Raw genomic sequence first — 115,343 nt, 5'->3', positions numbered from 1 at the left:
CGCGCAACGCCAATGCATCGGCGACAAATGCCGCGAGCCAGATGACGGCACCGCCTACCAGCAAGAATCCCGCGGCAGCCGGCGTGGGCGCCTCCACGATGCCGAAGGCGTCCCACGCCGCGGCGATGTCGGCCGCCGCCTGCCTGAGCGTCTCAGCACTGGGCAGCAAACGCAGCCAGAGCGTGTCGGGGTACAGGGCGAGTCCTTCGACGATGATCAGCATCAGGGCTGATGCTGTTGCAGCGGCTGCCAAGGGCCAGCGCTGCCGTCGTGCGACGGCGGCCGAGGCATGGCCTCCCAGTGCCATGATCAGCCAGAACGGCGCGTAATCCCAGGCGTCGAAGAGACGGCGGGCAGTGAGAACCGCGAGCAGCGTCAGCAGCCAGAGCGTGATCTCGACCTGCCACAGGCTTCGTCCCTTCACGTGTACACCGCGCTTGCCGGGGAAGACGCCTGCGCAGCGGCCCACTTGGACCCCAGCTCTACGGGATTGCTGATGTCCACGACATCCGGGCCGATTGCTGGCAGCGCGTCGCCAGATCTGCTCACGCGGACGACGGTCATCGAGGAGGTACGCGTCCTTGCCGCCGAAATGGCATCGGCATCTCGAGCCGCATCGAGCATCGTTCCCCCGAGCACCACGACCACGGCGCCCACGGCGGTTGTTGTGGCTGCTGCGAGTGTGTGGCGCAGCGAGCCCTCGGCTGAAGTGGAGACGTCTGCGAGGTGATCGAACAGCTGCGCCAAGCCTTCCCCCGAGGTGACGAAGCCGGTGTCGGCCCCGGCCACGGTCAGCAGTCGCAGCGGATCGTGCCGAGCGGCGCTGGCGAGGACGACGCTGGCGGCGACGGACACGGCAAGCTCGAAGCGCTCAGGGTCGAACGCAGTGCTGCGGGTGTCCAGCACCACCGTGACCCGGCTCCGGCGGGGCACCTCGTCCTCGCGCACCATGGGGCGGCCGAGCCGGGCCGTCGACGGCCAGTGAATGCGGCGGACATCGTCGCCCGCCGTGTAGTCGCGCAATGCGTAGAAGTCCTCGCCGATGCGCTGCAGCGTGTGGACGTCTGCCGCCAGACCCAGCGGCTCGGGTCCGCGGGCCAGACGGGGAGGCACCAGTGTCTGGGTCGCGGGATAGACGACGAGCGTCGTGCGCGGGCCGGCGCCGATGGATGTTCGCGACAGACCCAGCGGATCAACGACATCGACCTCGGCCGGACCGATCTCCAAGCGGCCACGGCGCTGGGTGGGCAGCAGGTATGACGTGTTCAGACGCTCAGCGGCGAGCAGGGGGCCAACTTGCAGGCGCGCGCCGAGCGTGCCGGTCACTGGGTCGGTCAGCTGCAGCACCGGCGCAGGTCCGCCCAGATTGGTGAGGGCGAGCTGTACTCGAGCTTTCCCGCCCGCATGGACCCGTGCGGGCTGAACCCAGCGCTGGATCCGCAGGCGCACCCGGCGAGTCCGGGTCCACACGACAGCTCCGGCGATCAACGCAATCCCCGCACACGCCAGCACGAGCAGTTCGCCCATGCCGAAGAGCCGCCCGGCGCCGGCGGCAGCCGCTGAGCCGATGCCGACGGTCCAGCCCCGCCGTGTCAGCATGCCCCTCCAGCCTTCTAGCCAGCGGCGGTAGGCACAGCGACGGCGTCGAAGACGTCGCGCAGTGCCGTCTGGGGCGTCAGACCCTGCAGTTGCGCATCGGGGCTCAGGCGAATCCTGTGACCGAGCACTGGCTCAGCGACGGCCTTGACATCGTCAGGCACCACGTAGTTCCGTCCGGCGGCAAGTGCGCGCGCCTGTGCCACCCGCTGAAGGTCCAGCGTGGCTCGCGGGCTGATGCCGAGCGTGATCGTGCCGCGCCGTCGTGACGCGTCGGCCACGGCGACGATGTAGCGGCGCAGCACCGGCGCAACGTGCACCTCGGTGACGGTGCGCGTCATCGCCAGGATCTCGCCGGCCGCCGCAACCGGTTCGAGCGTGAGTTCTGTCGTGCCGTCATGGAGATCGAGCACCTCGACGGCCGAGTCGGCATCGGGGTAACCGACGCTGATGCGCATAAGGAAGCGATCGAGCTGGGACTCGGGCAACGGATAGGTGCCCTCGTGCTCGATGGGATTCTGGGTGGCGATCACCATGAACGGCCGACCGAGCGGGCGCGTGGTGCGGTCGGTGGTGACCTGGCGTTCCTGCATCGCCTCGAGCAACGCCGCCTGTGTCTTGGGAGACGCCCGGTTGATCTCGTCAACCAGCACGATGCTCGAGAACAGCGCGCCGGGACGGAACTCGAATGTGCGCTCGCGCTCGTCCCACACGTTGACGCCGATGACATCGGAGGGCAGCACGTCGGGCGTGAATTGGATCCGGCCAAAAGGTGCGTCGATCGAAGCCGCGAGCGACTTGGCGAGACTGGTCTTGCCGACACCTGGCACGTCTTCGATCAGCAGGTGTCCGTCGCACAGCAGGCACAGCAGCGAGAGCCCGACGGCGTCGGGTTTGCCGCGGATGACCCGTTCGACGTTCGCCGTGATGCGCTCGAACGTCTGCCGGAAGGTCTCGGCATCGGCCGCATGCGTTTGCGGGGCAGTGTGATTGCGCACGGCGTCTGGCTTTCAGGGCTGGAGAATCCGGGGATGCGGCTCTAGGACTGGGTTCGGAGAACGCTGTGAGGCTACTCAGCATCCCTTCGCTGCCACCGCCGCCTCAGCCTCTAGGGTGGCCCGGTGCGCCGACTGCGGACTCCACGCGGCCCACGCCTGGGGGCAACGCTGGTTGCGGTGGCCACGCGCCCCCGGCTGTGGCTCTCTGCCGTGCGAGCCGTGAGGCGGCTGATCCCGCCGCGCTGGTGGGCCCGCCGGCCATTCCTGCCGGTGCCGCATCGTGACTATGTGCGATTCCGCCTGTTGACCGCCGTCGGCAGCGACGGCCGTGCGGCCGCCACACCCGCTGATCTGATCCAATGGCTGGAATGGTGTCGACATTGGCCGGCCGCTGCGGCGCGCCGCTGACATGACGTCGCTCGAAACGGTCGCCCGCGCGCCGCAGCCTGTCGCCGACGCAGTCAACGGGAGTTGCGCGACCAACGGCCACGCGATCCTTCGCGACCCGAATATCTCGCGGCCGCGCACGGTGCTGTCAGAGCGAACGCTGGTGCTCAATGTCACTTATCAGCCGCTGTCCATCACCACTGTGCGACGTGCCCTCTTGCTCGTGCTGGCGGGTAAGGCCGACGTCGTTCACACCAGGCCCGGCGCCATTCGCTCGCCGCGCATGACGTTGCCGGTGCCCTCGATCGTGCGGCTGACGTATCACGCGCGGGCGCCGTATCGCCGGCGTGCTCCGCTGCACCGGCGGGCAGTGTTCGCGCGGGACGCCTACCGCTGCCAATACTGCGGAAGCCGGGCCGAGTGCATCGACCACGTTCACCCGCGCAGCCGCGGCGGCGAGCACACGTGGGAGAACGTGGTGGCCTGCTGCCGAGCCTGCAATGTGGGCAAGGGAAACTCGCTGCTGTCAGAGAGCCGTTACCGGCTGCACCGGCCTCCATATGCGCCCGAGCCGCTCGCCGTGGTGGCGGCAATGCGAGGCGATGCCCCCAGGGAGTGGACCGACTATCTCGGTGACCTGCAGCCTCAACTCGTTTGAGCTGCCCGTGGGCGCGTGGACACGCGAGGAATGGCACGCCGGCGCTGAGCTGCTGCACGCGCGTCCGATGCCGCGGGATGGTCGGCGCCGTGTCTCGTGGTTGCGCCCGACCGCGCCGGCGCTGATCCTGGGCTCTGCAAGCCCTGATCCGTTCCGCGGCACCCGGCCCGGTCTCGTCCGGCGCCGCAGCGGCGGGGGGTTGGTGTGGCTGGATCCTGCCATCAGCACGTGGGTCGACGTGTTCGTGCCGGCCGGAGATGCTCTCTGGCGCTCAGACGTCGGTCAGGCCTTCCATTGGCTGGGTCGCACGCTGGCCGCAGCCATCTCCGACCTCGGCGTGCCGGCCACCATGCACAGCGGCCCGTACGAGGCCGGGCCTTCTGACGGCTTGGTGTGCTTCGGGTCACTCGGCCCGGGAGAGATCGTGGCCGCCGGTCGGAAGCTGATCGGGATCTCCCAGCGACGCACCCGTGAGGGCTGTCGCTTTCAGTGCGTTGGCTATGAGCAGTTCGAACTTGGGCCCATGGCGTCGGCCCTGGACTCGGCCGCTGCAGCCCAGGTCTGTGACCGGGCAGTGGGCTGGGCTGATCTCGACATCAAGCACACGCCCTCGGACATCGCCGAGCATCTGGTCAGGTTCATCGCCGCCCACGACGCCTAGCCACCCTGCCGCAAGGGCACGCATGGCGAACGCACACGGCAATGGGGTGGACAGAGTGGGTGCGTTACCCATAAAGTGGTGCAAAGTGGTTCGTAGGGGTACATATGCCCACACGAACCAGGTTCTCATTCGGACGCTGCGGAGGCCCTGCGGTGGAGAGTCTGTTCGTTGGCCAGCATGAGCACTCGCTCGATGCCAAGGGCCGCATCGTGCTCCCAGCGGGCTTCCGCAATGCCTTCGAGCCGTCCGGCTTCCTGATCAAGCACAGCGAGGGCTGCCTTGCGCTCATGACCCCGGACCGGTTCGGCGAGATCGCAGGCCAGATGTCCGAGCGTTCGCAGTCCGGCGGGCCGCATGGTCGCGCCGCGAAGCGCTCATTCGGCGCGGGGGCAGCTCGGGTCCTGCCGGACAAGCAGGGCCGGATAGCAGTTCCTGAGGAGCTGCGCCGCTTCGCCGGCCTGCAGCGCGAGTGCGTCGTGATCGGCGCCATTGATGAAGTCGAGATCTGGGATGCCGGCCGCTGGCACGAAATGAACGCCCAGGGCGAATCGCTTCTGGCGGCACCCGAGAGCGGCATCGATGCATCGGAGCAGGCGTGAGCGCGCCAGCGGCTCGGGAGCGGTTTCACGAGCCGGTCATGGTCGCCGAGATCGCCGAAGTGTTCGCGCCCGTCGGGGGCGGGCTGTTCGTCGATGCCACATTGGGGGGCGGCGGCCACGCAGAGTCGCTGTTGCGACAGCACCCAGAGCGGCAACTGCTCGGCATCGATCGCGATCCCGAGGCCATCGCAGCAGCTGCGGAACGACTCGCCTGCTTTGGGGACCGTGTGTCGTTGCGCTGCGAGCGGTTTGATCGTCTCGGCGAGCTGGTCGACGCGGCTCCTGGGGGCCCCCTCGCCGGTGTGCTCTTCGACTTCGGCGTCAGCAGTCACCAGCTGGATTCGGCCGAGCGCGGTTTCTCACACCGCCATGACGCCCCGCTGGACATGCGCATGGACTGCCGCTCGGGCCCCGATGCCGGATTCGTCGTGAACACCTACGAGTTCGCCGAACTACGGGACGTGTTGAAGCGTCACGCCGACGAGCGCTACGCCCATCGGATCGCCGCAGCGATCATCGCAGCCAGACCGCTGCGGACGACCCGCGAGCTGGCCGACACCGTCAAGGCCGCGATGCCCGCTGCTGCCCGGCGCGGTCGGCGTCATCCGGCGATGCGCACGTTCGCAGCCATACGCATCGAAGTGAACGACGAACTGAACCTCATCGAACCCGCAATGCGAGCCGCGCTCGCGCGCCTGCAACCACGCGGGCGCCTCGCAACGCTCGCCTATCACTCAGGAGAAGACAGCATCGTGAAGATCATTCTGCGAGAAGCAGCCGACGGCGTCTGTGAATGCCCATCGACCCTGCCGTGCATCTGCGGGGCGGCACCCACCGTTCGCCTCTTGCGTCGCAAGGTCACGCGCCCCAGCGCCGCAGAGGTCGAGCGGAATCCGCGCGCCGCCAGCGCCCTGATGCGCGCTGCGGAGCGCCTCGAGCCAGCCCATCGCTGATTCCAGCACTGTCACCCCGCCGAATCGCGCCCTATGGCTCTCGCCACCGCCCATTTCCCCGTCGCGGACGCGTCCCCACGCCTCACGCCGGCGTCGGCGCCGCCGCGCCGCGCCGTGGGGCTGCGTCTGGTGGGTGTCACTGCGCTGGTGGCCGCCGCCGCCATCACCGTGCTCGCCGGGCTTGCGGTGTTCCACTCGATGCTGGCAGCGGGCCAGTACCGCCTGTCGGAACTGGAATCGGAGATTGCTGTCGAGCGAGAGCGCTTGATCGACCTGCGCTACGAGCTCCAGACACTCCACGGTCCCGCTGAGATCGAATTGATGGGGGTTGGGGCGCTCGGTCTGGTGAGCGCGACCGATCCGATAGATGTGCGGATCGAGCCGCGGCACATCGCCGCCGTCGATGCACCGCAGCGGAGCATTCACCCGGGCGGAGATTGGCTCTCGATCAAGACGCTGCTGACCGATGCGTCCACAGCGCATGACCGACGTTCTTGAGCGGGCAGAGCGCCGCGCGGCGCCGGCGTCATGGCACCCGTCCATGGGTGCCCCGCCGGGGCTGCGACCGGCGGCCCCAAACACCGGATCTAGATCAGCCCGACGGTCTGAACCGCCCATCGCGCGCCGATGGCACCCTGCTTCAGGAGCGAAAGAGCCCGGCGACACGACCAGGCAGCAGTCCTCAGCTCAGCAGGCGGCGCCCCCGCCGCGGCGCCGCACAGCCCGCGCTGGGCCGCCTCGCCGACGGGCGCTGCTGCTCATCGTCGCCACGGTCATTGCGCTGGCCGTGCTCGGAGCCCGCCTGGTTCAAGTGCAACTGCTCGACCGCGAGACCTATGCCGCGCTGGGCGAACGTCAGGGGACTGCGCAGTGGGAGCTCGAATCGGTTCGCGGGGCGATCCTGGATCGGAATCTGAATCTGCTCGCAGTATCAGACAGCCTGCCCACGATCTGGGCCGATCCCCGCCTGGTCATCGACCCTCACCAGACGGCCATTGCCTTGGCGTCGGTTCTCGATGTGGACGTCGGCGCGATCGCCGAGCGACTCGCTAGCGACCGGCATTTTGTCTACGTGGCACGCCAGGTGAGTCCGGCAGAAGGGCTGGCGGTGCAGGAACTGCAGCTCGCCGGCATCGGTGTGCGCGGCGAGTCCTCGCGGCTTCGGCCCAACGGAGACGATTTCGCCCGGGGGTTGCTCGGCGCAACCGATATCGACCAGAATCCGCTGGGCGGCGCCGAGAAGCAGTTTGCCGACGTGTTGGACGGCACGGACGGCCGAGAGGTTGCCCGCATCGCCGAGAGCGGCATGCCACTGCCGACGGGAACCGAGCTCTTCGAGCCAGTGAGCCACGGCGACGATGTGGTGCTCGCGCTGCACACCCAGATGCAGTGGGTTGCGGAGCGATCGGTGAGCGATGCGGTTCGAGCGACCGGTGCCAAGGGCGGCATGGTGGTAATGATGCAGACCGACACCGGTGACGTTCTGGCGTTGGCGGCAGTTGCGCGCGATCAGGACACGGATGAGATCAGGCCGGTGGCCTACAACCCCGCCTATACGGACGCATTCGAGCCGGGATCCGTCGCGAAGAGCTTCACGATTGCCACGGCACTGGAAGCAGGGCTCACCACGCCAGTCGAGATGCACTCGACGCCGGCGGCATACACCTTCGCCGACAAGGAATTCATCGAGCCGTATTCCAAGCCCAGCGAGAGCATGACAACCTCGGACATCCTGGTTCATTCGTCGAACATCGGGACGATCAAGCTCGCCGAACGAATCGGCGCCACCGAACTGCAGCGTTCCCTGCGATCGTTCGGCTTCGGCCGCCTGACTGGCAGCGACGATGGTCCGGCGCTGCCTGGCGAGAGCCGTGGCATCCTGCGTGCTGCGAACCAGTGGCGAGGCACCGATCTTGCCACGATTGCGTTCGGCCAAGGCATCGCGATGACGGCGATACAGCTCACGGCTGCGTACAACGCCATCGCCAACGATGGCGTCTATGTCACACCGCGCCTGGTGCTGGGCAGCGTGGGCAGCAATGGCGCGCTACGACCCGCCGACCCGATCCCGACACGTCGCGTTCTGTCCCCGGAGACTGCACGACATATGCAGGACATCCTCGCCGAAGTCGTTCGTTCCGGAACCGGCAAGCGGGCGGCCATCGCGGGCTACCAGGTTGCGGGCAAGACCGGCACGGCCCAGAAGCCCAGCCCGAACGGCGGGTACTCCGACGACGCATACACCAGTTCCTTTGCTGGGTTCTTGCCGGCTGATCGTCCCGAGCTCACCGTCGTGGTAGTGCTCGATGAACCTCACGAATACCGGGCCGGCATCGTGGCCGCACCTGTCTTCGCCGAAGTAGCGGAATATGCCCTGCGCATGCTGCAGGTGTCACCCGATGCCTAGGCAGCACGGATCAGCTCCGGTCCCGGCGCATCCCCTGCCCGTGGAGGGGTTGGCCTCGGCCATCGGGGGCACGTACGTGGCACCTCCGGGCGAACGGGACCGTCGAGCCACAAGCTCCCCGACCCTTGTGCACGGCATCGCCCACGACAGCCGCTCAGTCACTCCCGGGGCGCTGTTCGGCTGCGTCGTGGGACAGCATCACGACGGCCATCGCTTCGCCGCCGAAGCGCTCGCCGCAGGCGCTGGCGCATTGCTGGTCTCCGAAGTCCTCGATGTCGACGCAGCTCAGATAGTGGTGCCTGATGTGCGGGCGGCACTGGGGCCAGCGTCAGCGGTCGTGTGGGGTCAGCCATGGCGTCGCTGCACCGTCGTCGGCGTCACCGGGACTTCGGGCAAGACCACGGTGACCCACGCAATCGCCGCCATTGCGACCGCGTGCGGTACGACTTGTGAGGTCATGGGAACGCTGGACGGGACGCACACCACGCCCGAGGCGCCGGACCTGTGCCGGCGCCTCAGCCAGGCTGCCGACAGCGGAACCGAGATGGTTGTGCTGGAAGTCTCGTCTCACGCGCTCGCTCTGGGCAGGGTCAACGGCGCCAGCTTCGCTGCCGGCGTGTTCACGAACCTGAGCCATGAGCATCTCGATTTCCATGCCACGATGGAGGAGTACTTCAACGCCAAGGCGCGCCTGTTCGACGGCCGCAGCGAGATCGCAGTGCTGAACGTCGCCGATACGTGGGGTCGCCGCCTGGCCTCGCTGGCCGCTGGCACAACGGCCGAGGTGGTCCGGTGGCAGCCATCGGACATCGACCGGGTCGTCGCCAGCACGGAAGGGCTCAGCGGCCGGTGGCGCGGCCGGGACGTGCGGTGCGGGCTGCTGGGACGGTTCAATGTCGCGAACGTCGCGGCCGCAGCCGCAACGTCCAGCGCACTCGGCTTCGAAGATGACGCAGTGGCTTCGGCGATTGCTGCCATCACTCCAGTGCGAGGGCGTTTGTGGCCTGTGAGCGGCCCAGAAGATGACATCACGGTGCTGGTGGACTATGCCCACAAGCCTGACGCCCTCGCCGCCGCCCTGGCCAGCGCTCGCGAGCTCGGCTCCGCGGACAGTCGCCTCTGGGCGGTGTTCGGTGCCGGCGGCGATCGGGACCGATCGAAGCGGGCACCCATGGGCGCGGCTGCGGATCGGCACGCCGATGTGCTGATCCTGACCACCGACAATCCTCGCAGCGAAGACCCAGCGCATATCGCGGCCGACATCGCTGCCGGTGCGGGGATCCGGCATGACTCCGGCGATGGCCTGCACATCGAACTGGACCGATCGGCAGCCATTTCGTATGCCATCAGCAATGCCATGGCCGGCGATGTGGTCATCATCGCCGGCAAGGGTCACGAGACCATGCAGGTGGCAGCAAGCCGCTCCGTGCCGTTTGACGACGCAGTCGCTGCTGCCGGGCACCTGCAGCGGCGCCGGAGCGCACGGCGATGATCGCCCTGCTCATCGCCGCCAGTTCCGCGATGTTCGTGTCGCTGGTGGGAACTCGCTACCTCATCCCGTGGCTGCAGGCGCGCGGCGTCGGCCAACCCATCCGCCTCGATGGCCCTCGAGGCCACATCACCAAGGCGGGCACGCCGACGATGGGGGGCGTCGCGGTGGTCGCGGCAGCCGTCGTGGGCTACGTCGTCAGCCACTTGCGAGCCGAGACGGTCATGACGCGCTCGGGAATCGTGCTGCTGGCAGCCGTGTGCGCAGCGGGTCTTGTCGGGCTGGCTGACGACTGGATCAAGGTGAGCCGCGAGCGCAACCTGGGCTTGAACAAGCGGGCCAAGCTGATCGGGCTTGTCGCGGTGGGCAGCGGCTTTGCCGTCGCATCGGTGTGGTGGGTGAACCTCGACTCCGCCATCGGATTCACCCGGCTGGACGGGAACTCCCTGCGTGTTCCCGCCGCGGTGTGGATTCTGTGGGCGGTCATCATCGTCCTGGGCACGTCGAACGCTGTGAACCTCACCGACGGCCTCGACGGCCTGGCCGCCGGAGCCGCCGCGGTGGCGTTCGCTGCCTTCGTGGTCGTGGGTTACTGGGCATTCCGTCACCCGATCTCCTACGACGTCAAGCATCCGCTGGACTTGGCCATCGTTGCTGCTGCAATGGCCGGCGCGTGCGCGGGTTTCCTGTGGTGGAACGCGCCGCCGGCACGGATCTTCATGGGTGACACGGGCTCACTGGCCATCGGTACCGCGATGGCGGGTCTCGCGATGCTGCTGCACGTCGATCTCCTGCTGCCCGTCATCGGCGGCCTGTACGTCATCGAGACCGCGTCGGTGATCATCCAGGTCGGCTCATTCCGGCTCTTCGGCCGCCGCCTGTTCCGGATGGCCCCCATGCACCATCACCTCGAACTGGGCGGCTGGCCGGAAACCACCGTGCTCATCCGCCTCTGGGTCGTGAACAGCCTGCTCGTCGCCCTCGCGCTGGGGCTGTACTACGCGGACTTTCTCAGCCTGGATCTCGTCGAACTCCCAGCAGGCTCGCTGTGAGCACCCCGATCGACTGCCACGAAGCAGGCGACGATGTGAAGCCTGCGGGTGGACCCGTCGTTGTCGTCGGCATGGGCGTGACCGGCTGGGCCGTCGCCTCTGCACTGACGGCGCGTGGCTACGAGGTCGTCATGGCCGACGACAGACCTGCCGAAGCGGCCAAGCGAGTCACCCGGACAGAGACAGCCGTCGGCACGATTCACGATTCCACCGACGATCGGCTGCTCAGGTCGTTGGTGTCGGGTGCCGGTGCCGTGGTGCCAGCTCCGGGGGTGCCACCTCGACACGGGTGCTATGCGCTCGCGGCTGCGGCTGGGGTGCCAGTGGTGAGCGAGTTGGACCTGGCCGCGCAATGGGACAGCCGGCCGCTGGCTGCCATTACCGGCACCAACGGCAAGACGACGGTCACGGTGCTCACGGAGCGAATGCTGAACCGGAGCGGGATCGGCGCTGTCGGTGCTGGCAACACGGACATTGCTCTCGTCGAAGCGATCGACAGCGACGTCTCCGCGTTCGTCGTGGAGGCGTCGTCGTTCAGGCTTCACCGGGCACGCAGATTCGCTCCCGCCGTTGCTGCGTGGCTGAATCTGGCTCCTGATCATCTCGACTGGCATGCCGACCTGCGCGACTACGCCGCTTCCAAGGCCCGCATCTGGGCCGCACAAGGTCCCGGTGACATCGCTGTGGTGCCGTTCGGCGACACCGACATCGAGCCATGGACGTCAGGGATCCGTTCACGGCAGGTGACATTCGCAGCTCCCCGACAGCTCGAGGCGCCCTGCGATGTGCGCTACGAGCGCGGGATCCTGATTGCGCACGACGAAGGCATCGTCGAAGCAGCGGAGCTGCCACGACGGCGCCCCCATGACTTGTCCAACGCTGCCGCCGCAACCGCCATCGCGCTGGCGATGGGCGCGTCCGCTGAGGCGGTGGCAACCGAATTGCGGTCATTCGATGGCCTGCCTCACCGGTTGGCATCGGCGGGCCGCATCGGTGACATTCGCTTTCATGACGACAGCAAGGCCACCGCACCGCATGCGACAGTCGCAGCGTTGCGGGGCTTCTCCGATGCGATCCTCATCGCGGGCGGCCGGAACAAGGGCCTCGATCTTGGCGAGCTTGCCGCGATTGCCCCGCATGTTCACGGTGTCGTCGCCATCGGTGAGGCAGCGCCGGACATCATCGAGTGCTTCAGCCAGCCCGCATGCGGTCCGATTGAACTCGTCCGCGCCGATTCGATGCCTGAAGCTGTGGAAGCCGCCTACCGCATGGCTGAACCCAGCCGAGACGTGGTGCTGTCACCCGGGTGTGCCTCGTTCGACTGGTACTCGAGCTACCGCCAACGGGGGGAGCACTTCATCACGGCCGTAGCCGACCTTGACGTGCGCCTGCGCTCACAGCCTCCAGCGGCGGAAGAACGATGAGCAGGCCGGAGCCATCGCGCACGCAGCCGGGACGTGCCCAATCGGGCCCGTCGGTGAGATACGCAGCACTGCTGTCCGCGGTGTTCCTGCTGCTGCTTACCGGGGTGGTGCTGGTGCTGTCGGCAACCTCGGCGACCGGAATCGATTCATCCGATCGACCGTTGCAGTACTTCACGCGTCATCTGTGGTCCGTGGGGATCGCTGTCGCCGTGTTGCTCGTCACGCTCGGCGTCGACTACCGGCATTGGCGGCGCATGGCGCTGCCCCTCGCAGCCGCGAGCGTGAGCTTGCTGCTCATCGTGCTCGCGGTGGGCAAGCGCACGGCCGGGGCGCGCCGCTGGATCGAAGTCGGCCAGTTCAGCATTCAGCCGTCGGAGATAGCGAAGCTGGCTCTCATTGTTGCGCTGGCCGCCTTCCTGGATGCCCGCAAGGACCAGATCGATCGGCCGGACCGGATCCTGCGACCGGCCATGCTGTTGCTCACTGCCGGCTGCTCGTTGGTGCTGCTGCAGCCGGATCTGGGCACCACGCTCATACTGGCGGGCATCGGGGTCGGGATGCTCTTCGTCGCCGGCCTGCCGGGCCGCGACCTGGCCAAGATCGCCGCGATGGTGGCCGTAGCGGCACCGTTGCTGGCCTATGCGGCGCCCTACCGCCGTGCACGCCTGGCGGGCTTTCTCGACCCGATCTCTGAACGCGCCTCGAGCGGCTATCAGACATTTCAGAGCTTGGTGGGTCTCGCGCAAGGAGGAGTACGCGGCACCGGCCTCGGGGCAGGCCAGGCCAAGTGGGGATGGGTGCCCAATGCTCCCACAGACTTCATCTTCGTCATCGTCGGCGAGGAGATGGGCCTCTTCGGCGCGCTCGGGCTCCTGACGCTGCTGGGGGTCGTCGGCATCGGGGGACTCCGGACGAGTCAGAAGGCGCCCGACATGTTCGGCTCGCTGCTCGCAGCGGGCATCTCCATCTGGTTCGTGCTCCAGACGCTGGTAAACGTGGGCGGTGTGGTTGGATTGCTGCCGGTGACCGGCGTGACTCTGCCATTCCTTTCCTTCGGCGGTTCCTCCTTGGTGGTGGCATCAGCGGCCGCGGGTCTGCTGCTGAATGTGACCCGGCGATCCGACTCGGCCTCGCGGCCGTGACGGCAGCACGCAGAGCCGGCAACGCCCCAGGCGTCTTGATCGCCGGCGGCGGCACGGCGGGGCACCTGATGCCCGGCTTGGCGGTGGCCTCGGCACTGGCCGAGCGCGGTTGGCCATCGGACGGCATCCATTTCGTCGGCAGCGCCAAGGGAATCGATTCGGAGATCGTGCCCGCTGCGGGCTTCGGCGTGACGTTGCTCGGCGGCCGAGGCCTGACGGCGCGCCGGGTGAACCTGACGAACGCGCGTGCTGCAGCAAGCCTGGTGTGGGCCACCGTGCGCGGCATAGTGCTCGTCGGGCGGCGGCGTCCCGCTGCAGTGCTGTCCCTGGGCGGGTACGCGGCGTTGCCTGCGACGGTGGGAGCAGTGATCTGGCGCGTGCCGTTGGTGATCGCTGAGCAGAACGCCGTCGCGTCGGCGACCAACCGGCTTCTGGGCAGATTCGCGCGCGCCGCGGCCGTTCCGGTCAGCGGGACGGGACTGCACCGGGAAGTGGTGACCGGGAATCCAGTGCGGCCCGAGGTGATCGAGGCCGCACTCAACGCGGGCCATGCCCGGACGCGGCGCGGCTGGCCCGCCGATGCGACCGTCGTGGTGGTGTTCGGCGGTTCGCTGGGTTCGCTGCGGATCAACACCGCAGTCTGGTCGGCATTGCCGAGGCTGCGCGAACGCGACGGCCTGTTCGTCTATCACGTTGTCGGCAGACGCGACTTTGATCATCGACCGCCGGAGCCCTCGCTGCGACCGGCAGGCTCGCAGGTCCGAAATTGGTACCGCGCAGTGCCTTTCGACGAGCACCTGCCCACGGCCCTGGCTGCGGCTGACTATGCGATATGCCGGGCCGGGGCGTCAACCGTTGCCGAGCTGTCGGTCATCGGCACACCGGCTGTGCTGGTGCCGCTGCCTATCGCGACCAACGACCACCAGCGCCGCAACGCTGAGCAGTTGGCGGCTGGCGGCGGAGCGCGCGTAGTGGTCGACGCCGAGTTCGACGGGGAACGGCTGCTCGCAGAGCTCGACCAGATGCCGGGCCTGCAGCGCCGAGCTGCGCTGGACGGCGCCCCCGAAGCGGCATTCAGCCGTCGGGACTCCGCTCAACGCGTTGCGCAGCTCGTGATAGAGCACAGCTCAGCGCTTCCTGGTTCAGTCGCGCCCGAGAACCATTCGCCCCGAGAGCGCGCGTCATGACTGCGCCGCCGGTCGACTTGGAGGAGCTGCGCAGTATCCACCTGGTGGGAGCTGGGGGCGCGGGCATGAATGCCATCGGGCTGGTGCTCGCAGAGATGGGTCATACCGTCAGCGGCAGTGACCTGAGAGCAGGCCCCGGCATGACACGACTCGCGGCTCACGGTGGCAGAGTGAGCATCGGCCATGACGCTGCCAACATCGGCTCGGCGGACATTGTGGCGCATTCGAGTGCGGTGCCCCACGACAACGCGGAGCTTGTCGAAGCCCGTCGCCGCGGCATTCCGGTGCTGAGCAGGGCCGAGTTGCTCGCAGGGATCTGCAGGCGCAAGCAGACGCTCGCGGTCGGCGGCACCCATGGCAAAACCACTACCTCGTCGATGCTGGCGCTCTGCTTGGTCGCAGCCGGTGAGCGACCTTCTTTTCTTGTGGGCGGCGACGTCAACGAGATCGGCTCCGGCGCGGTGTGGGATACGGCGGGGGAGTGGTTCGTCGTCGAAGCCGACGAGTCCGACGGGACTCACCTGCAGCTCGTCGCTGATGCGGTGCTCGTGACCAACATCGAGCCCGACCATCTCGACCACTACGGCAACTTCGAGGAGCTTGCGGCAGCATTCGAGCGCTTCGCCGGCAGCGCGTCGGGACCGCGCATCGTGTGTGCCGACGACCGGCGTGCGGCCGCCATGGCCGCGCGCATCGGCGGCTGCGCGACCTACGGCAGGTCTGCGGGAGCCGACTACCGGATCGTGGATGCGTACAGCTCCCGGACGGGTGCCGGGTTCGAGCTGGTTGCCGGCACTACCTCGATCGGACGGTGCGACATGCCGCTGCCCGGGCTGCACAACGTCACGAATGCGGCGGGTGCCCTCGCTGCGGCGCTCGAACTGGGCGCGGCTGCATCGCCCATGGTCGAAGCCCTCGGTCGATTTGCAGGCGTGGCCAGGCGATTCGAACGGCGCGGTGAGCGCGATGGGGTCTCGTTCATCGACGACTATGCGCACTTGCCGACAGAGGTAGCGGCCGCAATCGCCGCCGCTCGCAGTGGAGGCTGGGAACGGATCGTCGCCGTCTTTCAGCCCCATCGTTACTCCCGGACAGCGGCGCTGTGGCAGGACTTCGCGGATTCGTTCGCCGAAGCAGATCAGGTGGTGTTGACCGACATCTACGCTGCCGGCGAAGTACCGAGGCCCGGAGTGTCCACCGAACTTGTGCTCGGTGCGCTGCTTGACACCCACCCGTACGCGTCGGTGGCCTATCTGCCGGGGCGGACCGAGCTGCGCACGTACCTGCGCTCTCACTTGCGGTCCGGCGACCTGTGCCTCACGCTGGGTGCTGGCGATCTGACGACGCTCCCAGACGAGCTGCTGCATGTCCCGTGAACACCGGTTCCCTGAATACCTCGCTGCCGGTCGATGGTCAGATCCCGATGCAGTTCGACATGCAGCAACGGTGCTCGGTGATGACGCCCGTCTCAACGCGCCGCTGGGCGCCCTGACCACCTCGCGAGTCGGCGGTCCGGCTGCGGTGGCGTTCGTGGCCAACACCCCTGCTGATCTGCGGCGCGTGGGCGAGGCCGCCGCAGCTTCCGGACTGGAGGTCCTCGTTGTCGGCCGGGGATCGAATCTGCTGGTCGCAGACCGGGGCTTCGAGGGCATAGCGCTCTTCCTCGGCGACGCCTACGGCAACATCGAATTCGATCATGCGAACGCGACGGTCGACGCCGGTGCATCAGTGGCCCTGCCTGTGCTCGCGCGCAAGTGTGCTGCAGCGGGCATCGGCGGTCTCGAATGGGCGGTCGGCGTGCCGGGCTCAGTGGGCGGCGCCGTGCGCATGAATGCCGGAGGGCATGGCAGCGACATGGCATCGTGCATGATCGACGCTGACATAGTCGATCTCGAGGCACAGTTGGAACCGCGGCACGTCGAGGTCGACGCTCTGGACTTGGGCTACCGCAGCAGCGGCCTTCATGACCGTCACGTGGTTATTCGCGCGCGGCTGAGCGGGCATCCGGCCCGCCCGTCACTGGCGGCGGAACGGATCGCGGACATTGTCAGCTGGCGCAGAGAGCACCAGCCCGGCGGGCAGAACTCGGGCTCGGTGTTCATGAACCCCCTGCCTGAGTTGACCGAGGCAGTGTCTGCCGGGGCGCGCATCGATCAGGCGGGCCTGCGCGGTTTGCGTATCGGCACGGCCGAGGTCTCGCACCTGCATGCCAATTTCATCGTTTCCGATCCCGGCGGCACTGCGGCAGACGTGGTCGCCCTCATGGCTGAAATCCGGCGTCGTGTCACCGAGTCGACCGGGATCGTGCTGCAGCCCGAGGTCCGCATGGTGGGCTTCGACGCAGCGCCGATACTGCCTTGAATGGCGCCATCACCCGGTGCGGAGCCGAAACGACATCGCCGTCGGCGGTGGCTGACAGCGGCTGCGGTGGTCGCGGTATCGGCATCGCTTGCAGCGATCCTGTACGCGGCGGGCACCTTCGAAGTCGACAGCGTCCACTTCAGCGGTCTGCATCGCGTCAGCTACGACGAGGCATACCGAGCTGCCGGCATCGAGCCTGGGCAGTTCATGGGCACACTCGGCACCGGCGAGGCTGAACGATCGCTGGAAGCTGTGCCGTGGATTGCCGATGCTCGAGTCCGGCGTCGATGGCCTGCGACCGTGGAAGTGGATGTCATCGAGCGTTCCGAAGCGGCGCTTGCACTGGCCGCTCCCGGGAGCTGGGTACTCGCCGACATAGAGGGTCGGGTGCTCACGTCGCCGCTCACGATCCTGCCTGAGCTGCCGCGCTTGTCCGGCATCTCTGCGGCGCCCGAGCCCGGGGCGTTCCTCGCAGGTGATGCGGAAGGGTTGCTGGCGGTGCTGAGTGCGGCGCGGGGACAGCCGGAGTTCGTCGTGGTCGCTCTCTGGCGGGACGGGCGTGGCGACATCCGAGCGCGTGTGCGACAGCAGCCGGACGGCTGGGTGCTGGAGGCGGCACTGGGCGACGATTCGGCGCTCGGGGCCAAGACGGCGGCGATTGCAGCTGTCATCGGGGAGATGACGACCGCCGATGCCGTCTTGGATGTGTCGGTGCCGCACCTGCCAGTGCTTCGCCCGCCGCCCTAGGTTCGGCGACTGCAGGGCTTTGCCCTGCAGCAGAGGCGTCAGTAGGGCCTTGCCCTGCCGCAGAGGCATCGGTACTGTCGTCAATTGCGCTATTTTCCCTAGGAGGTGCCCGCCGGCGGCACGATTGGTGTCGCGGCCGGCCAGCGAATGCAAGGAGCCCTGTGGCCTCACCACAGAATTACGTGGCAGTCATCAAGGTGGTGGGCGTCGGGGGCGGCGGCTCAAATGCCGTGAACCGGATGATCGACGTCGGTTTGGGCGGGGTCGAGTTCATCGCTGTCAACACCGACGCCCAGGCGCTGCTGCTGAGCGACGCCGATGTCAAGCTGGACATCGGCCGCCAGCTGACCCGCGGGCTCGGCGCCGGCAGCGATCCTGAGATCGGTACCCGAGCTGCTGAAGAGCACCGCGACGAGATCGCCGAAGCGCTGCAGGGCGCAGACATGGTGTTCATCACAGCCGGGGAAGGCGGCGGCACCGGAACCGGCGGCGCACCGGTGGTCGCCGAAGTCTCCAAAGAGGTCGGAGCGTTGACCATCGGCGTGGTCACGCGCCCGTTTGCCTTCGAGGGCAAGCGCAGGCAGATCCAGGCCGAACAGGGCATCGAGCGGCTCAAGGAACGAGTGGACACGCTCATCGTGATCCCCAATGACCGCTTGCTCACCGTCGCCAGCGAGCACACCTCGATCATCGATGCCTTCCGTATGGCGGACGATGTTCTGCGCGAGGGGGTGTCCGGAATCTCGGGTCTGATCACCACGCCCGGTCTCATCAACACCGACTTCGCAGACGTAAAGGCGATCATGTCAAGCGCCGGCACGGCTCTGATGGGGATCGGCCGTGCTCACGGCGAGAATCGCTCCAAGAACGCGGCTCGACAGGCAGTCTCGTCGTCCTTGCTCGAGGAATCCATCGACGGTGCCCGGGGCATCCTGCTCAACATCGCCGCGGGGCCCGAACTCGGGTTGTTCGAGGTCAACGAGGCGGCGGAAGTCATCCGTGAAGTGGCCCATGCCGAGGCCAACATCATCTTCGGCACCGTCATCGACGACTCGCTTGGGGAAGAGATCCGGGTGACGGTCATCGCCGCGGGCTTCGATCGTTACGGGCCCGGTAGTTCTGAGGCCGGCGTGCTCGGGGACTATGCGGCCTCTCCGGAGAGCGGCGAAGCAGCCGACCCGTTCGGCGACCTCGATGACGACGACGGATCGTTCGACGTGCCCAGCTTCCTGCGGTGACGCCGAGGCCGCGTCGCAACCACTTCCACGCCCCGCACATCGACGCCGGTTGTCGGCATCGCACCGGTGGCATGCAGCGAATCACCGGTCCCTCGGGATGCTGACGCTGCATCGATGCTGCGGGAACAGCACGGTGCACATCTCGATCACTGAGCGCTCCGACGGCGATTGCGCCCCTGTCCATGTGTCCGCTGCCGGCTCGGTGACCGCCTTGCGTCAGGTTCATGGAACGCGGGTCGTCGAAGTCCGACGACCCGGACAGCATCGGGGTGCCAGCGCCGACGCTGCATGGACGGCCGCGCCAGGTGCCACGCTTGCGGTCAGAACTGCTGATTGCGTGCCGATCGTGCTGTACGGGTCCAATGTGAACGGCAGCAGCGCCGTAGCCGCAATTCATGCCGGATGGCGGGGCCTGCTCGAAGGCATCGTGCCTGCTGTGCTCGCCGAGCTCGAACGTCAGGGGATCCGCCACATCCGCGCTGTCGTCGGGCCGCACATCTGCCCCCTGCACTACGAATTCGGCCCCGATCAGCTGATGGCGGCCACACAGGCGCTCGGTCCCGCTGTGGCAAGCACAACGCAGTGGGGCACGCCAGCATTCGATCTCGGCGAAGCCACGCGGCTGGCGCTCCGGCGAAACGGGGCCGTCATCGACGGCGAGATCGGCCGCTGCACCGCTACTGATGAGCGCTACTTCTCGCACCGCGTCCGTGCCGAGCAGGGCCGGACGGCCGTGCTGGTCTGCCTGGAGGCTGAGCCGGAAGGGGAGTCGGGCGATGATTGATGCCGAGGAAGTCCGCCGACGCACCGAGCACGTCAAGCAGCGGATAACCGAAGCCGGCGGCGACATCAGCCGAGTCGGCATAGTGGCGGTGACCAAGGGATTCGACAGCTCGGCGGTCGACGCTGCTGCTCGCGCAGGTTTGGCCATGGTCGGCGAGAACTATGCCCAAGAGCTGCACAGGAAGTGGCACGAGATCAGTGCCGCGACCAAAGAGACGGTCGCTGTCCACTTCATCGGACGGCTGCAATCCAACAAGGTCCGTCAACTGGCCGGCGTGGTGGACGTCTGGCAGAGCGTGGACCGGCTGCGGCTTGTCTCTGAGATCGCACGCCATGATCCGGGGGCTGCGATCTTCGTGCAACTCAACGTGGGCGGCAGCGCCGGGCAAGGCGGTTCCCCGCCGGACGAGGCAGCTTCTGTGGTGGTTGCCGCTCGCCGGGAAGGGCTCAATGTGGCCGGCTGCATGGCGATCGGTCCGCAGGGATCGCCACGGGAGATCGAAACGGCCTTCAGCGAGGTCGCCCGCTTCGCCGATGACCACGACCTCGAGCACCGCTGCATGGGGATGAGCGCTGACCTCGAAGCGGCCGTCAGGGCGGGCTCAACCATGGTCCGCATCGGGACTGCCCTCTTTGGCAGCCGGCCTCTCTGAGGGTGCCTGACCCCAACTTGACAAGTCGGTACCCTGTGCCATCGAGGCAGCCCTTGATGGAGGCTGCCGTTACTGAGGTTCTGCATGGCATCGTTCATGAAGCAGGCAATGAGCTACTTGGGCCTCGGCCCGGACGACAGCTATGCGCCGCCAGCAGAGCGCGCCATGCCGGGCGATATGCCGGCGGCAGAAGCAGTCATCGACCAGACCAGCCAGAGCGGTGTCACGGTGGTGGAAAGGCCGCCGACGGCGACACCGCACACTGCGGCCCCGGCGCCGACCTCCGCTGTACGCCGTGTGGCGACATCAACTGCTCAGCCGTTTGTGCTGATGCCGCGGATGTTCGACGATGCGCAGCAGATCGGCGACCGCTTCAAGCGTGAGCAGCCGATCATCTTGAACTTGCAAGGGCTCGATCGCGACACTGCCCGCCGACTGCTCGATTTCGCCAGCGGGCTGTGCTATGCCCGCGACGGGGAGATGCGCAAAGTCGCCAATGCCGTGTACATGCTTGTGCCCGCAAACGTTGTGGTGAGCGACGACGAGCATCATCCGGTAGCCGCACAGGACGCCGGTCACTGAGGCGTTCCAGCGCGAAACACCAGGTGACGCCATGAGAACCGTGCTGTGCAACCTGCTGTTGCTCTATATCGTCGCGATCTTCGCACGCGTGATATTCAGCTGGATCCCGCTGTCGCCCGAGAGCCCGGTGACTGTGGTGCGCACGTGGCTGGTGCGGATCACCGAGCCCGTCATGGGACCTCTTCGACGAGCCCTGCCGGCAATCCGACTCGGCAGCATGGCACTGGACCTCTCGCCGATCGTGCTGCTCATCGGGCTGCAGATATTCCGGGCGTTCATTTGCGCGACCCCGGGCGGCTAGGGACCGTCCTGCGCAGGCTGGTACATTCCGCGCCATGGCGAGTCCTACTGCCCCTGACGATCCACCTGACACCGAAGGCGAGGGCTTGCTCGAGACCATCGGTGCGCAGCTGGCGGCGCTTGCGGCGCAGGTCTCCGAGATCGACCAGCGCATGGCGAGCGTGGAATCGGGGTCCCCATCCCAGCCCCTGGAAGTGCAGCTCTCGCCCGAGACGGTGGCGCAGATCGCCGATGCGCTCGCGGCGCTGCAGGCAGCCGGCAGTCAGGCGCTGGACGAAGCGTTCAAAACGGCGAGCGACGACCTCACCGAGGCGCTGTCAGGTCTCGTGCGAGCGGAGATATCGAGGACGCTCTCTGATGCCGGCTACACCGTCGAGGTCAGCGAGGCTGCCGAGCCTGCACTCGGCGAGGCTGTCGAGCCTTCAGCAGCCGATGAGCTCTTGGAGCACGACGCCGACTCTGGGTCGGATGCGCTGGCGATGCCGACCATCGTCGCTCCGCTCGCCTCGAGTTCGGTCGGCCCTGCCGAGTCCGAATCAGATTCCGAAGTCGAGTCCGAAGGCGACGCCGTCGATGCCGACCGGCCGCCGCTGGGACTCGACGAGCTCGATGATCCTTTCCTGGATGCGCTGATTCGCAAGGAACCCTTGTCTGCCTAGAAGGCCACGGCCTCAGGAATCGGCATCGGTGACAACGCGAGCGAGCTGAATCTCGGGTTCGTCGGGACCGGGCAGCCACTCGATCTGTCGGGCCAGCACCGCAGCACTCACCAGCGGCTCGTGACGCCGCACGCTGTCCGCATTCGGCGGGCTCCAGCGAATCGTCAGGCTGATCCGGTCGGTGACATCGAGTCCCGCTTCCTTGCGCGTCTGCTGGATGTTGCGGATCAGATCCCGCGCCGCGCCTTCGGCCTCCAGCTCGGGGGTGACCGTGGTATCCAGCACCACCACCAGCTGATGATCGGCCAAGACTGAGGTGGTGGCGGGATCGGCGGGTTGCAGGCTCAGCTGGAATTCGTCCTCGGTCAACCGGTGCCCGCCTGCGATCGCCGTTCCGTCGGCTTCGACGCTCCAGTCACCCGAACGGGCGGCGGCGAAGACTTCTTGGACTGCGCTGCCGAGCCGAGGGCCGAGTGCCGATCCGTCAGGGCGCAGCACCGGCGTGGCCGTCTCGCCCAACTCGTCGCGCAGTATCACTTCTGCGACGTTGATTTCTTCCGCTAGCAGGAAGGCGAACGGCTCGAGCAGTGCCGCTCCTGCACCGGCCACCGTGACGCTCCGCAACGGCAGGCGAACTCGCAAGCCGGCGTCTTCTCGTACCCGCAGAGCAGCCGAAGCAGCGTCACGCACTGCATCCATGCGTGCGACCAAGTCTGGATCCGACGGCAATGCCGCAGCGTCGGGCCAGTCGCTCAAGTGCACGCTCTCGCCACCGGTCAGACCGCCGTAGATCTCCTCGGTGATCATCGGCAGCAAGGGGGCCGCCATGGCGGTGAATACCCTCAGCACCGTGTAGAGCGTGTCGAAGGCCTCTCGATCATCAGCCACCCGGGACACGGCTCCGCCGTTCGGCTCAGCGCCCGCTGCCGGTGAGTCGACAGACGTCTCACCCCAGAATCGTCCACGGCTGCGGCGGATGTACCAGTTGTTCAATGCATCGATGAACGCCTGCAGTTCAGCCGCGGCCCCCGGCAGGTCATACGCATCCAAGCTCTGCGTGACCGATTCCAGCGTGGCCCTGGTCTTGGCCAGCACATAACGGTCGAGCACATCGGGAGAGTCGACCCGAACCTTGGCCTCGTAGCCCTCCGCGTTCGCATACAGCGTGAAGAACGAGTACGCGTTCCAGATGGGGATCAGGATCTGCCTGGCGACATCGTCGATCCCGGCATCGGAGATACGCGTGTTGCCGCCGCGCACGATGTTGTTCGCCATCAGGTACCAACGCAAGGCGTCGGATCCTTGATTGGCGAAGATGTCAGTCGGTTCGGTGTAATTGCGCAACCGCTTGGACAGCTTGCTGCCGTCTGCGGCCAGCAGCACGCCGTGGCAGATCACGTTCTGGAATGCCGGCTGGCCGAACAGCGCCCCAGCCAGCACATGGAGCGTGTAGAACCAGCCGCGGGTCTGATTGATGTACTCGACGATGAAGTCGGCCGGGAAGTTCTGCTCGAACCAGTCCTTGTTCTCGAAGGGGTAATGCACCTGCGCGAACGGCATCGATCCCGACTCGAACCAGCAGTCGAGCACCTCGGGCACACGCCGCATAGTCGAGCGGCCGGTGGGGTCGTCAGGGTTCGGACGGGTCAGCGCATCGATGTACGGCCGATGCAGATCGGTCGGCCGCACTCCGAAGTCGGCCTCGATCTCGTCGAGGCTCCCGTACACATCAGTGCGCGGGTAGGCGGGGTCATCGCTCGTCCAGATGGGTATGGGAGAACCCCAGAACCGATTACGGCTGATGGACCAGTCACGAGCACCTGCCAGCCACTGGCCGAACCGGCCGTCGCGCACGTGCCCGGGCACCCAGTTGATCTGCCGGTTGGTCGCCAGCAACCGCTCGGTGATCTCGGTGACCTTGACGTACCACGAACTGATGGCCTTGTAGATGATCGGTGTATCGGTACGCCAGCAATGCGGGTAGTTGTGCTCGTAGGTGTCGTGGCGCAGCACGCGGTCACGGCGCTTCAGCTCGGCGATGATCTGGGGATTCGCATCGAATACGTTCAAGCCTGACCACAGCGTCACCGGTCCGGCGAAGCAGCCGCGGTCGTCCACGGGCACGGCGTCGCCGATCTCGATGCCGTTGGCTTCGCAGAGGAACTGGTCCTCCTCGCCGAATCCAGGCGCCAGGTGAACCACACCGGTGCCTTCGGAAGTGTCCACGAAATCACCGGCGAGCACCCGGAAGGCTTCGGTGCGATGGCCGAAGAACTCGAACATCGGCGTGTAGCGGCATCCCGCCAACTCGCTGCCGGTCATCGTGCCGACCACGCTGTATGGCTCGAGATCTGGTGCGTAGACCTCGAGGCAGTCGGCTGCCAGCACGAAGCGCCCGCCGCCCAGTGCCTCGGACTCGACGACGGCGTAGGAGATGTCCGTGCCGACGGCGATCGCCAGATTCGACGGCAGCGTCCAGGGTGTCGTCGTCCAGGCCAAGAGTCGCAGCGGCTCCGACGTGCTGTCATCGGCATCGTGCAGCTCGAACCAGACGGTGATGGCAGGATCTTGACGGGGCCTGGTCGCGTCGTCGAGCCGGATCTCGAAGTTCGACAGGGGAGTCTCGGCACCCCAGGAATACGGCATCACTCGGAATGCCTGATACACGAGACCTTGGTCCCAGAGCTGCTTGAACGCCCACATGACCGATTCCATGTAGGGCAGGTCCATCGTCTTGTAGTCGTTGTCGAAGTCCACCCAGCGGGCCTGGCGGGTGACGGTCTCACGCCACTCGGCTGTGTACCGCAGCACCGAGTCGCGGCATTGAGCGTTGAAACGCTCGATGCCGAAGTCGGTGATGGCAGCGCGCCCGCTCACGCCGAGCTCGCGCTCGGTCTCCATCTCGGCAGGCAAGCCGTGACAGTCCCAGCCGAAACGGCGATTGACACGATGGCCGCGCATCGTCTGATACCGAGGAACCACATCCTTGACGTATCCGGTCAGCAGGTGGCCGTGGTGAGGCAGTCCGTTTGCGAATGGCGGGCCGTCGTAGAAGACGAACTCGTCATCCGCCGGCCGGTTGACGATCGAGGCCTCAAACGTTCCCTCGTCCTGCCAGCGCGCCAGGACCCGCTCCTCGATGCGGGGGAAGTTCGCTTGTGCAGGCACGCGCGGATACACGGTGTCAGCCGACTCTCGCTTCACCGACGCCTCCTGCGGGTTCACGAGACAGCGAGGGTACCCCTGAGGTCGGGAAATCGACGGCGCCGCCGTCCGACCGTCGCGCCCGGAATCGGCGACCTAGACTGCCGCTTCGTTTCAGGGGGGAGGGGCCATGGCCGCTGCGAAGAAGGCTTCCACCCGCAAGACCGCCGCGAAGAAGAAGGCGCCCGCTCGCAAGCGCGCCGCCAGTTCGGGAAAGGCCAAGGCAGCCGCCAAGAAGGCAGGTACGCCGAAGAAGGCTCCTGCGAAGAAAGCCGCATCCCGTCGCAAGACCGCAAAACCCCGCTTCGGCGAAGTGTTTCTCGAAAAGCAGCGACAGGCGCTGCTGGCTGAACGACGCCGTTACACCGAGCACGCAGAACGCTACGAAGCCGAGGCCGAACAGCTCGTCAGCGAGCGTGAGCCGGGTGATGTTCAGTTCGATGAGGAGTCGGGCGAAGGGGACTCCATCGCCGTGGAGCGCGATCGAGCGCTGCAGATCTCAGCGCGGGAACGTGAGGAGATCGGCGAGATAGACGCAGCCCTGGCGCGCATCGAAGACGGCACCTATGGCATCTGCGTCGTGTCGGGCAAGCCGATCCCCAAAGAGCGACTGGAGGCGATCCCGCACGCTTCGATGCGCGTGGAGGTCAAGAGCAGCGGCCCGGCGTGGCGCCGGCCCTGACCGGGACGAGGTGCCTGCCAACCGGCAGCCAGCTCCGAGACGCCGTGTGACGCGCAACCTCAACATCGCCATCGCTTCGGGGGTCGTTCTCTGTCTGGACCAGATCACCAAGGCCTGGGCCCTGGCGGCTCTCGAGGATCGCATCATCGACTTGGTGTGGACGCTGCGCCTGCGACTGGTCTACAACACTGGCTTCGCCTTCTCGACGGGAAGCGGGCTCGGTCCGGTGCTCGCACTCGTGGCCCTCGTGATCGTCGGCGTGCTGTGGTCGTCACGACGGCGCGTCCAGGGCATCTGGGGAGCGATGGGCCTCGGCGGGATCATCGGAGGGGCGTTGGGCAATCTGGCTGATCGCGTCTTTCGCGGGGCGGCCTGGGGACGTGGCGCAGTGGTGGACTTCATCGATCTCCAGTGGTGGCCGATATTCAACGTGGCTGATGCCTCCATCACGATCGGGCTCGTCATGGTGTTGTTCCACCTGTACCGCAGCGAACGACGCGGGAGCCGAGCCTCCGAGGAGACGCCTGGGTGACTGAGCGGTTGGCGCGATTCGAGATCCCGGAATCGCTGTCCGGCGAGCGCATCGATCGGGCACTGTCACTGCTGACGGGGAAATCCCGATCGCACACGGCCAAGCTTGTTGCCGAGGGGTGCGTGCTGATCGACGGGCAGGCGGCTCGGGCCAGCTCGGTACGGGTCGCAGCGGGCTCGACGGTCGACATTGCCGAGCTGCAGGCCCGGGCGCAGACTGAACCCCGGAACGATGAGACGGTCCCGTTCGAGATTCTGCATGCCGACGCAGACATCGTGGTCGTGGACAAGCCGCCCGGCGTCATCACGCATCCGGGCAGCGGGCACCCCGCAGGCACGCTCGCGGACGCTCTGGTCGAGCGGTACCCGGAGATGGCTGACGTCGGCCAGCCCGGAAGGCCGGGCATCGTTCACCGGCTCGATCGCGGGACCAGCGGAATCCTGGTGTGCGCACGCAGTTCGCATGCCTACGTCGCCCTCGTCGAGCAGCTCTCGATGCGGCGGGTTCGCCGGCTCTACGCGGCGTTGGCGAAGGGTCACCCGGCTTCTCCGACAGGCACGATCGACGCGCCGGTCGGTCGGGATCGGGAGAATCGCACCCTCATGGCGGTGACATCCGAAGGCCGCGAGGCCCGGACGCACTACAGCGTCGTGGAGACCTACACGCATCCCGTGGAAGCCGCGTTGCTTCGCTGCAGCCTCGAGACAGGACGGACACACCAGATCCGCGTACACCTCGCCAGCATCGGGCTGCCGCTGCTCGGCGACACGATCTACGGCGCGCCGGATCCCTTCGGCATCGACCGCCCGCTCCTGCATGCGATCCGGCTGACGTTCCAGCACCCCGCCTCCGGTGCCGAGGTGAGCTTCGAAGCCCCGATGCCGGAGGACTTCACCGAAGCGCTGGCAGGCTTCGGCTCGCACTCGTCGGTGTTCTGGGCCGAATGAACCGTTACGGCGTCTCCGCGGCGGATCCCGGCCATGGCGCACGTCCCCGGGCGACTTCCGCCACCGCAGCGAGGCTGTAGGAATCCAGCTCGGCGCGCATGCGATGGCCGACTGAATCCCAGATCGCAAGCAAGACGCATTGCCCTTCGTGGTCACAGGCGCCGTCTTGATGAGGCTGGCCGAAGTCGCCGAGCGCGATCGGGCCGTCGACAGCCCGGACGATCATGCCGATCGTGACCTCGGCCGGGTCACGAGCCATCACGTACCCGCCCCCGACGCCACGTTTGGAGCGGACCAATCCGGCCCCTTTGAGTGCGAGCAGGATCTGCTCGAGGTAGGGCTGGGGCAAACCTGTTCGCTCTGCAATGTCGCGCACTGACGTCGGCCGGCCGTTGTCGTTGAGGACCAGGGACAGCAACGCGCGGCTCGCGTAGTCTCCCCGCGTCGAGACCGCCACGATGGGCAGCGTAGCCCCGGCTCTGGAGCGCCCCTAGGGTCCCCAGCATGGAGGGGGGACCGCTGGCGCTTGACCGCACGCTGCCGTCATATGACGATCGCTGTGTCACCGCAGTGGTGCCGGCCCTCCTCGCCGGCGTGGAGGCCAGTCTCGTCAGTGACGCCGTTGCCGCCGCACGCACGGTCGTGCTGCTGGTGATCGACGGCCTCGGATGGCACCAGCTGCGCCGCCATCGTTCTCTCGCTCCGTCGCTTGCTGCAGCCAGCGACGAGACGCCGCCGATCACCACGGTTGCCCCGACCACCACGGCAACGGCACTGACCTCACTGGCTACCGGAGCAGCGCCAGGTGAGCACGGACTCATCGGGTACCGCATTGCCACCCCGGTCGGGCTGCTCAATGCGCTTCGCTGGCGAGCCGGCGGGCGGGACGCACGGGTTGAGCTGCCGCCCGAGGAACTTCAGCCCGTGGAGCCGTTCTGCGGCCAACCCGTTGCCGTTGTGACCCGCTCGGAGTTCCGTCACAGCGGATTCACCGCAGCTCATCTGCGCGGGAGCTCGTTCTGGGGCTGGCACGACGTGCCGGGCATCGTCGCCGCGGTGCGACAAGCGGTGGACGAGGGCTGCCGGCTCGTGTTCGCGTACTACGACACGCTGGACAAGGTCGCTCACGAGTTCGGCCTCGGTGATCGATATCGATCGGCCCTCACTGAGGCGGAAGGCCTGGCTGTTGCTCTGCGGGCCGAGATGCCGGCCGACATCCCGCTCATCGTCACTGCAGATCACGGCGTCGTCGAGGTCCTCGAGCCGCCAGTCATGATCGATCCTGAAGTGGCGGCGCTCACCGACGGCTGGTCCGGCGAAGCCCGGCTGCTGTGGCTGCACGCGCGCACGGGCGCCGAGTCCGAACTGGTGAGCGCTTGCGAGCGCTACGGCGGTTTCGCCGAAATTGCTCCGGTCGCCCGGGTGCTGGACGAACAGTGGCTGGGTCGTCATGTCAGCGTGGCGGCCCGAGGCCGGCTCGGCGATGTCGCGCTGGTGCCCCGAGGTCTGCGAGCGTTCACGATGCCCGACGAGGACCGGCCGCACCATGCGCTCATTGGCCGTCACGGCGGCTTGACCGCCGAAGAAATGCTGGTGCCGTTCGCGCAGATGTGAGCGAGGTGCACAACCGCCTCAGGCCAGGCTGCGCCCAGTGTTTATGCGGTCGGGAGGACTTTGGCCCGGCGGGGATGGATTACTCGCCAGATAGCATTTTGACGGTGGTCGGCGATTCGGTTCAAGGCCCAGAACAGGGTGAGTTGCTGGAGAGCGGACCGCTCACGGAAGACGACATCGACGGCGAAGCCTTCGTTCCCGAACCGGCGAAGCTCATGCGCATCGGGGGCATGATTCGCAAACTGCTCGAAGAAGTCCGCCATGCGGAGCTCGACGAGGCAGGCCGCGACCGCATGCGCGACGTGTATCACCTCTCGGTTGACGAGCTGGCAACGGCGCTGTCCGAGCCACTCGCAGACGAGCTGAATCGGCTTGCGTTGCCCTTCGATGAAGACATCCCGTCAGGCCCTGAGCTGCGAATCGCTCAAGCTCAGCTGGTGGGATGGCTCGAGGGGCTCTTCCACGGCATCCAAGCAGCGGTCTCGGCACAGCAGATGATGGCCGAACGGCAGTTGCGCACGATGCGCGGCAATGCGCTCGAAGCCGGCGGGCAGCCCCAGCAACCTGCGGCACCAGAGCGCGGCGGTGTCTATCTGTGACCGACAACTAACCGAACCGGTTGGCCGGCACCGGGGGATCGGCCAGCAACCATCGCAGGGAGCGAAACGCACATGGCGCTCGAGGTTGAGACAAAGGACTGCACGGCACTCAGCGACGCTGAGATCTCCGAGATGGCCGAATTGGTCACCGGCGAGAACGTCCACTTCGACGTCGGCCATCTCTCCAAGCAGCGCGATGCGTGGGTGCTCGTCACCCATGTGCGGGACGGCACCAAGCTCGCTGCCTACGGCTTCTGCACACTCGAGCGAGTCGGCGGCGATCCGACCGTGCTGATGGGCGCAGGTGCCACACGACGTTCCGCCCGCCGCGACAGCGCCCTGCGAGCGATGATGACCGACCAGCTGCGGCGCGCAGTGCTGGCGTTCCCCGACGAGGACGTGCTGGTGGCGTGCCAGATGGCCGACGCAGCCGCCTTCACCGCATTCAAGCCGCTTGACCGGGTGGTGCCTCGCCCCGGCTACGAGCCGAACGGCGAAGACCGTGCCTGGGGTCGGCGGTTGGCGAAGCGCTTCGATGTGCAGGGCGAGTACAAGGCCCGCGAGTTCAAGGTGTACGGCGATGGCGGGCCGTCATTTGTCCTGAACCACACTGCACCGCGGCCCGAGAAGCTTGACTCGGCGATGATCGGGCTGTTCGACGGGTTCGACACAGCCAACGGCGATGCACTGATCGCGTTCGGCTGGGCCAGCCGGGAAGATCTCGCGAAACTGCTGTAGCGCTCGAGGCCTCATGAGCCTTCGGGCGAGCCGAGCGCATGCGCCTGTGAACCCCGGATTCAGCGAACTCGCCCGCCGGCGACGGATGACCCGGCACTTCTTGCCGGACCCCATCGACGAGCCGTTGCTGGCACGTGTGCTCGACTCGGCGCGCCGGGTGCCGTCGGCTGGCAATGCACAGGGGTTCGACTTCGTTGTGCTGTGCGGTCCGGAGGAGACGGCTCGCTACTGGGATGCAGCCATGCCTGCGGATCGACGGGCCGGTTTTCGCTGGGCCAGTCTGCTCGCCTGCCCGGTCTTGATCACGGTGTGGGCAGATCCACGGGCGTACCTCGAGCGCTATGCAGAGCCCGACAAGGCACAAACCGGCCTCGGCCACCACGCAGGGGACTGGGCGACGCCGTACTGGACGGTGGATGCTGCGTTTGCCGCGATGGCGCTGCAGTTCGCCGCAATCGACGAGGGCCTCGGAGTTCTCTTCTTCGGGATGTTCGAACATGGCGATGCGATCGCCGCCGCACTCGGGGTTCCGGCATCGCACGACGCTGTGGGCGTGATTGCCGTCGGATGGCCGGATCGAGCTGCGGAGACAGCCGGCGGGCCTGCCGCCAGCGAGAACCGCCCGCGGCGCCCGCTATTCGATACAGAACAAGTCCCGGCCCGTGACGGCCACAGCATCGCCAGCCGGCCCGTGGCGCATCGGGGCCGCTGGCTGGGTCACTGGTAAGTTGCTGAGGTGACCGACGAGAGCGCGCCGAACGGAAACCCGCCTGACCGGATCTCCCCAGAACAGATTGCGATGGTCGAGTACCTGCATCTGAACGACGAACCTCACTTGGTCGCGAACGTATGCGACAACTGCGGGGCCACCTATTTCGATCGGCGCAATGCGTGCGCAGCGTGCGGGGCGCGCGAGTTCACAGCATCACGGCTGGCCAACACCGGCTCGGTGCGGACCTTCACCATCGTGCACCGAGCAGCGAGGGGCGTGCCGGCACCGTACGTCTCTGCTGTCGTCGATCTCGACGGCGGCGGGCGCGTCAAGAGCAACATCATCAATGTCGAACCCAAGCCCGAGAACGTGACTCTGGGGATGCGTGTGCGCCTCGCCACGTATGTGACGGCGACCGACGACGACGGCGTCGAAGCTGTCGCCTTCGGCTACGAGCCGGTCGCAGCATGATCCGGAGCGATTCGCGACTGTCACAGCACCTGACCTGACCATCGACCATCATCAAGAACCAGCACCACCGACCATCACACCGACAGGGAGCACCCATGAGCAGCGAAGAACCCGTGTGGATTCTCGGCACCTCGATGACCAAGTTCGGCCGCTACACGGACAAAGACCTGATCGACCTGGCTGCCGAGGCATCCTTGGGAGCACTCGATGACGGCGGCGTGACCATGGCCGAGATGGACGTCCTGGCGGCAGGCTGCCTGTACGAAGCAAACGGCGGCGTCGGTCAGCGCCTGCAGAAGCAGCTGGGCCAGACCGGCATTCCCGTCTACAACGTGGCCAACGCCTGCGCTACCGGGGCAACTGCCGTCCGCACCGTGATGATGGCGATCAAAGCCGGTGAGGCTCACATGGGGCTGGCAGTCGGCGTCGAGCAGATGGGCAAGATGGGCATGCTCGGTGCCGATCGCGCGGCTCGCTCCGACAAGCAGGTGTTCGAGCGCAAGGGCCGCTTCGGCTCCGTCGTCGGAGTCGAGGGTCGCCTCGGCACCAACATGATGCCGGGTGTGTTCGCGCAGGCCGGCATGGAGTACGCCTACGAGAACGACGGAGTCGGTTTCGAGCAGTTCGCCAAGGTGGCCCAGAAGAACCACGAGCACTCCACGCTGAACCCCCTGGCGCAATACCGCAAGGCATTCACGCTGGAAGAGGTGATGGGTTCCGAGGTGATCGCCTACCCGAACACCTTGCTGATGTGCTGCCCCACCGGTGACGGCTCGGCAGCGGTTGTGCTCGTGTCCGACGAGAAGCTGAAGTCGCTGCCGCGAGACCAGCAGCGTCGGGCCGTCAAGGTCTCGGCATCGGTGCTGACTTCAGACCCCTGGACCGAGGGCTGCCAGGTGCAGCCCGATGTCAACACGCTCACCCGCAACGCCGCCGATGCTGCCTACGAGGCCTCCGGAGTCGACCCTGCCGACCTCGACCTCGTCGAACTGCACGACTGCTTCGCCACCGCCGAGCTGCGCCACTACGACAACCTGCGGCTGTGCGAACCCGGAGGTGCCGGCGAGTGGATCGACAAAGGCGGCCCCTGGCGTGACGGCGAGATCCCGGTGAACGTCTCAGGCGGCTTGCTGTCGAAGGGGCACCCGATCGGCGCCACCGGTGTTGCCAACCTGTTCGAAGTGGCCACCCATGTTCGCGGCGAAGCGGGCGACCGCCAGGTCCCCGACGCCAAGGTGGGCCTAGCTCACGTGATCGGTCTGGGCTCCAGCTGCGGCGTGCACATCCTGGAGCGCTCCGGCCTCTAGGCCAGGCTGCAACGGTGCGCGAAATCTACTGAAATTCACTGAGAGCAACCACAAACCATCACTACGCTCGCGAGAGGGCCAGCCTCTCCGGGTGAAGCGCCTTCTCGGACTCGGCCACACCCGGCTGAGGCTGGCCTCTTCGGTCAGCGTACTTCGTCAAGCACCGTCGCGAGGCCTATTTTTCGAACGCCTCGAGCGTGGGTGTCAGCTCGTCGAGGTAGCGCAGCGTCTCGTCTGCCGACGGCAGGTCGAAGTTCACCGGTGTGAACACGAACTGGCTCACTCCCGCGTCGGCGTAGGACTCCAACCGGTCCAGCCGCGGCCTGCCCCAGATATAGAGCGTGATCGGGATGTCATTGGCATCGTCACGACCTGCTTCGGCCGCCAAGCGGCGGAATCGCTCGATGCCGCCGACGACATCGGGTTTGCCGCTGACGTTCATCACGCCGACGTCGATGGGGCACCATTCGTCCGCATACTCCGCCGCATGCTGGATCCCGAGCGGGCCGGCATTGCCGAGAGAGATCGGTACGGATCCCTCCACCGGCTTGGGATAGATCCACGACTCGCTGTGGCGGTCCCAGCGGCCGTCCAGGGCAGGTACGGGGTCGTGCGCCCAGATGGAGCGCATGGCCGCCACCCGTTCCCGCATCGCGCTGTAGCGCTGACGGAAGCGCATGTCGGGCCGGTGATCGGCCAACTCCTCTTGATTCCAGCCGACGCCGATGCCGAGGACCACACGGCCGTCTGACAGCACATCGGCCGAAGCCACGGTCTGGGCAAGATCGATGAGGTCGTGCTGCAGGATGAGGCAGATGCCTGTGCCCAGCTTGATCTTTGACGTGCGTGCCGCCGCGACACCCATCGACACGAACGGGTCCATCATGTGGAAGTAGGTCCCGGGCAGCTGCCCGCCGTTGGGGTAGGGGCTCTGGCGCGACGTGGGAATGTGGGTGTGCTCGGGATACCAGACCGAGTAGTAGCCCCGCGCTTCGAGTTCATGGGCCAGATCGCCTGGATCGATGCCGCCGTAGTGATTGCCGGTCAGGTACCCGAATCTCATGGCGCGCAGCCTAAGTCGCGTGCCCTTGTGTGCGCCCGCTGCGGAGGCGGCAGGGGCCCTCTAGCCGCGGCCGACGAGGGGCATGCCGTTGGCCATCACCGTCATGGTGAGCACGTTGGTGTCGGCGGGGAGTTCCGCCATGTACAGAACAGCGCGCGCCACGTCGTCGACATCCATCAGCGGTTCGGCACGGATGCTGCCGTCCGCTTGAGGGACACCTATGGCCATCGGGGCGGTCAGGGGCGATTCGGCGTTGCCGATGTCGATCTGCCCGACGGTGATGCCGTGATCCCGCCCTTCCAGCGACAGGGCCTTGGTCAGGCCAGTGATCGCGTGCTTCGTAGCCGTGTAGGGCGAGGAATGCGGCCGGGGTGTCTGCGCCGACACCGATCCATTGTTGATGATGCGGCCGCCGGAGGGATCCTGGCGCTTCATCTGGGCGAACGCCGCTCGAGCGCAGAGCCACGAGCCCGTGAGGTTCACCCCGACGGCGGCTATCCAGTCGGCGATGGGCAGCTCATCGATCGGCACTGGGCGGGTGCCCATGCCAGCGTTGTTGAACAGGAGGTCAACTCGGCCGAACCGGTCCATGGCTGCAGCAAAGAGCGCATCGACCTGCTCGGGTACGGAGACATCTGCCGCGACGGCCAGCGAGTCAGCAGCGCACTGATCCACCACCTCGTCGAGCAGCTCCCGGCGACGGCCGCACACGACCGTCTTCCAGCCAGCTTCCGAGAGCGCCAGTGCGCACGCTCGACCGATGCCGGTACCGCCGCCGGTGATGATCGCCACCCGGTCGCTCATCGTTGTGCTCCTTGTCGTTGTCGGCGCTTCTGGATGTTCGCCCACTCGTCACGCAGGCCGACCGTGCGGTGAAACAACCCGGCATGTCGATCATCAGCACAGAAGTAGCCGATGCGTTCGAACTGGGCGACGTCACCAGGGCTGATGTCGGCGATCGCGGGTTCCGCCACGGCATCGAGCAGCTCGCGCGAATCCGGGTGCAAGTCATCGAGGGGGTCGCCGGTGCGCTCGCCGGGCAGCTCAGCGTCGAAGAGTCGCTCATAGGTGGCAGCAGTGATGGGCACAGCGTGCTGTTCGCTCACCCAGTGGATGGTGGCCTTGACTTTGCGGCCGTCGGGTGCCTGGCCGTCTGAGGTCTGCGGATCGTAGGTGCAGTGCACCTCGACGACGTTGCCGTCGCTGTCGGTCATCACGTCAGTGCAGCGAACGAAGTATCCGGCCCGAAGGCGGACTTCTCGTCCCGGAGCCAACCGGAAGAACTTGGGAGGGGCCTCCAGCCGAAAGTCGTCCTCGTCGATCCACAGCGTGCCGCTGAACGGCACCTGCCGCGTACCGGCGGAAGGATCCTCAGGATTGTTGATGGCTTCCCGATACTCGATGGCCGGATTGCCGTCGTCATCGGTGGGCCAGTTGGTGATCACCAGCTTCAGCGGACGCAACACCACCATCCGTCGCGGGGCCGTTGCGTTCAATTCAGCCCGCACAAACGATTCGAGCAGCTCCGGCGCGTGCCGGCTGTTGGTGCGTGCGACACCGATGAAGGAGCAGAAGTCGCGGATCGCCGCCGGGGGATAGCCACGCCTGCGCAGGGCCCGCAGCGTGGGCAGCCGGGGGTCATCCCAGCCTTCGACGTGGCTGTCTTCGACGAGGCGGCGCAGTACGCGCTTGGAGGTGACCGTATGAGTCAGCTCCAGACGGGCGAACTCGGTCTGGTAGGGCCGGTCGCCGTCATGGCCCAGCTGAGCGGTGGGCAAGTGCTCCAAGTACCAGTCGTACAGCGCCCGATTGTCACGGAACTCCAGCGTGCACAGCGAATGCGTGACGCCCTCGACCGCGTCTCCCTGCCCGTGAGCCCAGTCGTAGGTGGGGTAGATGCACCACCGGTCGCCTTGCCGGTAGTGATGCCGGTGGCGGATGCGGTACATCACCGGGTCCCGCATCTGCATGTTCTCGTGCTGCATGTCGATGCGGGCCCGCAGCACCCGGCTGCCTTCTGGGTGCTGGCCGGCAGCCATCTCCCGGAACAGGCGCAGGTTCTCCGACACCGAACGGTCCCGGAACGGGCTGTCCGTTCCCGGCTGGCCGAAGCCTCCTCGTCCAGCAGAGATTGCCTCGGCATCCTGATCGTCGACGTACGCCAGCCCCCGGCTGATCAGCAGCTCCGCCCATTCGTAGAACTGATCGAAGTAGTCGGAGGCGTACCGGATCTCCTGTGGCTCGAATCCGAGCCACGCGACGTCGGAGATGATGCCGTCGACGTACTCGGGGCTCTCGGTGGCGGGATTCGTATCGTCGAATCGCAGGAAGCAGTGCCCGCCGAATTCCGCCGCAACAGTGAAGTCGAGGCAGATCGCCTTGGCATGACCGATGTGGAGGTATCCGTTCGGTTCCGGGGGAAAGCGTGTCTGGACGCGTCCTTCGAACCGGTTCGATGCGGTGTCCGCGACGACGAGGTTGCGGATGAAGTCACGCCCGCCGCTGTCGTCCGGGCTCGGACTCCTCGCTGCGGTTCGATCAGGCACAGGATTTCAGGCGGAAACCGTGACGTGCGGCGGCGGCCACGTCCCCGAGACGGTGCCGGTCGCGACCAGGTAGTCCATGACGCGTTCCAGCTGGCCCAGCAGCGCTTCGAGGTCGTTGGCACCCAGGGCCTCGGCTGCTGCAAGCGAGAGACGGTCGGTGTCGGCCTCGACCGAGCGGCGAGCGGAGTTGCCGTCGTCGGTTTGGGTGCCCTCGTCGGTGATCCATCCACGCTCGACGAGCCGGGCACAGGCGGCATCCCATTCTTCCAGCGTCCAGCCGCGGATCTTCTGGATCGTTGCGCCATTGCCGTGTCCGCCGCTGGTCATCATGACGTGACACTCGACGGGGTCCAGATCGCCAGCCGCCAATGCGATGTTGTGGGCGTCGAAGCGGAACTCCCGCAGCAGGGTGCAGCCGTGCCACAGATCCATGGCGGCGTCGCCGCCGTCTTCGCTGGGCCACGGCTGCTGTGCCCAAGCGCCGTAGAGCGGCCGGGCTCCGGCGGGCAGATCGGCGGTGAAGCTGCGCATTGCCGCTGCAGCACCGGCGATGTCGGCCGGCTCGGGGTAGTCGCCCAGCGCGCGGCCCATGGACGCCGTGGTGAGCTCGCGGTAGCGGGCCAGCACTGCATCGGGCTCCATGATGTCCCAGCATCCAGGTACGGCTCGGGAGACCATGCGCGGTGCAAAGTTGTAGAAGACCGATGTCACGGTGGGAGCGCTCACGGCACCCATGGGGGCGGATCGGTAGGCAAAGTACGCGTGCCACCAGCCTTTGAAGCCGTCATCGTTAAACCCATAGATCTCGGGTGAGTAGTAGGCGACCGTGTGGATGGGTTCCACGAACCGACCCAGCCGCCGGATCGGACTGCGACGGTCCTCGCTGCGAGGGATCTCGCCCATGTGTGCTCCTGATGCCTGTGGCGCTCGTGCGTCGGTGCCTGCAGGCGGCCAGACGACCCGCCCGAGGTGGCCGCAATGGTATGGCCCGGAACCTCGACACGCGATTCCCGCCGAGGCACACCAGCCCGGATCGACGCGACCGGGCCGCACTACGGTTCGTGCCATGACCGTTCATGGAATGCAGCACGAGACGAGCGTGGAAATCGCAGCGCCTCCGCAGGCCGTCTACGCCCTGGTGTCCGACGTCCCCCGCATGGGCGAGTGGAGCCCCGAGAATGTCGGAGCCGACTGGACCAACGGCACACCGGGTGCCGAAGGCTCGACATTCGAAGGCCACAATCGACTTGGCGAACGTGAATGGAGCGTGCCGTGCACCGTCACCGTCGCCCAGCCCCCAGAGTGCTTCGAATGGGTGACTCGCCCGGACGATCCCGAGGGTCCGTATGTGCGCTGGACCTACCGGATCTCGCCGGGTGCGGCAGGCGGAGCCACTCTGACCGAAATCTGGGATGTCCTCTCGCTGCCGCCTACCCTTCAGCCGCTCACCCCTGAACAACTGGCGGCGCGTGCAGACGTCGTGCGTGCAGGCATGACCGAGACGCTCGCCGCCATCAAGGCCGCCGCCGAGTCCTAAACCCGCTCGAGGCCGCGATGTCCTGGGCTAGGACGTGCAGCCCAAGCCGTTGCGATCGCGATCCAACCGGTAGGGGTCTACGCCGATCTCCTTGACGCGGACTGGCTTCTGCTCGGCCGTCAGATCGCCGCAGTTGAGCGCGTCGCCCGGCAGGTATGGCAAGCACGGCTCGTAGGCCGGGTGGCAATCGTTGGCAGGCTCTTCGATGGCCTCCTGGACTGCGTCGGGCTCACCAGCGGCGGAGGAATCGTCCTCCGGTGCTGTCGAGGACTCCGCGAGCGTCACCCTCGCCGTCAGCGGGGAGCTGAAGACGAACTCGGCGCCAGAACAGGACTCGAGCTGGGCATCGATCGATCGCTGCTCGGCGGCGTCCATCGTCAGGTTCCAGCGCGCCTTGACCGCAATCCAATCCGCTGCGTACTGGCAGCGGTAGCCCGACTCAGGCGGCCACCAGTCCTGTGGATCCTTGGCCCCCTTGCTCCGGTTCGTTGACGCGCTGACTGCGATGAGCGAGCGTGGGTCGTCCAGATCGTTCCCGAAGCGTGTCCACGTGTCGGCTGACCAAGCATGGCCGCCTGATTCCCATGCCTCGGCGAGCGGCACAGTGTGGTCGATGTCAAGGTCAGCCGCCGCCAGCACGACCACCGAGTCGTAGGTGGAGAACCATGTGCCGTCCGGGAGCTGTTCAGAGGCCAGCACCCGATCCCGCGTCGATTGGCCGCCGCTGTAGAGCCAGCCATCGAAGACCGCCTCCCGGTCGTATCCGGCTCTGCGCTCAGCCTGGACGCGCAGCCGTTCGAACAAGCCGATCACGCTCTGGCGTCGCTCCCGGTCGGCGGCTTCCGCCTCCGGATCGCGAACAGTGGCTTCAGGGAACGTGACCTGTGGGAACGCCTCCGATTCCTCTTCCTCAACGATGGTCTCGCCCGCGTCAGCCGATTCGGTGGCGTCGGCGGCACCGTCATCGCTCGCAGACTCGGTGGACGGCGGGCGTGTCACGGCCGTGTCGAGGTCTGGCTCCGTCGATGCTGGGCGAGCATCCGTGACGGGAGGAGCCGGCCGATTCTCCTCGACATCCGCGTTATCGCTGGTTCCTGCGTCGCACGAAGCAAGGACCAAAGCAGCACCCAACAGCAGGTGTCGGAGCTTCTGCCCCACAGCGACGCGATGGCTCTCGATCTGCCCGCTGCGTAGCACGCGCGCAACCTAGATCAGCCCGTGGCCAATCAGCGGTTGCAGCACTTCGCGACAGGCGTGAACCTTGCATGTAGGTGCTCTAGGCCTTGCATATGTGCATAGGCACATATGCTCTATTGTTGTGAACACCACCGATAGAGCGCATGCCGGCAAAGTCGTTCGAGTTGTTGCGGTTTCGGCGATTGCGTTGCTACTTGTGGCTGGCATGACTCTGGTGGCTGGCGCGCATGTGTACAGCGGAGTGTCGTGTTCGGCGGGTACTTCCTCGATCACGGTGTCGTGGAACGGCGAGATGCGCGCCTACCAATACACGGCGTGGGTGCGGAACTCCGCAGGATCAGAGGTCAGCCAGATCGTGGACTGGAGCGGTCGGACCACCGGGTCGGCCTCGTCGGAGTTCACCAATCTGTCGACGGGCACCTACACCGTGGGCGTGACCATGCAGACGGTCGACGGCTCATGGATCAGCATCGGGGAGGCGACCTGCACGGTCGCCACTGCCGGCACGACCACGACCACCACGACCACTACGACAACGACTACAACGCCGTCGAGCTCGTCGAGCAGCATTTCGTGTACGACGACCGCGTCCTCGATCACCGTGACCTTGGACCCCGCTGAGGGGACAACGGGCTGGGAAGTGTGGGCGGAGTACTCCACGGGATACCCGAGGTTCGGCCAGTTCATCCCGCTCGATGACGGAACCGACGACGAGCTGTCCCATGAGTGGACATCGGTTGCTCAGGGCACATGGACCGTGGACGGGACCGCGTACGCCAGCGGCTCCCACAGCACGCTCGCAGCGATCAGCTGCACGGTAGCCGGCGGCCTGTAGTGGCCCTGCTGGCAGCCATCGCGGCTGCCGGGCTGCTGCTCGTCGCCGGTTGCACTGGCAACGCCGGCACGGCCGACGACGCGCCATCGGCACCTTCGAAGGCCGATCCAGCGGCGTACACGCAGTTCGTCGTGGACCAAGCCGTCGCCCGTTATGAGGCAGAGGGGCTGGATTCCATGCTGGCTCACTACAACGACCCCGCCAACGTCGACGACGAGTGGTACGTGTTCGTCATCGATCGTGACGGCACCGTCATCGGCCACTACGAACCGGGTCGGCGGGGGCTGGACGTCAAGGGCGCCGTGGGCACCGACATCAACGGCTACAACTTCGGCCCTGAGATGCTCGCCGCTACCGAGTCGGGCCGTTGGGTGCCCTACGTGTATGTCAACCCGGCCGCAGAGACACTCGGCGACGACGACGTGTTCGAGCTGAAGAACGCCTGGGTCGTCCGCCATGACGGGCTGCTGTTCGGCTCTGGCTGGTACATCGACACCGAGGAGCTCGCACCGCTGCTGTTCTCAGAGGCGGCTGAGCACTTTCGCGACGGCGGGCTGGAGGCCTACTTCGCGTATTCCAACGATCCACGGGGCATCACTGCAGGCCTCATTCCGACCGCGCAGTACTACAACAGGACCAACACGCTGGACGGCTACTTCACGGGCATCGTCGCGACTCCCGACGGCCAGATCCTGGCTCACATAGATCCCAGCCTCATCGGGACCGACATCGAAGATCTGCTGGGACCGGCTGTGCGCGACGCCACCGCAGAGGGCGGCTGGATCGTCGCCAAGGACAATCCCGCCGAGTCCGGTCACCCCAGGACCATGCGCATGTGGCTGATCGACGTGGACGGCACACTCATAGGCGGCGGTTGGTACCGCAACGAGTCAACCGGCTGAATGACAGGAGAGCACTCATGGATGCAATGGACCTGGGGAGCCTGAACTGGTGGGCGATCATCGTGGCGATCGTGTTCAACCAGGTGCTCGGGGCAGCGTGGTACAGCACGCTGGCCAAGCCGTGGATGGCCGAAGTCGGGCTGACCGATGAGGACATGGAGGCGATGAAGGGCACGCCGCGCCAGTGGTACCCGTACGTGCTGGCGATCGTGCTGGCATTCGTCTTCACCCTGGCGCTGGCGCTGCTTGGCCAAGGCCTCGATGTCGATTCCTTCGGCGAAGGCCTCGGACTGGGCGTGCTCGCCGCTGTTGGCTTCGTTGTCACCTCCAACGGCATCAACTACGCCTTCGAGGGCCGCAGCTTCAGGCTGCTCGCGATCAACGCCGGCTACCCGCTGATCTCCTACAGCGTCATCGGTGTGCTGCTCGCGCTGTGGCGTTAGCCCAGCTTCTGGGCTGCAGCGGCCGCACCCGCTCAGGCCGGCGCGGTCACTGACCCACGATGTGGCGGAAGGCCGAGTACTTGGGCTGATCGATCGCCACCTGGTGTGCGGCCGAAGTGCGCAGGTAGTCCGCTAGACCGGGTTCGTCCAGCGGCATCGAGCCCTCCCGCAGCGCGTGCACGAGCTTCCAGCGCAACGCAGTCACCTGCTCGGCGACTGCAGCGTCCCCCGAGCGCGCTGAGTTTGCCAGCAGTGCCGCGTCGCCTACCAGAGCGGTGAGCCGGTCGAGCTCGTAACGATGCAGCTGCGGGCCGATCAGGCGTTCCCGCAGCGCGATGTCGATCGAATTGCCAGCCACAAGAGCGAGGAACTTCGTGCGTCCCTCGGTGGCTTGGCGGACCTCACCGTGCAGGAAGTCGCGCACGCTCTCGAGCAGCTCGTCCATGCGGGGCATGTCGCCTGCCGCGGCATGTGCGGCAGCACTGGTGTGGCTGCCCCCAAGCGCCGACGGCTCGCTCGGCCGGCGGCCGAAGTCGGGTTCGAGGAGACCAAGTTCAGACACGGCGGGGAGGAATTCGATGGGTCCGGGAATGATGAGGTTCACGCAGTCGAGCTGGCACTCCGAGCTGCGCCGGCCGATGCCGGGCCGCTCCACAGTGGCATCGGAGCCGATCCGGTAGCGATCAGCCATGCCGAGGCAGCCCACCGCCCACCAGAACGAGCCGAACACTTCCCAGTACTGCACGCGATCCCGGTCGATGGCTGTGCCCGAGACTTCCTCGTAGCCGGCGAACAGGTCCTCGTACTCGCCGAACCCGCCTACGGGCAGGTGACGCTGCCCGAATCGCCACGAGTTCGTGCACATCCAGCCCAAGTCGCGCATCGGGTCGCCGATATGTGCCGTCTCCCAATCGAGCACGGCGGTCAGGCCCTCGTCGGCATCCACCATGACGTTGCCGTTGCGGAAGTCGTTGTGCACCAGCGTCAGCTCGACCGAGCCGCGGCCGTCGAGTTGCTCAGTCAGCCACCGGCCCGCATAGTCGATCATCGGCTGGGGCGTGGGCATCTCCTTGTAGCGGTCCCATGACTCGGCCAAATACTCACCGGGATCGACCCTGCGCAGCACGTTCGCCAAGCCCGTGGTCTCCAGATCGATGCCGTGAACGCGCGCCATCTCTTGACCGCATTGAAAGGCCAGCCGTGAGCGGGCCGCTGCCAGTTCGGGTGCCCGGGCGATGCGAGCGCCCAAGGTCACGCCGTCCAGCCACTCCATGAGGAACCCGGCGCCGATGCCGTCTGCGGCCCGCAGCACGTACAGCACCTCGGGCTCGGGAACGCCTGCCGAGCGTGCCGTGCTCATGCACAACGCCTCGGCCTCCACGCCGGTGACGTTGTCGCCTTCGCGATCTTCGCCGTCAGGCCCCCGGCGCAGGCAGACGTCGAAGGTGTCCGCAGCATCCGACAAACGGCGGCACCGCAGCCGGTACGTTTCCATGCTGGCCCCGCCGCTCAGGCGCTCAGCGTCCTCCAAACGGGCGCAATCGGGAATCTCACGGCGCACCACCGCATCGAGCGCCTCGAAGAAGTCCGGCAACCGATGGTGGCCTTCGCCGGTCATCGCGCACTCCCGAGGTGGGGATCGGGTCTGGAGCGATCCGGCAGATCAGCCGCCGGTGTCGTCGTTCTGCTGTGACCCGAAGATCGTCGGCGGGCCCTTGCGCGACCAGTCCGGCGCCCCGTGCATCGTCCGCCCGCCGATGGTGAGCCTCTGCGATGCCTCGCCGCCGCAGATCCGTCCCCCGTTCGCCCCGGTGACCCCGTTCGCGCCGATGTGGCCGATGGGGTAGGACTCGATCGCGGAGTAGGTCTGCAGCAGCAAGGGTCGGGGCCGGGGCGAGTGGTTGGGCAGCGAGCCGTGCACCATGCAGCAGTTGTGCACGGTGACGGATCCAGCGGGTCCGTCGAGGTACACCATCTTCTCCAGATCCAGCCCAGCAATATCGGCGTCGCCCATCGCGCCGGCCCATGCGCCGTCGGAGGCGTACAAGTCGTACAGCTGACCGAGGTGGCTGCCGGGCAGCACGCCCATCGGAGACATGTCGTCGTCGACGTCTTCGAGATACACGCCGATCGTCAATGGCGTGAAGTCGGTGTGAGGCCAGAACTGGATGTCCTGGTGCCACTTCACCTCTTCGCCACCGTCAGACCACTTGAAATTGAGCTTGGAGTGGTGGTAGCGCACCGGTCCGCCCAGCAAAGCCGCAGCGAGCTGTGCCGGCGGACCCTCGAAGGTGAAGCGTGCGTATGTCGGATGCTGATCCACCGGTGAGATGAGCCGGCGCAGCCGTGGCGCTTCGGCGGTGTGTGTGGGCTCGAGGTCGAAGACCTTGCCGGAAGCAGTCTCGGCACGGCTGGCTTCAACGAAGTCCGCCGTCACCGACCGAAGCTCATCGAGCCAATCTGATCCGACAAAACCGGGCAGGCACAAGTACCCGTTCGCCTCATAGTCGGCACGCTGGCTGTCCGTGATGACGTCGCTGGCGGACGGGACAACTTCGGCGAGGGTCATGGCACAAACCGTACTGGGCGCCGTCCCGCAGGTCCTGCGTGCTCAGTCGGACTGTGGCTTGATCTCGTCCATCAGCAGCAGCAGGTCGATGACGTCGTGGGTTGCGACGGTGCCGCAGAAATCTCCGTCGGGTCCGTCCACTACTGGCGTCACGCTGATGGCGTACTTGGCCATGCGTTCAAGCACGTCGCTGATCGGCTCATCGGGGCGGGCTGCCATCGGGCACGGGCGCATCACCGCACGCAGCGGCGTCGTGGGCCGGTTGCCGCGCCGAACCCTTCGGAGTCGAGAAAGCGAGACGACGCCCACCACCTCGTCGTCGGACGCCACGACATAGTCGGTGTGCCCGGGCACCGTCCACTCCGCAAGGAGCTCCTCGACCGTCACGTTTGGACCTGGCAGCTCGCGAGTCGCGTCCAGCAAGCTGCCCACCCGGACGTCAGCGAGCGCGTAGCGAGCGAACGACGGCGGCATGGAATGCGGAGCCACCCGCACCTTGCTGGTCCGGGCGCGTTCGACCGCTGCGGTGATGAGCGGTGGCATCACCAGCATGTAACCGAGCATGACGAGCACGAGCAGCGAAAAGACATCCGCACCGATGACACCCTGTTCCAGCATCACCAGCAGGAACGCAACTTCGGCAACGCCCTTGGCCATCAGACCCGTGGCCATCGTCAACGGCACGTCGATGCGCACCAGGAACGTACCGATGAAGGCCCCGGCGAATTTGCCCGCCAGCGGGATGACGACCAGAGCGACGATGGTGGTCAGCGGCTGATCCAGGAAAGACAGGTCGAAGTACAGCCCGGCTGAAGCGAAGAACAGCGGCACGAACAGGCCTTCAGACGCGCTGCGGAATCCGGGCATGATGTCGTTGCGCACTTGCTCGGGCAGGCCCGACAGAGCGGCGCCGAAGAGCAGTGCCCCGATGCTGCCATGCAGACCCATGCGCTCCGCACCGACCACTACCAAGAACAGACCGCCCAGCAGCAGGCCGAACGACAGCTGCGGCACGTCGAAGATGCGTTGCAGCAGCGAGATAGCCGCAGGGAGCACGCGAGCCGACAGCAGCCAGGCAATCAGGACGAAACCGACGATCTGGGCGATCAGCCGGACGATCGCGGCGGCATCGGAAGCTTCGGCATGTTCGCCGACCGTGAAGCCGACCACCAGCAGCGCCATGATCTCGGCGATGAGCACGACCGCGAAGATCTTGAGACCGATGCGCTCGCGCAGCTGACCGCTGTCGGAGAGCACCTTGGCCACCAGGCCCAAGCTGGAGAGCGACAGCACGCCCGCCAGGGCGAGCGCGTCGGTCGTCGGAAGGCCGAGCGAGAAGCTCAGGCCGAAGATGTCCGAGGTGACCGACAGGGAGACCGCCGTGGAGATGGCGACAGAGATGAGTGCGGCGGCAAAGTAGCGGCCGCGGATGATCGACACGAAGCCGCGCACATCGATCTCGTCGAAGCCGATGACGAAGAACAGCACGAAGATTCCCAGTCCCAGGAAGATCTGCAGCTCACTGGTGGGCTCGACCACGCCGAAGACAGGACCCAGCAGGATGCCGGTCAGCGCATACGCGACGATCGAACTCAGGCCGAGTCGTCCCAGCAGCCCCTCGAGGAGCTTGGCCACGACAATCAGGAGCCCGAGCGGGACCAGCAGATCAGGCAGCATGCGAAGTCACACCTGGGTCAACAAGAGGTTCCGGGAGCTGCTGAGTCTCACACGGTCGCGGTGCCGGATACATGCCGACGGCTCATCCTGACTTAGGGTGAGGCGATGGCTGCGGAGCTGGTGATCTCCGGGGGTCGACTGGTGGCTCCGGCCGGCGCGGTCGAACCCGTCGACGTTGTCATCGACGGCGGACACATCACGGGAGTCATGCCCGCAGGGACGGGCCCGGCCGCACGACTGCGGCTGGACGCATCGGATGCCTGGGTGATGCCCGGCTTCGTCGACATCCAGGTGCACTTCCGGACTCCGGGCGGGACCGAGAGCGAGGACATGGCCTCAGGTGCTGCGGGAGCGGCCATGGGCGGAGTGACGGCATGTCTGATAATGCCAAATACTATTCCGGCGATTGATTCGCCTGCCATGGTGCGCGACGTGCTGGCCCTCGCCGCCGGCCTGCCGTGCGACATTCGCACATCTGCTTGTGTCACCGCGGATCGTGCGGGAGAGCTGCTGACAGACCTTGGGGCGCTGTATGCCGCTGGCGTTCGGGTCTTCACCGACGACGGCGACTGTGTCGCTGACGACTCGCTGATGGAGCAAGCCCTCGCCGCGACCGTGGAGCTTCCAGGAGCAGTCATCAGCCAGCACGCCGAGGATCCGGACATGGTCTCGGGCGGTGTCATCAACGCAGGAGCCGTAGCGGATCGTCTGGGCGTGCGAGGGCGCCCGGCCGATGCAGAGGTGTCAGTGGTGCACCGGGACATCGAGCTCGCACGGCGCACCGGCGGTCGCTACCACGTGCTGCACCTGTCCACCGCGGCAGCAATGGAGCTAGTGGTGCAAGCCAAGCGCGACGGCCTCGCTGTGACGGCTGAGGTGACGCCCCAGCACTTGGTGCTCACCGAGGACGACGTCGAGCGGCTCGGCACGACGGGGAAGATGAACCCGCCTCTGCGCTTGGCTGCCGACGTAGCGGCACTGCGGCGGGGGATCGTCGACGGTGCGCTCGACGCGGTGGCAACGGACCACGCGCCGCATCATCCTGTTCTCAAGGACCGACCTCTGGCCGACGCTCCACCGGGAATGATCGGGGTGGAAACGATGGCGTCAGTGGTGTGGTCTGAGCTCGTTGCCTCCGGCGAGATGTCGCCTGCTCGTTTTGTTGAGGTCGTCTCGACTGCGCCCGCTCGCATCGCTGGCATCACTGACCACGGCGGGCCGATCCGTACCGGCAGCCCTGCCAACGTCACCGTGTTCGACCCGGCCGAGACATGGACTGTTCGCGCCGCTGACTTGCAATCACGCAGCCTCAACTCGCCGTGGGCCGGCCAGGCACTCACTGGCCGGGTGCGTCACACGGTGCTGTCAGGGCGTCCGGTTGTGGTCGACTCCCAGTTGGCCTGAGACTCAGCGTCGCCGAGCTACCAGGCGCCGGCCTCACGCCAGGCTTCGAGCTCTTCCCATTCGACGCCGGCTTCGAGCAGCACCTCTTCGGTGTGCTGACCCAGCTCGGCCACCCAGGTGCCGGTCCGTGTCGGCGTGTCCGACATCGTGATCGGGCAGCCCACCCATGTCTGTTCGCCCCACTCGTCGTGATCGGCCTTGACGAGGTAGCTGTTGGCATAGGGCTGATCGCTGGCGACAACCTCCGAATGCGACCGAACGGGGCAGAAGCGCTGTTCGGCAGCCTCGAGTCGCTTGGACCACTCCTCGGTGCTGCGGGTCTGGAACACCTCGGTGAAGAAGGCCCGCATCTCCAGTGCCACTTCCTTGGGAACGAAGTAGGCGTTCCAGGTGGGATGGTCGGCGAGATCGGGGCGTTCGATTGCCTCGCACATGCCGGGCCACAGGTGTTCTGGGCAGCCGGCCATGGCAAGGGCACCGTCCGAGGTCGGGAACACGCCGTACAGCGCATGCACCAGCGGATGCCCGCCGTTCGATCGTCCCGCCTCCTCCCCGGTGAGCAGCAGATGGGTGTACTCGGTCGCCTGCAGCCAGATCTGCCCGCCGAGCAGGCTCACGTCGACGCGCTGGCCCCTGCCGGTGCGTTCACGAGCGAACAACGCCGCCAAGATCCCGGTCTGGAGGTTCTGCGCCCCGCAGTGGTCAGCGACCAGTGCGCCGTAGGTCGACAGCGGGCCGCCGTCGAAGCCGCTGGAGGCGACCACGCCACCGGCCGCCTGCCCGGCGATGTCAGCGCCTTCCCGGTCAGCGTCGGGCCCGTACGGCCCGAGGAAACTGCCGGCGGCCCAGATGATGCGGGGATTCATCGCCGCCAAGTCGTCATAGCCGAGGCCCCACTCGTCCAGGGTCCCCGGCTTGAAGTTCGACAGAACGACATCGGAAGTCTCGACCAGCTTCAAGAACGCCTCGCGCCCTGCATCGGTACGCAGGTCGAGTGTCACCGAGCGCTTGCCCCGGTTGCAGGCGATGAACACCGAGGTGTGCCCGAAGTCTTCGAGCATGTCGACGTGACGGCCGACGTCGCCGATCTGCGGCAGCTCGATCTTGATGACCTCGGCGCCGAGGCCGTGCAGCATGGCACCGGCCTGCGGGCCTTGCACGAGGGTCGACAGGTCGAGGATGCGAACTCCGTCCAGTGCACCGGGCATGGCTGTTCCTTTGTCGGGGATGTCGGCAGCGGTTCGGAAGGATCGTAATTGGCAAAAGCGGCTGCGAGAATGGGCCGCCGTGAGCGGGACCGCTGCCACCACAGGCGCTGAACTCGAAGAGGCATCGGCCCGGACCCTCCGGTTCTCGATCCTGATCTCGGCTGTGCGCTGCACGCTGACCTATGTGATCCTGCCGTTCGCAGCGCCGGCCATCGGATTGGCAGCAGGAGTCGGACCTGCAGTGGGGATCCCCATTGCCGTGGTAGCACTCTGGGCGAACGTGGCCAGCATCAGACGGCACTGGCACACCGGTCACCGATGGAAGTGGCCGATCAGCCTGCTGAATGCCGGGATCATCGTCCTGCTGGTCATCCTGCTTGTTCTCGACGTGGGACAGCTGCTGTAGGGCTGCGCTACTGGCGTCGTGGGAAGCGTCCGAGGGCGGTCTCCAGTTAGGTTCGCCGGATGCAGGTGCTGATCACAGGAGCTGCCGGAATGCTCGGCCAGAAACTGGCCAGGCGCTTGGCGGACGTCGGAACATTGCGTGCGAGACCCATCAAGCGGATCGACCTCGTCGACATCAACGAAGGGCCAGCCGTCCCGGCCATCTGCACGGCACACGTCGCCGATATCTGCCAACCCGAGGTCGCCGCCGAATTGCTCAGGCCACTGCCCGATGTGATCTTCCACCTCGCCGGGGTCGTGTCCGGCGAAGCGGAAGCCGATTTCGACAAGGGCATGGCCGTCAACATCGACGGCACGCGGGTGCTCTTCGATGCAATCCGCTGCGCCGAGGGCGCCCCACGCGTCATTTTCACTTCGTCGATAGCGGTGTTCGGCGTGCCGTTCCCCGATCCGATCCCCGACGACTTCCACCTCACACCGCTCACCTCCTATGGCACAGAAAAGATGGTCGCCGAGGCGCTGCTCGCTGACTACAGCCGCCGCGGTTTCTTCGATGGCGTCGGCGTTCGCCTGCCCACCATCAGCGTTCGTCCGGGTACTCCGAATGCCGCCGCCTCGGGATTCTTCAGCAGCATCATCCGTGAACCGCTGGCCGGCGTCCAAGCCGTGCTGCCCGTGTCCAGGCAGGTACGCCACAGCCATGCCAGCCCGCGTACAGCGATCAGGTACCTGCTCCATGCTGCCGAGTTGGACAGCACGACTCTGGGAACACGCCGGAACCTCACCATGCCAGGGGTGTCGGTCACCGTCGGCGAGCAGATCGATGCCCTCGCTCGGGTGGCTGGACCTGATGCAGCGGAATTGATCGTCGAAGCGCCCGAGCCGGCCATCGCTGAGATCGTTGCCGGATGGCCTGAGCGATTCGATGCGCGGCGAGCCCTGAGCCTGGGTTTCGTTCCGGACCAGAGCTACGACGACATCATCCGGGCCTACCTCGAAGACGACGTTGTGAGCGATTGATGCAGGTGCGCCGCGCGGGGTCGCGCGTTTGGCACACTGGCTGGACATGCGGGTACATGTCCCGGCGGCTGCTGCGGCGGCGCTGTGACCGCAAACCCTGTCCTAGCGGTGACGCCGATGCGCATTCTGTTTGCCGACAAGATCGACACTGGGCGCTTGGGCCGACTCGAGGCCGCGGGACACGAGTGCATTGTCAAACCCGAACTGACAGCGGACGACCTTCCGGAGCACATCGAGGGCATCGAAGTCCTGGTCGTACGCAGCACTGACGTGAGCCGCAAGGTGTTCAAGTCGGCTGATCGGCTCAGCATGGTGCTGCGCGCGGGTGCGGGGACCGACACCATCGACTGCGACGGGGCTGCCAAGTTCGGCGTGTACGTCTGCAACGTGCCCGGGCGCAACGCGGTGGCCGTGGCCGAGCTCACCATGGGCTTGCTGCTGGCCGTCGACCGCCAGATCCCCGACGCCACCTCGGACCTGCATGAGGGTCGTTGGAACAAGGCCTCCTACATGGGCGCCACGGGCCTGAAGGGGCGTCGCATGGCGATCGTCGGCATGGGCGCGATCGGCATCGAGGTCGCTCGCCGCGCGGCAGCATTCGGCATCGAGCTAGCGGCGCTGTACCGCGCTGATCGCTCCCGCGCTCTGCTCGCCGAGATGAAGCAGCTCGAGATTCAGATCCATCCGGATTGGGACAGCTTGCTCGCAGGCGCCGACATCGTGTCGGTGCACCTGCCCGCCACTCCTGAGACCTGTGGCCTCGTGGACGCAGATTTTCTGGCGAAGATGCCCGATGGGGCGATTTTGCTCAACACTTCGCGCGGCGAGATAGTGGACGAGGAGGCGCTGCTGCGTGTTCTCGACGAGCGAGACATGCGGGCTGGACTCGATGTCTTCTGCGGGGAGCCTCCTGGCGCAGCCTCGGATTGGCAATCGCCGCTGGCATCACACCCGCGTGTGACCGGCACCCATCACATCGGCGCCTCCACGGTGCAGGCCTCCGAAGACATCGCCGACGGTGTCGTCGAAGTGCTCGAGGCCTTCACTGCGGGTGATGTGCTGAATTGTGTCAATCGTGCGGAGCGACCTTTGGGTCGCAGCACCATCGTGGTCCGCCATCGCGATCAGGTGGGTGTGCTGGCCGGAATCCTCATGGCCTTGCGCGCCAGCGGCATCAACGTTCAGCAGATGCAGAACGAGATCCTGGCGGGACCGAAACACCATGCTGCAGTGGCGACAATCCGAGTGTCGCGGCGTCCTTCGCAGAAGGTGCTCGCAGAGCTCGCCGAGATGGAGGCCATCTACGGCATCCGGCTCATCAACACCGGTTGAGCGTCCAAGCCGACGCAGGGGCCTACCCTGACCCGATGTCCGGCAGGGCTCTGAACCAGCAGCGCCCTGCGCGCAGCCCGATGGCCGCCATCGTCATCGCCGGCAGCATCATCACGGCGATCTCGCTCGGCGTGCGGGCCACCATGGGCCTGTTCACCGACGAGATCGATCTTGCCTTGGGCGTCGGCGTGGACACGTTCGGCCTCACGATCGCTGTGCAGAACTTGGTGTGGGGTCTCAGCCAACCCTTGGCCGGAGCCATTGCCGATCGTTTCGGCGCCGGTCGAGTCCTGATCTTTGGGGCTGTCGTCTATGCAGGCGGTCTGCTCGTCATGGCGAATGCAGGCGGCGCTGCCGGCTTGCACACCGGCGGCGGACTCATCGTGGGGCTCGGTATGTCGGCGGCATCGTTCGCAGTGGTGCTGTCGTCGATCGGCAAGCTCGTCGAACCCAGCCGTCGCTCGATGGCCTTAGGCATCGCCACCGCATTCGGGTCATTCGGTCATTTCCTGCTGGTGCCGGTCACGCGGGTCTTCATCGACCTGCTCGGCTGGCGTGGCTCGATCGTCTTCCTAGCCGCTGTCACGATGGTCATCGCGACGGCGGTGCGGCCGCTGCGTACCGGCATTCGCATCGTCCCACTCGAGGGCGTCGACACGCCTGGCGCCGGCGCCAGCGCCGGCGGCCCAGACCACGAGCCGCTCGGCCAGATCACCGGCCGGGCCTTGCGCCACCGCGACTACCTGCTGGTGAACGCTGCCTTCTTCGTGTGCGGCTTTCACGTGACCTTCATCGGCGTCCACCTGCCGAAATCACTCACCGATGCCGGCTACGGATCCAGCGTCGCCACGTGGTCGTTGGCACTCATCGGGCTCTTCAACATTGTCGGTGCCTTCTCCGCGGGATTGCTCGGCGTCCGCATCAACAAGAGCCGCTTGCTCAGCATCATCTACGTCACCCGGGCCGCTGCCTTTGCGGGCTTGCTGCTACTGCCGGTCACGCCCGTGGTGGCGCTCGGCTTCGGCGCGCTGCTCGGCGTGGTGTGGCTGGCGAGCGTGCCGCTCACCTCGGGCATCGTGCTGGGCCAGTTCGGCGTACGGAATGCGGGGACGCTGTTCGGCTTCGTCTTCCTGTCACACCAAGTCGGAGCATTCCTCGGTTCTTGGGGCGCTGGCGAGATCCGCGAGCTGACCGGCTCGTACGATCTGTGGTGGTGGCTGGCCGCCGCTCTGGGAGTGATGGCTGCCGTGATTCACTTCAGCATCTCCGACAAGCCTGCGCCCGCTCAGCCGGTTCTTGGGGCTGGGCCGGCACCTGCACCATCCGCAGGAGCCTCGGCAGCTCTCGCCGCTCAACCGCCGAAGACGCCGTAGCTGCCCTCGACGACCAGGCGGATGGAGACATACAGCCCGAACAGCGGGCACAAGATCCAGGGAGCGTTGAATCCCAGGATCATGCCGTACAGCTCGCCCCTGCTGATGTCTCGGTGACGCTTCGCAACGAAGAAGCTCATCAGGTAGATGGACGTCGCATATGTCCACTGCCAGAAGAACATGATCCCGAGGATTCCTGCCGCAAGCGGCGACAGGAACTCCGTCGTGAATGCGGCGTGCAGGATCAGCGTGGGTATGGCCGTGACGAAGCCGTTGCCCACGTCCACGTTGAATCCGTAGCTGCGGCGATCGGCGTACGAACCGTCGTATACGGAATAGGCAGCCCACACGTCGGCCCACACCGTCGGCGAGAAGGCTGACCGCAGCGGAACCCTGGACGTGAGGAACTCCGTTGCCGGGCTCCGGCCAGTCTGCCGCCGCTGCTCACGCCAATGGGCCGTACGCGTCTCGATGTAGTCGCGCCGGAAGAAGAGGCAGATCTCCCAGTAGCAGATCACGAGGTTGGTGGACAGGAACAGGGCCAGGACCACGTAGGTGATCCCGACGCCCCCGTGCCAGTACAGGCGGTGCCCAATGCCCAGTGCCGCGAGCAGCCCGATCTTCAGAGCCGCCAACAGCCCCGCAGGCAACGACATGCGCCTCTCGCCGGCCAGCCGTCTGTGGGCTAGCGGCTTCCCTGCACGGCGTTGTCACGCCAGGCGACCGTGTCGGCAATGGAGTTGAACGTGAAGACATGCAGCCCGGTGATGTCGAGCCGGTTGGCATGGGGGGCGAGCAGGTCGACCAGACCGCTGGGGTCATACCCGCCGGGGCGCAGCATGCGTGCCACTGCGCCGGTGTTCTTGCGCAGATAGCGCAGCGAGGCGCCGATGCCCAGTCGGGTGCTGATGCTCAGCAAGCGGGCGGGATCGACCGCGCCGGGCATTCCGAGGTGCACCGGCAGGACCAAACCGCTGTCACGCTCGGACTGCAGCCACTCGATGATGGATCGTGCGTGGAAGCACATCTGCGTCGCAGCGTGGCCCGCTATGCCGGCTTCGTTCAACAGCGCTTGCTTGCGATGCAGCGCCTCGTGCAGCACTGCATCACTGATCAGCGCGTGGCCTTCGGGATAGGAGGTCACGCCGATGTGGGTCAGGGAATGCTCGACGTCGCGGAGCGCTTCCAGAAGGCCCGCTGCACTGTCGAACGGACCGGCAGGTGAAGGCAGATCACCGCCGACGAGGAAGATCTCGGACAACCCCAGCGAGGCGATCCGGCCCAAGAGCTCTTCGAGGTGCGCTCGGCTGTGGATCATGCGCGCGGCGAGGTGGGGGACCGGCCGGTGACCGAGCACGCAGAGCTCTGCCGTCAAGTCCAGCGTGTCCTCCAGCGTTTTGGAGGCCGACGCCGTGACTGACACCGGCGAGTCCGACGGCAGGTGCGGAAGCTGATCCGCCAGGTTGCGCAGCGGGATCAGCTCCCACTGGGCGTGATCCAGCAAGCGACGGCGAGCGGCAGCATCGTCGCCGGTCAGCGGCCGGCGACGACGAAGCGAACCGCATCCCGCCAGCGGCTTCGCGGGACGCCATGCGCTCAGCCAGCTCGGCGTGCGATTCGAAGTGAAGAAGGCGAGCAACGACAACTCCGTCAGCTCAGGCCGACGATCTCGCCGTCGGCATCGAGGTCGATATGACGCGCAGCCGGATCTCGACCCAGCCCCGGCATGGTGCGCATGTCGCCGCAGATCGGATACACGAATCCGGCGCCGACCGAGGCCCGCACCTCGCGCACGGGCAGGGTCCAGCCCGTCGGTGCACCCTTGAGCGAGGCGTCCGACGAGATGGACAGGTGGGTCTTGGCGATGCACACCGGCAGGTTGCCGAAGCCGTTGCGCTCGTAGCCGTCGATCTCCCGGTTCGCCCGGGCGGTGTAGCTCACGTCGGTTGCGCCGTACACGTTGGTTGCGACGGCGCTGATCTTGTCCCGCAGCGACATGTCGTCCGGGTACAGCACCGAGAAGTCCGTCGGTTCCTCGGCTGCCTCCGCAACCGCCTCGGCAAGGCTGGCCGCACCCGCACCGCCATCGGCAAAGTGGGTGCAGCGGGCGGAGCGGGCGCCGTACTCGGCGGCGATCTCGGCGATGGCGTCGAGGTCAGCCTCGTGGTCCCCCGGGAACTGGTTGATCGCCACTACCGGGGAAACGCCGTGTATGCGCACGTTGGAGAGCTGCTTGCGCAGGTTGTCGCCGCCGGCGTGCACCTCATCGGGGTTGGCCTCGAGGAGGGCAGGCGGCAGCGGTCGGCCGGCCACGATCCGATGCTTGCCCGAGTGGGCCTTGAGGCCGCGCACTGTTGCCACGATCACTGCGGCATCAGGAGACACTCCCGAGTACCGGCACTTGATGTTGAAGAATCGCTCAGCGCCCATGTCGGCACCGAATCCCGCCTCGGTCAGCAGAAAATCCGAGGTCCCGATGCCGATCTGGTCGGCAACGATCGAGGAGTTGCCGGTCGCGATGTTCCCGAACGGACCCGTGTGGACGAGCGCCGGGGAGCCTTCGAGCGTCTGCATCAGGTTCGGCTTGATGGCCTCGCGCAGCAGCACGGCCATGGAGCCAGCAGCACCGATGTCCTCAGCGGTCACCGGTTCGCCGCCCTTGGTGTAGCCCAGCACGATGCGGCCGAGCCGGGCACGCAGGTCCGACATGGACGTGCACAGGGCAAGCGTGGCCATCACTTCGGATGCAGCGGTGATGTCGAAACCGGACTCGCGGGGGATGCCGTCGAGGCGACCGCCCAATCCGAGAGTGACATTGCGCAGTGCCCGGTCGTTCACATCGAGTACTCGCCGCCACGTGATGTTGTGAATGTCGAGGCCCGCCTCGTTGCCGTGATACAGGTGCGCGTCCAGCATCGCGGCGCACAGGTTGTGGGCGGCCGTCACTGCGTGCATGTCGCCGGTGAGGTGCAGGTTGAACAGATCCATCGGCACGACTTGGCTGTAGCCCCCGCCGGCGGCGCCGCCCTTGATGCCGAACGTGGGCCCCATCGACGGCTGCCGGATGGCGATCGTGGCGGTTCGGCCTATGTGTCCGAAGGCCTGCCCGAGACCTACGGTCGTGGTGGTCTTGCCTTCGCCGAGCGGCGTCGGGGTGATGGCCGTCACCACCACGTAGCGCCCTCGGGGCCGGTCGGCCATGGCCTCTGCCGCTTCGAGCTTGACCTTGGCCACGCCCGAGCCGTACAGCTCCAGGTACTCCTGCGGGATGCCTGCCTCGTCCGCGATCTCAGTCAGCGGCCGGATCTGCGCCGCCGATGCAATCTCGAGATCGCTCGGAAACCCGCCTGTTGTCGTCATGCCGTGCACCCCCACGTGAATTGAGCCCTTTACACCCTGCCAGAACCTCGTGACACCGCTGTGCCACCGATTCAGTGTCGTCAATTGCCGGGTTGTTCGGCTACTGTTCCCCTAGTTGCTGTTCCGCTGAGTGGAACTGTTCCATCATACAGAACAGCGACGAAGCAGTTCAGCACAGCTGCAATCCGGCAACAGTGGGGGATGTGAGGCATGAGCGACTTTCCGGCGCGGGCAGATTGTGTCGTCATCGGTGCTGGGATTGTGGGCAACTGCCTGGTCGGCCACCTCAGCGAACTTGGCTGGACCGACATCGTGCTCCTCGACAAGGGGCCGCTTCCCAATCCGGGCGGGTCCACCGGGCACGCGTCAAACTTCATCTTTCCCGTCGATCACTCCAAGGAGATCGTCGATCTCACCGTCGACAGCCAGCGCCAGTACGAAGCGCTCGGCCTGCAGAACACCTGCGGCGGTATCGAAGTGGCACGAAGCCCCGAACGCATGGAGGAATTTCGCCGCCGCATGACCTCGGCGAAGTGCTGGGGCATCGAGGCGAGGCTGCTCACGGTCGACGACGTGGTCGAGCTGGTGCCCTTCATCGACCCCGACGTCATCCTGGGCGGCTTCTACACCCCCAGCGTCTCGGCCGTGGACTCGCTGGAGACGGGCACGCAGATGCGTCGTCGCGCCACCGAAGCCGGCCACCTGCAGACGTTCGCCAATACCGAGGTGCTCGACATCGAGACCGTGGCCGGCCCGAATCGCCCACGTGTCTCGGCCGTGGTGACCGACCGGGGCCGCATCGAGTGCAACACAGTGGCGATCGCGTGCGGTGTGTGGAGCCCCAAGCTCGCCGAGATGGCCGGCGCGACGATCCCGCTCACACCCGCCGTTCATCAGATGGTTGACGTCGGCCCCTTCGACGTTCTCGTCGAGACGAACCAGGAGCTGGCCTATCCGATCGTGCGGGACATGGACACCTTCTGTTACGAGCGCCAATCGGCAGGATCGATGGAGGTGGGCAGCTACGCCCATCGGCCGATCCTGCACCGGGTCGAGGACATCCCCTCGAATGAGGAGGCAGCCCTCAGCCCGACCGAGATGCCGTTCACGCCCGATGACTTCGACGAACAGCTCGAGCAAGCCATCGAGCTGATGGAGTTCCTCGGCGACGGCGAGATCAAGTACGCCATCAACGGCCTGCTCTCGCTGACGCCTGATGCCGCCCCGGTCCTCGGCCCTGCTGTCGAAGTGGAGAACCTCTGGTCTGTTGCGGCAGTGTGGGTGAAAGAGGGCCCCGGCGTCGGCCGGCTGATGGCCGAATGGATGACTCACGGCTACCCCCGCCTCACCGATCCTCACGGCTCCGATGTCACGCGCTTCTACCCCCAGGACCGCAACGTCATCCACATCGAGACCCGTGCCGACGAGCATTTCAACAAGACCTACGGCATCGTGCATCCCCGAGAGCAGTGGGCGACGCGTCGCAACCTGACCTGCGGACCCGCCAAGGCCCGCACCGACGATCTGGGGGCCTTCTATTTCGAGGCCGGCGGCTGGGAACGACCGCACTGGTATGAATCGAATGCCGATCTCGTCGAGCACTACGGCATCGCCGGCCGCACGCACGAATGGGACGCTCGCTGGTGGAGTCCGATCACCGACGCCGAGCACCTGCACCTGCGCGAGCACTGTGGCCTAGTGGACATCTCGCCGTTCCAGGTGTTCGAGGTGTCGGGCCCCGATGTGGTGCCCTACATCGAGAAGATGGTGGTCAACAAATGCGACCTGCCGGTGGGACGCTCGATCTACACCCCGGTGCTGACCGCCGACGGCGGCTTCCGCTCGGACCTCACCATCGTGCGACTGGCCGAGGACCGATTCCGCATCGCAACGGGAGCATTCGACGGCGGCCGCGACGAGTACTGGTTCCGGCACAACCTGCCGGATGAGGGTGTGCACTTCGAGAATCGCACCGAAGCCTTGGCGACGTACGGCGTGTGGGGCCCGAATGCGATCGCGCTGCTGCAGACGCTGACCGAGACGGATCTGTCCCAAGAGGCCTTCGGTTACGGCCAAGCACGGAACGCCCTGCTGTCGGGGATCCCGACGCAGATGTTCCGCATCTCCTATGTAGGCGATGCCGGCTTCGAGATCTACTGCCCGACCAGCGCTGGCCTGGCCCTGTGGGACGCCATCGCCGAAGCCGGGCAGGACTTCAACCTGCGGCCGGTCGGCGCGGGCGTGTACGGCACCACTGGGCGGCTGGAGAAGGGCTACCGGCTGATGGGAGCTGAGCTCGAGAGCGACTACAACCCGGTCGAGGCTGGGCTGGCCCGGCCGCGTGTGAAGGCCGCCGACTTCATCGGCAAGGAGGCATACCTTGCTGCGCGGGAAGCGGAACCGGCCGCTCAGCTCACGATGCTGCGCTTCGACAGCCTGCGCTGCGGCGAGGGCTACAACCGCTTCCCCATGGGCGCGGGCAACGAACCTGTCCTGACGACGGCGGGCGAGCGGATCACCGACTCGCACGGCAGGGTCAGCCGCGTGACCACGGCCGGCAATGCCCCGTCGCTTGACGCCTATCTGGCGATGGCCTACCTGCCGCCAGAGCTGGCCGCCGTGGGCGCCGAGCTGTCGGTGATGTATCAGAACGAGCTGTACCCGGTCACCGTGGCAGCGACGGGTGCGAACCTGGCGTTGTTCGATCCTGACGACAGCCGAATGAAGGCCTGAGGGCACGCTGATGCGGATCTTGGTCTGCGTGAAACGAGTGCCCGCCGTGGGATCGCGTATCAACGTGGCCGCTGACGGCCAACAGGTCGACACTGCGCATCTGGGCTTCACCACCAGCCCGCACGAGGAATGTGCCGTCGAGGAGGCCGCTCAGATCGCTGAGCGGCTCGACGGGGACGGGCACGCTGTCGTGGTGCTCACACTCGGCCCCCCTGAGTCCGCTGAGCAGCTGCGCTATGCAGCCAGCGTCGGCGGCACGGAGCTGGCGCTCGTGGTCGCCGAGGGCGGGTTGGACTGGGATCCCCAACGCACCGCAGTCGCGATCACTGACGCTGTGCGAGAGCTCGAGGCCGTAGGCGGTGAGTTCGACCTCATCCTGTTCGGCAACGAATCGGCCGACGGCGGCAATTTCCAGGTCGGCACCCGGGTCGCCTATGCGCTCAGCCGCCCGATGGTGAACGGCATCAAGGGCATCGATGTCAGCGGAAGCAGCATCACAGCCCGCCGCGAAACCGATGCGGGCTACGAGGTCTACGAGCTGGAGACCCCGTGCGCCCTCGGCGTCAAGGAAGGCATCAACCTGCCCAGGTACCCGACGATGAAGGGGCGGCTGGCCTCACGCAAGGCACAGATCGCCGAGCTCGACTGCGCTCAGAACGCAGCGGCTGGCGGTCAGGCCCGCGAGCGCCTGCACCGGCCGCCCGAGCGGGCCAGCACCACGGTCATGCTCGGTGACAGCGCCGCAGCCGCGCCGGCTGTCGTGGACCTCCTCGACGAGCTGGGGGTGCTGTGAGCAGCGTTGCGGTCCTCATCGACCACGACCGCGGGGTCCCGTCCGTCGGAGCGTTCGAGGCGCTCACCGCTGCCCGCACGCTTGCCGCTGACCTCGGCGTGGCCGTCGATGCCGTGGTTCTGGGCGACGACGGGCTGTTCGAGACCCATGGAGCGGAAGTGCTGGCCGCCTGCGCCGAGCACGGAGCCGCCACCGTGCACCGCGGACGTCATCCGTTCCTGGCCGACTACGGCCCCGATGCGTGGGGAGCCGCGCTGGCAGGATTCCTCCAGGCTGCGGCGCCCGTCGCCATGGTGGCGGCCGGCACCGACCGGGGTGCCGAAGCGATGGCCCAACTCGCTGCCCGCGCCGACCTGCCGCTCGTGGCCAACTGCGTGAGCGTGTCAGTCGCTGCCGAGCCATGGGAGATCACCCGCATCCAGTGGGGCGGGTCGCTGCTCGAAGACGTGACGCTGGCCTCGACCCTGCCGCTGCTGACCATCGCGCAGCATTCCATTGAGGCCGAGACGATTCCCGGCGGCACCGCAGACATCAACCTCGCCGACTTCGAGCCTGACCTGGGACCGGAGGTGCAGCGCACGCTGGTCCGCGACCGCGTCACCCTGACCGAGGGCATCACCCTGTCCACCTCGCCCGTGGTGGTGTCGGGAGGCCGCGGCGTGGGCTCCGCGGAGGGCTTCGCATCGCTCGAAGAGCTGGCGGAACTGCTCGGCGGGCGTGTCGGATGCTCGCGTGCGGTCACCAACAACGGCTGGCGCAGCCATTCCGATCAAGTCGGCCAGACCGGCACCCGGATCGCGCCGGAGATCTACATCGCCTGCGGCATCTCCGGTGCCATCCAGCACTGGGTGGGTGCGATGGGCTCGAAGAACATCCTGGCCATCAACATCGATCCGGAAGCCAACATGGTCACCAAGGCGGGGTATGCGGTCATCGCCGATTTGCACGAGGTGGTGCCGGCCATCTCCGATGAGATCCGGCGCCGCCGAGATCGCCCGGCCAGCTAGCTGCACCCCGACCGGTCGGGCTAGATCGGCAACGGCGCTCGTCCGGCCAGGTGTTGGGCCAGGTTCGATGCAGCCTCGATGAGCACGAGGCCGATGTCGTGCGTGCGATTCGGATCGGGAAAGCGGTACGCCGGGCCGTGAACATGCAGGGCTGCCACGACTGTCCCGTCTTGGTTCAGAACCGGTGCGGCCGCGGAGTTGATCCCAATGGCGAACTCCTCATACACCCACACGTAGCCGGCGCTGGCGACCTGTACCAGCCGAGTCCGCAGCGCGTCGGCATCAACCATGCTGTTCGCCGTCGTCGCCTCGAGTTCCCCGCTCAGGTACTCATCGAGCGCCTGCGGACCCAGATGGGCCAGATACACCAGTCCTGAAGGAACCAGATGCATGGGGCAGTACTCGCCGGTCCACGAGCGCACCTGCACCTCGGACTCGGGTTCGACCTGGTCGAGGTAGTACACCGTCCGATCAGCACGAACACTGACCCCGGCGGTCTCGCCGACCTGGTTGACCAGGCTGTGCAGGTGCGGGCGGGCTGCTGCCAGCAGGCTCCGATCGGCTCCGGCCGCTCCGATGATGTCGATGAGACCTTGCCCGAGCCGGTAGTCGCCGCCTGCATCGTCTTGGGCAACCGCATCGACTGCTTCGAGCGAGGTCAGCAGTCGGGCCACCGTGCTCTTGGGCAGCCCGACGTGATCGGCAACGTCGGTGACACCCTGCGGTCCGACGGCCAATGCCCGCAGGACGGCGAACGCACGAGAAATTGACTGCACCGGCTCCACGGTAGCCCGCGGGCACCTTGGGCTGGTCAGTTGACGGCCGTTTTGTGCCGTATTGTGGAACTGTTCTGCTCTACGGAACGCTGCTGCGCCTTCAGCAAGCACGTGAGCTGTAGTCAGGGTGAAACTGTTCTCATCACGGTAGAGACACCGAGAGCAGCGTAGAATCTGCTGTCACGGCACCCAAGCGATTCGGGGAGGGGCGATGCCGCGGGGGACCAGTGCTCAAAGAGGCACAGGCCGACGAAACGGGGCACGATCGGGGGGACATCAGGCACCCCTGGCGCGGCTCGACACACCCTTGGTGCGAGACGGCGGCGTCTTGCGTCCCGCGAGCTGGGATGACGCGCTCGACCGTGCCGCATCAGGGCTGCGGGCGGCCACACAACAGCACGGCGCCGGCGGCGTCGGCATGTTCTCCTGTTCGAAGAGCACGAACGAGATGAACTATGCCGCCCAGAAGTTCATGCGCACGGTGCTGAAGTCGAACAACATCGACTCCTGTAATCGCACCTGACACGCTCCGTCGGTCGTCGGTCTGGCGACAGTGTTCGGGTTCGGGGGCGGAACGAGCTCCTATCAGGAGATCACCGAGACCGATGTGATCCTGCTCTGGGGATCGAACGCTCGCGAAGCGCACCCGATCTTCTTCCACCACTTGCTGCGGGGCCTCGACAACGGCGCATCCATGTACGCAGTGGACCCCCGCCGAACATCGTCGGCTGAGTTCGCCGACATGTGGCTCGGTCTCGATGTCGGCACGGACATTGCCTTGGCCAACACGGCAGCTCGCGAGATCATTGCCAAGGGCATGCACGACCGATCCTTCATCGAGCGTGCAACCACGGGTTTCGACGAATACGCGGCATCGGTGGAGCCATTCACGCTCGACGAGGGCGAGCGGCTGACCGGAGTGCCCGCCGGGGCCATCGCGGAGATGGCTCACGCCTATGCCACAGCTCCCCGCGCGCAGATCCTGTGGACGCTGGGCATCACCGAGCACCACACAGCGGTGGAGAACGTGCTCTCGCTCTGCAATCTTGCGCTGCTCACCGGGCATGTCGGCCGGCGGGGCTCGGGCCTGGTGCCGCTGCGAGGCCAGAACAACGTGCAGGGCGGCGGCGACATGGGCGCGCTGCCTGACCGGCTGCCCGGCTTCCAGCGACTCGTCGACCCGGAAGCCCGGGCGCGATTCGAGCGCGTCTGGGGCTGCGAGCTGAATCCGGTCCCCGGCAAGCATCTCACGGCGATGTTCGACGCCATGGAAGAAGGCGAGCTGCGGGCCCTGTACGTCATCGGAGAGAATCCGGCGGATTCAGAGGCAAATGTGGCGCACGCTCGCAAGCTCCTCGAAGGGCTGGACCTGCTGGTCGTGCAGGACATCTCATTGACACGCACCGCACGGATGGCCGATGTCGTGCTGCCGGCGGCTGCAGGCTGGGCTTCCAGCGAGGGCACGGTGACATCCTCAGAGCGCCGTGTGCAGCGGGTACGCGCCGCTGTGCCCCCGCAGGGAGATGCCCGCGACGACGTGCACATCATCAGCGAGCTGGCGTTGCACATGGGGGCACAGTGGACGGCCACCTCCGCTGAAGAGCTGTGGGATGAGATGCGATCGCTGTCACCGCTGCACGGCGGCATGAGCTGGGAACGGCTCGAAGCGAGCGGCGGCCTGCAATGGCCCTGCCCCCACGAAGATCACCCAGGTACCGAGTTCTTGCACGGCTGGCTCTGGGAACCCGACCTCGACGGTCACGCGCCAGCTCCGTTCTCGACCGTCATCCACCGTCCTCCGGCCGAGGCGCTGAGCGAACAATTCCCGCTTCGCCTCACCACGGGCCGGGTGCTCGATTCGTACAACACCGGCGCTCAATCCGCCGGTTACTCGTCGCCCATACGGACTGGTGACGCCATCGAGGTGAGCCCTGCTGATGCTGCACGCCTGAGGGTCGCCGAAGGCGACGCAGTGCGCGTGAGCTCGCCCCGGGGTTCGGTCGACATGGATGTGCATGTCACCGATCGCCTTCCCGAGGGCTTGGTCTTCACCACGTTCCATTTTCCCGAGCTGGTGGATACGAACCTGCTGACGAACGACGCCTGGGATGTACGCAGCGGCACGGCCGAATTCAAGGCTGCAGCGGTTCGCATCGACCCGCTGCGGCCAGCCTCGGCCGCCGCAGGCGGCGCATCGAGCACAGCAGCGGCAGGCGGCGCTGGTGGCTGACCTGCACTTCTCCGATGCGGAACCCACCGCATCGGAGCGGCGAGCGGTGTTGGCCGCGCTTGGCGTCAACGCGGCGAGTGAAGGCGCCGTCATCGTCGAACATCCGCGTGTCGTGCGGGGAGGGACGCGCCGCCGCAAGCAGATGCGACACCTGTTGCTGCCCGCATTGCACGCGCTCCAGACCGAGGCTGGGTGGATCTCGCCGGGTGGCCTCAACTTCGTCGGTCGCACGCTGGGTGTGCCACCGGCCGAGGCCTACGGCGTCGCCACGTTCTACGAGATGTTCCGCACCGAAGCGCCCGCTCATGATCTCAGCGTCCGCCACGTCTGCGTGGATCCCATCTGCGCATTGGCCGGAGCTGCGCCCCTGGCCGAGCACCTGCGCTCGCAGGGTCACGCTGTGCACGAGAGCCCGTGCCTCGGGCAGTGCGAACGGGCTCCGGCGGTCTTCATCCAGGGCCGGCGCGAATCCGACCGCGTCCCTGCCGACGACAGCGGCCCCGAATCCCTGCTGGTGAGCGTCACTGCGTCGACACCCGAGGGGCCCAGCCTGCTGCGGCAGATGATCGGTCGGGACCCCAGCCGCAACGACAACCTCTCCATGGGCGCCTACCAGGCGCGGGGTGGGGGAGCAGCACTCGACGCTGCACTGCGTCTCGGAACCGATGAGGTGATCTCCCAGGTCACCGCAGCGGGCCTGTCCGGGCGGGGCGGGGCGGCGTTTCCCACTGGCATCAAGTGGCGAGCAGTGGCTGACGGGGAGGGTCCCAAGCACGTCGTCGCCAATATCGACGAATCCGAGCCCGGAACGTTCAAGGACCGGCTGCTCTGTGAACTGGAACCCCTGGCGGTCGTCGAGTCCATCGCCGTTGCCGGCTTGACGGTGGGAGCGGAACAGGGCTGGATCTACATCCGTGGCGAGTACCCGCTGGCCACGCAACGCCTCAGACATGCCATCACGCAGGCACGCGATGCGGGTTGGCTGGGCGACGATGCGGCCGGGTCGGGGCGAGCCTTCGACATCGAGCTGCGCCGAGGTGCCGGCGCCTATATCTGCGGCGAGGAGACCGCGCTGTTCAACTCGCTTGAGGGATTCCGGGGCGAGCCCCGCAACAAGCCGCCATTCCCCACCACCCACGGACTGTTCGGCCGACCGACGGTGGTGAACAACCCTGAGACGCTGCTCAATGTGAACGAGATCCTGCGGATCGGTCCCGATGCATACCGAGGCGTGGGAACTGAGGGCTCACCGGGCACCAAGCTGTTCTGCCTCTCGGGCCATGTCGGACGACCAGGGCTGTACGAGGCGCCTTTCGGGATGCCGCTGGGCGAGCTGCTGTCGCTGGCCGGCGATGTGCAGGGCAATCTGCGGGCGGTCCTGCTGGGCGGGGCCGCGGGCAGTTTCGTCGGACCCGATGCGCTCGACCTGCCGCTGTCGCTGGAAGACACCCGCAATGCCGGCACGACGCTGGGCTCCGGACCCGTCATGGTCTTCAATGACTCAGCCGACATGAGCTCGGTCATCGAGCGGCTGGCCGAGTTCTTCCGTGACGAGTCCTGCGGCCAATGCGTGCCGTGCCGCATCGGCACCGTTCGCCAGCATGAGATCGTCACGCACATCCGCCGGGCCGGCGCACCCACCGATCGGCAACGGCACCTGCTCGACGACATTGCCGGTGCGATGGGTGACGCATCCATCTGCGGCCTCGGCCATACTGCGGCTTCTGCCGTGCTGTCAGGAATGCGGTTGGGTCTGCTGGAGGCTGAACGATCATGAGTTCCGGCAATGGCAGCGCCAGCTCGCAGGTCACAGTGAGCATCGACGGGCGCGAGGTGTCGGTGCCACAGGGCCAGACGATCCTGGCTGCGTGCACGGCCGCAGGCGTGAATACCCCCACGATCTGCTGGGCGCCCAACCTCACGCCGGTGAACGTCTGCCGGGTCTGCGTCGTGGAACTCGAGGGCTCCCGCACACTCGTACCCGCGTGCTCTCGGCCCGCGGAGGACGGCATGCAGATCAGCACGGACTCCGAGCGCGTGCGTCACAGCAGACGCATGGTGCTGGAGTTCCTGGGCTCGGCCAACGACGTGTCCCAGGCCGCAGAGATCACTGTATGGTCCCAGCACTACGGCGCTGATGCGGAGCGTTACTCCTCGGCACTGAGCACGGAGGCCGATGCCGGGGTCGCCCATGTGGACGATCCCGTGCGGATCCAGGACGACCTTTACATCCGGGCGTACGACCGCTGCGTGCTGTGCTACAAGTGCGTCGAGGCGTGCGGCGACGACGCTCAGCACACCTTTGCCATCGCGGTGGCGGGGCGGGGCTTCGATGCCCGCATCCGCACCGAGTACGACGTCGAGCTTCCGGAGAGCGCCTGTGTCTATTGCGGCAACTGCGTCGCTGTGTGCCCCACCGGTGCCTTGCAGTTCCGCACCGAATTCGATCTGCGCGCCGTGGGAGAGTGGCGGCCCGATGACCAGACCGTCAGCCGCACGGTGTGTTCGTACTGCGGCGTCGGCTGCAACCTCGAACTGCATGTTCAGGACGAGCAGATCGTGAAGGTGACCTCTCCTGCCGATCATTCGGTCACCAGCGGGCACCTGTGCATCAAGGGAAGATTCGGCTGGCAGTACGTGCATGCACCGGCCTTCGAACCGGCCACGACTGACGCACTCACACCAGACAGCCCCACACCAGACAACCCGACACCAGACAGCATGGGGTCCTAGACACCGGTGTCGGCGGACGAGCCGGACACTGCACGAGCCACTCGCCGGGACCGTGCGCTCCGGCGTGCGCGCGAGATGGCTGCCGAACGCCTGCCGCGCATCTCGCGGGCCAGGACTCCCGAACCCGTGGTGGGCGGACCGGCGCTCGCCTCACCGGCAGCTCGCAGTACGGCGCTCTTCGTCGGCATAGCGCTGCTGATGGCCGGCAATGGCCTGCAGAACACGCTGCTGGGCGTCCGCGCCGAATCCGAGGGCTTCGGTTCCACGGTCGCGGGTCTGGTGATGGCAATGAACTTCGTGGGCTTCCTGGCGGGTGCTGCCGTCGCGCCGCATTTTCTGCGCCAAGTCGGCCATGTCCGAGTCTTTGCTGCCTTGGCGTCAACGGGCAGCAGCGTCGTGCTGGTGCAGGCGGTGTTCGTCAATCCGGTGGTCTGGGGTGTCGGCCGCTTCGGATGGGGCGTTTGCTTTGCCGCATTGATCGTGGTTGCCGAGACCTGGTTGAACGAATTGGCAACCAACGAGAACCGGGGTCAGATGCTGGCCCGCTACATGGTCATCACCATGGGCGCCATCGCAGCCGGGCAGCTGCTGGTGGCCACCGCAGACACTGACGGCTTCGCCTTGTTCGCCGTGGTGTCGGTGATGGTCTCCCTGGCGCTGGTGCCCATGTCCCTGTCGGCATCCGTGAGCCCGCCGGTGGTGGTCCCTGAGCGAGTCGGGCTTCGAACACTGATGCACACGGCACCGACCGGTGTGGTGGTGGCATTCCTGGTCGGCGCCGCGTTGGGGTCCATCTCGGCCATCGGTCCGGTCTACGCGGCCTCGCGAGGGCTGACCCCGTTGCAGGTGGCGCTCTTTGTTGCGGCGCCGATGGTCGGCAGCCTCTTCGGTCAGATCCCGCTTGGACGGCTGTCTGATCGTGTGCCCCGGCGCATTGTCATCGTGGCAGCCGCGGTCATTGCCGGCAGTGCCTGCGTTGTGATGATGCTGCTCGACGAGGCGACGCTGATCGGCGTCGCGGTGATGGCCGTCATGGGTGCTTTTGCCTATCCGATCTATTCCATGGCAGTGGCGCAAGCGAACGACTGGCTGCGGGATTCCCAGCGAGCGGGCGCCAGTGCTGTGATGGTGCGGATGAACGGTGTCGGTGCGACGATCGGACCAATCTGTGCGGCGATCGGCATGTCAGTGACGCTCAATGCGTTCTACGTCGTGATGGCGGCAGCCCACATCTCCATTGCCACCTTCGTCGCCGGCCGCATGCTGCTGGTTGCCGGTCCGACCGTGGCGCAGCAGGGGACGTTCCTGCCCATTCCTGCCCGAGCCTCAGCAGCCGTGGCAACGCTGCTGCGCCGGCGCCGGTAGGTCGGCAGCGAGCGCAGCATGGGAGCGCTGTTCGGCCTGCTCACGTCGGTGAGCATCGGCACCAGCGACCTGTTCGGGCGCCGGGTGGTGACTCGCTGCCATGTGCTCTCAGCGATGATCGTGTTCCAGGGCGCAGCGGCGCTGGTCTCGCTGTCGGTGCTGCTGTTCATTCCGGGCTCCTTCGCCGGCGACGACTTCGGGCGAGGCCTCGTGTCAGGATTGGGGCTCGGCGCAGGCTTGGCGCTGTATTACACGTCGCTCGACCGGGCCGGCTCGGCCATCGCCGCACCGATCGTGGCGACGCTGTCAGCGGTCATTCCGTTCGCCTACACCGCACTGCGGGGTCACGACCCGCCGCTCGTCGGCATCCTCGGGGCAGCCGTGGCTTTCGGCGGACTGGGCTTGGTGACGGCCGGCGGAACCCGCGGCAGGCATGTCGCAGCGGGAACTGTCTGGGCGACTCTGTCGGGCCTGGGCTACGGCGTGGGTCTCAGCGTCTTGGTCGACTTGTCCGAGAGCTCGGGGGCCTGGCCGGGGTTCGGCCAGCGGCTGACGTCGGTGACACTCATGGCCGTCGTGGTCGCGATCCGAGGTCTGCCGGCGCTGCCACCACCTGAGGTGATGGGCTTTGCGTTGCTGACCGGCGTCGCGAGTGCGGGAGCCACCATCTTCTACATCATCGGCATCTGGTTCGACCCGCCAGCCACCGTGGTGGGCGCGTCGATGTTCCCGGTGATGAGCGTGATCGTCGGCAGGTTCGCCTACCAGGATGCTCTCAACGCGCGTCAAGGAGTCGGCATCGTCGCGGCCGTGGCCGGCGTCACCGCCGTCGTCGCCACCTGACCCAGCACGCGCTGGCGCCAGCGTCAGACGATGGCGTCGGGTTCCTCGGCCTTGCGGCGGGCGATGTAGTCGCGCAGTTCGGCATCGACGGCCTCATCGATCGGCGGCGGCTCGTAGTCAGCGAGCATCTGCTTCATCAACCCGTTGGCCCGCTGCGCGGCGTCCTGCGACCCTTCATCGGCCCACTGCTCGAAGCTGTTGTTGTCCGCGATGGATGATTGGTAGAAGGCCGTCTCGAAATTCGCCAGCGTGTGCGGGTGACCCAGGAAGTGGTCACCGTGCGGGTTGGTCGTGAATGCCTCGACCGCCTGACCGTTGGGGGTCATGTCGATGCCCTTTGCGTACACCTCCATCATGCCGAGCTGGTCGGCGTCCATCAGCAGCTTCTCGTAGCTCAGCGTCAGCCCGCCTTCGAGCCAGCCGGCGGCGTGCAGCACGAAGTTCACACCTGCGGCCATCGTGGGCAGCAGCGTCGAGGCGGACTCGTAGGCCGCCTGTGCATCCGGCGCCTTGGATGACGTGAATTGTCCGCCGGAACGGAACGGCACCCCGACCCGCCGTGCAAGCTCGGCCATCACGTAGATCGCCAGGCCTGCCTCGGGTGTGCCGAAGGTGGGTGCGCCGGTGGCCATCGACATCGACGATGCAAACGTGCCGAAGATCACGGGTGCGGCGGGCCGCACGAGCTGGCAGAACGCCATGCCCGACAGCGCCTCGGCCAGTGCCTGGGCTGCCAGTGCCGCCACGGTGACCGGCGACATCGCCCCGGCCAGGATGAACGGCGAGATCACGCACGCCTGGTTGTTCTGTGCGTACACCTCAGCGGCACCCAGCATGGTGGCGTCCCAGCGCAGCGGGGACGACGCATTGATGAGACTGGTCAGCACGGTGCGGTCGCCCAGATCACCGCCGAACGCGATGCGGCACAGCTCCACCGAGTCGGTCGCTCGCTTGGCGGCGGTGACCGAGCCCATCAGCGGTTTGTCGCTGTAGCGCAGGTGTGCGTAGACCATGTCCAGGTGCCGTTTGTTCACCGGCACGTCCACCGGTTCGCAGACCGTGCCGCCGCTGTGATGCAGGTGCGGGAGCATCCAGACCAGCTTGACGACTCGCTCGAAGTCCGCCAGCGTGGCATATCGACGCCCTCCGTCAAGGTCAGTCACGAACGGCGAGCCGTAGTTGGGAGCGAACACTGTGGCATCGCCGCCGATCGGCACCGAGCGCGCTGGGTTGCGGGCGTGTTGGGTGTACACAGCTGGTGCATTGGCCTGCACGATCTCGCGGCACATGCCGCGGGGGAAACGCACGATCTCGCCGTCTACATCGGCGCCCGCGTCGCGCCACAATTCGAGTGCGCGGGGGAAGTCCTGAAAGGCAACGCCCACCTCGGACAGGATCAGCTCGGCGTTCTCCTCAATCTGGGCAAGGCCGTCGTCGTCAAGCACGCTCACCGGGGGGAGCGTCCGGTGCACGTGGGTGTTGAAGGCCACCTCGGCCGCCGTCCGTTGGGCCTGGCGTGCCGCGCGGCCGCCCCCTCGTCGTCGTCGCTCGCTCATGGTTCCTCGCTCGCTGGGGGTGTTGCCCGGCGTCTGCCGCGTTGTTGCTGACGTGAAGTCGTAGCCGATGCGCGGGGGGGAAGACTCACCACGGTCGCGAGCTGCGGGGTGGGCGCGGCGGCGTGGGGGAGTGCCATCGCTGCAACGAAGAGTTCCTGAAATCGGGGTTCGGTAGCGGTCTCGATCTTGCGAATGCCGCTCACCACGCGTTCCATCTCGGTCCGCTGAGTGCCCGACAGCAGCGCGCGAACAGCGCCTGTCCCTGCAGCGTTGCCGACCGATCGCACAGCAGCCGGGTCGCAATCGCCAATGAGGCCGAGCACCATTGCCCGCACCGGGTCGATGTGCGCCCCGAAGGCTCCGGCGAGCTGCACACGATCGGGAGCATGGATGCCGGCGTGCTCGCACAGCAGGTCGATGCCTGCGCGCAGTGCCGCCTTTGCCAGCTGGATGGCCCGAACGTCGTTCTGAGTGATGCAGATCGTCGGTCCGCCGGTGCCTGCTGGCGGTTCGTACAGCACGAACGACGACGTTCGGCCGTCGGAGATGACCCGGGCAGCCCGCGGGCCCTCGCTTGGCGGTGCTGCGATGACTCCATCGGACGACAGAACCCCGGCCAGGTACATCTCGGCGATGACCTCGATGATCCCCGAGCCGCAGATGCCTGTGACGCCGGCGGCCGCGCTGCGAGATCCGGCGGCAACCCGCCGCTCGATCTCTTCCGTGAAGCCAGGCTCATCGGACCACAGGTCGCTGCCTATGACGCGCACCTTGGGAGCCCAGGTCACCGGATCGATGCGTACCCGTTCGATCGCTCCCGGCGTTGCACGCTGACCGCAGCTGATCTGCGCGCCTTCGAAGGCGGGCCCGGTCGGGCTGGACGCGGCCCACAGGCCACCCGAGCTCCCCAGCACGATCTCGGCATTGGTGCCCACGTCCACCAGCAGGGTGACGCGGTCATCGCGATGCGGCCCTCCAGCGAGCACTGCCGCTGCGGTGTCGGCGCCGACATGACCGGCGATCGCAGGCGCGACGTAGACCCGAGCCGCTGGGCACGGCAGGTCCATCGCGGGTCCGTCAAGCTCGACGGCTGCATCGGTGGCCAGTGTGAAGGGCGCCTGCCCGAGCGGGGTGGGGTCGATGCCGAGGGCGATGTGCATCATGATCGGGTTGCCGACGAGCACCACCTCGAGCACGGTGTCCGGCTCAGCGCCGGCATCGCTGCACAACTCGGTGATCAGCGTGGCCAGCGACTCGCGGACGAGGGCTGTGAGCTCGCGCGCTCCGCCGGGATTCATCATCACGTACGAGACCCGGCTCATCAGGTCCTCGCCCAGTCGTATCTGGGGATTCATCCTGCCGGCCGAGGCCAACACCTCCCCGCTGTGGAGGTCGGTGAGGTGGCCCGCAATCGTGGTGGATCCGATGTCGATCGCCACTCCGAGTGCCGCAGTCACTACTCCAGGCCATACCGTCGCGACCGTCCCCGTGCGCTTGGCGAGCTCTGGACCGCTCCAACGGACCGCAACGGTGACCAACCGACCGCCGGCGTCATCGACCGGGCCGGCGGCTACCGACGCATGGAGCCCCGCGAGCGCCCCTGGCACCACGCCGGCAAGGCGAACGTCCCACTCGTCGGCCACGCAGTCGATCACAACCTGGGCCAGTCCGCGCCGTTCGTCCAGTGTCGCCGGCGGCACGGTGACCACGTGCAGTGTGGACAGCGGGTCCAGCGCGATGTCGCCGACGTCGACGTGCTTGCGCACCACAGGGCCGTGCAGCTGACTGTCGGGGGGCACGTCGACAACGACGTCGGCACAGACGCGTGCCTGGCAGCCCAGCCGTGCTTCCGCACCCAGCGGGCGGCGGCCGTCGTATGCGGCCTCGGTGGCGCCCCTCAAGCTGAGCGCCTCAGGGCCGGCCGTGATGGCCCATTTGGGAAACGAGCCCACCGAAGGGCGGACCTGGCAGCGGCCGCAGATGCCGCGCCCGCCGCACACGCTGTCCAGGTCGACGCCGAGCTCGCGAGCCGCGTCGAGCACGGTGGTGCCTGCGCGCACGGTGCCAGCACGCCCCGCCGGCGTGAATACCACCTTGACCGTCGCCGCGACGTCGGCGGGCGGGAGCGAGCCCTGGGACATCGGGGCTCCGTCAGCTGGTGCGAGCGCGACGCCCGCCCCGTCGCCGAGGACGTTCGCCCGTCCCGGCACCGGCAGCACCGTTCGCCCCGAGCGCGCTGCGGTCGCGGTGCTCGGAGATCCACGCCGCACAGTTCTCGTCGTTGCCGGCGAGGACATCGCCAGCCATGACTGCTGCCTTCACATCGGCGTGGAGCGGGTTCATGATGGCTGAAGTCAGGCCGGCACCGATCGCCATGGCAAGGAACGTGCCGGTGATGACGTTGCGATTGGGTAGACCGAAGCTCACGTTCGAGGCACCGCAGGTGGTGTTCACGCCGAGCTCGTCGCGCAGGCGGCGCACGAGCTGGAACACCTGCCTCCCTGCGGTCGCCATGGCGCCGATGGGCATCACCAGCGGGTCCACGACGACATCGTGACGCGGAATGCCGTAGTCGGCCGCAGTATTCACGATGCGCCGAGCCACCTCGAAACGGACATCGGGATCCTCGCTGATGCCCGTCTCGTCATTGGAGATGGCCACCACTGCGGCCCCGGCACGTGCCACCAGCGGCAGCACGCGTTCCATGACCTCGGGCTCGCCGGTGACGGAGTTGATGAGGGGTTTGCCGACATAGGCATCGACACCGGCTTCGAGCGCCTCGATCACCGAGGAGTCGATGCTGAGCGGCACATCGGTGACCGATTGAACAAGCTTGACTGCCGTGGCGAGCAAGGCCGGCTCGTCGGCAAGCGGCACGCCCGCATTGACGTCGAGCATGTGGGCGCCGGCCGCAACCTGGGCCAGCGCATCTGCCTCGACCCGACTGAAGTCGCCGGAGCGCATCTCCTCTGCGAGCATCTTGCGACCGGTGGGGTTGATGCGTTCGCCGATCATCACGAACGGGCGATCGAAGCCGATGACGGCCTCCCGCGTTGCGGAGCTGATGACGGTGTCGGTCACACCGGCACCTGGTGCCCGTCGTTGCGACGTGGCGCGGCGAGCTGGGTTGGCACAGTGCGGCGCCTTGGCGCAGCGACCTGTGTCAGCGCAGTCTCCAAGTCGCCATAGCCGGTTTCCACAATTTCCAGCGGCAAACCGAGGCGATCTGCTCCAGCACGGGCGCATGCCTCGACGCGAGCGCGCTGCGAACTGTCTGGGGTCTGGGTCAGCAGCACGACCCGCCGATAGTTGCCGAAGTAGAGCTCCGCGAGTTCAGGATGGTCGGCGATGCCGAGGCCCTTCCACACCAACAGATCGAAGTGGCGGGCGAGATAGTCGGTCAGGTAGAAGGTCGCCGGTTCGGCTTCGGACATCTCCGCGAATCGCGGTGCGGTGGCAAAGAACTCATAGCAGTGAGCCCCGGGCACGCGCATCACCTCGGGAGCGCCCTCGCCTGCATTGGCTGCAAACTCCTCGCAGAGCTCATCGAGCGCACCGGCTGTTCCGCAGTCGGCGTAGCCGAGCAGGACTCGCTCATATGCACGGCCCTCGGCCTGCAGCCGTGCGATGCGCTCCCGAACGGCGCCGGCGATGAGAGAAGGCCGGTTGTGCAGCTTGGCGGGCAGGCACTCGACGTCGACGTGGCCGAGATATCCGGTACCCACGATCGCCTGCAACTCGTTGACCAATGCTCCGCACGCCAGCACGAGCAGGCGTCCGGGTGTCTGCGGTGTTCTCGCCGAGCTCATGCGGCAGCGCGCCGGGCTCTGATGAGATCCGTCGCTGTTTCGGCCGCCACGGCAGCATCGCGGCAGTAGGCATCGGCACCGACGGCCTCGCCGAACTCCTGGTTCAGCGGCGCGCCACCGACGATCACCAGGTAGTCGTCGCGTAGGCCCTGCTCGATCAGCGTGTCGACCACCACCTTCATGTAGGGCATGGTCGTGGTCAGCAACGCCGACATGCCCAAGATGTCAGGCCGATGTTCATCGAGCGCCGCAAGGAACTCATCGACGTCGGTGTTGATTCCCAGGTCCACGACTTCGAAACCCGCACCTTCGAGCATCATCCCCACCAAGTTCTTGCCAATGTCATGGATGTCGCCCTTGACCGTGCCGATGACGATCTTGCCGATCGGCTCGGCACCCGTCTCAGCGAGCAGGGGCCGGAGTATCTCCATGCCGGCCTTCATGGCATTGGCGGCGAGCAGCACCTCGGGAACGAACAGGATCCCGTCCCGAAAATCGATGCCGACGATGCGCATGGCCTCGACCAGCGCCTCGTTGAGCACCTTGTCTGCTGGCCAACCGCGCCCGAGCAACAGTTCGGTGCCCTCGACGATCTCCGGGCCGAGACCGTCATAGAGATCGTCGTGCATCTGTGCAATGAGATCGTCATCGTCGAGGGTTGAGAGGTCGATGTCCTCTTCAGCATCGGCGCTGTCGACGGTTGCCGCATCGGCCATGCCCTGCCCCCTCGCCATTGCCATGACATCTGAGCCGATGTACCCGGCTGCTGTTCCGCATAGTGGAACTGTGCCGCAGAACGGTACAGCAGTACGGTACCACGAACCCTGTCGGGACGCTGACATTCGAGAGCACGGACTCGGGGCGGAATCGGTGCTCTCACCGGCAGGTTTCAGCGTCGGTTCGCGTCGATCTCCCCGGCTGCCACCGCTGCCGCTTCAGCCACCGCGAGCAGGCGTGTCTCGCGTGCAGCGCGCTCGGTCAGCTCCACGTTGCCCTCTGCCAAGCTGCGCGCTCCGATCGTGACGCGATAGGGGATGCCGACGAGCTCCGCATCCGCCAGCTTCACCCCCGGCCGCAGCGGGCGATCGTCATAGAGGCACTCGACGCCCAGTGCTGCCAGCTCCCGCTGAAGCTCCTCACCCACTGCCGATTGGGCTTCGTCTGCCGGGTCAAGCACGGTGATCACCGCCTCGAACGGAGCAATCGAAACCGGCCAGCACAAGCCCCATTCGTCGTGATGGGTTTCGGCCACCGCGGCCATCGCGCGTCCGATGCCGATGCCATAGCTGCCCATGATCGGGGTCACCGCAGCACCGTTCGCATCCAGCACCGACACGCCCATCGCTTCGGAGTACCGGCGGCCGAGCTTGAAAATGTGCCCTGCCTCGATGCAGCGCACGATCTCCAGCGGCTTGCCGCAGACGATGCAGGCTTCGCCTGCGGCAACTTCGCGCAGATCAGCCCAGATCGGATCTCTGATGTCGCGCTCGACGTCCACGTCACGCAGGTGCCAGTCGTCCTCGTTGGCGCCGGTTGTCATGGACCGGCGGCCCCGCAATGCCTCATCGGCGTAGATCGGCAGTTCGTCGATGCCCACTGCGCCGAGGCTTCCGGGATTGGCGCCGAGTTGCGCCAGGGTCTCGGCCGCGGTGGCAGGCCGCACCTCGGTGGTGCCGCTGCAATCGGCCAGCTTCTGCAGATTGAGCTGGTGATCGCCTCGCAGGATCACCAGCGTGAGCTGCTCGTCGAGGACCATGACCATCGTCTTGATCTGTCGCTCCGCCGGCGCACCGCCCTCGAAGGAAGCCAGGGCATCGATGGTGCGGATTCCCGGCGTCGCGAAACGTTCAGGTGCACTGCCGGAGGGTGGGTCCGCGATCGGCGGCACCGCAGCGCGAGCCCGCTCGGTGTTCGCCCGGTAGCCGCAGCCTCGGCAGCGAGCCACGTCGTCCTCGCCTGCCGGCGATGCCACCATGAACTCGACGCTGGCATCGCCGCCCATGGCTCCCGAGGAGGCTTGTACGGCCATGACCTCGAGGTCGAGTCGTCCGAAGATGCGCTGGTAGGCCTCCCGGTGCGCCTCAAACGACGCATCGAGGCCCGCTTCGTCCAAGTCGAAGCTGTACGAATCCTTCATCATGAACTCGCGCACGCGCAGCAGGCCACTGCGCGGGCGAGGCTCGTCGCGGAACTTCGTCTGGATCTGGTACCAGGTCTGGGGCAGCTCTCGATATGAGCTCATCTCCGCAGCCAACGCCGCGAAGACTTCCTCGTGCGTCATGCCCAGCACGACGTCGGCATCGTTGCGGTCGCGCAGTCGGAACATCTCCGAGCCCATGAGGCTCCACCGACCGCTGCGCTGCCACAAATCCGCCGGATGCATCGCAGGCAGCAGGAACTCCTGCGCACCAATGGCATCCATTTCCGCACGGACGACGTCGGCCACCTTGTTATGCACGCGCAGGCCGAGCGGCAACAGGCTGTAGTGCCCCGAATGCAACTGCCGGATGAAGCCGGCGCGCACGAGCAGCTGGTGGCTGGCCGCTTCGGCATCTGCGGGAGCGTCACGCAGCGTGGGCATGAACGAATCGGACCATCGCATCCGACGCAGGGTAAGCGGGCAACCTGTCACATGGCGCGATCCGACTCGATCGGCCGGATTGTGGCGATGCGATGCGGGTCCGGTACCCTCCATCTGCGTAGCCGGCGACTGCACACCGGCGACCGTGTATCGGTCGTGCAGTCTCGGCGGCGGACCGGGGCACAGCGCCGACCACGGTGATGGTGTCCGCAGCAGGTCCCGCATCGGCGGTTCGGGCATGCCCCCAGAGCAGTCCGGGCAGGCGTTGCAGCGCACCTGCCCGTGCCCCCCATGACGCGATGAGCGACGAAGACTCAGCGACAGAGGCTCCGATTCAGGGCGCGCCGACGCTCGAACGGCTCGCGCCCGCAGGCGACCCCGCCCGCAACGGCGACATGTCAGGATCCGTCGAGTCGCGCAACGGCGCCGCTCATTCTGCGCTCGCGCCCATGCGCTGGTCCCAGATTGCGCGGCTCGTGTGGGCCGAGGCACACGGTGTCGCCGGAACGACCCAACTCGCCATGCTCAGGACCGACCCGCTTCGCTGGGAACGAGTCCTGCTGGACCTGCTCGACCAGACTGAGGCGTCGCTGTCGGGAGCCCGCAGGCTGCCCCGCCCGATCCGGCGACAGGTAGTGCGGGACTTCGAGGCCGATTTCAGCGAGCTCGCCGCTGCCTACGAACGCCTGACGGGCCTGGACGCCACCGAGTCACCCGACGAGTCGGCATCGGATCGGGGCGCCGACGATGCGGCCGCCGCGAGTACACCACCCGAACCGGTCGCTCTGCAGCTCTCCTGGCAGCCCGGCCGGATCGTGGCGTGGGCTGCAGGCGCCGGATCCGAGCCAGACCCCACAGATCGCGTCATGGACCGTCTGGTGGCCACTGGGGCACCGGACAGCGTCTGGCGGCCCAATCCGAACATCAAGCTGCCGGGCGGCATGAGCGCTGAGGCACTTGTGGCTGATGTCGGCGACGTCCTGGGTTGGCTGGTCGGTCTCGACGGCTCCGTCACCGGCCGTGCATCAGTTCAATCGTCCACCGCTGGGATCCATTCAGGGGTCGTCGCTGAGAGCGACCGGCCCAGCGACGACGAATCCCTCCACGGCAACGAACAGCTTCCCGATGCCGAGAGCGATCCGAACGGTGATCTCCTGCTCGGCTCCAGCGCGCTGTGGCTGCGAGCTGCAGCCAGGACAGCCGTGGAACTGGTGGCAGGGGGCCGCACGGTGCCGCGGCTCCATCGTGTTCGCAAGCGCCGCAACCGCAAACGGCCCGATACGGCGGAATTCTCGGTCCAGTGGCAGCCCGCCTCGCCGGAAGCCGACCGGCTGACGGCGCTCATCGAGTGTCTGCCGGGAGCGGTGGGAGCCCCCGAACCCAAAGCAGAGGCACGCACGACGGTGCAGTCGGCCCTGTCGGGCATGGTCGACGCCATCGTCACGAGTGCTGCCAAGCGACTCGATGTTCCTGCTGCTTCGCCCGAGCCTCGGAGCCGGGCGGAGATGGCGGAGGCCTTCTTGGCCTACCTCGACGGCACTCGTTTTGTGGGTTCGGCAACTCAGGGCTCTGATCTGGCCCGACGCATCGAACTGTGGGCCAGGCCGGTGACCGCTGCCGCCCGGCAATCGCTCATTGTGCGGCTCGACGAGCCCGACGACGCCGGGGCTTGGCACATGGAGGTCCTTGCCACCAGTCCCGAGGGCGTGAGCGAGCCTGTCGAGGTTGCGATGGTGAGCGGCGTCAGCTCGCACCGTACCGAGGTGCGCGATCAGCTCACCCGACTCGAACGGCTGCTGCCGGTGCTGATGCGGCCCGGGGGAAAGCGGCGTGGTGAGGTCATCCTCAGCCAGGACGAGGCATGGGAGCTCATGTCGGTGACCGGGCCGGCACTGCAGTCAGCGGGATTCAAGGTGGAGATCCCGAATCTCTCCCGCGAGCGTCCAGCTCCCTCTCTCCGGCTTACCGCGGCAACCGATGTCGACAGCGCCCTGGGAGCACAGCAGCTCACCGCAGTGAGTTGGACGGCCGTGTTCGGCGATGTGGAGTTGACTGCAGATCAGATCCACGAGCTGGCCTCCCAAGCCCGCCCGCTCGTGCGCGACCGGGGCCAGTGGATCGCGCTGGATCATGCCGACCTCGCTGAAGCGGCTGCCGCGCTTGCCGAGCGCGCAGAGGTCACCTCGCTCACGGGCTCGCAGATGCTGCGCCAGGCGTTGGGCCTCGAGGGCCCATCGGTACGCGGCGGCATCACCATCTCCGGAAGCGGTTGGGCGGCCGACCTGCTGCGCTCTGCATCTGCCATCTCGACTGCGCCGCGGACCAGTCCCGAGGGATTCATCGGCGAGCTGCGCAGATACCAGGCCGAAGCCGTTGCCTGGCTGGAGTTCCTCGATGGCGCCGGTCTCGGCGGCTGTCTCGCCTTGGACATGGGTCTGGGGAAGACCCCTACCGTGCTCGCTCGCATAGCAGCGGACCGGCGTCAAGCCCCCGCCCTGGTCATCGCCCCGCCAGCCGTCGTCACCAACTGGGCGGCAGAAGCGGCACGCTTCACGCCGGGATTGTCAACGATTGTCCATCACGGCCCCGCTCGGCGCGAACCCGCAGAACTGGTCCGTGCCCTGCGTGACAGTGCCGGTGCTGACGGCGCCGATAGCGCCGAGAATGGCCCGATCGATGTGGTGATCACCACCTACGGCACTGCCGTGCGCGACATTGACGCCCTCGAAGAAGTGGCCTGGGACCGAATCGTGGTTGACGAGGCGCAGGTCATCAAGAACCACACCAGCGAAACCGCCAAGCAGCTTCGCCGGCTGTCAGCCCGAGTTCGCCTGGCCTTGACCGGTACGCCGATCGAGAACGGCCTCGGTGACCTGTGGGCCATCATGGACTTCTGCAATCCGGACCTGGTCGGATCGAGGACACCGTTCATCGCACAGTTGCAGCGTCCCGGGGACTCGCGTGGAGCCGCCGAGTCGGCCCTGCACGCGCTCAATGGCGTGCTGGTATTCCGTCGCACCAAGGCAGAGCCGTTGATTGCCGCCGAGCTGCCCGACCGCATCGACGAGCTGGCTCACTGCGCGATGACGCCAGAGCAGATCGGCCTGTACCAGGCAGTGCTCGACCAGCTGATCGTCGACACCGCAGAGAGCGAGCAAGCGGGCGAGAAGCGCAAGGGAGCCGTCCTGGCGGCCATCACTGCTCTCAAGCAGATCTGCAATCACCCGCTCAACTACCGCCCCGACGACATCGACTCACAGATCGACGGGCGCAGCGGGAAGCTCGACCGGCTGCACGAGATACTCGAGGCCGTCTTCGCAGCGGGGGAGCGGGCGCTGGTATTCACGCACTTCGCCACGTGGGGCGAGCGGCTCGCTGCCCACCTGACGCAGCGGACCGGACTGCAGATCGATTGCTACCACGGAGGGCTGGGTCGCTCTGCCCGTGATCGCATGGTGCGCCGATTCCAATCCGAGGATGGGCCGGGAGCGATGGTGCTGTCGCTCAAGGCAGGCGGCACGGGCTTGAACCTGACAGCGGCGAGCCATGTGGTGCTGTATGACCGTTGGTGGAACCCCGCAGTCGAGGACCAGGCTCGAGACCGGGCATGGCGCATCGGCCAGACGCGCACAGTCATCTGCCACCGCCTCGTCTGTCCGGGCACGGTCGATGAGCGGGTCGAGGAGGTGGTGGCCGGCAAACGGCGCATCGCCGACATGGTCCTGCCGAAATCCAGCTCCATCGGTGATCTCGACGCCGAGCAGCTGCGCCACGCCTTGGGCATCGATCCTGACGCCCTGCTCGCCGACGACTCCAACGGGATTGACACCGGAACACCGCAGATGGCAGACCTGGTGCCGGCAAGCGTGAGCGGGTCATGAGCAATCGCCGCCGCCGCAAGACCTCGCGAACACGTCGCATCGACGGGGCTGAAGTCCAGCAACGGCAGGCTGCCGAAGCGAGCGCAGCGTTCTGGCATGGCGCTGCCGCGGCGATCCCGACGCCGGAACAGCCTGATGCAGCTCCCACCGGAACAGCAGAGGGATCGGCCGACGCTGACGCTGGACCGGTGCAGCCGCCCGACGTCTTGACGGAGAAGCCTCGAGTCACGGTCACGACGGATCCGACGTCGACCGTGCGCTCGCTCGGCAAACCGCCCCTCGCGGGTCGCGAGGCAGCCGCGGAGCACTACTTCGAAGCCGTCTACCAGCGTGCTGTTGCGATGGCCGGCGCGCTGGCCGCAGCAGGAGACCTGCTCGCCCCCGACGACGACGTCACTCCAGCGTGATGCCGCGGTAGTCGTCAGCAGCGATCGCATCGATCTTGGCCCGGTACCGCGGCGCCCCGCCGAAATAGGCCTGGTAGCGGACTCTGCCTTCCTCGTGCCCGGCGACGTTGGAGTTGTAGCCGGTGAACCATCCTTTGCTGCGGCGGAACAGCATCCGCTCGTGGGCGCGGATGACCTCGGCCACCCAGTCCTGCTCGGCTTCAGCGTCGGCCTCGATCCTGCTGTAGCCATGATCGAGCGCATAGGCGACCAGATCGGTGACCCACTCGACGCCGGTCTCGATCGCCCGGGGAAAGTTCGTGGACCCCGACACGCTCTGTGGTCCGGCCACCATGAGCAGGTTGGGAAATCCGTGGGACAGCACGCCGATATAGGTGCTCGGTCCGTCCCGCCACTGCTCTGACAGCGATGTGCCGTCGACACCGTGTATCTGCACGCGGTCGTACGCGCCGGTGATGGCGTCGAAGCCGGTCGCATAGACGATCAGGTCGAGGTCGTAGTGGGTGCCGCTGGTCTGGATGCCGGCGGGGGTGAATCGCTCGATCGGCGTCTCCCGCAGGTCGATCAGCTCCACGTTGGGCAGGTTGTAGGCCTCGAAGTAGTCAGTTTCGAGCGGCAGGCGCTGGAGTCCGAAGCCATGATCCAGCGGGATCAGCTTCTCTGCCACTGCAGGGTCGTCCACCCGGCCGCGGATGCGATCGGCGATGTACTCGGACACCTCCCGGTTGGCCACCTCGTCGAAGAAGATCTCCGCGAAGTTCGCGGCCAGGATGGCAAACCCGGACTGCGAGTACAGCTCGTCCCACAGGGCGCGGCGTTCGTCAGCGGTCCTGTCCCAGAACCCCCAGCGGGGCACATGCTCGAAGCCCCCAGGCGAGGCCGCACAGTTGGCGAAGATCTCCTCGTAGCGGTCGCGGATCTCGTCCATCTCCGCCTCGGAGATCGTCGAGTTGTTGAGCGGGGTGCTCCAGTTGGGCCGGCGCTGGAAGACCTTGAGCTCGGCGACCTTGTCGGCGATCTCGGCGATCACCTGGATGCCGGTCGCCCCGGTGCCGATGACGCCGACCCGCCGCCCTTGGAGCGCGACAGGCTCCTTCGGCCAGAAGAAGGTATGGAATGCCTCGCCTTCGAACTCGTCCATGCCCTCGTAGCTCGGCATCGTCGGCGCCGACAGCGGGCCGAGGCTGGTGACCACAAAGCGGGCGGAGTGCGACCCGCCGTTCGCGAACCTCAGGTTCCACCGGCGGGCGGCATCGTCCCAGTCCATCCGTTCCACACGAGCGCCGAAGCGCATGTGGCGGCGCAGGTCGAATCTGTCCGCCACATAGTTCAGGTAGCGCAGGTTCTCCGGCTGGGACGAGAAGCGCTCCTTCCAGTGCCACTCCTCGAGCAACTCCTTCGAGAACGAGTAGCCGTAGGTGTAGCTCTCGGAGTCGAAGCGGCAGCCCGGATACCGGTTTCGGTACCACGTGCCGCCGAGATCATCCTCGCCTTCGAACAGGACTGCGTCGACGCCGAGATCGGCCAAACGCTTGATCTGGTAGATGCCGGACACGCCAGCACCCAATACCGCTACATCGGACTGCGGTGGGACCTGCCTCTCTGAATTGGGCATTGCTCAGTCCGCTGCCGGAGGCTCGAAGCCGACTTCCTTGCCGCGGTTGATGCTCACCCAGTCGCGCGCCTCGAGATAGGGCCGGAAGGTGTCGAAGATCTTCTTCTCGTCCCGGGGCATGTGCTGGATCTCGTACAGGTGCGGGAACTCGAGCCAGCCCAGCACCAGATCCCACATGCGCAGCGCTGCGTCACCAGTGGGGGGCTCGAGCAGCACCGGCCCGAAGATCGCGGTGTCGCCGAAGTACAGCGTCGGCACCCCGAAGCCGCCCGAGTCGACGACCCGCTGATGCTCGGCTTTGATCTCGTCGTGGGTGCTCTGATCGGAGATGGACAGGTCCACGATCGCCGGATCGGCTCCGATCTGTTCAAGCAGGTGCCGAGCCACGTCGGGGTTGTGCGGACGGTTGCCGTCCACGTGCAGGGAGCGGCCAGAGGCGGCATACCACTGATCAAGCAGATCCATGGACTCGCGCCGCAGGATGGCCCCGATCCGCATCATCGACCAGCCGTAGCTCCAGTCGCGCTCCCAGGGGTGCTTCTTGCCTTCGCGCAGGTTGACTTCTTCGAGGCTGAAGAACTTCCAGTTCACGGTCAGCCCGAGCTGGTCGCGCACGTCACGCATCCAGATGGAGGTCTGGTACGCCCACGGGCACATCACGTCGAAGTGAAAGTCGACCTCGGTGGGGCCGTCGTAGGTGTCAGCAGTAATGGTCATGAGTGCTCCGCTCAGCCGCGCTGTGCCCGTTGGGCCGCTCAGCCGCGACGTTATTGATGGGCCGCTCAGCCGCGGCCATGCCGCAGCAGGCGACCGGGGGTGGCGCCGGTGCATTCGCCGGATTCGAAGGTGATCTCGCCGTTGACGATGATCTGGTCGTAGCCCTTGGCTCGCTGGACCCGGCGCCATTCGCCGCCCGGCAGGTCGTGTTCGACGTTGCCGATCCATGGCGGGTCGATCTCGAGCTCTTCCATGTCGTAGACCACCACATCGGCGGCGGCGCCCTCGCGCAGCGTGCCTCGGTCCTTGAAGCCGGCAGCGTGGGCGGCCAGTGCCGAGAGCCGGTAATGCGCTTCCTCCAGCGTCACCGTGCCCTCGTCGCGCACCAGCCAAGTCAGAAAGTCGGTGGTGTAGGAGCCGCCGCTGAAGAACTTGGTGTGCGCGCCGCCGTCGGAGACTCCGGGAATGGCGTACGGCGACTGCATCATCTCGCCCATGAACTCGGCGTTCGAGCCCTTGTCGGGACCCAGGAACTCCACATTGAGGTCGCCTTGCAGGGACAGATCCAGCATGACCTCGATGGGGTGCTTGCCTTGTTCGGAGGCCAGATCGCCGACTGAGCGCCCGACGTACTGCTGCATGTCGGCCTGACGGTTGACGCCTTGGACGATCAGGCCCTTGGGGTTGCCGCCCACGCCCGCCTGAATGACCTGCAACCGGCGGTCGGCCTCCTCGGCTTCGTCCACGAGTGCCTTGCGCAGCTCGGGATCGGACATCTTTTCGATCTTCTCCTCCTTGGAGCCCGTGGTGACCGCGCGCCAGGCGGGGGAGGCGTCGTAGAGGTTCCAGTGCTCGAGCGTGAAGGCGAACCCGGCGCGCCCGGTCCCGCACTGCGCATAGATCGGCAGTTCCTGGTTCCAGCACTTGTCGATCCAGCGCAGCGGGCGTCGGTGCACCTCGGGATCCTTGCGGGCAGGTGCGACCACGTTGTGCAGGATCGGCCGCCTCGCTGCGGCCGCGAGCACCTCGAGGAACTTGATGTCGGCGCGGATGTCGCCGGTGCCTTGGGTGATCTGGATGAAACCCTCATCCCGCTCCGCCAGCACGCGCGCCAAGTTCAGGATGTCCTCGTCGCACATGATGTCGGTGACCATGGGGGAGCCGTCAAAGTCGGCCTGCACGCTGTCTGGGCCGAGGCGCTGGATGGAGAAGCCGCAGAGTCCGGCGTCCATGCCCTCGTGCAGGAGCCGGGCCATCTCCTTGCGCTCGTTCTCCGAAGCCGGTTCGCCCGCTTTGGCCTTCTCGAGGCCCATGACGTAGGTCATCAGCGACGCCGTCGGCATGTACTGGATGACATTGACCCCTTTCGGGGCGCGGTCCAGCGAGTCGAGATACTCCGGGATGGTCTCCCAGTCCCAGTCCATGCCCAGCCTCATCGACTCATAGGGAATCGCTTCGGTGCGGGTCATCGTGAGCATCGAACGGTCGCGAAACTCGGGCTTGACCGGTGCGAAGCCGAAGCCGCAATTTCCGAGCACCACCGAGGTCACGCCGTGGTAGCCCGAGATGGTGCACCACGGATCCCAGCGGATCTGAGCGTCGTAGTGGGTGTGCAGGTCGACAAAGCCGGGTGCCACGATCTTGCCCGTGGCGTCGATCTCCCGTTCGGCTGCGCCCTGCGGACGGCCGCCGAGCTGAGCCACTTTGCCGTCGCGGATCCAGACGTCGCCCTTGTAGCGAGGCACGCGGGTGCCGTCGACGACCGTCCCGCCCTTGATGTGAATGTCGAACTCAGCGCTCATCGCTTGCCCCCGGTGTGCTCGCCTCGATCAGTCCCAACCGTTGCCGGCGGCCACGAACCGCGTCGGCATCGAACCTTCACGCTACCCAACCGCCTCCCGGGCTGCCGGGAGGCAGCAGCATCCAACACAGTGGGCTGCCGGGAGGCAGCCGCCTCCAACGCTGCGGGCTGCCGGAGTGTGCCGCGCCCTGAGCGTCGCGCAGACCTAGGCTCCCGCCTCGTTTGCCCACCCCCCCTCAGGCAATGAAGTTCACTGCACAGCGCAAGAAATTCCTCACCGCCGCGGCGACACTCGCCGTCGCAGGGTCCATCGTGGCGGGTGTTGCCGCCGTCACCGCGACCGGGACAGCGCGCCTCGAGATCCCTGACCCGCGAACGCACGAGCCGCAGGCCGCCAGCGAGAGCACCTACACCACTGCAGGCGTGCTCGAAGAGCCGATCCCGGCACCGCAGTTGCCGGTCATCAGGCGCCGGTACCGCGAGCCCGGCATCACCGCGAACTCGGTGGGGGAGCACCCCAATCTGCCTCTTTCACCGATCCAGACCGCCACCGCAGTGATCGAGCCCGCGCACGAACAACCATTCCTGCCCAACGACGGCGAACAAGCCGAGTGCAGAACATTCCACAGCCTGATCGTCGACGGCAAAAGCTGGAATGCCGATGTGGTGCTCGCCATGGCTTGGCGAGAGTCGAGGTGCAACGCTCGACTGGTGTCCATCACCAACGATTGGGGGCTCCTGCAGCTCAACGCCACCTGCTGGGCCGGCAAGGCCATTGACGGGCTGCCCGACGTGCACAGTCTTCCTGCCTCCGTCGCGCCGGTGGATCTTCGCTGTGACGGTCGCACGCAGTCAACGACGACCGCCCAATGGTGCTACCGGGCCAAGGAAGCGAGGTACGACACTGGCAGCCTGCCGGCATCGCCGTGCGACGCCTGGCTGGACCCGGCGATCAATGTCGAAACTGCCTACGCGCTCTGGGAGCGCTACGGGTGGCGTCCGTGGTGTTTCAGCGACGAGATGCGTGCCACATACGCCTGCCAGGCAGCGGAGAAGTCGCTGTAGGGAACCGCGCCGGTCCCTTTCCGGCCGATCGTGATCCGGCGCGCCAGCCATGGCTGTCCGGCCGAAATTGCTCAACTTGACATAATGTCTATTATCGGCGTTTGAGGTCCAGTTCGGCAGTCTCAGCAGCGGAACCGGTCACCGCAGATGCTTCAGATGTCGAGGGCTTGTCCGTAGGCCTGGCTGTGCTTGACGATGAACTTGCGGCGGGGTTCCACCTCCGAGCCCATCATCACTTTGAAGGCCTCCGCTGCACGGGATTGCTCTGCACGTGCCTCGCCCAAGCCGATTTTGCGCAGCACTCGAGTGTCGGGGTTGAGCGTGGTCTCGAAGAGCTCGTCATCGTCCATCTCGCCCAGCCCCTTGAATCTGGTCAGCCGGTAGCGGCGCCCGGCAGCGTCGAGTTCGGCCACAAGCGCCTCTCGCTCGGCATCGGAATAGACGAATCGCTTGTCTGCGCCGATGGTGAACGCGTGCGTCGGCGGCTGGGCTGCGTACACCCGGCCGCCCTCCAGCAGCGGCCGCATGTAGTGGTACATGAGGGTCAGCACGAGGCATCGAATGTGGCTGCCGTCTACATCCGCGTCAGCCAGCAGCACGACGCGCTCATATCGGCATGAGTCGGCGTCGAAATCGTGGCCCGAGCCTGCTCCCAGCGCGGTGAACAGAGCCGTTGCCTCAGCGTTGTCGAGCACCGACCGCAGCGTGCCCTTGCCGGCGTTCACCACCTTGCCCCGCAATGGCAGCACCGCCTGCCAAGCGCTGTCACGGGCCCGTTTCGCCGGGCCGGCCGCGGAGTCGCCCTCCACGATCAGCAGCTCGCCTTCGGGGTGCAGGCGGCAATCAGCCAGCTTGTCGGGCATGCCGTTGGTGCCCAGTGCAGCCGCCTTTCGCCGCTGGTCGAGCGCCCGCCGGGATTCCACCCGGTTCACCACGGCGTCTGCCAGCTTGTCGATCAGCGCCCGCACGTGGGTCTTGCGCGATCCGGGATGGCTGCCGTCGAACCACGCCCGCAGCCCCTCACGCACGACGTTGGCCACGATCCGTTGTACCTGCGGCGTGCCCAGCTCCCGCTTGGTCTGGCCCCGGAACTGCGGTTCGACAAATGTCGCCCGCACCACTGCCACAAGGCCCTCCTGGGCGTCCTCCCGCTGCGCCCGGGCGTCATCCTTGAGGCGTCGCAGCTTGCGAGGATCGGCCTCAGCCAGAGCAGAGTTCACCGCCGTGGTGAGCGCTCGTTCGAATCCGGCGATGTGGGTGCCGCCCTCGGGGGTCGGAATGGTGTTCACGAAGCCGACGATGCGCGTGGCGTAGGCACGGGTCCAGCGAAGCGCGACCTCCACGTCGCAGTGCCGCTCGACGTCGGTGAGCTTGCCGTCCACCGGCACACGTTCGGTGAAGGATTCCGCGCCGGTCAGCCGGATCAGCCCGGTCACCGGCTCGTCGGTGCCGGCCAGCTTGTCGACGTAGTCGCCCAGGCCGCCGCCCGAGACGATCTCCTCGACCACAGCAGGTTCCCGGCGGCGATCGGCGATGCTGATCTTGACCTTGGGCACCAGGAAGCAGACCTGGGTGATGCGCTCGCGCACTTCGTCGAAGTCCACGGTGGCAGCGGGGTCGAAGATCTCGGCGTCCGGCCAGAACCGCACGCGCGTCCCGGTGCGGCCCGACGACACCCGCCCGACCCGCTTGAGCTTGTGGCTCTCGCGGAAGCGGCCGGCGCTGTCGGTGTGACCGGCCTTTCGATTCTTGAACTCGAGGCGGTGCGTGGCGCCTTTGCGATGCACATCGACTTCCATCCGGCTCGAGAGCGCGTTGACCACTGAGGCGCCAACGCCGTGCAGTCCCCCGGAGGCGCCGTACGCGCCGTTGCCGAACTTGCCGCCGGCGTGCAGCTCGGTGAACACCACCTCGACGGCGGTGGTGTTGTCGTGCTTGATGTCGATCGGGATGCCGCGGCCCCGGTCGACCACCTCGTAGGAGCCGTCGCCATGCAGCGTGATCTCGATCAGCTTGCCGTGTCCGGCGGCGGCCTCGTCTACCGCGTTGTCGATGATCTCCCACAGCAGATGCGTCAAGCCGCCCGAGCCGGTGCCCCCGATGTACATGCCGGGGCGCTTGCGCACCGCTTCGAGGCCTTCGAGCACCTCGATGGAGCTCGCGTCGTAGTCACCTTCGCGAGGCACTCTGCCGGCGGGCGGAGAAGTCTCGCCCGAATCGGGGTCGGCGGCGTCGGCCATCGTGAGCGGCTGTCCCTTCGAGGTTCTGCGGGTCGTCGATGACGCCGATGGTGCCATCAGAACCGGTACTCCCCCAACGACAAAATGCGCTGGGCCGTCCGCTTGGCCGGCCCATTGCGCCGGGTCGGCGAGATGTCGGGTCGCTGCGGCACCGGATCGGGTGAACCGGTGCCGTCGTGGGGGGCCACGACCGCCGCAAGCTGGCGGTTGAGACCTACCCATCCGTAGACGATCTGCGTCTCGAAGCCGGCCAGCTTCACTGTCGGCGAGCCTGCGGTGCCCCGTCCCCGCGACGGCACGTCCGAAATCTCGGTGACCTTCGCAGCGCCCTCGTCGGTGACCAGCACCACCAGTGCCCCGAACGACACTGCTGCGGCCGCCAGGACAGTGGCACCGGGTCGCAGCTTCATGCCGGTGACACCGGCTGCGCCGGGGCCCCGCACGGTGAGCGCTTCTGCCTCGAATCGGAGCGCATGTCCCGTCGTGGAGACCAGAGCGATCTCCGAGCCGTCGGGAGCATCGAAGGCGGCGATGACCCGGTCGCCGTCGCTCAGCGAGATCACGGTATTGCCGCTGCGCACCGAGGCCAGCGAACCGGCGTCGAGCCGCTTCGCTATGCCAGCACGCGTCACGAGCGCGATCGGGGCGGCGGCATGACCGAACAGCGCAACCGGTTGCTCGCCGCGCGCCAGCGAGAACATCTCCCGCACTGGTGCGCCGCGGCTTCCCCGCAGCATCTCGGGAATCGACCGCACCTCGGTGCGCAAGACCCTCCCCCGGTCGGTCACCAGGTGCACTACGTCGAAATCTGAGGCCGTCGTTGTGGCCACCAGCACGTCGTGGCGACCCGGTTTGGCGTTCAGCGGGTCCTCTTCATGGCGGCGGCCCAGCAAGCCCGAAGTGGACAGCGTCACGAGGCTGGTGCGCTCATCGGAGGAAATGTCGCGTTCGAGATCGAGGGTGCCGTCTGCTCCCCCCTCCCCCATCGCGGCCGCGAGGGTCACGATGTCGTCGCGGTGGCTGATCTCGGTTCGGCGCGGCGCCGCGAACTGCTCGACCAGCTCGTCCAGCTCCCGCTCGACGATCGTCCGCCGCCGTGCGTCGGACGCCAAGATCTTGCGGTAGCCCTCGATGGCCTCCCGCACGTCGTCGAGCTCATCGCGCAGGCGCTGCGTCTCGAGTGCCGTGAGCCGCCGCAGCTGCATGTCCAAGATGTGATTGGCCTGGATCTCCGAGAGGTCCAGGCGCTCCATCAGCTCGGCTCGTGCAGACGCCACGTCGGCTGCGCCCCGGATGATCGAAATGACCAGGTCGATGTTGTCGAGCGCGACCAGCAGTCCCGCCAGGATGTGCTCCCGTTCGGCTGCGCGATCCAGCCGGTACTGCGTCCGGCGGGTGATGACCTCGAGGCGGTGCGCGACGTAGTGCTCGCACAGCGCCAGCAGGCCGAGCTGGCGGGGCACCCCGTCCACGAGCGCCACGTTGTTGATGCCGAAGGTGTCCTCCAGCGGGGTCAGGCTCCACAGCTCCGAGAGCACTGCGTGGGCATTGACGCCTGGCTTGGTCTCGATCACCAGTCGCAGGCCGTGCGTCCGGTCCGAGAGGTCGTTCACCGCCGCCACGCCCTCGAGGCGTCCATTCGAAACCAACTCCCGGACCTTGGCCTGCACGCGCTCGGGCCCAACCATGTAGGGCAGCTCGGTCACGACGATTCCGTCGCGGCGTGCAGTCAGCGGCTCGATGTGGGCTTTCGCCCGGATGCGGACCGTTCCGCGGCCCGTCTCGTACGCCTCCGCCAGGGAGTCGTCGACGATCACGATCCCGCCGCCCGGGAAGTCCGGGCCCGGAATGAGGCTCATCAGCTCAGCCGTCGTGGGCTTGGGACGCCGCTGGCGCAGCACCAGCTTCAGCGCGGCGCAGATCTCTGCCAGGTTGTGCGGGGCCATGTTGGTGGCCATCCCGACGGCGATGCCGCTGGCGCCGTTGACCAGCAGGTTCGGCAGCAGAGCCGGGAGGCATTCGGGCTCGAGGCGCTCGCCGTCGAAGTTGGGCACCAGATCGACGGTGTTCTCGTCAATGCCGGTCACCATCGTCATCGCGGCGGGGCTCAGACGTGCCTCGGTATAGCGATAGGCGGCCGGCGGGTCGTCGAGGCTGCCGAAGTTGCCCTTGGGTTCCACCAGCGGTACCGACATGGCGAAGTCCTGACCCATGCGGACCATCGCCTCGTAGATGGCGCTGTCGCCGTGGGGGTGGTACTTGCCCATCACCTCCCCCACCACGCCGGCGGACTTGCGAAACGGCGTGCCGGGCCGCAGCCCCAGGTCGTCCATCACGTAGAGGATCCGCCGCTGCACCGGCTTGAGGCCGTCGCGGACGTCGGGGATTGCCCGCGCCGTCGTCACCGACAGCGCGTACGGCATGAAGGAATCTCGCATCTCGTCGGCGACATCGATCTCGTGGATCTCGCGTGCGATCGTCGTCGGTGCGGTGGGTCCGGCCATCGTCGAAGGCCCTTTCAGGGACTGGAGGTGTTGCACAGCACGAGCGGGCGTGCGCGCGCCAGCACTACCGGGTTGCACCGTTCGCTGTGGCGCATCCCGGCGGCTGCATCCGAGAGTACGACGGCGGCATTCTCGCGCCCTGACATTTCCGGACTGGCCTGGATATCGAGCGTCCGTGGATGCCTCGTTGCGCGTCGTCGTGGTGCCGCCAAAGCGAAAGCACGCCACTAGCCTGCCGCGAGTGTTGGTGAAGGCACCGTGAGCCGTCGCCTCGAAGTCGAGTTGACCAGCCGGCGTGACGACGGCTCGTGGACATGGCGCGCGGCGGGAGCGAAGCAGCCCAAGGGCGTGCTCGACGGCGAGCTGCTTCCGCCTGGCGTGGGCGAGGGCGACGTTCTGCGCGTCGACGCCGACTTTGAGGTTGACGGCATCTTCGTCACCCAAGTCCTGCCGCCCAAGGCACGTAGCGGCAAGCCTCCAGCCGAGCGCATCGAGCTGATCGGCCCCCCGGATCGGGCTGCAGGCACGACGACCACCCGGGTGGGAGGTCGCGGTGGTCGCAAGCGCGACGGCGACCGGGCCAAGCGTCGCCCCGGCGAACGAGGCGAGCGAAACCGCCGCCGGGAGCGCGGAGGCGGAGATCGCAGCCGCGGGCGCGCCACAGCAGCGGAGCGTGACGGCGCCAAGCGGCGCCAGCGGCGGGATCGCGACCGGCGCCCGGATGGCAACGCTCAGCAGGACGCGCCGACCGACGACAACGGCAAACCGAAGACCGAGACCCCAGAGCGTCCGCCGAAGCCCAAGGCCCGCAAGCTTCGGCCCGGCCGCAAGCATCGTGATGCACTCATTGCATCACTGCCCGCGGAACAGCAGGTGGTGGCAGAGCAGGTTGCACGCGGGGGGCTCGCAGCCGTACGCGCGGAGATCGAGGCTCAGAACCGCACAGCAGCGGAGGAGGGGACCCCCGAGGTCCCTGCCGAGGGCGTGCTCGCTCTCGCTGAATCGCTCGTCGGGCAGATGCAGATTGCCGAATGGCGGGATCGTGCCGATGCGGCGCTCGCCGGCATCGAGCGAACGGACCTGCGCGACCTGCGCTCCGTGCTGGTGGCCGCCGAGGACTATGCCCGTGACGCCGAGGCTCGAGAACTCGCCGAGCAGATTCGTGAGGGGCTGAACGAGCGTGTCGAGCGCAGCCAGCGGGAATGGCACGACGAGCTGCGCACCACACTGACCGAGGGGCGCGTCGTACGAGCCCTGCGCCTCAGTTCCCGGCCCCCCAAAGCCGGCGCACCGCTGCCCCCCGAGATTGCACAGGAGCTGACCTCGCAGGCCAATGCCGCTCTGGGCACGGGAGCATCGCAGCACCGCATCGCCGTGGTACTCGAAGCGGTGGCGTTTTCGCCGGTTCGGCCGTATGTGGTGCTGTCGAACATCCCGTCCGAACCCACTGAAGAACTTGTCGAGGCCGTTCAGAAGGTGGCCAGCCGGCTGCCGGAAGTCGCCGCCGCCTTGGGGATCGACCCCGCCGAGGCGCGGCCACGCAGCCAGCCCCGGCGCCAGCGGGGCCGTCGACCGAAGGCCGAGCCGGCTGAGGCCGCCGCGCCTGTCAGCAACCCGGAGACCGCCGGTGAGGCCGATGCCAGCGGCGACGCCGTCAACGAGACCGGCGGCGAGCAGCCCGGAGCAGCCGAAGCCGGGACGGAGGCGTCAGCCGCCGAGGACGTGGCGGTCGAGGAACTCGCGCATCCCGCCTGAGAGCGGCAGCAACCCCGCTCTGATCTCGGCGAAGCTCACGAACCGGGCATCGGCCGCATCGTCACTCGCCACAGGCGCCGCGTCAGGCGAGCACTCCACGGCGTAGTCCAAGATCACAAAGTGCCTGCTGTCGCCGATGTGCTCCGTGACGCCGACGAGCTCGCCGCACCGCACCACGAGGCCGGTTTCCTCGGCCAGCTCACGCTCGACCGCAGCACTCAGGGGCTCTCCGGGTTCGACCCGGCCGCCAGGAAATGCCCATAGACCCGCTGCCGGCGGGCGGCCTCGGCGGACCAGCAGCACCGACGCTCCCCGCATGGCGATCCCGCCGACGCACACCTCAGGCACCGGTTCGCTCACCTGGATTCGGAAGAGGGATCGGGCAGTGGCGTGTTCGGCACGTCGGCGGCAGGCGCAAGCTTTCGGTGCAGCACCAGCAACCGTGCCGTGAAGCCGAACGTCTCGAAGAAGTTCTTGGTTGCTCGATTGCCCGGCAGTGCCAGCGAGTCGACACCCACGCAGCCCCGCTGTTCGCACCACTGCAGGACTTTGCCAATCAGCTCCTCCCCCACGCCGACGTCCCTGGCCCCTGCGGTCACGTACAGGTCGGTGACGCGGCCCAGCGGGTCGCCCGATTGCAGGGGCTCGACGGCGGCCGCTGCGTAACCCACCGGCGTGTCGTCGATCAAGCCGACCCACACGGCCTGATCGGGATCGTCGAGTGCCGCCCGGAGGCTCTCGCGCAGGGGTCGTGCGCGCACCTCACGACGTGACCAGACCCAGCCCCCTCGTGCATCGGTCTGCTCGGCCACCGCCTCTTCGGCCAGGGTCGCCATCGCATCGAGGTGTCGGTCGCCCGCCCGCAGGGCAGTCACTTCCATGGGCACAGGCTCCATGAGCTTGTGCCCATCAGGCGGGCTCGGCAGAGCGGCGCCGCACGGTGGCCTCTTCGGCGCCGAGTCGCCCCAGGACGCTTTCGGACAGGTCCACGTGCGACAGCATCGCAGCCACTGCCTGGTGTCCGGCCACCTCGGCGATCTGGCGGTACATCGCTGCGGCGATCCGCCGGTAGTCCTCATGACCTTGCGGCTGGGATCGCAGCTCGATCAGATGCATCGCCTCTCGGGCGTTGAACTGCATGCTGTAGCGCACCCGGTAGGCCATGGCAACCGCGTAGGAGGCCTCCAGCGGTCCTGCCGCCTCGACGAGTGCGTCGTAGAGATCCGTTGACCGCTCCATGACCTCGTCGTAGGCCTCGCCCCCGCCGGCGGCATCGACAAGGCTCGGGACTGTGTAGCCGTGACGCGGCGTGAGCGTCTGCCATTCGATCGTGAGCAGTCGGTGTCGCTGCAGGTCGCGGAAGCTTCCGTAGTCGGCCAGCACATCGAACCGGTAGTCGATTCGCTCCAGCGCCCGGCTGGGCCGGTGGCGGCGATTCGTGCGCTGGCCGGCGTAGCGCTGCACGAGGTCGAGGCGCTGAGCCTCCGTCATCTGGGCGACTCGGGCCGCAATCTGCGACTCGGGCAGATCTGTATAAGGAAACAGCATCGCCGCGAGCATCTTGTCCTCGCCGGCAGGATCCCAGTCGCTCAAGACCACCTCTGGCACCGGCTCAGGTGTCTCATCGGCGAACAGCTCGCCGGCGAGTTCGGACATTGCGGCGTGGTTGGCTTCCAAGTACTCCGACCACACGATCCCGCGGTCGGGCTGATCGACACGGCGCAGGAACGACGGGATGACCTTGCGCAGCTCGGTCAGCATCATGTCGGCATAGCTGCGCGCCTCGGGCAGCGGGTGGGACCGCATGCGCAGCAGCAGCGCCTCGTAAGCCTGCCCGCTGCCGAAGATGCCGACGTTCGAGAGACTGGCTGCCGGCAGCAACCCGCGGGCCGCATCGAACGCCTGGGCCCGGATGGCCCGCCGGCGGGCCAGGTCACCGCCTTTGGCGGCGACAGAGGACCCCGCGCTCTCTTTGGGAGCTGCATCGTGATGCTCCGTGAGCCACGCTGTCATGCGACGGACCATGTCGCCGTAGGCGTCGAACATGCGGTCGACGTCGCCGACATAGCGGGTGCCTGCCCCCGAGTTCGTCACCGCTGCCGGCCGGTGGTAGCGGTAGCGACCCTGGACGCGCTCGTCGTAGGCCAGATAGCGGGTGGACTGCTCGAGGTACGACATCAGCCGCCCGCGCTCGAGCACCTTGGTGAGCAGGTTGGAGGCCTGCTCGCACGCGAGATGGACGGCGCCGAGCTGGGCCACCGAGTCATCTCCGTATTCCACGAACACCCGCTGGTAGAGCTGCTCAGCACGGGCAACGCCAACGGTGGCGTCGATGGTCTCGTCGCCGGAGATGTCAAGGTCGTCCACGAACTCGTCGAGCAGCAGCCGCCGCAGGCTCTTGTGGGTCCTGGAGTAGCGAGCGAACAGAGCCCCCTTCACCACTTCAGGGAGGTTCACGAGCGCAAAGACCGGTTGGCGCAGGTTCGTGACATACCGTCGCAGCACATCCTGCTCCGCAGGCGTGAAGGTCTCTGCGGTGTAGTGGGCCACGGGATCAGCGGCAGGTCGGGTCGAAGCACGGCACTGACGTTTGATGGTATGGGCCATGGGTCGGCGGCGAGCGGATGTCAAGAGACTTGGTCGAACCCAGTCTGCTCAGAACACGACCAGCGCAGCATCCGGCCGGATCGTGCAGGCCAGCTCCCGGCATCTGCCGGCTCGCTCGCCGTCGAGCCACAGTCCGAGCGGCCGATCGAATCGATGCTCCCAGCTCTCGACACGCCGTACTGCGATGGCCGGATGCGGCAGGTGCGCGCCCGAACGCAGCCGCCGGCGGGCCAGCACCCGTTGGGCCACGCCCAGCCCGGACTGGCCCACGCCCGTACTGAGCACGTGCACGCGCCCGTCGTTGGGATGGGCTGCGGGCGCCAGACGCCACCTCCCGAGCATCTCGGCGTTCATTGCCGCAATCACTGGTCCGTGCCACCAGGAGTTGCGCGCGACAGCCCCGATGCATGCCCAGTGCGTCTCGCCATCAGCCGTGACTTCGATGAGATCGATGGGAGCCGTTCGGGCCTGTTCGGAACGCAATCGAGCTGCGCCCCCCGATGGTGCGCCCACCACATGCCACAGGTCGCCCCCAATCACGCCGATCGGCATCGGCGGCACGTCGCCCGCGCGCTGGTGGGTGACCAGCTGACGCAATTCGGCATTGCTGCCGGCAATGGGCGCCGTTTCGGGCAGCCTCGCTGCGGCTCCCCATGACTGATTGCGTCGTACTGTCACGAGAGCCTGCGAGTACGCGTCACGACCGGCTGCGAGACGAAACTGTCTCCGGGCGCTGCGGCAGGAGCACCTCCGACGCCGCTGCCGGCGACTCCGGAGTCAGAGACACGGGCCGCCGCGGAAACGACACCGCGATCGAGGGCCACGCGGGCATCCCTTGCGGCGCGCCGTGTGCCCTGCTGGGGGGCTACCTCGGCGACCCGGTCGACGAGATCGATGAGCTGTCTCATCTGGCGGACGAAATCGCCCCCAGCAAGCGTCTGGTCGCCTCGTGCGTCGCCCTGCCACAGGTCGCTATACATCGCTCCGTCCGCCCAGGCGTGGGCCACCGAGAAGAACGACGCATCGGGAGCGCGCGAGGCAACCACGCTGTGCCGTCGCTCGATGCGATTGATCTGTGCCGCCAGTTCGAGAATGCGGGTCGCCCGCTCGCGGGCGTCGCTGTCGGGATAGCGGGGCGCAGGCGGCGGCTGGCTGCTGCGATGTTCGTAGGTCAGAACAGACACCAGACCGGCCAAGGGCGCGGGCGCCACAGCGTCGAACACCCCATCTCGCAGGCAGAGCACGGTCAGCAGGTCGCACTCATGAAAAACAGCTCTCAGGCACTCGCCTGTCGGTGTCAGCGACCAGCCGTCTGCGCAGCCGAAGACGTTCAGCACCTCGTTGGTGGCATCGAGCTGACGCGCCAATCCGCCCTTCGCGAGCTTGATCCGGTCCTTCAGACGGCTCACTCGCACCCCCACGCGCTCGGCATGCCGCTCCGCATCGACGAGCGCCCGGGCACTGCGTCGATCTGCGGAATGGGCGTGCCGGTGCCGGCCCGAATGCCGTGATCGCCCGCGCCCCGATGCATGCTGCTGCGAGCGTCGACGGCCGCCTCCCATCGACCTCAGTCGCGCTCGGGCCTCACGCAATGCCTGGCGTTCGACTTCCAGCTCCCTGGTCCACTCGCCGACGCGGCGATCAGCCCGCCACTGGGCAAATGAACGCTGCAGCAACTCGACGGCCTCGTCGCGTGTACGGCTCGCGACGAGGTTGGCGACCATGTTGTACGTCGGCCGGAACGAGGACTCCAGCTCGAATTCGTTGCTCGCCGCCAATCGAGCGGACTCGCCGAAGGCCGTCTGGGGATCCCACAGCGTGTAGGCGTACCCCGCCTCGTCGATGCCGCGGCGGCCTGCGCGGCCGGTGAGCTGCGTGTATTCCCCCGGCGTGAGCAGCGCGAAGCCCTCGCCCCGGAAGCGGCTGAGCTGGGAGATCACCACAGATCGGGCAGGCATATTCACGCCGACCGCGAGCGTCTCGGTTGCAAACACCACCGCCAGCAGTCCGGCTGAGAAACACTCCTCGATTGCTTCCTTGAATGCCGGTATCAGGCCTGCGTGGTGAGCCGCGACGCCGGCTGTGAGCCGATCCAGCCACTCGTCGTAGCCGAGCGCGTCCAGGTCGCCACGCTCCAGATCGGCTGTGTGTGCCGCCGCGATCTGGCGCACCTGATGCTGCTGAGCGGCATCCAGAAACGCCGCCCCCTCCCCCGTCAGCGCCTGGGCTGCGTCGTCGCAGCCCTGGCGCGAGAACACGAACACGATCGCTGGCAGTCTCGCGGTGGCGGCGAGATGCTCAACAATCTCCGAGCGCCGCGGTCGAGCAGGCCGAATGCCCGCTCGACGATGGCGGCGCTGGGCACCGGAACGGGAGCGTGCTTGCATGACCAGCCGCTCGATCTCGGGATTCGGGCGGCCGTCCCGCAGCGTCGGCAGGTCCATCAAGCGACGGCTGTGCCGCTCGTAGAGCAGGAATCGATCCTCCAAGGGCACGGGCCGTTGCGAGCACACCACTGGCGTGCACCCTCCAGCGGTGGCCTCGATCCACGATGCGAGCTCAGAGGCGTTGCTGACCGTGGCCGACAGGCATACCAGCCGCATATGCGGCGGCGTGCTGATGATGACCTCTTCCCATACCGCTCCCCGGTACGGGTCCTGCAGGTAATGGACCTCGTCCAGCACTGCCAAGCCGAACTGCGCGATGTGGGGCGAGCCGGCGTACATCATGTTGCGCAGCACTTCGGTGGTCATGACCACCACATCGGCGTCAGGGCAGATCACGTTGTCGCCGGTGAGCAGACCGACTCGCTCGGCTCCCAGCCAGGAGCGCAACTCGCGCAGCTTCTGGTTCGACAGCGCCTTGGTGGGCGCGGTGTACGCCGCCCGCTTGCCGGCCTCGAGCGTGGCTGCGATGCCGTACTCCGCAACGAGCGTCTTGCCCGACGATGTCGGCGCGGCGACCAGCACCGACTCGCCCCGATCCAATGCGGCAAACGCTTCGATCTGAAAGGCATCCGGCGAGATGCCCCGCGCAGCCACGAGCTCTGTGAGCAGCAACGGCATCGCCCGCGTGCCTGCGCCGCTCGAGCGATTGGCTGCACTGCTCACAGCGTCGGCTCGGCCGGTGCGGGAGTCCGTTCGCCATCTCCCGGTGGCCGGCGGAATCGGCGCCTCAGCGGAGGTTCGCCGCTGCGGCGCCGCAGGATCAGGAACCCGACCAAAATAGACAGCTCATAGAACACGTACAGGGGCACCGACAGCGCAGCGAGCGTGACCGGGTCTCCTGACGGCGTGATGATCGCGGCGCCGGCAACGATGCCGACAATGGCGTAGCGGCGAGCGCGGTTCAGCTGCCGCGGGGTGACGATCCCAGCAAGCTGGGCGAAAATCAACACGATCGGGAATTCGAACCCGATGCCGAAAGCCAGCATCATGAAGGTCACCAGTCCCAGGTACGAACCGGGCCCGAGCAGCGGATCGACGGCATCACCGCTGACGGCGATCAAGAAGTCGAGCGCCCGTTCGAAGGTGAAGTAGGCCAGCACGGCGCCAGCCGCGAAGAGCACGAAGCCCACGGCTACGAACGGGATGGCCCAACGTTTCTCCCGGCGGTCCAGCGCCGGGGTGATGAACCGCCACAGGTGCCACAGCAGCACCGGCATCGCCAGCACCACACCGAGATAGGCCGACACTTTGATCCGCGTACGGAATCCCTCCAGCGGCGTGGTGATCACCAGGCTGCAGGGCCGGTCGATCTCCTGGGTCGTCAGCACGCTGCAGTAGGGCGGCAGGAACACCTCCCGGAGCAGCCAGTCATAGACGATGAGCCCGACGACCATGCCGAGCCCGATGGCCACGATGCTCCAGATGAGCCGATTCCGCAGCTCGGCGACGTGATCCCAGAAACCCATCACTGCCGGCCGGGGCCGGCGGCGCCACCGGAGCCTCACGCAGCGCCGTCGCTGGTCACGCCATCGCTCGCCGGCTTCTCATCACCTGGCTGCGCCGGCTCGCTCTCGATGCCTTCATCGGCCCCGGCGGCTGGACCCTCTGATGCCGGCCGGGCCGGCGGCGACGCTGGTTCGACCTTCGGGGGGGAGATCGTGGCGTCCATCTCCTGGCGAACCGTCGTGGAGAAGTCGCGTACCTGCCGGAAGGCCCGGCCGATGCCTCGGATGGCGCCCGGCAGCCGCTGAGGGCCCAGCACGATCAGTGCCACGAGCACGATGATCAGCACCTCGTTGGGCTGCAGGCTCACGGCTCGATGGTAGAACTCAGAAGGGCAGCACCCGGCGAGCGGCCCATCGCACCGCCATGCCGAGCGCCCGCTCGGCCGTGGCTTGACGCAGCGACGGCACATCCAAGCTGTCGATGGCAGCACGGGTCCGCAAGACGTCGGCGCGCACCACTGCCGCTGCGTCGGCGATGGATGCCAAGCTCTGCGCTGTTGCCCGCAACTCCATCGCCAAGCGTCGAATCATGACAATGCTGACAGCGGCAAGCACGCCCAAGGCAGTAATCGGCAACAGCCACATCATGGGCACAGGTGGCACGATAGGGGTGTGCCCCCGCAGCCGTTGCCTTCACTGCGCACGCCTCCGATCGTCTTCGCGCACCGCGGCGGGCGGGCACATGGTGCCGACAACGCCCTCGAGACCTTCGCCCTGGCCTTGGAGATGGGCGCGACCGGCCTGGAGACCGACGTCTGGTTGAGCCGCGACGGTCATCCCATGCTGGATCATGACGGCATCGCCTGGCACCGGGGCGTGCGCCGTGCGTTCAGTTCGTTGCCGCGCGAGCGCATCGGTCCCGATATCCCCGCCCTGGACGAGATGTACGACGTATGCGGCACCGACTTCGAGCTCTCCATTGATCTCAAGGATCCTGCGGCCGCTGACGCGGTCATCGGCGCCGCTCGCAACGCAGGGGCCGAGGAACGCTTGTGGATCTGCCACGGCGACTGGGACCTGCTGAGGGGCCTGCGCGGCCGCACGAGCGCGCGCATCGTCGACTCCACCCGGGTGCGACGCATGAAGGAAGGGCCCGAGCGTCGTGCTGCAGCGATGGGCGATGCCGGCATCGACGCTGTCAACCTGCCGGCAAAGGACTGGACCGGCGGCCTCGCGGCGCTTTTTCATCGCTTCGAGCGGCTCTGCTTCGCATGGGACGTCCAGCACACTCGCCTGGCGGCTGCGCTGCGCGACATGGGTCTCGACGGCCTGTACGGCGACCATGTCGACCGCTTGCTGGCCGGTGTCGCCTCGTCGAGCGCACCGGCCCGATCGACCTAGATCTACAGACCGCCGAGGCGCGTCGGCGGCCAGAATCGCGCAAATGCTCTGCCGACGATCTCGCTTTCCGGGACGGCGCCGAAGACGCGGCTGTCCTGACTGGAGCGGCGGTTGTCACCCATGACGAAGACGTAGCCGGCGGGCACCAGCACCGGGCCGAAGTCGCGCGTGTACACATCGGTGGACAGGTAGTGCTCGTCTACCGGCGACCCGTCGATGACGAGCCTGCCGTTCACTGCCTGGACCTGCTGGCCGCCGACCGCAACCACTCGCTTGATGAGCTCTGCGGTCTGCGACGGCTGCATCGAAGGCGGGGTCCGGAACACGACCACGTCGCCGGGCTCGGGATCGCCGATGCGGTAGCTGAGCTTGGAGACCAGCAGACGATCCCCGATCTCGAGCACCGGTTCCATCGACTCGGAAGGGATGTAGAACGCGGCGATGAGGAAGGTCCTCATCAGCAGTGCCAGCAGCACGGCAGCCGCCAGCACCCACGCCCACGACAGCAGGCTGCGCGCCCGCCGGCTCAAGATCCGCCGGACGCGTGGCGGTCGACGGCCCCCTCGTAGCGTGCGGTCGGGAGCGGGACCGTATGGCTGGTTCAGAACCTCATCGAGTTCTTCGCCATCGGGCTCACCATGACCGCTCACCGGCTCGCCAGCGTCGCCGCCATCAGGTCCGTCAGGAATGCTCATGGCGTCGCCGCAAGCCACGCCGCCGCCGCACCGAGCCAGCCGCAGGCTCGGCCGTCTCGCTCCAGTGGACGTCCCATCGACGTGACCTGCAGGTTCATTCGAATAAGAGCATCCGCCACGGGGACCGGTTCCACCGTGACCGTCCGTTCGCCCAAGGAGGCGATCCAGGAGGCATCGCTGGGTTCCGCTGCCATGCTGGCGGGCACTGGCACGACGGTGCTCCGCGGCGACAGTGCCGCAACCGTCCGGCTGTGATGGCTGACCCCGCGGTGCCGTTCCCGCTGATCGTCAGATGACGCTCGCACGGCTAGTGCCGTCGCTGCACCGAGGCCATCGAGCACGGCAGCGTGACCCGCCAAGTCCAGCCCCGAAAAGCCCAGCGGGCTTGCCGTACCCAGATGGCCTGGCCCCGCTGCGATGACGACACGGTTGATGTGACGCTGGGCCATAGCGGCTACCCCGGACGCAACCGTGACTGCCTCCATCGGCGCCCCGAACGCCTGCCCGGTGCTGACCGCCGTGGCGATGACGCCCCGCTCCAAGCACACCGCGGCGAGATCGCTGAGCACGAACGGCAGCGCACCACCGTCAGTCATGACGTAGCCCGGCGCGATGCCCGTGGCTTCGCGAACCGCCGCCGCCAGTGCTAGTGCGTGGCTGTGCAGCACGCACAGCACCGCACGGACGCCGGCCAGCGACGGAAGATCGCCCGGGACGCCCGCGCCGTCGGCGTTCGACACCGCTTCCTCGACCGCCTCGACGCCGATCTGTTCGGACAGGTAGCGGGCCTTCATGACCCGAGCCGGGTGCGAAGCACCGAGGTGGGGCGCACTGAGATTCGTGTGGACTGCGTGCGCTCCCCCCGTACCGAGACCCAGATCGAGCGCCGCAGTGTTCACCAGCAGTTCATCACCGAGCGTTATGGGACCGCACAGATCGGTGACTGCATAGGCCTCACTGCCGTCGTCAAGGGTCATGCGCTGCAGGCCGGGTCGTACCTCGCGCACCTCAGTGGCTCGCAGGCGCGCGAAGCGCGGCATTCCCGCCCTCAGCCGGCTGCGTGACGCAGATTCACGCGGACGCCTGCATCCATCACAGCGACTCGATCAGCTTGTCGACGCGTTCGTCGTGGGAACGGAAGGGGTCCTTGCACAGCACGGTCCGCTGTGCTTGATCGTTGAGCTTCAGATGCACCCAATCCACGGTGTAATCACGGCGCCGCGCCTTGGCCTCACGGACGAAAGCCCCACGCAGCCGGGCCCTGGTCGTCTGCGGCGCTTCCTCGGTGGCCCGGCGCACATCGGCGTCGTCGAGCACTCGCTCGACCATGCCGCGCCGCTGCATCACATGGAATACCCCGCGCGTCGAATGAACGTGGTGGTATTGCAGATCGAGCAGGGCGATATGAGGGTCGTCGAAGCCGACCCCCTCTCGGTCGGCATAGCCCGTGAGCAGCTTGTGCTTGATGACCCAGTCCACCTCGCGGTCAAGCTGCAGCGGATCGTCGCCGATCGCTGTCATGACGTGCTCCCACATCTGCAGCGCACGCAACTCCTCCGCAGTGAGGTCATTCGTCTCGGCGAAGCGCAGGGCCCGTTCCAAGTATTCGGCTTGGATGTCAAATGCGCTTGCTTCGCGCCCGTTGGCGAGACGCACCTTGCGTCGGCAAGTGATGTCGTGGCTGATCTCGCGGATCGCCCGGATCGGGTTCTCCAGCGTCATGTCGCGCAGCACGACCTCGGGGTCTTCGAGCATGCGCAGCATGAGCGCGGCCGCACCGATCTTGAGGAACGACGTGTATTCGCTCATGTTCGAGTCGCCGACAATGACGTGCAGTCGCCGGAAGCGCTCGGCGTCGGCGTGCGGTTCGTCGCGGGTGTTGATGATCGGGCGGCTGCGGGTGGTGGCGCTCGACACGCTCTCCCAGATGTGCTCCGCCCGCTGGGTGATGCAATAGCGAGCACCCTTGGCGGTGTTGAGCACTTTGCCCGCTCCGGCGTAGATCTGCCGTGTCACCAGGAACGGGATCAGCACCTCGGCGTAGTTCGAGAAGTCGTCAGCTCGGCTGGTCAGGTAGTTCTCGTGGCAGCCGTAGCTGTTGCCGGCCGAGTCGGTGTTGTTCTTGAACAGGAAGATCGTGCCGTTGAATGCCTCCTCGGCCAGCCGTTCTGTTGCGCTGGCCACGAGCTGTTCGAGAATCCGCTCACCCGCCCGGTCGTGACACACCACGTCGTAGACGGAATCGCATTCAGGTGTGGCGTATTCAGGGTGACTGCCGACGTCGAGGTACAGGCGCGCCCCGTTTGCGAGGAAGACGTTGCTGGACCGTCCCCACGACACCACGCGGCGGAACAGGTAGCGCGCCACCTCGTCAGGGCTGAGGCGCCGTTGCCCCCGCAGCGTGCAGGTGACCCCGTACTCGTTCTCGAGACCCATGATGCGCCGCTGCACGGCGCTCACCGTACTGCCGAATCCGGATGGATCAGGAATCGTCCTGATCGGCCCCTTCGTCAGCCTCCGGCGCTGCGCCGTCGCCCAAGGCGAGTTCCACCTCGGCGTCATCCAGACGGCGGAAGCAACGGCGACGATGGGTTGTCTCCCCGGCGTTCGACTCCAGCAGGGCTACCTCGAGATCGGGTGCTGCGATCTCGCGCTCGGGTCCTGCCAGGGCTGCGCAGGCCAGCCGGATCGCAGCATCGGCATCCAGCTCGGGGTCATAGCCGTCTGCGACCCGCTCTCGCACGGCGTCGGCTTCGCCGCCGATGCAGCAGTACGCCTCCTCGTCCATGACGGTCCCGTCGTACTGGATCCGGTAGAGCTGGTTGGCCTCGTCGCCGAGCCCCACCTCTACGACCACGATCTCGACCTCGAGCGGCTTGAGCTCGTGGGTGAAGAACTGCCCGAGCATCTGCGCGTACTGGTTGGCGAGGCTGCGAGCCTCCACGTCTGATCGCGAGTACTGGTAGCCCTTCAGCTCGGCGTGACGGACACCTGCGATGCGCAACTGGTCGAACTCGATGTACCGGCCGACGCCGCCGAATGCGATCCGGTCGTAGATCTCCGACACCTTGCGCAACGTCGCGCTGGCGTTCTCCGCTACCAGAGCGATCCCGCCGCCGTATTCGAGCGTCACCAGCGACCGTCCCCGGGCGATGCCCTTGCGGGCATAGTCCGCCCGGTCCTGCATGAGCTGTTCGGGACTGACGTACATCCCGGGCATGCTCATCGCGGTACCTCGCCCGAACGCGCCGTGGCCGCTCCCCCGCTCCCGCCGCCGGCAAGATCGGCTTGCAGCGCAGCGAAGACTTCCCCCGATTCGGCATCGCTGAGCTGGCGGAAGCCATCGCTCCCGATCGCCGCAAGCACCGGGTAGATGCCCCGCACCGGATCGGGTCCACCGGTGGCACTGTCTTCGTCGGCGGCATGCCACAGCGCCTGCACGCTGAGCGCAAGCGCCTCTGGCTCACCCAAGTCGTCGCGGAAGCCGAGCTTCAGGACCGTCCCAGCGTGCAGGCTGCCCGAGCCGGCCGTGGCGTAATCCTGTTCCTCGTAGCGACCCCCGGTCACGTCGTACTGGAACAGCCGGCCACGCCCGTCGACGGGGTCGAACCCGGCGAAGATGGGCACCACCGGAAGGCCGCGCATCGCCTGGGGCAGGTGTGCCCGCAGCATCTCGGCCAGCTGATTCGCCTTGCCCTCCAGGCTCAGCGGCTTGCCTTCGATCTTCTCGTAGTACTCCAGCTGCAGCTGGAAGATGCGAACCATCTGCACCGCTGGACCTGCGGCACCGGCGATGGCAACCGCCGAATAGGAGTCGGCGGGAAACACCTTGCGCATGTCGCGATGACTGATGAGATGGCCACTGGTGGCCCGCCGGTCGCCGGCGACGACCACCCCGTCGGAACTCCGCACAGCAAGCACCGTGGTGGCGTGCGAACCCTCAACCGAACCGAGTCCGCCCTCGGCGGAGGCCTGCGCGAACCCGGCAAATGGCTCGCCGCCCGTGCGCCGCAGCAATTCGAGGAAGCTCGCCCCGGGGTCGTCCCCTGGGGCGAAGAAAGGCATGGGGGTCACTCGCCGCCCTTCTGCACGTAGTTCTTCACGAACTCCTCGGCGTTGGTCTCGAGCACGTCGTCAATCTCGTCGAGCAGGTCGTCGAGCTCGGCTTTCAGCTCGGTCGCTCCTTCCGACGAGGTGTCCTGCGGCGCGGGGCTCTCGGTCTCCCTCGGAGCCGACCGTCGCATCTGTTCGCGTTCTGCCATCTCGGGCCTCCTCCGGTGTTGATTGCTTGGGTCTCGAATGAGTGAGAGTTCCGTTTGCCGCCTGCGGTCGAGGCGGAGGGGACAGTTAGTTGCCCAGCCGGCGCAGCAGCTCAGCTGCGTCGCGGCACTCGTCCAACAAGTTACCCACGTGCGTCCGGGTTCCTCGCAGGGGCTCGAGCATCGGTACGCGGCGCAGCGGATCGGTTCCGATGTCGAACACCATCGAATCCCAGTTGGCGGCCACGATCTCGTCCCCGAACTTGTCGAGGCAGCGGCCGCGGAAGTATGCGCGTGTCGTGGACGGTGGCACAGACACCGCCTCGTTCACCTCGTCGTCGGTCGTTATCCGTTCAAGGCCGATTCGCCGCGCCAGTGACTTCGACGGCCGCAGGTCGTGATACTGGAGATCCAGGGCGGCCAGCTTCGGATCATCCCAGTCGAGGTCGTGCCGCTCGGCGAAACCCTCGTACAGGCGCAGCTTGGCAACCCAGTCCAACTGCGCCGCGAGGCTCATTGGATCCGATTCCAGCATGGCAAGCACAGCTTCCCAGCGATCCAGGATGTCATTGCCGATGTCGTCGCCGCCCACGGGCTCCAGGCCATGGCTTTGCGCATATTTGCGGGCCAGATCCAAGTATTCCCACTGGATCTCGATGGCTCGCATGTGCCGGCCGTCGACCAGCTCGATCAGGCCCGCCAAGCCAGTGTCGAAGCTCACCTGGCGCAGTGCAGCGACCGGCACCATCGGCGTGAGGGGCTCGGGCACGAAGTCGTCGTCGATCATCGCCAGCACCAGCGATGTCGTGCCCAGCTTGAGATAGGTCTGGACCTCGCTCATGTTGGCGTCGCCGATGATCACGTGCAGGCGCCGGTACTTGCGCGTGTCAGCGTGCGGTTCATCGCGGGTGTTGACGATGGGCCGCTTGAGGGTGGTTTCCAGCCCGACCTCTTCCTCGAAGAAGTCGGCGCGCTGGCTGATCTGGAACGGCCTGTCCGCGAACGGCGCCGGGGACCGGTCGCTCATCGGGACTTCGATGCCGAGCTTGCCCGCCCCGCAGAAGATCTGGCGGGTCACGAAGAACGGCAGTATGTGAGTCACCACCCGGCCAAAGGGCACATCGCGGTCCAGCAGGTAATTCTCGTGGCAGCCGTAGCTGTTGCCTTTGCCGTCGCTGTTGTTCTTGTGGATGACCAGTTCTTCGTCATCCGGCAGGAGGTTGTTCGCAGCCTGCATGGAGCGGATCAGGATCTCTTCTGCCGCTCGGTCATAGACCACGCACTGGCGCGCGTCCGAGCACTCCGGCGTCGACAGTTCAGGGTGCGCGTGGTCGACGTAGTAGCGAGCGCCGTTGGTCAGCACGGCATTGACGAGGTGCGTTTCGATCTCGGGAGCCAGCGCGTCGAACTCGTTGAAGCCCCTCGCATCCGCGCCGGGCTGCTCGTCCTCGAAATCCCAGCTGACCCGCTGGCACAGGAACCCGTTGACGTAGGCGTTGATGATCATCGACGACGCCGCGACGGGATTGGAGTCGCCGTCGCAGCGATGGATGATGCCGAACTCGGTCTCGATGCCAACGACTTTGTGTACCGCCACCGCCCCGGACTCTAGAGGTACTGGCTGGTCTGGACCCGTTCGATGGCCCGGCCGCCGAGCGCATCGCTGTCGTCGGGGTCGACCAAGGTGCGGATGAAGACGATCCGCTCACCCTTCTTCCCAGAGATCTTCGCCCAGTCATCGGGATTCGTCGTGTTGGGCAGATCCTCGTGCTCGCGGAACTCCTGGCGGATCGAGCCCATGAGATCATCGAGCCGGATGCCGCTGCTGCCGGTGGCGAGCGAGCGCTTGATGGCGTTCTTCTTGGCCCGGCGCACGATGTTCTCGATCATGGCCCCGGACGCGAAGTCCTTGAAGTACATGACTTCCTTGTCGCCGTTCTGGTAGGTCACTTCAAGAAAGCGATTGAGATCGTCAGGGCGGTACATCTCGTCCACGGTGCGCTCGATCATGATCCGCACGGCCTTGTGGGGGTCTCCGCCGCCCAGATCGGCCACCTCCATCGGGTCGATCGGCAGCCTCGGCGTGAGATAGGTGTTGAAGATCGACAGCGCTGCCTGCTCATCGGGCCGGTTGATCTTGATCTTCACGTCGAGGCGTCCGGGACGCAGGATTGCCGGGTCGATGAGGTCTTCCCGGTTGGAGGCGCCGATCACGATGACGTTGCGCAGGCCCTCGACGCCGTCGATCTCCGCGAGCAGCTGCGGGACCACCGTGGATTCCATGTCGGAGCTGATGCCGCTGCCGCGGGTGCGGAACAACGATTCCATCTCGTCGAAGAAGACGATCACCGGCCAGCCTTCGGATGCTTTCTCTCTCGCTCGCTCGAAGATGCGCCGGATCTGCCGCTCGGTCTCACCCACGTACTTGTTCAGCAGCTCGGGGCCCTTGATGTTGATGAAGAAACTGCGTGCTCCCTGCTGACCTGACACCTCCCCGACCTTGGCCGCCAGCGAATTGGCGACCGCCTTGGCGATCAGCGTCTTGCCGCATCCGGGCGGCCCGTAGAGCAGGATGCCCTTGGGTGCCGGCAGGTCATAGGTGCGGAACAAATCCTGGTGCAGGTACGGCAGCTCCACCGCATCGGTGATGAGCTCGATCTGGGTGTCCAGACCGCCGATGTCTTCATAGGTGACGTCAGGCACCTCCTCCAGCAGCAGATCGTCCACCTCAGGCCTCGGCAGGCGTTCCAGCACGATGTTGGAACGGACATCGAGCAGCAGGTTGTCGCCCGAACGCAGCGGCTGGTCCCGCAAGTCGCCGGCGAGCTCGACGATGCGTTCCTCATCGGCGCGGCCGGTGACCAGTGCGCGGAAGCCGTCTTCGAGCACCTCGTTCAGCGTCACCACCTCGCCGGACGTCTCGGGCCCACGAGCCAGCACGATGTTGTACGACTCGTTCAGCACCACCTCGCTGCCCTCGACCAGCTCGGTCTCGGCCAGGTCGGGGTGCAGCGCGACGCGCATCTTGCGCCCGCTGGCATGCACATCGGCCGTGCCGTCGTCGTTGCGCGACAGGAACGTGCCGTACGCGGAAGGAGGCTGGGTCAGCTTGTCCACTTCTTCTCGCAACGCGGCGATGTGCTCGCGCGCCTCGCGCAAGGTGTAGGTCAGCTTCTCGTTCTGCGAAACCGCAGCGGACAACTGACCCTTCGCCTCCAGCAGGCGTTCTTCGAGCGTGCTGACTCGTGCCGGGGTGTCAGCCAGCTTGCGCCGGAGGAGCGCGACCTCCTCTTCGAGCGCGCGCATACGGCTGCGGAGCGCTCCGGCATCCGCTGCGCTGCTGCGCTGAGTCTCCTCATCGCCTTGGTCCATGCGCGGCCGACACTACCCTGACACTGCTGGCAAGTCGCGACGCGAGGCTCGGTTGCCAGCCCTGCCGTCGAAGCGTGCCGGTGAGTGCCGTGCAGGACGCGCGCCGACTCGGTAGATTTCATAATTGGCTCGGTTGCCCCCTCGGGCCGTCCCAGAAGAAGGGTCGTGACACGATGAAGGTCTGGATCGATCAGGATCTGTGCACCGGTGACGGGCTCTGCGAAGAGATCGCACCCGACGTCTTCACGCTTCTCGACGATGGGCTTGCCTACGTGAAAGAAGGCGACAAGGTCTTCGCCGAACCGGGCGGTGTCGAAGGGCTTGCAGAGTTTCCCGACTCGCAGCTCGACGCAGTGATCGAATCCGCCGAAGAATGCCCCGGGGAGTGCATCTTCATCGAGGCGTAAGCCTCGGTGAAGCGACAGGCACAGATCGAGGCGTAAGCCTCGGTGAAGCGACAGGCACAGATCGAGGCGTAAGCCTCGGTGAAGCGACAAGCACAGATCGAGGCGTAAGCCTCGGTGAAGCGACAAGCACAGATCGAGGCGTAAGCCTCAAGGCCGCGCGCACGCTCCATTCGGCACCTGGCGCAGCTCAGCAGATGCCGCGCTGACCACGGTGCGACCCAGATGGTCGATCCGGGCATCGATTCCCGACGAGACGAGGAAGCTCAGCAGATCGTCGCGGCTGAACGCGAATCCGATGCCTGAGGGGCCTCGCACCCTGCCGAAGGCAACACCGACCACGTTTCCCTGCTGATCAATGAGGGGAGCGCCGGACTGTCCGGCGCGCACGTCGGCCGCCAAGAGGTACACCCTGCGTCGCGTGCCGTCGCCCCACAGCCCCCTCGCGCTCACGTAATGCTCGATGCGGGCAGGCGAGACCTCAAGTGCAGCGCCTTCGGGATAGCCCAGCACTGCCGCTGTCGCTCCCAGTCGAGCGCGATCAAGATTCAGCGCAGACACCGGAGCGTCAGTCCGAAGCAAAGCGAGATCCCGTTCTTCGGAGTAACCGACCACGTCTACTGGGCGTGCCATAGCAGTGCCCGCATGGTGGACAGCCACATCGATCTCGACCCTCGAGGCCCCGGAGATGACGTGAGCAGCCCCCACCAGCAGGCCTGGCGCGACGGCAAAGGCTGTGGCATTCGACACAGCTCCGCAGCCGATCGCTCGCAATGGCACCACTCCGCGAGCGGCCTCGGCGAGCACCTCATCAGCTATCGCGAACTCTGTCGGGGGCGCTCCCAGCCACAGCGGACCTTCGGTGCGGTCGATAGAGGACACAGGCTCAAGTTGCTCACCTGTCCACCCGGCATCGTCTGGGTCTGGCGAGCAGCCGCCTAGGGCGACGACCAGCGCCACCGCGCACAGCGTCAGCAATGGCTGCACTGTGGCGGTTCGTGTCACGCGTCGATCACTCGCTCGTAGGGGATCCGCTTCCCCAGCGCGGTGAACATCTCCCCAGTCTCGCTGCCGCTCACGATCCGACGAGCCTGGCACTCGTCAGGAAGCCGGTGTGGGCCACCATGCGATGATCCGGCCGCACGGAGGCACCCTTGACGTGCCAGCTTCGGTGCATGACCTCGATGGTCTCGGTGAGCGCCCACGGTCCGTCCTCGAGCGCCCGACGCAGTTGCTGCACCTGGGTCACCGACGGGTTGTAGGCCACCAGGATCCCGCCGCGCCGCAGCGGGCCCGGCAGGTGTGCCGTCACACGCCAGGGTTCGGGTATGTCGAGCACGGCCCGGTCGTAGCACGAGTTGCGCTGGGGCGGATCGACGGATTCGTAGGCGTCACGGAGTTGAACGTCATAGCGACCCAGCGCTTCGACCCCCGCGATGCTCTCGACGTTCTGCAGGGCTCGCTCGGCAAAGTCCTCTCGCAGCTCATAGCCGGTGACCGTGGCGCCGCTGCGCAGCAACGTCGCCGACAAGGCGCCCGAGCCCACACCGGTTTCGAAGACGGACATGCCGGCGCGAACGTCGGCCAGCATCCAGATCGCGCCGAGATCCTTGGGATAGATCACCTGCGCGCCACGGGGCATCTTCAGCACGTGGTCGGCCAGCGTCGGACGCATCGCGACGAAGCGCGCTCCCGAGCCCGTGCGGAACTCGGCCCCTTCAATCGAGCCGATGATCTGATCGTGCTGCACGACTCCTGCATGCGTGTGGAATTCGCCGCCGCTGCGCAGCGTCACGAGATACCGGCGTTGTCGACGGTCGATCATCAGCACCGGCTCGCCGGCCTGCAGCTCGCCGGTTGGGCTCACGCCCCCTCCGTCACGGCATGGCCGTCGCCCTGGCCCGGTGGCACGTGGCGGATCATGAGCTGCTCACCCGGTGCAAGCTCGCCGCGGTAGACCAGTTCGCGTTCGCGCTTGGACCATCGAGCCAGCAGCCGCAGCCCGCTCGCGACGATTGCCGCAGCCAGCCATACGCCATTGCCTGTCCGTGCCCGCCGCCACAGGGCTTCCACAGCGCGGGCCCGCAGCCTTACGAACCAGACTTTCGCCGCCACGTTCATACCCACCGCGCGCCGAGGGCCTATACCCGGACGATTTCAACCAGCGTGCTCCGGCGCCGACCCCGGCGGCGGCCGAACAGGAACGCTGCCAGCACGAGGCCAGTGCCGACGGCGGCGGCTACGGCCACAGCAGCACTGGACACCTGCTCGGCTGCATCGCCGGCTCCGCCGATGATCTGCCGCACTCGCTCGGAGATGTCCGACGGTGTGATGCGATGCGGGTCGCTGCCCGATGCCGCTGCCGAGCTCTTGCCGCTCTCAGTCATCCTCATCCCCCGCTGCATCGTTGACGCTCTCGCGCGAGTCCCGCTCTGGTGCTGTTGCACTGTCGTGCTCAGCACGGGTGTGCCTGGGCCGGATGGCGCGAATCAGCGCGGCTATGGCCAGCAGCAGGAATGCAGCGCCGGCCAAGTGCGGGACAAACGACCAGTTCGCGTTGAAGACGCTCGTTTCGGTCTGCAGGACGCGCACCAGGGCCAGCGCTGCGAACACGACTCCCAGGCTCACGCCGACGGCGCCGATGAGGCCGAACAGCACGTACCTGCCGAGGCCGCGCAGCGGACCAACCGTCTCCTGTACGAAGTAGGACCGCAGCATGCCCACCAATTCGGCAATCTCTGCTCGCAGGCCGGAATCTCGTCGAGGCACAGTCAACTGACGCTACCGTTCGCCCAGCAGTTCTTCCACGCCGTCCAGCACCTCGGAGATCACGCCCAGCCGGCGGGCAGGATCGGGCGCACACAGCATGCTGTGGCGATCGAACGGCCCGGCGGGCACCAGCGATGCCAGCTGGAACGACCATGCGGATGCCTCAACCGTTGCCATGGCGAGCTGCGCGAGCTGATCGTCGATGGCAGCCGATTCGGCCGCGGTAGCTCCCATCGCCCCGATCTCCGACGCACGTGCGCGCAAGCGGCGCAGCCGAGCCACCATCGCCGTGCGCTCGCGGGCGGGGATCTCGGCGGGATCGTCGGGCCAGTCAGCGGTCAACGCCCGCGGATAGGGATCGTCCTGTAGCCACTCGACTACTCGGATCCGACGATCGCCAGTGGCGAGCATCACCCAGCGTCCATCAGGCAGTTCCCGGTATTGGGCGATGACGGCCAGGCAACCCACACCGGCGCGCACATCGCCGCCGCCCACCTCGCTGCCACGTTCGATCATCACGACGCCGAACGGCTCATCGTCGCCAGTGCACCGTCGAGCCAACTCCCGGTACCGGGGCTCGAAGATGTGCAACGGCAGTGCAGCCCCAGGCAGCAGCGGCGACCCGAGCGGGAACATGGGCCGGATCTCAGGCGGGGGCACGGGTCAATGCTCGCAGGGCGGCGGCGTCCCCCACCGGGTACCGCAGAAGCTGGCCGGCCAATGACTCCTGCAGCTCCAGTCCCAAGCGGCCTTCGGGCGGCACACCGTTCAACAGCTGAGCGAACGTCACCGTCCCGCTGTCGGTTTCGATGAACCCGGCAAGAGCATTCACGCCGGTCAGCAGACCGGTCTTGGCATGCAGTCGGCCCGCTGCAGGATGCTCCGCGAACCGGTGCGAGAGCGTCCCCGAGCGTGCTGCAACGGGCAGGCCCGCCGCAAAGGCACCCTCAGCACCGAAGTGGTCCAGCAGCGCTGCAAGAAAACTGCACGTGGCCATGTTCTGACGATCCAAGCCCGAACCGTCCACCACCGCGGGCCGGGCCTGCTCGGGCAGCAAGTCCGACACGATTCGCTCTGCGGCGGCAGCCCCCGCCGGCGTGGATCCCTCTCCCGCACTGCGCAAGCCGATCTCACGCAGCATCAGCTCCGCAGTGGTGTTGTCGCTCTCGCGCAGCATCTGCTGGATGATCTCCACCAGCGGGGGCGATGTGAGACGGGCGATCTCGGTCATGCCGCTCGGCGCCGCTGACACATCGATCTCGACTTCCACGGAGACACCTCGCACCCGCAGCAGATCCGCGAGCGTGGAGACAAACCAGCGCGCCGGGTGCTCGGCCGCAGACAGCGTGGTGGTGAAGCCGGTGATGCCGTCGTTCAGGTTCAAAGCGGACAGCGGGCCGCTGTTGAGCTGGGTGATGTAGCGCTGCGGCCACGTCTCGGGGAATCGCGTCGTGTCGTAGCGAGATTCGTCGGCAATGAGGTTGCCTCTCAGCGTCTCGATGCCAAGCCCAACGAGGTCGTCGGCGAGGTCTTCCATCGCCGTGCGCAGCTGCGGCTGGCGTCGATGCGAATCTGCGTAGGACTGGGTCATGATCAGCGGATCGCCGCCCCCTACAACCCATACCGTGCCATCGAGAACGCCGTCGACGATCTCGGCATCGGTCAGTACCCGTGTGACGAGGCGTTCGTCGGGGTCAACAACCGCCAGCGCCGCCGCCGCAGTGATGAGCTTTTGCACCGACGCCGGGATCACAGGCTCGGCGCTGCTGGAGTACACCTCGATGCCGTCGATCCAGACCGCGAGGCAGTGCGGCTGAGGCCAATCGGAGCTGAACGCTGCCATCTCGTTGCCGATGTGGTGCTGCTGCGCCGCCCGCCACAGCGCGCTGGGGGCGCGCTCGGCACGCAGCAGTGGCGACGTCGACGGCCCCGGTGCCGTTCCGGCGGCGTCATCGGGCACTGGTGCCAACACGGGAGTGCGCAGAGACGCCGCGTAGTCCTGAGCATCGGCGGCTGATGAATTCATGCGCACGGCCGCCACGGTGGGCAGCAGACCTGCCGCTGCGGTCAGCAACGCCAGCACCGCCGTGCGCAGGGGTCTCACGTCACCCGGGAAGAGCCGTCGTCGAAGGCATTGCTGTGCCCCTGCGCAGCGCCGAGTGCCGCGGAGAGCTCGCCTGCTTGAGAGGGCACGATTCTCGGGCGGGACGTCGGCGAGCGGCCGATGAGCAGCGCAGCCAGATGCGCTTCGGTGGGTTGCGCCAGGAGGTCCCAGTCTTCGCTGAGGCCGCCGCCGATCACCACCATTTCAGGATCGGTCAGGATGCACAGATTCGAGATGCCAAGCGCCAGCCAGTAGGCGAACTCATCCAGCACTTCGAGTGCCGGCGGGTCTCCCCGACGCGCTGCGGCGGTGGCCGCTGGGCCGCTTGCGTCATGGCCGAGCCGTTCGGCAGCCATCCGGTCCAGCGCGGAACCGGATGCGTACATCTCCCAGCATCCCTGACGCCCGCACGCGCACTCGCGGCCGCCGGCCTCGACGATCATGTGCCCGGGCTCTCCCGCGAGCCCTCCCGAGCCCCGTAACACTTCGCCGTCCAGCATGAACGCGCCGCCGATGCCGGTGCCGAGCGACACCATGACGCCGTCGCGGATGCCGCGCGCTGCCCCTGAGGCCAGCTCCCACCGGGCGGCGCAGTTCACCTCATTGTCCAGGAACACGGGCAGGCCCACCATCTCGCTGAGACCCGATCCGATGTCTGCGCCGTCGACGCCGACGACGTTGGGCGAGACCGTCACGCGGCCGTCGGTGGTGATCAGGCCAGCCATCCCGACACCGACCGAGACCACGTCCGCGTCGCTGCCGAGTTGCGCCACCATGTCGGCGAGCGCGTCCAGCAGCGGCTCGGCGCCGTGGGGCGTCGGCTCGCGCAGGGTCCGCTGCAGCTCGCCGTCGACATCGGTGGCCACGCCGAAGATCTTCGTGCCGCCGACGTCGAATCCGAGATGCAATTCCGAGGTCACTGCGCCGGCAGCGTGGTCGCCGTCCGGCGCGTCGGCTGCCATCGACGCTGCGACACCCGCTCGAGGGCGCCGCAGTCCCACATGTGTCTGTCTTGGATCAGAGCTTTCCCAGGATCGACGAGCAGCTCGAGACGTCGACGCCGCCGCCTTCCTCGACCTCGAGCGCTGTCACGGTGCCGTCGGTGATCACCGCGGCGTACCGACGCGACCTCATGCCCAACCCGAAGCCCGAGCCGTCCATGACGAGACCCATGGCCTCGGCGAACTCGCCGTTGCCGTCGGCGGCCATCTCGATGCCTTCTGCGCCCTGCGCCTGCGCCCACGCGCCCATCGTCCAGGCGTCGTTCACCGAGACGCAGACGATCTTGTCGACGCCCTTGCCCGCCAGCTCGGCTGCGCCTTCGACGTATCCCGGCAAATGGACGTTGCTGCACCCCGGGGTGAAGGCGCCCGGCACGCCGAAGAGCACCACCTTGCCGCTGCCCAGCATCGCACTGGACTGGACCGGCGCCGGCATGCCGCCCTCGTCCAGTACTCGCAGTGTCACATCGGGAATCTGGTCACCGACCTCAATCGCCATTGGTTCGCTCCGTCCCTGTTCTCGGTGTATGGAACATGTGGCTCGCAGCGTATCCGCGCCGCTGGTTTGCGCTCTGATCTGCTCCGGGCGATCCTGCTCTGGGCGGCCCTGTTCAGGGCGGCGGCGGTCGGGTGCCGTCGTCACCATCCGCAGCCGGCACCCGCACGCTCTCGATCCAGCGCAGCAGGTCGGCGTAGGTGGAGGCCGAGGGCAGGTCCGGATTCGCCTCGGCCACCGCCTGAGGGCAGCGGAACAGGCTCGCCACGTCGGCTGCCCTCAGCATCGTGAGATCGTTGTAGGAGTCGCCGACCGCGGTCACGTGGTAGTTCAGCGAGCGGTACGCCTCCACGGCGCGCCGTTTGGCGTCGTCCGCCCG

At 66.9% G+C, this 115,343-nt stretch carries 108 protein-coding genes (2 of these 108 cut by a window edge); 53 read left to right on the top strand and 55 right to left on the bottom strand.

All coding sequences use genetic code 11. The annotated features are described in order from the left end of the window. The 3 genes in view from ACOGXE_RS16455 to ACOGXE_RS16445 are tightly spaced (at most 14 nt apart) and all read right to left on the bottom strand, a layout consistent with a single transcriptional unit that may run on beyond the window. Positions 1–424, bottom strand: the 5' end (the start) of a protein-coding gene (locus tag ACOGXE_RS16455; RefSeq protein ID WP_419931966.1) for a transglutaminaseTgpA domain-containing protein. 1,841 nt of this gene lie to the left of the window's left edge; 424 of the gene's 2,265 nt are visible here — the first part of the coding sequence; the start codon lies at positions 422–424; its stop codon lies off the left edge, out of view. Continuing rightward, positions 421–1,599 (bottom strand): DUF58 domain-containing protein, encoded by a 1,179-nt coding sequence (locus tag ACOGXE_RS16450; RefSeq protein ID WP_419931965.1) that lies wholly within the window; start codon positions 1,597–1,599, stop codon positions 421–423. The genes ACOGXE_RS16455 and ACOGXE_RS16450 overlap by 4 nt, the downstream gene beginning before the upstream one ends. 14 nt (positions 1,600–1,613) lie before the next feature. Then, a complete protein-coding gene (locus ACOGXE_RS16445) occupies positions 1,614–2,594 on the bottom strand; it encodes an AAA family ATPase (RefSeq protein WP_419931964.1) in 981 nt (326 codons plus the stop codon). 177 nt (positions 2,595–2,771) lie between these two features. On the opposite strand from ACOGXE_RS16445, the gene ACOGXE_RS16440 reads away from it, so the two are divergent. The 21 genes from ACOGXE_RS16440 (at position 2,772) to ACOGXE_RS16340 (ending at position 21,876) form a co-directional block, all read left to right on the top strand. Beyond that, entirely contained in the window at positions 2,772–3,002 is a 231-nt protein-coding gene (locus tag ACOGXE_RS16440; protein ID WP_419931963.1) for a hypothetical protein, read from the top strand. Between the two features lie 124 nt (positions 3,003–3,126). Further along, positions 3,127–3,639 (top strand): HNH endonuclease, encoded by a 513-nt coding sequence (locus tag ACOGXE_RS16435; protein ID WP_419933545.1) that lies wholly within the window; start codon positions 3,127–3,129, stop codon positions 3,637–3,639. A gap of 7 nt (positions 3,640–3,646) precedes the next feature. Then, a complete protein-coding gene (locus ACOGXE_RS16430) occupies positions 3,647–4,300 on the top strand; it encodes a lipoyl protein ligase domain-containing protein (protein ID WP_419931962.1) in 654 nt (217 codons plus the stop codon). Positions 4,301–4,452: 152 nt separating this feature from the next. Next, positions 4,453–4,899, top strand: a complete 447-nt coding sequence (locus ACOGXE_RS16425; RefSeq protein ID WP_419931961.1) for a division/cell wall cluster transcriptional repressor MraZ — start codon at positions 4,453–4,455, stop codon at positions 4,897–4,899. Then, positions 4,896–5,852 (top strand): 16S rRNA (cytosine(1402)-N(4))-methyltransferase RsmH, encoded by a 957-nt coding sequence (gene rsmH / locus ACOGXE_RS16420; protein WP_419931960.1) that lies wholly within the window; start codon positions 4,896–4,898, stop codon positions 5,850–5,852. Before ACOGXE_RS16425 ends, rsmH begins: the two co-directional genes overlap by 4 nt. Before the next feature lie 33 nt (positions 5,853–5,885). Further along, positions 5,886–6,350, top strand: a complete 465-nt coding sequence (locus tag ACOGXE_RS16415) for a hypothetical protein (RefSeq protein ID WP_419931959.1) — start codon at positions 5,886–5,888, stop codon at positions 6,348–6,350. Beyond that, positions 6,334–8,259: a penicillin-binding transpeptidase domain-containing protein gene (locus tag ACOGXE_RS16410; RefSeq protein WP_419931958.1), complete on the top strand. Its 1,926-nt coding sequence runs from the start codon at positions 6,334–6,336 to the stop codon at positions 8,257–8,259. Before ACOGXE_RS16415 ends, ACOGXE_RS16410 begins: the two co-directional genes overlap by 17 nt. Positions 8,260–8,299: 40 nt before the next feature. After that, positions 8,300–9,751 carry a UDP-N-acetylmuramoyl-L-alanyl-D-glutamate--2,6-diaminopimelate ligase gene (locus ACOGXE_RS16405; protein WP_419931957.1) on the top strand — a complete coding sequence of 484 codons (1,452 nt, stop codon included), beginning with the start codon at positions 8,300–8,302 and terminating at the stop codon, positions 9,749–9,751. After that, a complete protein-coding gene (mraY, locus tag ACOGXE_RS16400) occupies positions 9,748–10,800 on the top strand; it encodes a phospho-N-acetylmuramoyl-pentapeptide-transferase (protein ID WP_419931956.1) in 1,053 nt (350 codons plus the stop codon). Before ACOGXE_RS16405 ends, mraY begins: the two co-directional genes overlap by 4 nt. Continuing rightward, entirely contained in the window at positions 10,797–12,224 is a 1,428-nt protein-coding gene (gene murD / locus ACOGXE_RS16395; RefSeq protein WP_419931955.1) for a UDP-N-acetylmuramoyl-L-alanine--D-glutamate ligase, read from the top strand. The genes mraY and murD overlap by 4 nt, the downstream gene beginning before the upstream one ends. Before the next feature lie 53 nt (positions 12,225–12,277). Beyond that, positions 12,278–13,366 (top strand): putative lipid II flippase FtsW, encoded by a 1,089-nt coding sequence (gene ftsW, locus ACOGXE_RS16390; RefSeq protein ID WP_419931954.1) that lies wholly within the window; start codon positions 12,278–12,280, stop codon positions 13,364–13,366. Then, a complete protein-coding gene (locus ACOGXE_RS16385; RefSeq protein ID WP_419931953.1) occupies positions 13,363–14,553 on the top strand; it encodes a UDP-N-acetylglucosamine--N-acetylmuramyl-(pentapeptide) pyrophosphoryl-undecaprenol N-acetylglucosamine transferase in 1,191 nt (396 codons plus the stop codon). The genes ftsW and ACOGXE_RS16385 overlap by 4 nt, the downstream gene beginning before the upstream one ends. Continuing rightward, entirely contained in the window at positions 14,550–15,929 is a 1,380-nt protein-coding gene (murC, locus tag ACOGXE_RS16380; protein ID WP_419931952.1) for a UDP-N-acetylmuramate--L-alanine ligase, read from the top strand. The genes ACOGXE_RS16385 and murC overlap by 4 nt, the downstream gene beginning before the upstream one ends. Then, the gene (gene murB / locus ACOGXE_RS16375; protein WP_419931951.1) at positions 15,919–16,914 is read left to right on the top strand and encodes a UDP-N-acetylmuramate dehydrogenase; all 996 of its coding nucleotides are present in this window, start codon (positions 15,919–15,921) and stop codon (positions 16,912–16,914) included. Before murC ends, murB begins: the two co-directional genes overlap by 11 nt. Next, positions 16,915–17,661, top strand: coding sequence for a cell division protein FtsQ/DivIB (locus ACOGXE_RS16370; RefSeq protein WP_419931950.1), 747 nt, complete (start codon positions 16,915–16,917; stop codon positions 17,659–17,661). It begins immediately after the preceding gene. Positions 17,662–17,822: 161 nt separating this feature from the next. Next, on the top strand, positions 17,823–18,899 hold the full coding sequence (gene ftsZ, locus ACOGXE_RS16365) for a cell division protein FtsZ (RefSeq protein WP_419931949.1): 1,077 nt from the start codon (positions 17,823–17,825) through the stop codon (positions 18,897–18,899). Beyond that, entirely contained in the window at positions 18,805–19,683 is an 879-nt protein-coding gene (locus ACOGXE_RS16360) for a polyphenol oxidase family protein (RefSeq protein WP_419931948.1), read from the top strand. Before ftsZ ends, ACOGXE_RS16360 begins: the two co-directional genes overlap by 95 nt. Continuing rightward, positions 19,676–20,335: a YggS family pyridoxal phosphate-dependent enzyme gene (locus tag ACOGXE_RS16355; protein WP_419931947.1), complete on the top strand. Its 660-nt coding sequence runs from the start codon at positions 19,676–19,678 to the stop codon at positions 20,333–20,335. The genes ACOGXE_RS16360 and ACOGXE_RS16355 overlap by 8 nt, the downstream gene beginning before the upstream one ends. 84 nt (positions 20,336–20,419) lie before the next feature. After that, entirely contained in the window at positions 20,420–20,917 is a 498-nt protein-coding gene (locus ACOGXE_RS16350) for a cell division protein SepF (RefSeq protein ID WP_419931946.1), read from the top strand. Between the two features lie 31 nt (positions 20,918–20,948). Next, positions 20,949–21,218: a YggT family protein gene (locus ACOGXE_RS16345; RefSeq protein ID WP_419931945.1), complete on the top strand. Its 270-nt coding sequence runs from the start codon at positions 20,949–20,951 to the stop codon at positions 21,216–21,218. Positions 21,219–21,252: 34 nt separating this feature from the next. Next, complete coding sequence (locus ACOGXE_RS16340; RefSeq protein WP_419931944.1) at positions 21,253–21,876, top strand: hypothetical protein; 624 nt, start codon at positions 21,253–21,255, stop codon at positions 21,874–21,876. A gap of 12 nt (positions 21,877–21,888) precedes the next feature. On the opposite strand, the gene ileS is transcribed toward ACOGXE_RS16340, so the two are convergent. Beyond that, positions 21,889–25,101: an isoleucine--tRNA ligase gene (ileS, locus tag ACOGXE_RS16335; RefSeq protein WP_419931943.1), complete on the bottom strand. Its 3,213-nt coding sequence runs from the start codon at positions 25,099–25,101 to the stop codon at positions 21,889–21,891. 109 nt (positions 25,102–25,210) lie between these two features. Between ileS and ACOGXE_RS16330 the strand changes: the two genes are divergently transcribed. Genes ACOGXE_RS16330 through ACOGXE_RS16320 form a run of 3 tightly spaced genes read left to right on the top strand, consistent with a single transcriptional unit; the run spans position 25,211 to position 27,241 of the window. Then, complete coding sequence (locus ACOGXE_RS16330; protein WP_419931942.1) at positions 25,211–25,762, top strand: TraR/DksA family transcriptional regulator; 552 nt, start codon at positions 25,211–25,213, stop codon at positions 25,760–25,762. A gap of 46 nt (positions 25,763–25,808) precedes the next feature. Then, positions 25,809–26,294, top strand: coding sequence for a signal peptidase II (locus ACOGXE_RS16325; protein ID WP_419931941.1), 486 nt, complete (start codon positions 25,809–25,811; stop codon positions 26,292–26,294). Next, the gene (locus tag ACOGXE_RS16320; protein ID WP_419931940.1) at positions 26,291–27,241 is read left to right on the top strand and encodes an RluA family pseudouridine synthase; all 951 of its coding nucleotides are present in this window, start codon (positions 26,291–26,293) and stop codon (positions 27,239–27,241) included. Before ACOGXE_RS16325 ends, ACOGXE_RS16320 begins: the two co-directional genes overlap by 4 nt. 4 nt (positions 27,242–27,245) lie before the next feature. Here ACOGXE_RS16320 and ACOGXE_RS16315 read toward each other — a convergent pair whose 3' ends face one another. Then, positions 27,246–27,698 carry an RrF2 family transcriptional regulator gene (locus tag ACOGXE_RS16315; protein ID WP_419931939.1) on the bottom strand — a complete coding sequence of 151 codons (453 nt, stop codon included), beginning with the start codon at positions 27,696–27,698 and terminating at the stop codon, positions 27,246–27,248. Between the two features lie 47 nt (positions 27,699–27,745). Here ACOGXE_RS16315 and ACOGXE_RS16310 point away from each other — a divergent pair, with 47 nt between their 5' ends. The 6 genes from ACOGXE_RS16310 to ACOGXE_RS16285 all read left to right on the top strand — a co-directional run bounded on the left by ACOGXE_RS16310 (position 27,746) and on the right by ACOGXE_RS16285 (position 32,682). After that, positions 27,746–28,855, top strand: a complete 1,110-nt coding sequence (locus tag ACOGXE_RS16310) for an alkaline phosphatase family protein (RefSeq protein ID WP_419931938.1) — start codon at positions 27,746–27,748, stop codon at positions 28,853–28,855. Positions 28,856–28,929: 74 nt separating this feature from the next. Continuing rightward, positions 28,930–29,454 carry a proteasome activator gene (locus tag ACOGXE_RS16305; RefSeq protein WP_419931937.1) on the top strand — a complete coding sequence of 175 codons (525 nt, stop codon included), beginning with the start codon at positions 28,930–28,932 and terminating at the stop codon, positions 29,452–29,454. A 72-nt stretch (positions 29,455–29,526) separates the two neighbouring features. Beyond that, positions 29,527–30,192: a hypothetical protein gene (locus ACOGXE_RS16300; protein ID WP_419931936.1), complete on the top strand. Its 666-nt coding sequence runs from the start codon at positions 29,527–29,529 to the stop codon at positions 30,190–30,192. Positions 30,193–30,238: 46 nt separating this feature from the next. Continuing rightward, positions 30,239–30,919 (top strand): nitroreductase family protein, encoded by a 681-nt coding sequence (locus ACOGXE_RS16295; RefSeq protein WP_419931935.1) that lies wholly within the window; start codon positions 30,239–30,241, stop codon positions 30,917–30,919. A gap of 72 nt (positions 30,920–30,991) precedes the next feature. After that, a complete protein-coding gene (locus tag ACOGXE_RS16290) occupies positions 30,992–31,375 on the top strand; it encodes a Zn-ribbon domain-containing OB-fold protein (protein ID WP_419933544.1) in 384 nt (127 codons plus the stop codon). 95 nt (positions 31,376–31,470) lie between these two features. Further along, complete coding sequence (locus tag ACOGXE_RS16285; protein ID WP_419931934.1) at positions 31,471–32,682, top strand: thiolase family protein; 1,212 nt, start codon at positions 31,471–31,473, stop codon at positions 32,680–32,682. Positions 32,683–32,857: 175 nt separating this feature from the next. On the opposite strand, the gene ACOGXE_RS16280 is transcribed toward ACOGXE_RS16285, so the two are convergent. Genes ACOGXE_RS16280 through ACOGXE_RS16265 form a run of 4 tightly spaced genes read right to left on the bottom strand, consistent with a single transcriptional unit; the run spans position 32,858 to position 37,194 of the window. Further along, the gene (locus tag ACOGXE_RS16280; RefSeq protein WP_419931933.1) at positions 32,858–33,745 is read right to left on the bottom strand and encodes a TIGR03619 family F420-dependent LLM class oxidoreductase; all 888 of its coding nucleotides are present in this window, start codon (positions 33,743–33,745) and stop codon (positions 32,858–32,860) included. 60 nt (positions 33,746–33,805) lie between these two features. Next, the gene (locus tag ACOGXE_RS16275) at positions 33,806–34,549 is read right to left on the bottom strand and encodes an SDR family oxidoreductase (protein ID WP_419931932.1); all 744 of its coding nucleotides are present in this window, start codon (positions 34,547–34,549) and stop codon (positions 33,806–33,808) included. Then, positions 34,546–36,291 carry a glutamine--tRNA ligase/YqeY domain fusion protein gene (locus ACOGXE_RS16270; RefSeq protein WP_419931931.1) on the bottom strand — a complete coding sequence of 582 codons (1,746 nt, stop codon included), beginning with the start codon at positions 36,289–36,291 and terminating at the stop codon, positions 34,546–34,548. The genes ACOGXE_RS16275 and ACOGXE_RS16270 overlap by 4 nt, the downstream gene beginning before the upstream one ends. A gap of 6 nt (positions 36,292–36,297) precedes the next feature. Continuing rightward, positions 36,298–37,194: an SCO6745 family protein gene (locus ACOGXE_RS16265; protein ID WP_419931930.1), complete on the bottom strand. Its 897-nt coding sequence runs from the start codon at positions 37,192–37,194 to the stop codon at positions 36,298–36,300. Positions 37,195–37,357: 163 nt separating this feature from the next. Here ACOGXE_RS16265 and ACOGXE_RS16260 point away from each other — a divergent pair, with 163 nt between their 5' ends. Then, positions 37,358–37,828 (top strand): SRPBCC family protein, encoded by a 471-nt coding sequence (locus ACOGXE_RS16260; protein WP_419931929.1) that lies wholly within the window; start codon positions 37,358–37,360, stop codon positions 37,826–37,828. Between the two features lie 27 nt (positions 37,829–37,855). Here ACOGXE_RS16260 and ACOGXE_RS16255 read toward each other — a convergent pair whose 3' ends face one another. Beyond that, the gene (locus tag ACOGXE_RS16255) at positions 37,856–38,827 is read right to left on the bottom strand and encodes an HNH endonuclease family protein (protein ID WP_419931928.1); all 972 of its coding nucleotides are present in this window, start codon (positions 38,825–38,827) and stop codon (positions 37,856–37,858) included. A gap of 403 nt (positions 38,828–39,230) precedes the next feature. On the opposite strand from ACOGXE_RS16255, the gene ACOGXE_RS16250 reads away from it, so the two are divergent. Genes ACOGXE_RS16250 through ACOGXE_RS16240 form a run of 3 tightly spaced genes read left to right on the top strand, consistent with a single transcriptional unit; the run spans position 39,231 to position 41,205 of the window. Continuing rightward, positions 39,231–39,860: a hypothetical protein gene (locus tag ACOGXE_RS16250; protein WP_419931927.1), complete on the top strand. Its 630-nt coding sequence runs from the start codon at positions 39,231–39,233 to the stop codon at positions 39,858–39,860. Next, entirely contained in the window at positions 39,860–40,762 is a 903-nt protein-coding gene (locus tag ACOGXE_RS16245) for a cache domain-containing protein (protein ID WP_419931926.1), read from the top strand. The genes ACOGXE_RS16250 and ACOGXE_RS16245 overlap by 1 nt, the downstream gene beginning before the upstream one ends. A gap of 17 nt (positions 40,763–40,779) precedes the next feature. Continuing rightward, complete coding sequence (locus ACOGXE_RS16240) at positions 40,780–41,205, top strand: DUF1761 domain-containing protein (protein ID WP_419931925.1); 426 nt, start codon at positions 40,780–40,782, stop codon at positions 41,203–41,205. Between the two features lie 46 nt (positions 41,206–41,251). On the opposite strand, the gene ACOGXE_RS16235 is transcribed toward ACOGXE_RS16240, so the two are convergent. The 3 genes from ACOGXE_RS16235 to ACOGXE_RS16225 are packed head-to-tail and all read right to left on the bottom strand — an operon-like array spanning position 41,252 to position 45,451. After that, positions 41,252–42,823, bottom strand: a complete 1,572-nt coding sequence (locus ACOGXE_RS16235) for a phosphotransferase family protein (protein WP_419931924.1) — start codon at positions 42,821–42,823, stop codon at positions 41,252–41,254. Between the two features lie 45 nt (positions 42,824–42,868). Beyond that, positions 42,869–43,774, bottom strand: coding sequence for a phytanoyl-CoA dioxygenase family protein (locus ACOGXE_RS16230; RefSeq protein WP_419931923.1), 906 nt, complete (start codon positions 43,772–43,774; stop codon positions 42,869–42,871). A gap of 42 nt (positions 43,775–43,816) precedes the next feature. Continuing rightward, positions 43,817–45,451: a cation:proton antiporter gene (locus ACOGXE_RS16225; protein WP_419931922.1), complete on the bottom strand. Its 1,635-nt coding sequence runs from the start codon at positions 45,449–45,451 to the stop codon at positions 43,817–43,819. Between the two features lie 105 nt (positions 45,452–45,556). Here ACOGXE_RS16225 and ACOGXE_RS16220 point away from each other — a divergent pair, with 105 nt between their 5' ends. Beyond that, complete coding sequence (locus tag ACOGXE_RS16220) at positions 45,557–46,855, top strand: dihydroorotase (protein WP_419931921.1); 1,299 nt, start codon at positions 45,557–45,559, stop codon at positions 46,853–46,855. A gap of 17 nt (positions 46,856–46,872) precedes the next feature. On the opposite strand, the gene ACOGXE_RS16215 is transcribed toward ACOGXE_RS16220, so the two are convergent. Beyond that, positions 46,873–48,063: a CaiB/BaiF CoA transferase family protein gene (locus ACOGXE_RS16215; protein WP_419931920.1), complete on the bottom strand. Its 1,191-nt coding sequence runs from the start codon at positions 48,061–48,063 to the stop codon at positions 46,873–46,875. A 79-nt stretch (positions 48,064–48,142) separates the two neighbouring features. On the opposite strand from ACOGXE_RS16215, the gene ACOGXE_RS16210 reads away from it, so the two are divergent. The 4 genes from ACOGXE_RS16210 to ACOGXE_RS16195 all read left to right on the top strand — a co-directional run bounded on the left by ACOGXE_RS16210 (position 48,143) and on the right by ACOGXE_RS16195 (position 52,193). Further along, entirely contained in the window at positions 48,143–48,469 is a 327-nt protein-coding gene (locus ACOGXE_RS16210) for a hypothetical protein (protein ID WP_419864752.1), read from the top strand. A 59-nt stretch (positions 48,470–48,528) separates the two neighbouring features. Further along, on the top strand, positions 48,529–49,488 hold the full coding sequence (gene denD / locus ACOGXE_RS16205) for a D-erythronate dehydrogenase (protein ID WP_419931919.1): 960 nt from the start codon (positions 48,529–48,531) through the stop codon (positions 49,486–49,488). 117 nt (positions 49,489–49,605) lie between these two features. Beyond that, positions 49,606–50,820, top strand: coding sequence for an NAD(P)-dependent oxidoreductase (locus ACOGXE_RS16200; protein ID WP_419931918.1), 1,215 nt, complete (start codon positions 49,606–49,608; stop codon positions 50,818–50,820). A 35-nt stretch (positions 50,821–50,855) separates the two neighbouring features. Then, on the top strand, positions 50,856–52,193 hold the full coding sequence (locus tag ACOGXE_RS16195; protein WP_419931917.1) for an MFS transporter: 1,338 nt from the start codon (positions 50,856–50,858) through the stop codon (positions 52,191–52,193). Here ACOGXE_RS16195 and ACOGXE_RS16190 read toward each other — a convergent pair. The 3 genes from ACOGXE_RS16190 to ACOGXE_RS16180 are packed head-to-tail and all read right to left on the bottom strand — an operon-like array spanning position 52,172 to position 55,553. Beyond that, entirely contained in the window at positions 52,172–52,849 is a 678-nt protein-coding gene (locus tag ACOGXE_RS16190) for a hypothetical protein (protein WP_419931916.1), read from the bottom strand. The genes ACOGXE_RS16195 and ACOGXE_RS16190 overlap by 22 nt on opposite strands. A gap of 29 nt (positions 52,850–52,878) precedes the next feature. After that, positions 52,879–53,838 carry a methylenetetrahydrofolate reductase gene (locus tag ACOGXE_RS16185; protein WP_419931915.1) on the bottom strand — a complete coding sequence of 320 codons (960 nt, stop codon included), beginning with the start codon at positions 53,836–53,838 and terminating at the stop codon, positions 52,879–52,881. 5 nt (positions 53,839–53,843) lie between these two features. Then, entirely contained in the window at positions 53,844–55,553 is a 1,710-nt protein-coding gene (locus ACOGXE_RS16180) for a formate--tetrahydrofolate ligase (protein ID WP_419931914.1), read from the bottom strand. 210 nt (positions 55,554–55,763) lie between these two features. Between ACOGXE_RS16180 and ACOGXE_RS16175 the strand changes: the two genes are divergently transcribed. Genes ACOGXE_RS16175 through ACOGXE_RS16165 form a run of 3 tightly spaced genes read left to right on the top strand, consistent with a single transcriptional unit; the run spans position 55,764 to position 60,086 of the window. Beyond that, positions 55,764–58,286 (top strand): FAD-dependent oxidoreductase, encoded by a 2,523-nt coding sequence (locus ACOGXE_RS16175; protein ID WP_419931913.1) that lies wholly within the window; start codon positions 55,764–55,766, stop codon positions 58,284–58,286. 10 nt (positions 58,287–58,296) lie between these two features. After that, positions 58,297–59,079 (top strand): electron transfer flavoprotein subunit beta/FixA family protein, encoded by a 783-nt coding sequence (locus ACOGXE_RS16170; RefSeq protein WP_419931912.1) that lies wholly within the window; start codon positions 58,297–58,299, stop codon positions 59,077–59,079. Further along, entirely contained in the window at positions 59,076–60,086 is a 1,011-nt protein-coding gene (locus tag ACOGXE_RS16165; RefSeq protein ID WP_419931911.1) for an electron transfer flavoprotein subunit alpha/FixB family protein, read from the top strand. The genes ACOGXE_RS16170 and ACOGXE_RS16165 overlap by 4 nt, the downstream gene beginning before the upstream one ends. A 20-nt stretch (positions 60,087–60,106) precedes the next feature. On the opposite strand, the gene ACOGXE_RS16160 is transcribed toward ACOGXE_RS16165, so the two are convergent. Then, positions 60,107–60,862 (bottom strand): IclR family transcriptional regulator, encoded by a 756-nt coding sequence (locus ACOGXE_RS16160; protein ID WP_419931910.1) that lies wholly within the window; start codon positions 60,860–60,862, stop codon positions 60,107–60,109. 211 nt (positions 60,863–61,073) lie between these two features. On the opposite strand from ACOGXE_RS16160, the gene ACOGXE_RS16155 reads away from it, so the two are divergent. From ACOGXE_RS16155 to ACOGXE_RS16135, 5 genes are all read left to right on the top strand, one after another. Next, complete coding sequence (locus tag ACOGXE_RS16155; protein WP_419931909.1) at positions 61,074–63,092, top strand: molybdopterin oxidoreductase family protein; 2,019 nt, start codon at positions 61,074–61,076, stop codon at positions 63,090–63,092. Beyond that, a complete protein-coding gene (locus ACOGXE_RS16150) occupies positions 63,085–64,869 on the top strand; it encodes an NADH-ubiquinone oxidoreductase-F iron-sulfur binding region domain-containing protein (protein WP_419931908.1) in 1,785 nt (594 codons plus the stop codon). The genes ACOGXE_RS16155 and ACOGXE_RS16150 overlap by 8 nt, the downstream gene beginning before the upstream one ends. After that, complete coding sequence (locus ACOGXE_RS16145) at positions 64,866–65,825, top strand: 2Fe-2S iron-sulfur cluster-binding protein (RefSeq protein ID WP_419931907.1); 960 nt, start codon at positions 64,866–64,868, stop codon at positions 65,823–65,825. Before ACOGXE_RS16150 ends, ACOGXE_RS16145 begins: the two co-directional genes overlap by 4 nt. A 75-nt stretch (positions 65,826–65,900) precedes the next feature. Continuing rightward, positions 65,901–67,190 carry an MFS transporter gene (locus ACOGXE_RS16140; protein ID WP_419931906.1) on the top strand — a complete coding sequence of 430 codons (1,290 nt, stop codon included), beginning with the start codon at positions 65,901–65,903 and terminating at the stop codon, positions 67,188–67,190. Positions 67,191–67,208: 18 nt separating this feature from the next. Next, positions 67,209–68,033 carry an EamA family transporter gene (locus ACOGXE_RS16135; protein WP_419931905.1) on the top strand — a complete coding sequence of 275 codons (825 nt, stop codon included), beginning with the start codon at positions 67,209–67,211 and terminating at the stop codon, positions 68,031–68,033. Positions 68,034–68,056: 23 nt separating this feature from the next. Here ACOGXE_RS16135 and ACOGXE_RS16130 read toward each other — a convergent pair whose 3' ends face one another. From ACOGXE_RS16130 to ACOGXE_RS16105, 6 genes are all read right to left on the bottom strand, one after another. Then, positions 68,057–69,589: a trimethylamine methyltransferase family protein gene (locus ACOGXE_RS16130; protein ID WP_419931904.1), complete on the bottom strand. Its 1,533-nt coding sequence runs from the start codon at positions 69,587–69,589 to the stop codon at positions 68,057–68,059. After that, complete coding sequence (locus ACOGXE_RS16125; RefSeq protein WP_419931903.1) at positions 69,586–71,730, bottom strand: ASKHA domain-containing protein; 2,145 nt, start codon at positions 71,728–71,730, stop codon at positions 69,586–69,588. Before ACOGXE_RS16125 ends, ACOGXE_RS16130 begins: the two co-directional genes overlap by 4 nt. A gap of 10 nt (positions 71,731–71,740) precedes the next feature. Further along, the gene (locus ACOGXE_RS16120) at positions 71,741–72,670 is read right to left on the bottom strand and encodes a dihydropteroate synthase (protein WP_419931902.1); all 930 of its coding nucleotides are present in this window, start codon (positions 72,668–72,670) and stop codon (positions 71,741–71,743) included. Beyond that, positions 72,667–73,398: a DUF1638 domain-containing protein gene (locus ACOGXE_RS16115; protein WP_419931901.1), complete on the bottom strand. Its 732-nt coding sequence runs from the start codon at positions 73,396–73,398 to the stop codon at positions 72,667–72,669. The genes ACOGXE_RS16120 and ACOGXE_RS16115 overlap by 4 nt, the downstream gene beginning before the upstream one ends. Beyond that, entirely contained in the window at positions 73,395–74,114 is a 720-nt protein-coding gene (locus tag ACOGXE_RS16110; RefSeq protein WP_419931900.1) for a corrinoid protein, read from the bottom strand. The genes ACOGXE_RS16115 and ACOGXE_RS16110 overlap by 4 nt, the downstream gene beginning before the upstream one ends. A gap of 173 nt (positions 74,115–74,287) precedes the next feature. Continuing rightward, on the bottom strand, positions 74,288–76,000 hold the full coding sequence (locus ACOGXE_RS16105) for a proline--tRNA ligase (protein ID WP_419931899.1): 1,713 nt from the start codon (positions 75,998–76,000) through the stop codon (positions 74,288–74,290). A gap of 278 nt (positions 76,001–76,278) precedes the next feature. On the opposite strand from ACOGXE_RS16105, the gene ACOGXE_RS16100 reads away from it, so the two are divergent. Beyond that, complete coding sequence (locus ACOGXE_RS16100; protein WP_419931898.1) at positions 76,279–79,860, top strand: DEAD/DEAH box helicase; 3,582 nt, start codon at positions 76,279–76,281, stop codon at positions 79,858–79,860. Then, a complete protein-coding gene (locus ACOGXE_RS16095) occupies positions 79,857–80,267 on the top strand; it encodes a hypothetical protein (protein WP_419931897.1) in 411 nt (136 codons plus the stop codon). The genes ACOGXE_RS16100 and ACOGXE_RS16095 overlap by 4 nt, the downstream gene beginning before the upstream one ends. On the opposite strand, the gene ACOGXE_RS16090 is transcribed toward ACOGXE_RS16095, so the two are convergent. From ACOGXE_RS16090 to ACOGXE_RS16080, 3 genes are all read right to left on the bottom strand, one after another. Further along, positions 80,254–81,822, bottom strand: coding sequence for a flavin-containing monooxygenase (locus ACOGXE_RS16090; RefSeq protein WP_419931896.1), 1,569 nt, complete (start codon positions 81,820–81,822; stop codon positions 80,254–80,256). The two genes, ACOGXE_RS16095 and ACOGXE_RS16090, sit on opposite strands and share 14 nt — an antisense overlap. 63 nt (positions 81,823–81,885) lie before the next feature. Then, positions 81,886–82,599, bottom strand: coding sequence for a DsbA family protein (locus tag ACOGXE_RS16085; protein WP_419931895.1), 714 nt, complete (start codon positions 82,597–82,599; stop codon positions 81,886–81,888). 65 nt (positions 82,600–82,664) lie between these two features. Continuing rightward, entirely contained in the window at positions 82,665–84,401 is a 1,737-nt protein-coding gene (locus ACOGXE_RS16080) for an N-acyl-D-amino-acid deacylase family protein (RefSeq protein ID WP_419931894.1), read from the bottom strand. Between the two features lie 242 nt (positions 84,402–84,643). On the opposite strand from ACOGXE_RS16080, the gene ACOGXE_RS16075 reads away from it, so the two are divergent. Then, positions 84,644–85,465: a hypothetical protein gene (locus ACOGXE_RS16075; RefSeq protein ID WP_419931893.1), complete on the top strand. Its 822-nt coding sequence runs from the start codon at positions 84,644–84,646 to the stop codon at positions 85,463–85,465. Positions 85,466–85,617: 152 nt separating this feature from the next. Here the strand turns inward: ACOGXE_RS16075 and ACOGXE_RS16070 are convergent, their stop codons facing one another. After that, positions 85,618–87,705, bottom strand: coding sequence for a DNA gyrase/topoisomerase IV subunit B (locus tag ACOGXE_RS16070; protein ID WP_419931892.1), 2,088 nt, complete (start codon positions 87,703–87,705; stop codon positions 85,618–85,620). Between the two features lie 56 nt (positions 87,706–87,761). After that, positions 87,762–90,209 carry a DNA gyrase/topoisomerase IV subunit A gene (locus ACOGXE_RS16065; RefSeq protein ID WP_419931891.1) on the bottom strand — a complete coding sequence of 816 codons (2,448 nt, stop codon included), beginning with the start codon at positions 90,207–90,209 and terminating at the stop codon, positions 87,762–87,764. 258 nt (positions 90,210–90,467) lie between these two features. Between ACOGXE_RS16065 and ACOGXE_RS16060 the strand changes: the two genes are divergently transcribed. Then, positions 90,468–91,964 (top strand): hypothetical protein, encoded by a 1,497-nt coding sequence (locus ACOGXE_RS16060; RefSeq protein ID WP_419931890.1) that lies wholly within the window; start codon positions 90,468–90,470, stop codon positions 91,962–91,964. Here the strand turns inward: ACOGXE_RS16060 and ACOGXE_RS16055 are convergent. The 8 genes from ACOGXE_RS16055 to ACOGXE_RS16020 are packed head-to-tail and all read right to left on the bottom strand — an operon-like array spanning position 91,917 to position 99,117. Next, positions 91,917–92,324, bottom strand: a complete 408-nt coding sequence (locus ACOGXE_RS16055) for an NUDIX hydrolase (protein WP_419931889.1) — start codon at positions 92,322–92,324, stop codon at positions 91,917–91,919. The genes ACOGXE_RS16060 and ACOGXE_RS16055 overlap by 48 nt on opposite strands. Then, a complete protein-coding gene (locus ACOGXE_RS16050) occupies positions 92,321–92,845 on the bottom strand; it encodes an N-acetyltransferase family protein (protein WP_419931888.1) in 525 nt (174 codons plus the stop codon). The genes ACOGXE_RS16055 and ACOGXE_RS16050 overlap by 4 nt, the downstream gene beginning before the upstream one ends. A 28-nt stretch (positions 92,846–92,873) precedes the next feature. Next, positions 92,874–94,571: an FAD-dependent thymidylate synthase gene (locus tag ACOGXE_RS16045; RefSeq protein WP_419931887.1), complete on the bottom strand. Its 1,698-nt coding sequence runs from the start codon at positions 94,569–94,571 to the stop codon at positions 92,874–92,876. A gap of 48 nt (positions 94,572–94,619) precedes the next feature. Beyond that, a complete protein-coding gene (locus ACOGXE_RS16040; RefSeq protein ID WP_419931886.1) occupies positions 94,620–95,249 on the bottom strand; it encodes a hypothetical protein in 630 nt (209 codons plus the stop codon). Then, positions 95,246–97,636, bottom strand: coding sequence for a DEAD/DEAH box helicase (locus ACOGXE_RS16035; protein ID WP_419931885.1), 2,391 nt, complete (start codon positions 97,634–97,636; stop codon positions 95,246–95,248). The genes ACOGXE_RS16040 and ACOGXE_RS16035 overlap by 4 nt, the downstream gene beginning before the upstream one ends. Positions 97,637–97,677: 41 nt before the next feature. Then, positions 97,678–98,523, bottom strand: a complete 846-nt coding sequence (tatC, locus tag ACOGXE_RS16030) for a twin-arginine translocase subunit TatC (RefSeq protein ID WP_419931884.1) — start codon at positions 98,521–98,523, stop codon at positions 97,678–97,680. Then, on the bottom strand, positions 98,520–98,831 hold the full coding sequence (locus ACOGXE_RS16025) for a Sec-independent protein translocase subunit TatA/TatB (protein ID WP_419931883.1): 312 nt from the start codon (positions 98,829–98,831) through the stop codon (positions 98,520–98,522). Before ACOGXE_RS16025 ends, tatC begins: the two co-directional genes overlap by 4 nt. A 16-nt stretch (positions 98,832–98,847) precedes the next feature. Continuing rightward, the gene (locus ACOGXE_RS16020; RefSeq protein ID WP_419931882.1) at positions 98,848–99,117 is read right to left on the bottom strand and encodes a hypothetical protein; all 270 of its coding nucleotides are present in this window, start codon (positions 99,115–99,117) and stop codon (positions 98,848–98,850) included. Between the two features lie 18 nt (positions 99,118–99,135). Here ACOGXE_RS16020 and ACOGXE_RS16015 point away from each other — a divergent pair, with 18 nt between their 5' ends. Further along, positions 99,136–99,864, top strand: a complete 729-nt coding sequence (locus ACOGXE_RS16015; protein WP_419931881.1) for a glycerophosphodiester phosphodiesterase — start codon at positions 99,136–99,138, stop codon at positions 99,862–99,864. A gap of 2 nt (positions 99,865–99,866) precedes the next feature. On the opposite strand, the gene lepB is transcribed toward ACOGXE_RS16015, so the two are convergent. The 8 genes from lepB to arc form a co-directional block, all read right to left on the bottom strand. After that, positions 99,867–100,559, bottom strand: coding sequence for a signal peptidase I (gene lepB / locus ACOGXE_RS16010; protein WP_419931880.1), 693 nt, complete (start codon positions 100,557–100,559; stop codon positions 99,867–99,869). Further along, positions 100,556–101,599: a DUF3866 family protein gene (locus ACOGXE_RS16005; protein WP_419931879.1), complete on the bottom strand. Its 1,044-nt coding sequence runs from the start codon at positions 101,597–101,599 to the stop codon at positions 100,556–100,558. The genes lepB and ACOGXE_RS16005 overlap by 4 nt, the downstream gene beginning before the upstream one ends. A gap of 52 nt (positions 101,600–101,651) precedes the next feature. Then, on the bottom strand, positions 101,652–103,010 hold the full coding sequence (gene pafA, locus ACOGXE_RS16000; RefSeq protein ID WP_419931878.1) for a Pup--protein ligase: 1,359 nt from the start codon (positions 103,008–103,010) through the stop codon (positions 101,652–101,654). Between the two features lie 31 nt (positions 103,011–103,041). After that, the gene (gene prcA / locus ACOGXE_RS15995) at positions 103,042–103,785 is read right to left on the bottom strand and encodes a proteasome subunit alpha (RefSeq protein ID WP_419931877.1); all 744 of its coding nucleotides are present in this window, start codon (positions 103,783–103,785) and stop codon (positions 103,042–103,044) included. Then, positions 103,782–104,624 (bottom strand): proteasome subunit beta, encoded by an 843-nt coding sequence (prcB, locus tag ACOGXE_RS15990; protein WP_419933543.1) that lies wholly within the window; start codon positions 104,622–104,624, stop codon positions 103,782–103,784. Before prcB ends, prcA begins: the two co-directional genes overlap by 4 nt. Before the next feature lie 5 nt (positions 104,625–104,629). After that, positions 104,630–104,821: a ubiquitin-like protein Pup gene (locus ACOGXE_RS15985; protein WP_419853425.1), complete on the bottom strand. Its 192-nt coding sequence runs from the start codon at positions 104,819–104,821 to the stop codon at positions 104,630–104,632. 85 nt (positions 104,822–104,906) lie between these two features. Further along, on the bottom strand, positions 104,907–106,415 hold the full coding sequence (gene dop, locus ACOGXE_RS15980; protein ID WP_419931876.1) for a depupylase/deamidase Dop: 1,509 nt from the start codon (positions 106,413–106,415) through the stop codon (positions 104,907–104,909). A gap of 11 nt (positions 106,416–106,426) precedes the next feature. Continuing rightward, on the bottom strand, positions 106,427–108,190 hold the full coding sequence (gene arc, locus ACOGXE_RS15975; RefSeq protein WP_419931875.1) for a proteasome ATPase: 1,764 nt from the start codon (positions 108,188–108,190) through the stop codon (positions 106,427–106,429). A 173-nt stretch (positions 108,191–108,363) separates the two neighbouring features. Between arc and ACOGXE_RS15970 the strand changes: the two genes are divergently transcribed. Next, positions 108,364–108,597, top strand: a complete 234-nt coding sequence (locus ACOGXE_RS15970; RefSeq protein ID WP_323671282.1) for a ferredoxin — start codon at positions 108,364–108,366, stop codon at positions 108,595–108,597. Positions 108,598–108,744: 147 nt separating this feature from the next. Here ACOGXE_RS15970 and ACOGXE_RS15965 read toward each other — a convergent pair whose 3' ends face one another. The 10 genes from ACOGXE_RS15965 to thrH all read right to left on the bottom strand — a co-directional run. Beyond that, on the bottom strand, positions 108,745–109,599 hold the full coding sequence (locus ACOGXE_RS15965) for a S1 family peptidase (protein WP_419931874.1): 855 nt from the start codon (positions 109,597–109,599) through the stop codon (positions 108,745–108,747). A 70-nt stretch (positions 109,600–109,669) separates the two neighbouring features. After that, complete coding sequence (locus tag ACOGXE_RS15960) at positions 109,670–110,461, bottom strand: tRNA (adenine-N1)-methyltransferase (protein ID WP_419931873.1); 792 nt, start codon at positions 110,459–110,461, stop codon at positions 109,670–109,672. Continuing rightward, positions 110,458–110,709, bottom strand: a complete 252-nt coding sequence (locus ACOGXE_RS15955) for a hypothetical protein (RefSeq protein WP_419931872.1) — start codon at positions 110,707–110,709, stop codon at positions 110,458–110,460. Before ACOGXE_RS15955 ends, ACOGXE_RS15960 begins: the two co-directional genes overlap by 4 nt. Positions 110,710–110,735: 26 nt before the next feature. Then, entirely contained in the window at positions 110,736–110,981 is a 246-nt protein-coding gene (locus ACOGXE_RS15950) for a hypothetical protein (RefSeq protein WP_419931871.1), read from the bottom strand. Beyond that, on the bottom strand, positions 110,974–111,363 hold the full coding sequence (locus ACOGXE_RS15945) for a hypothetical protein (protein ID WP_419931870.1): 390 nt from the start codon (positions 111,361–111,363) through the stop codon (positions 110,974–110,976). Before ACOGXE_RS15945 ends, ACOGXE_RS15950 begins: the two co-directional genes overlap by 8 nt. A gap of 12 nt (positions 111,364–111,375) precedes the next feature. Next, positions 111,376–112,023 (bottom strand): LON peptidase substrate-binding domain-containing protein, encoded by a 648-nt coding sequence (locus ACOGXE_RS15940; RefSeq protein WP_419931869.1) that lies wholly within the window; start codon positions 112,021–112,023, stop codon positions 111,376–111,378. After that, positions 112,010–113,467 carry a D-alanyl-D-alanine carboxypeptidase/D-alanyl-D-alanine-endopeptidase gene (gene dacB, locus ACOGXE_RS15935; RefSeq protein ID WP_419931868.1) on the bottom strand — a complete coding sequence of 486 codons (1,458 nt, stop codon included), beginning with the start codon at positions 113,465–113,467 and terminating at the stop codon, positions 112,010–112,012. Before dacB ends, ACOGXE_RS15940 begins: the two co-directional genes overlap by 14 nt. Beyond that, positions 113,464–114,429: an ROK family protein gene (locus ACOGXE_RS15930; RefSeq protein ID WP_419931867.1), complete on the bottom strand. Its 966-nt coding sequence runs from the start codon at positions 114,427–114,429 to the stop codon at positions 113,464–113,466. Before ACOGXE_RS15930 ends, dacB begins: the two co-directional genes overlap by 4 nt. Before the next feature lie 55 nt (positions 114,430–114,484). Beyond that, a complete protein-coding gene (locus tag ACOGXE_RS15925; RefSeq protein WP_419931866.1) occupies positions 114,485–114,967 on the bottom strand; it encodes a peroxiredoxin in 483 nt (160 codons plus the stop codon). A 112-nt stretch (positions 114,968–115,079) separates the two neighbouring features. Then, a protein-coding gene (thrH, locus tag ACOGXE_RS15920) for a bifunctional phosphoserine phosphatase/homoserine phosphotransferase ThrH (protein ID WP_419931865.1) crosses the window boundary here: on the bottom strand, positions 115,080–115,343 show its final stretch. Its footprint extends 381 nt past the window's final position; the window shows 264 of its 645 coding nt (coding positions 382–645); its start codon lies off the right edge, out of view; it ends in the stop codon at positions 115,080–115,082.

The sequence above is a fragment of the Candidatus Poriferisodalis sp. genome, from assembly GCF_965208555.1.
Taxonomy (GTDB): Bacteria; Actinomycetota; Acidimicrobiia; order Acidimicrobiales; family Poriferisodalaceae; genus Poriferisodalis.
Note: the sequence above shows the minus strand (reverse complement) of the source record. Positions and strands in the feature narration are given on the sequence as shown.

Coding starts and splice junctions, on each gene's coding strand:
- ACOGXE_RS16450 (WP_419931965.1), bottom strand. CDS start 1,599: ATGCTGACACGGCGGGGCTGGACCGTCGGCATCGGCTCAGCGGCTGCC.
- ACOGXE_RS16415 (WP_419931959.1), top strand. CDS start 5,886: ATGGCTCTCGCCACCGCCCATTTCCCCGTCGCGGACGCGTCCCCACGC.
- ACOGXE_RS16410 (WP_419931958.1), top strand. CDS start 6,334: ATGACCGACGTTCTTGAGCGGGCAGAGCGCCGCGCGGCGCCGGCGTCA.
- mraY (WP_419931956.1), top strand. CDS start 9,748: ATGATCGCCCTGCTCATCGCCGCCAGTTCCGCGATGTTCGTGTCGCTG.
- murC (WP_419931952.1), top strand. CDS start 14,550: ATGACTGCGCCGCCGGTCGACTTGGAGGAGCTGCGCAGTATCCACCTG.
- murB (WP_419931951.1), top strand. CDS start 15,919: ATGTCCCGTGAACACCGGTTCCCTGAATACCTCGCTGCCGGTCGATGG.
- ACOGXE_RS16370 (WP_419931950.1), top strand. CDS start 16,915: ATGGCGCCATCACCCGGTGCGGAGCCGAAACGACATCGCCGTCGGCGG.
- ACOGXE_RS16360 (WP_419931948.1), top strand. CDS start 18,805: ATGCGGCCTCTCCGGAGAGCGGCGAAGCAGCCGACCCGTTCGGCGACC.
- ACOGXE_RS16355 (WP_419931947.1), top strand. CDS start 19,676: ATGATTGATGCCGAGGAAGTCCGCCGACGCACCGAGCACGTCAAGCAG.
- ACOGXE_RS16350 (WP_419931946.1), top strand. CDS start 20,420: ATGGCATCGTTCATGAAGCAGGCAATGAGCTACTTGGGCCTCGGCCCG.
- ACOGXE_RS16345 (WP_419931945.1), top strand. CDS start 20,949: ATGAGAACCGTGCTGTGCAACCTGCTGTTGCTCTATATCGTCGCGATC.
- ACOGXE_RS16340 (WP_419931944.1), top strand. CDS start 21,253: ATGGCGAGTCCTACTGCCCCTGACGATCCACCTGACACCGAAGGCGAG.
- ACOGXE_RS16330 (WP_419931942.1), top strand. CDS start 25,211: ATGGCCGCTGCGAAGAAGGCTTCCACCCGCAAGACCGCCGCGAAGAAG.
- ACOGXE_RS16310 (WP_419931938.1), top strand. CDS start 27,746: ATGGAGGGGGGACCGCTGGCGCTTGACCGCACGCTGCCGTCATATGAC.
- ACOGXE_RS16305 (WP_419931937.1), top strand. CDS start 28,930: ATGGATTACTCGCCAGATAGCATTTTGACGGTGGTCGGCGATTCGGTT.
- ACOGXE_RS16300 (WP_419931936.1), top strand. CDS start 29,527: ATGGCGCTCGAGGTTGAGACAAAGGACTGCACGGCACTCAGCGACGCT.
- ACOGXE_RS16290 (WP_419933544.1), top strand. CDS start 30,992: ATGGTCGAGTACCTGCATCTGAACGACGAACCTCACTTGGTCGCGAAC.
- ACOGXE_RS16285 (WP_419931934.1), top strand. CDS start 31,471: ATGAGCAGCGAAGAACCCGTGTGGATTCTCGGCACCTCGATGACCAAG.
- ACOGXE_RS16280 (WP_419931933.1), bottom strand. CDS start 33,745: ATGAGATTCGGGTACCTGACCGGCAATCACTACGGCGGCATCGATCCA.
- ACOGXE_RS16275 (WP_419931932.1), bottom strand. CDS start 34,549: ATGAGCGACCGGGTGGCGATCATCACCGGCGGCGGTACCGGCATCGGT.
- ACOGXE_RS16265 (WP_419931930.1), bottom strand. CDS start 37,194: ATGGGCGAGATCCCTCGCAGCGAGGACCGTCGCAGTCCGATCCGGCGG.
- ACOGXE_RS16260 (WP_419931929.1), top strand. CDS start 37,358: ATGACCGTTCATGGAATGCAGCACGAGACGAGCGTGGAAATCGCAGCG.
- ACOGXE_RS16250 (WP_419931927.1), top strand. CDS start 39,231: ATGACTCTGGTGGCTGGCGCGCATGTGTACAGCGGAGTGTCGTGTTCG.
- ACOGXE_RS16240 (WP_419931925.1), top strand. CDS start 40,780: ATGGATGCAATGGACCTGGGGAGCCTGAACTGGTGGGCGATCATCGTG.
- ACOGXE_RS16235 (WP_419931924.1), bottom strand. CDS start 42,823: ATGACCGGCGAAGGCCACCATCGGTTGCCGGACTTCTTCGAGGCGCTC.
- ACOGXE_RS16230 (WP_419931923.1), bottom strand. CDS start 43,774: ATGACCCTCGCCGAAGTTGTCCCGTCCGCCAGCGACGTCATCACGGAC.
- ACOGXE_RS16225 (WP_419931922.1), bottom strand. CDS start 45,451: ATGCTGCCTGATCTGCTGGTCCCGCTCGGGCTCCTGATTGTCGTGGCC.
- ACOGXE_RS16220 (WP_419931921.1), top strand. CDS start 45,557: ATGGCTGCGGAGCTGGTGATCTCCGGGGGTCGACTGGTGGCTCCGGCC.
- ACOGXE_RS16215 (WP_419931920.1), bottom strand. CDS start 48,063: ATGCCCGGTGCACTGGACGGAGTTCGCATCCTCGACCTGTCGACCCTC.
- denD (WP_419931919.1), top strand. CDS start 48,529: ATGCAGGTGCTGATCACAGGAGCTGCCGGAATGCTCGGCCAGAAACTG.
- ACOGXE_RS16200 (WP_419931918.1), top strand. CDS start 49,606: ATGCGCATTCTGTTTGCCGACAAGATCGACACTGGGCGCTTGGGCCGA.
- ACOGXE_RS16195 (WP_419931917.1), top strand. CDS start 50,856: ATGTCCGGCAGGGCTCTGAACCAGCAGCGCCCTGCGCGCAGCCCGATG.
- ACOGXE_RS16190 (WP_419931916.1), bottom strand. CDS start 52,849: ATGTCGTTGCCTGCGGGGCTGTTGGCGGCTCTGAAGATCGGGCTGCTC.
- ACOGXE_RS16180 (WP_419931914.1), bottom strand. CDS start 55,553: ATGACGACAACAGGCGGGTTTCCGAGCGATCTCGAGATTGCATCGGCG.
- ACOGXE_RS16175 (WP_419931913.1), top strand. CDS start 55,764: ATGAGCGACTTTCCGGCGCGGGCAGATTGTGTCGTCATCGGTGCTGGG.
- ACOGXE_RS16170 (WP_419931912.1), top strand. CDS start 58,297: ATGCGGATCTTGGTCTGCGTGAAACGAGTGCCCGCCGTGGGATCGCGT.
- ACOGXE_RS16145 (WP_419931907.1), top strand. CDS start 64,866: ATGAGTTCCGGCAATGGCAGCGCCAGCTCGCAGGTCACAGTGAGCATC.
- ACOGXE_RS16140 (WP_419931906.1), top strand. CDS start 65,901: ATGGCTGCCGAACGCCTGCCGCGCATCTCGCGGGCCAGGACTCCCGAA.
- ACOGXE_RS16135 (WP_419931905.1), top strand. CDS start 67,209: ATGGGAGCGCTGTTCGGCCTGCTCACGTCGGTGAGCATCGGCACCAGC.
- ACOGXE_RS16130 (WP_419931904.1), bottom strand. CDS start 69,589: ATGAGCGAGCGACGACGACGAGGGGGCGGCCGCGCGGCACGCCAGGCC.
- ACOGXE_RS16125 (WP_419931903.1), bottom strand. CDS start 71,730: ATGTCCCAGGGCTCGCTCCCGCCCGCCGACGTCGCGGCGACGGTCAAG.
- ACOGXE_RS16115 (WP_419931901.1), bottom strand. CDS start 73,398: ATGAGCTCGGCGAGAACACCGCAGACACCCGGACGCCTGCTCGTGCTG.
- ACOGXE_RS16110 (WP_419931900.1), bottom strand. CDS start 74,114: ATGGCCGATGCGGCAACCGTCGACAGCGCCGATGCTGAAGAGGACATC.
- ACOGXE_RS16105 (WP_419931899.1), bottom strand. CDS start 76,000: ATGCGATGGTCCGATTCGTTCATGCCCACGCTGCGTGACGCTCCCGCA.
- ACOGXE_RS16100 (WP_419931898.1), top strand. CDS start 76,279: ATGAGCGACGAAGACTCAGCGACAGAGGCTCCGATTCAGGGCGCGCCG.
- ACOGXE_RS16095 (WP_419931897.1), top strand. CDS start 79,857: ATGAGCAATCGCCGCCGCCGCAAGACCTCGCGAACACGTCGCATCGAC.
- ACOGXE_RS16085 (WP_419931895.1), bottom strand. CDS start 82,599: ATGACCATTACTGCTGACACCTACGACGGCCCCACCGAGGTCGACTTT.
- ACOGXE_RS16080 (WP_419931894.1), bottom strand. CDS start 84,401: ATGAGCGCTGAGTTCGACATTCACATCAAGGGCGGGACGGTCGTCGAC.
- ACOGXE_RS16075 (WP_419931893.1), top strand. CDS start 84,644: ATGAAGTTCACTGCACAGCGCAAGAAATTCCTCACCGCCGCGGCGACA.
- ACOGXE_RS16070 (WP_419931892.1), bottom strand. CDS start 87,705: ATGGCCGACGCCGCCGACCCCGATTCGGGCGAGACTTCTCCGCCCGCC.
- ACOGXE_RS16065 (WP_419931891.1), bottom strand. CDS start 90,209: ATGGCCGGACCCACCGCACCGACGACGATCGCACGCGAGATCCACGAG.
- ACOGXE_RS16050 (WP_419931888.1), bottom strand. CDS start 92,845: ATGGAAGTGACTGCCCTGCGGGCGGGCGACCGACACCTCGATGCGATG.
- ACOGXE_RS16045 (WP_419931887.1), bottom strand. CDS start 94,571: ATGGCCCATACCATCAAACGTCAGTGCCGTGCTTCGACCCGACCTGCC.
- ACOGXE_RS16035 (WP_419931885.1), bottom strand. CDS start 97,636: ATGCCGTTGCTGCTCACAGAGCTCGTGGCTGCGCGGGGCATCTCGCCG.
- lepB (WP_419931880.1), bottom strand. CDS start 100,559: ATGAGCATTCCTGACGGACCTGATGGCGGCGACGCTGGCGAGCCGGTG.
- ACOGXE_RS16005 (WP_419931879.1), bottom strand. CDS start 101,599: ATGCCGCGCTTCGCGCGCCTGCGAGCCACTGAGGTGCGCGAGGTACGA.
- prcA (WP_419931877.1), bottom strand. CDS start 103,785: ATGAGCATGCCCGGGATGTACGTCAGTCCCGAACAGCTCATGCAGGAC.
- prcB (WP_419933543.1), bottom strand. CDS start 104,624: ATGCCTTTCTTCGCCCCAGGGGACGACCCCGGGGCGAGCTTCCTCGAA.
- ACOGXE_RS15985 (WP_419853425.1), bottom strand. CDS start 104,821: ATGGCAGAACGCGAACAGATGCGACGGTCGGCTCCGAGGGAGACCGAG.
- arc (WP_419931875.1), bottom strand. CDS start 108,190: ATGGACCAAGGCGATGAGGAGACTCAGCGCAGCAGCGCAGCGGATGCC.
- ACOGXE_RS15970 (WP_323671282.1), top strand. CDS start 108,364: ATGAAGGTCTGGATCGATCAGGATCTGTGCACCGGTGACGGGCTCTGC.
- ACOGXE_RS15950 (WP_419931871.1), bottom strand. CDS start 110,981: ATGACTGAGAGCGGCAAGAGCTCGGCAGCGGCATCGGGCAGCGACCCG.
- ACOGXE_RS15930 (WP_419931867.1), bottom strand. CDS start 114,429: ATGGCAGCCGACGCGCCGGACGGCGACCACGCTGCCGGCGCAGTGACC.
- ACOGXE_RS15925 (WP_419931866.1), bottom strand. CDS start 114,967: ATGGCGATTGAGGTCGGTGACCAGATTCCCGATGTGACACTGCGAGTA.